The following is a 115,343-nucleotide window of genomic DNA, read 5'->3' as shown; positions in this document are numbered from 1 at the left end:
TCGCGCCTTCTTACCCGCTGCTTCTCATTTTCGGCCTCCAGGACTGTTAGAAAAAATTCTGCGTCTGATTGCCCTTCAGGTTTTTCTAATTCTTTTTCAGAGTTTAACGACTTGCTTTGCTCTAAAAACTGTCGCGAAAAATCGTTGATATCGCCCTCTGTGAAAGCCTCAAGTTCTCCCTCGGTCGCGGACCTTGAGCTTTCACCTTCGATCTTAGGGTGGGTCTTGCATATAACGCCGATCAGTGCTCGCACGGCTTCAATTGGGTCAGAAATTTCGCCGGATGAGTACTTTTCGACTTCCTCAACTGCTTTCATAGAGTAGACATAAACGTCCCAATCGCCTGCTGTTTCAGATCGAAATACCCATTGCGGCTTAATGCGCTTTGCCAAATCACTAATTGCCATAACAGTCTTGCGTCTCCCGCGATCGAATTTCCAAAAGCATCATTAAATTCTTTCTTCTAAGTACGTCCGCGCAATAACCCCCTCGGGTTGGGAAAACTCCCTCACGGGTTTCGCAATCCCTTCCGCACCACCGCCCCCAACATCACCCCGCGTAATACGCGCTCCACCGTTCGATCAGCGCTTGTTGGAGGCGTTTGGACCTCGCATTGAACGTCCGTGCGCCTTTCGGGATTTCTTCGTTGCGGGCGAGCGCTGCGGTGCGTTTCGGGAGGTCGGCGGCGATGGTGGCAAACGCCAGCCGTCCGACCCCCGGCGCGTCCACGTAGCCCGCAAGCGCAGAGACGAAATTGAGCGTGCCGGTTTTGGCGACGACCTTCACCGGATGATCCGCCACGGGCCGCCCGTCCTTGTCCTTAATCGGGATCGGTTTGAGATAGGGGGCGAGTGTCGCCTCCACCCCCGGCGCGCTGAGCATATGGACGAGATCGCTCACCGTGATCTTCGAGTCTGCCCCGAGCCCCGAGTGATCCACGAGCGCGATGTGCCGCATTCCGAGCGTCTCACGCGCCCAGTCGTTCATCGCCCGCGCCGAGGCCGCGAGGCTCTCGGGCGACTGCCCCCGCACCTGTGTGGCCATGAGACCGAGTGCCTCCGCCGTCAGGTTGGTCGAATACTTGAGCATATCGCGCACGATGACCGTCAGAGGCGCGCTTGCGTGCTCGGCCACGGCCTCTCCATGCACCGCGTCTGTCGCCCGCTTGGCCACGGGGAGAGTCACCCCCTGCTGCGCCGCGACGAGCTTGAACACTTCGCCTGCATAGAGCGACGGCAAGCGGACCGGCAACCATCGCGCCCCACCCTTGCCCAGCGCCCCGCGCGCCACCGTCCAGGTGTCGTGTCCGGCGGCGGGTTCGTGATCGAACACAGGGGCCGCGCGGCTCGACAGCGAAATCCGCGCGATCTTCACATCCGGCGCGTATTTCTGCGCCCGTGCGTCCATCTTCAGGCTGTAATCCTCGCCCTGACGCTTCCACTCGAAATGCACGCGGTTGTAATTCAGGTTCAGCCCCGAGATCGTCGGATTATACCCCGCAACCTCCGTCTGCGAGCCGTCGATCTCCTCGATCCGCGGCAGCGCGCTGTCCTCGACGAGAAACTTCCCCGTCACCCCGCGCACACCGGCCTCAAACACCCGCCCCGCGAGCGCGCCGAGCGCATCGGTGTCCAGCGTCGGGTCCCCGCCGCCGACCAACACCAGATCGCCCTGAACAATCCCGTCCACGACCGGCCCCGTGCGCACGACCCGCGTCGTAAAACGGTAGTCCGCCCCGAGGTGTTCGAGCGCATAAAGACTCGTCACCGTCTTCGCCACCGACGCCGGCGGCAGCCGCCGCAACGGATCGCGCACTTCGAGCATCTCACCCCCGTGCGCCCGCGCCACAGCATAGGCCATCTCGCCCGTCAGCCCCGCCTTCGCGACGAGTTCCTCCCCCGTCGGAAGCGCCTGTAATTGCAAATCTTTGGGACGTGGCAGAGGGATCGGAGAGGCCACCAGACCCTCCGCAAACGCAGCCTTCGCATAGACCGCCTGCGCCGCTCCGCCCATCATCAGGCCAAGCAGCTTTCTGCGATCCAAACGTGTTACCGCATTCCTCGTCATACGTTGAGTAAATAGCGCAAAAAGACGTTCTGCAAGCGGCCTCTCACGCGAATACGTGTCGCATTTCAACATCCGGCGCAGTTACGCCGATCAATCGCGCTTCCAATGCCCCCGCGCGCGGATCTCCGTCGAGGAGGCATCCGACATCGGCACATTCACGAAACACCAGCTCGGCGCCTCCACATGCCCGAGCAGTTGCGACGCCCGCCCCGACAGCCGCGCATGCGCATAGGTCCGCGCCGCCACCGACGTCCGCGCCGCCACCCGCACACCGGGCCGCGCCAACACGCCCACGGGCGTCGTCTCCATGATCTCGCGCCAGTCCTGCCAGCGATGAAACTGCGCGAGGTTATCCGCCCCCATCAGCCACACGAACCGCACTCCGGGATAGAGCCGCTTGATCGCGCGGAGCGTCTGCGCCGTGTACCGCGTCCCCGTGCGGGCTTCCAGATCCGTGACCTCGACGCGCGGATGATCCATCACCGCCCGCGCCCGCGCCAGACGGTCTTCCATCGCCGCCGGTCCCTCTGCCTTGAGCGGGTTGCCGGGGCTCACGAGCCACCAGACCCGATCCAACCCGAACCGCCGGAGCGCCTGCCGCGTGATCAGCGCATGCCCTTCATGGGCCGGATCAAACGATCCCCCCAAAAGCCCGATCACCTGACCGGGTCGTGCATATGGAAGTCCTGCGCGCATGTCGCCTCTTCGCCCATTCCCGCCCCGACTGTCAATCGGCGGGCCACCTTGTGCCTGATTTCTCCCTCATTTAGAGACCTTAAGACCACTCTCCGCACCTCGCGAGGCCTATCATGTCCGAGACCCCCACCATCTCCGTCGCCGCCCCCGACAGCCCCCGCGCCCGCGCCGCGATGCAGGCCTACTACGGTGAACTCGCAGAGCGGTTCGAGACAGGCTTTGATCCAGACGTGGCCGCGCCGCTGGCGGACGACGCCATGTGCCCGCCCAAAGGCGTCTTCCTCATCGCAACCCGCGGAGACGACACCCTCGGCTGCGTCGGCCTCAAAGGCACAGATTACGGATACGCCGAAATCAAACGCCTCTGGGTCTCCCCCGCCGCCCGAGGCCTCGGCCTCGCCAAACGCCTCATGTCCGAGGCCGAGGTCCACGCAAAAGCCCTTGGCATCACAACCCTCCGCCTCGACACCAACTCCGCCCTCCCCGAAGCCGCAGGATTGTATCAGCGACTGGGGTGGCATGAGATCGAGCGGTTTAATGATGATCCCTATCCGGATTTGTTTTTTGAGAAGACGGTGTGAGGGTAGACCTCACGGCCACACCACTCCTAAACTGGCTCCGATATTTCAAGCATCGGAGCCTTTTTCATGACCAGCCGCCTGACCGTCAAAGAGCCGGAAATTGAACTTTATGTCGATGGCTTCGAAGCCAAGGAGGGCGGCGTCTCGGACCTCGGCCGCAAAAAGGACGGCAAAAAGCTCTCTGACTTAGTTGAAAAGATCGAGGAACCGATGGTCATCGCGGTCGACGCCCCGTGGGGTGCAGGCAAGTCGGTGTTTTTAAGATGCTGGGTTGGGGAGCATATCAAAGATGAGCACGGCAATCAGGCGACCACCGTCTATTTCGATGCCTTCCAGCATGACTTTCTCGATGATCCACTGATCGCTCTCACTGGCGTCATCAGCGACCGGTTCACAAAAGACGAGAAGCATTCCAAAGTATGGGGCAAGCTGAAGAATGCCGCATACAAACTACGCAAACCAGCGGTGCGACTAAGTGCCTTCGCCGCCTCAAGCGGAATTTCGGAAATTGCTGTTCCTGTTGTGGACGCAATTGCCGATGCCGCCGCAAAAGAATTAGCTAAAGCCTCTGAAGAGTTTTGGAAAAAAGAAGACGGCAAACGTGCTGCCATGCAGAGCTTTCACGACGCACTGAAGGAACTCGCTGCAGAGCAAAAACTCGTGATCGTTGTCGACGAATTGGACCGTTGCCGCCCAGATTACGCGCTGAACCTACTCGAAGTCATCAAGCACTTCTTCAATGTCCCGAACGTGCATTTCGTTCTGGGTGTGAACCTGACCGAGTTGGAGAATTCCGTTCGAGCACGATATGGCGCTGGCGTGAATGCGAGTAAGTATTTGCAGAAGTTCTACAATGTGAGAATGCCGCTATCGCTTGAAGTCCCAACGCATGGAGAGGCAGGTAGTCTGTACAGCTACTTTAAAGAAAGATCAGAACGCCTAGCCTTGGACAAGAAAAGTTACCTCCCTGAGTTTGAAGTATATTTTCAGGCTTTCTCGAACATCCCGAATTTCAGCCTGAGAGACGCCAATGCAATCTTAACGGCTGCGATGTTTGCGCCTTCTCCCACGCATAGAGACGGGGATATTGCAAAATATCTTACGGCTGGGCTAATCGCGTTGAAAATTTTGGATCCCGCATTGTATGGCACTCTCCGAGACAGACTTTTCAACGGCACAAATGCGCTTGAGCAAATATTGGTCAAATTAGGCTTGCTCGACATGCCACCAGATTTAGTAACTTCTGACATACAAAAAGTCACATTAGTCTGGAATTGGGCACTTTCAGGTGCCGACAAAGTCGGCCCCTCTGACAGTAGTTTGCGTGCAAAAGGGATCAGTGGAAGCATCCCCGGCCATGGCAGAACACACCTCAGAAAGCTGATGCGTGAACGAGTAGATACTTTCGAATACGCTGGAATAGACTAACCCCTTCCCATCCCCCCCATTCACACGCTAAACCACCCGCCAAACCAGTTTCCCCAAGGAGCCCTGCAAATGGCAGCCTATCAATACGTCTATTTCATGGACGGTGTGTCCAAGACCTATCCCGGCGGCAAGAAGGTGTTCGAGAACATCCGCCTGAACTTCCTTCCCGGTGTGAAAATCGGTGTGGTCGGTGTTAACGGCACCGGTAAATCCACCCTCATGCGCATCATGGCCGGTCAGGACAAGGACTTCCAAGGTGAGGCCTGGGCCGCCGAGGGCGCCAAAGTCGGCTATCTCCCGCAGGAGCCGGAACTCGACCCGACCCTGAACGTCCGCGAAAACGTGATGCTCGGCGTCGCCGCCAAAAAAGCGATCCTCGACCGCTACAACGAGCTCGCCATGAACTACTCCGACGAGACCGCCGACGAGATGGCGAAACTCCAGGACGAGATCGACGCGCAGAACCTCTGGGACCTCGACAGCCAGATCGACATCTCCATGGAGGCGCTCCGCTGCCCGCCCGACGATTCCGACGTCACCTCCCTCTCCGGCGGTGAGAAACGCCGTGTCGCGCTTTGCAAGCTCCTGCTCGAAGCCCCCGACATGCTGCTTCTCGACGAACCGACCAACCACCTCGACGCCGAAACCATCGCGTGGCTCCAGCAGCACCTCATCGAGTACAAAGGCACGATCCTGATCGTCACCCACGACCGTTACTTCCTCGATGACATCACCGGCTGGATTCTCGAACTCGACCGCGGCGCAGGCATCCCCTACGAGGGCAACTACTCCGCATGGCTCGAACAAAAGGCCAAGCGCCTCGAACAGGAAGCCCGCGAGGACAAGTCCAAACAGAAAACCCTCGAGCGCGAACTTGAGTGGATGCGTCAGGGTCAAAAAGCCCGTCAGGCCAAACAAAAGGCCCGTATCAACGCCTATAACGAGCTTGCCTCCCAGTCCGAGCGCGAGAAAATCACCCGCGCCCAGATCGTCATCCCGAACGGCCCGCGCCTCGGCTCCAAGGTCATCGAGGTCAACGGCCTCGCCAAGCACATGGGCGACAAGCAACTCATCGAAGGCCTCGACTTCTCCCTGCCGCCGGGCGGCATCGTTGGCGTGATCGGCCCGAACGGCGCCGGTAAATCCACGCTCTTCAAAATGCTCACCGGTCAGGAACAGCCCGACGCCGGCACCATCGAGCTCGGCGACACTGTCAAGCTCAGCTACGTTGACCAGTCCCGCGACGATCTCGACCCGAACGCCACCGTGTTCGAAGCCATCTGTGACGGTCAGCAGATCATCAACCTCGGCGACGCCGAAGTGAACGGCCGCGCCTATTGCTCGACCTTCAACTTCAAAGGCGGCGACCAGCAGAAGAAAGTCGGCGTGCTCTCCGGCGGTGAACGCAACCGTGTGCACATGGCGCGTCTGCTGAAATCCGGCGGCAACGTGCTCCTCCTCGACGAACCGACCAACGATTTGGACGTCGAAACCCTCCGCGCCCTCGAAGACGCCCTGACTGAGTTCGCAGGCTGCGCCGTGGTCATCTCCCACGACCGCTTCTTCCTCGACCGCATCTGTACCCACATTCTGGCGTTCGAAGGCGACGCCCACGTGGAATGGTTCGAAGGCAACTTCGAGGATTATGAGGAAGACAAGAAGCGGAGACTAGGACCGGATGCCCTCGAACCCAAACGTCTGAAATATAAGAAATTCAGCCGCTAAAGCAGATCAAAAGGCGCCTTTGGGCGCCTTTTTTGTTGCGAAAATAACGTCTTTTCCGCACCTTCGCGTCATACAATTGATTGGATTTATTTATGGCACATGGTCGCTCGGTTCGCCTTTTCTTGGCTGAAGGAACTCCAACAGGCGTTGTCACCGCTGAAATCGTAAACTGGACCGGACACGTTATTTCAGCACCGCGCACCAAACTTGAAGTGGCCTTACAGCGCGACGAAATCAAAAAAACAGGCGTCTATATTCTCTATGGCTCACCTTTAGATGCTGATCTCCCACAAGTTTATGTTGGGGAAGGAGATGATATTTCGACCCGTCTAAACTCGCACTCGAAGGACGAGAACAAAGCGTTTTGGGAACGGTTCGTGGCCGTAACAAACAAAGACATGAACTTGACGAAGGCCCATGTGAAATTCCTTGAAGGCCGACTGATTGGGATGCTCAAAGACGCCAAGAAGTCGGAAGTCGTAAACAAAACGGAACCCTCTTTCGACAAGCTACCGGAAGCCGACATTTCCGATATGGAAGCCTTCTTGGAGCAACTCCAAATCATCCTGCCCGTCATCGGAGTGGACTTTTTCAGAAAAACGACAACGAAAAAGGCCACGGAAGCGCGCGAGGAGGTTCCAGCAATTACGTTCGAATTGAAACACACTCGCAAAGGCATCACAGCAAAAGCGCAAGAGATTGACGGAGAGTTTGTCGTCTTGGAGGGCGCGGTTGGAAGCCTGAACGAGGCCGTGTCATTCTCTGAAAAATTGAAAGCAATGCGCGATCAATTGCTGTCATCCGGTCGAATCGTGCCGCAAGGCACCGACAATTTCATTCTCACTGAAGATATCGCATTTTCCAGCCCAAGCGCCGCAGCGGTCTTCTTCTTCGGAACATCGAGAAACGGGCGAACCGATTGGCTTGTTCAAGGGAAGAGCCAAACATACGGCGACTGGAAAGACACCATTATCAACCCCCGCTCCTGACCCGAGGGGGTTCGCGTGAAACGCGCAGCCCCGTGGGGGCGGGTCTGGCGCGTCAAAGATGCTTTGCATCTTTGATTGGTCTCCATTGCAGCCCAACCTAATCCGCCTCCCGCCACGCTTTCATCTGCTCCTCCTCGCTCAGTCCCGCTTTGCGCGCCCGTCGCCATGCCTCGTATTTGCGTTCGGTGAGGGCCAGTTCCGCGATCTTCATCTGGGCGTAGGTGCCGAGCACGTGGTTGATCCGCGCCTGATAGCCCGCCCCTTGCGCGCGAAAGAATTTGGCGACGCTTTCATCGAGGCGGAGGGTGACTTTCATCTTCTTCTCGGTGACGTCGATATCCTGTTCGAGCGTCGCCCAGGCTTCCGGCACGATCTGCGCCACGTCCCAGTCCCATGTGTCGAACCGGCCAAGCGCCTCTGCGTGGCGTTGCAGCCGCTCTTGGGCGAGGCGCTGGGTTTTGGTGAGGCGGGGTCTGGGTGTGGGCATCATGGTCTCCGGCGGCGGGTGGGATCACCATGACAAAGGGAGGTTAACGGCGTCTCTTGGCACCGTGCGCGGGGTCCGACAGAAGTCCGACACTTGGCAGACGCGGGGCAGACCGGTGTTTTGGCAAAGGAAAACGCGCCTGCCCGAGGGAATGGCAGACGCGTCAAAGATGCCTAGTACACCTTTATTCTGCTTGGACACACGCCCATCTCTTGGCTGATGGATCCATGTTTTTGCTTACTCTACTCAAACTAGCGGGAAGAGGGGACGTCCCGCGAACCACCTGATAAGTAAGTTCAGTTAGCCAGCATTACGCCCAGTTTTGTCAACATTTTCGACACAATCAACCCTAGATTGCCACATTGTGCAAAATATTTGACGAAAAATGAAGCAGACCCTCAGAATCTGTGCCTTTCTTGGGCCGCATTTGACTCAACCCATAGGGGAAAATCGCGTCTTTGGATAGGGCTAAGGATGAGCGCTGCGCGATTGATCGGTCCGGCATTCCTTGCTATCCCGTCCGAACCCGCAACCGCCTCCTCACCAAATGGGAGCCCCGCGGGGACACCGAGGCCCGCAAGGTCTTTCTCCTAGGCCACGCCCGCACCGGCACCACGTCATTTCACCATGCATTTCAGAAACTTGGCCTCAACTCCCGACACAGCGCGGGGAATTGGCATATGGCCAAGCATGATGCCTTTTCCGACCGTGGCGACTTTCGCCCCGTCGATCTCTATCGCGAGATGTTCCCGAATGCGCATTTCATCCTGAATACCCGCCCGATGGGGCCGTGGCTCTATTCGATGATGCGCCACCGCGACCGCCCGCACACGCGCAAACACCTCGAAAACATGATCCTGCGCCGCAACAGCTGGTTTGCGAAGATGCTCACCATGTTCGACGGCGACCCGCGCCTGACTGTTGTGGACATCACTCGACCGGGCGCCGTAAATTTCGGTCTTTCTGCGGCAGGCTTGCCGGAGGTTGAACTCAAGCCGCACTCGAACGCCGGCCCGAAAGAAGCACAGATCAAATCCCAGGGGGCCTACGACGCTGTGAAAGACGGACCACTCGGTGCGTTCTTCGACCGACCGTTCCTCATTCCGGAACTGCTCGGCCCGAATGAGCAACCTCGAAAGGACTGGTTCGAAACGGTGCGTCACAATCTCGCGTAAGATCACCGATTTCACTATTTTTTCCGCGCAAAATCTATATAGTCGATTTCGCTACGTTACCTCTATCGACCCATCTGTTCTCCCTTACCGGCCACAGTCTTCGATCGACCACTGACTGAGCCGGGTCGTTGCACTTTCGCGAGCGACACATAAACTAGGAGTATATCGGATGGCCAACGGCACCGTAAAATGGTTCAATTCCACCAAAGGCTACGGCTTTATTCAGCCTGAAGGCGGCAGCAAAGATGTGTTCGTTCACATCTCCGCAGTCGAGCGTTCCGGCCTCACCGGTCTGGCAGATGGCGCGAAGGTTACCTTCGACATCGAAGCAGGTCGTGACGGTCGCGAATCTGCAGTGAACCTCGTCGTGGCATAAGCCACGCATCGCCTCACGGGGCGATTGGAGATAGAGAAACGCCCGCAATTCGCGGGCGTTTTGTTTTATGTGGCGACGCTCAGCGCTTTTTCACGAACTCTGTCAGGATCACGATCCGCTGACCTTCAACGCGTCCCTCGATGTGACCGGCGTTGTCCGGCACGAGAGAAATCCCCCGCACTGCCGTGCCGCGTTTCGCCGTGAAGCCCCCGCCCTTGACCGGCAAATCCTTGATCAGGACAACGGTATCACCCGCAGACAGGACAGCCCCGAGGCTGTCGCGGTGGATCACGTCGGGACCACCGGATTTCGCCCATTCCTCCACCTCGGGCTCGAGGTAGAGCATATCGAGCGCATCTGCGGCCCAGCCTTCTTCCTTGAGACGATTGAGCAAACGCCACGAGACGACTTTCACCGCGTCGCTCACCGACCACATGGACGTCGTCAGTGCCTGCCAATGCCCGTCCGGCACGGCTTCGCCCTTGAGGCCACCGGCGCAGGTTTCGCACAGTTGAACGCTTTCCGTCCGAGGCTGCATCACAACATCGATCAACGCACCTTCCGCGCCACAAATATCACACTGAGCCATCACAGCCTCCATCTTCGAATTTGCGCGGACCCTAGGGGGTCGGTCACGGTTTTGACAAGCAACAAACCGCCTCTCGCACGCCGTTCAGGTGTTTTCTGGGCGCATCCCCTTCCAACTCGCTTGCCGAAGCCGCATAGTCGCACCAGATCAAGACGAACCTATCGTCTGAGGGGAAGACAAACGTGCGAACTGTCGCGAAACTCGCTCTAGCATTCACCCTGTTCGCGGGGGCCTCCAATGCGTTCGAAACCCGCTTCGAAACGGAGGCAGACGACAGCCTGACGAAAGCGTTGAAGGCGAGCTCAGCTGTCCTTCAGGCGAGACAGGAGGGCGTCGAGACCTCGGAAGAAATCATCGCCGCCGTGCAGGCAGACTATGGCACTCTGTTGTCGCTTCTTTACCGCGAGGGCTATTACGGACCCGTTATCTCGATCAAAGTTGACGGACGGGAGGGCGCGGACATGTCGCTCATTTCCCTTCCCCCACAGATAGACCGCGTGACAATCTCCGTCACACCCGGCCCACGGTTCGTTTTCGGAGACGCCAATGTCGGGCCACTCACCCCCGGCACAGAACTGCCCGCTGACTTTACTACGGGTGAGATCGCCCGTGCCGGTCTCGTCGGAGACGCCTCGGACGCGGCGGTGGATGCCTGGCGTCAGGCCTCCCACGCTAAGGCGGAACCCACGTCCCAACGGGTCGTTGCCGATCACCGGGACAAGACGCTCGACGTCGATATCGAAATTGATCCCGGCCCGCCCGTCACCTTTGGCACACTGAGCTTTGCAGGACGGAGCCAAGTCAAAGAACAACGTCTCGAGCGCATCGCGAATTTCCCGAGCGGCGCAGCCTATGATCCTGACACACTCACCCTCGTGAGCAGCAGACTACAGAAAACCGGCACGTTCCGTTCCATCACGTTGCGTGAGGCCGAAACGCTCAATCCGGATGGAAGTCTCGACATCACGGCAACCCTGATCGATGAAAGGCGCCGCCGCTTCGGTTTCGGCGCTGAAGTGTCTTCACTGGAAGGCGGCACGCTCAGCGCCTACTGGATGCACCGGAACATCACGAACCACGCGGACCGCCTCCGGTTCGACGGCGAGATTGCGGGGCTTGGCGGGTCGACGGGCGTCGATTACAGCCTGTCCGCGAGCTACCGCAGACCCGCGACACCGAGCAAGAAGACAACGCTCGTCGTCGGCACAAGCATCGAACATCTCGACGAACCCGACTTTCGGTCCGACACAGGTGAATTCACCTTCGGTGTGGATGTGGAAAGCTCACTGATCTCCACCTTTTCCACCAGTATCGGCTACCGGTATTCCGACGTCGATGACGACTTCGGGCATCGCATTTTCCATCACCTCATCTTCCCGGTCGAGGGAACGCGGGACCGACGCGACAACACTCTGAACCCGAAGGACGGCAGCTATTTCGCCGCAGAAATCATGCCGTTTCTCGGCCTCTACGGCTCTGAGTCAGGAGCGCGCCTCTTTGTCGACGGACGCGGCTACGAGTCCTTCGGAGAGGACGACCGTTTTACCTTTGCGGCGCGCCTACAGCTCGGGTCGATCATTGGCGCCGATTACACCGAGGTGCCCCCCGACATGCTGTTCCACTCCGGCGGCGGCGGCACCGTTCGCGGACAGCCCTACCAATCGCTCGGTGTCGACGTCGGCCCCCTGTCTTCTGGCGGGTCGAGCTTTGTCGGTCTCTCAACCGAACTCCGTAGCGTCGTGAGGGGGCCCATCTCTTTGGTCGGCTTCCTCGACGTTGGCGGCGTCGGCACGGACGCCCTTCCGGGGGCGGACGCCGAATGGCACTCGGGCGCCGGGCTCGGGCTTCGCTATGACACCGGCGTCGGCCCGATCCGCTTTGACGTGGCCGCCCCTGTTTCCGGCTCCACAAGTGATGGCGTGCAATTCTACATCGGGATTGGACAAGCGTTTTGAAGCGATATCTCTTTCTCTCCGCAGCCCTGTTCTTGCCCTTGGGCCTGATGGCTCAAGAAGACACGAGCCAGACGGATCGTGACCGTTCGATGATCGTCGGCTTTCTGGAGGACAATCTCTCCGGCGCCGGTCGTGACATCCGGATCGAAGGGTTCAAAGGCCTTCTGTCGTCCACTGCGACGCTCGACGAACTGACCATCGCGGACAGCGATGGCGTGTGGTTCACGTTGCGCGATGCGGAGTTGGACTGGAGCCGCTCCGCCCTCTTTTCCGGCCGCGTCGAGGTCAATCGCATCGCCGCGGGTGAAATCATCTTCGAACGGTTGCCTGTTGCTGCGGACACCGGCGTAGACCTGCCCGATCCGGAAGCAACGCCTTTCTCTCTGCCCGACCTTCCGGTGTCCATCGACATCGGAGAGATTGCGGCAGAACGGGTATTGCTTGGTGCTCCAGTCATTCGTATCGGGGAGGACATCGAAATCTCGCTCGTCGGATCGGCCAATTTGGCGGACGGGTCCGGCGGACTGGACCTCGAGATTGAGCGCATCGACGGCTCCGAAGGTGCATTTGATCTTGCAGTGTCCTACGCGAACGCAACCGAACAACTCGACCTTGATCTGTCGCTGAGAGAAGGCCCGGGCGGGCTCGTTTCGACAATTGCCAATCTACCTGGCGCCCCATCCTTGTCCTTGACCGCGCAGGGCTCCGGCCCGCTCGACGACTTTGTCGCCGACATCACCCTCGCCACACAGGACGAAGACAGGCTATCCGGGCAAATTTCGCTTGCGGCAGAAGTTGACCCGGAGGCCCCCGACGCGCCTGCCCCACGCCGGTTCACGGCGGACCTGTCAGGCGATCTGACGCCGCTGTTCTCCGCCGAATACGCACCTTTCTTTGGCGCATCCTCCACGCTCGTCGCGAACGGCGTCTCATATCCGGCAGGCGGCTTTGACCTCGATCGCTTTTCCCTTTCGATGCGCACCGTCTCACTCGTAGGCTCGGCTCAAATCGCCGCCGACGGCCTGCCAAGCGCCTTCTCCATCTCAGGCTCGTTGAAAGACCCTGATGACCGCGCAGTCCTGCTCCCCTTCGGCGACGCCCGAAGCCAAGTTGATGAAGCCGACATCATCGCCCAGTTCAACGCTGGAGAAAGTGACGATTGGGCCGCTGACATCACCGTGGTTGGCTACCAGCATGACGGCCTCGCGTTTGACAGCGCGACACTCGGAGCCGGCGGCAAAATCGCTCGCAATGCGAGCGACGATGGCGGGAGGCTCCTGAGTGCGGTGAGCGCCGCGTTCGACCTCGTGGTCGATGGCTTCGCCTCCGAGGACCAGGCCCTCCAAGACGCCATCGGCAGCGCCCCCGCGTTGAAGGGGCGCCTGACATGGCGCGAAGGCCGCCGCCTGATAATCAACGGACTGACGCTCGAGACCGACGCCACAACAGCACAACTCGACGGCCGACTGAGCGGTGTCAAACGCGGCCTTGAGTTCACAGGTAGAATGTCGCTCGACACTCCGCGGCTAGAACGGTTTGCGGGGCTGAGCGGCATGGCACTGTCCGGCGGCGTCTCGGCAACGGCGGAGGGAAGCGTCTCTGCGCTCAACGGCACCTTTGACCTCACCGTACAAGCAAACGGAGATGACCTCGCCTTCGGCATCCCACAGCTGGACGCCCTAACGGGCGGCAACAGCACCGTCGCGATGACCGCACGCCGCGACACCTCCGGCCTCACACTTGAGGCTGCGTCACTCGACACAGCTGCGGTCACAGCTTCTGCGTCGGGCAACTTGAGCTCGGACAGCGGCGCTCTTCAACTCAACGCAGAGCTTGATGATGTCGCGCGTCTCGGGATCGGCCTAAGCGGCCCACTGACGTTGGAAACACAACTCGACAGAGCGAGCGGCGCGAGCACTTGGCAGACCAACGCCAACATGTCGGGACCGGGTGGCTCGACCGCAACCCTCTCAGGCTCGCTGGCCCAGGACTTCGCAACGGCGGATTTGTCCCTCACAGGCAACGCACCGCTCGGTTTGGCCAACAGCTTCACCACCGCAGTCCTCGCGCAAGGGTCCGCGGGCTTCGACATTGCGCTCAACGGCCCCTTGGCGCTCTCTTCCGTCGCAGGACAGGTCAATCTCCAGTCCGGCGCACGGGTTGTCGTCTCCTCTGCAAACCTCGCCCTCACGCTCCAGCGCGGCAATATCGTCATCTCCGGCGAACAGACGAACCTCGACATCCTCGCCACTGCCGACACAGGCGGTCAGATACAGGCGTCCGGCTCCCTCGGACTGACCGGTGCGTTGCCTGCAAATCTCTCGATTGCTCTGACCGACCTCACCCTCGTAGACCCACGGCTCTACACCACCTCACTCGGCGGCGAGATCACCATCGACGGACCTTTGGCCGGCGGCGCCTCCGTCGCAGGCGACATCACTCTCGGCACAACGGAAGTCACCGTTTCACCCTCTGCGCTCGGTGGCGGTGGAGCTTTGCCGGACATCATCCATATCGGAGCCTCTTCCGACGTGATCAGGACACAGCGCCGCTCTGGCCTGCTCGACAATGGGGCCGGCAGCGGAGGCGGCTCTGTCTACGGGCTTGATCTTGTCATTCGGGCACCCGGCAGAATTTTCGTCCGCGGACGCGGACTGGATGCCGAACTTGGCGGTCGGTTGCGCGTCACCGGCACAACCGCCGACGTTATACCTGTCGGTCAGTTCTCTCTTATCCGTGGCCGTCTGTCTCTCTTAGGACAACGGATCGACCTCGAAGAGGGCGCTATTACGCTTCAGGGGGAGTTGGACCCGACACTGAGGCTCGTTGCGCAGACCGCCACCGATGACATGACGATCCAGATTGTTCTTTCGGGTCCTGTGAGCGCCCCTGAGCTTACACTCAGTTCCTCGCCGGAAATGCCACAGGACGAAATTCTGGCGCAACTGCTCTTCGGCAAAGACCTCACAGAGATTTCGGCCCTGCAAGCCGCACAAATGGCTTCGGCAGTCGCCACTCTCACCGGCAATGGCGGGGGGCTGGTCGGGTCAATCAGGGATAGGTTCGGCCTCGACGATCTCGACCTGCAAACCACGGAAGACGGGGACGCAGCGCTCAAGGTCGGGAAGTATATTTCCGATAAGGTCTACACAGACGTGACCATCGACAGTGAAGGCAAAACCGAGATCAACCTGAACCTCGACGCGACACGGAACATCACGATCAAGGGCTCCGTCACCTCCGAAGGCGATACCGGTGTCGGCGTCTTCTTCGAGAGAGACTACTAGACCCGTTCTCTTTGACCCGTCGCAAGGTGTCGTTCAAAGTAACAGCATAAGCTGGGACAAGAGGATGGCATTTCATGGCGCAACCTGTTTCAGAAAAGGTGTTCCACACCGAAGATCTCGTGAAGACCTACCAAACGGGCAGCACAGAGGTGCGCGCGCTCGATGGGGTGAACCTTGATCTCTTCGCGACAGAATTGACCGTCCTGCTCGGCCCGTCCGGATCGGGCAAATCCACCTTGCTCAACATTCTCGGCGGCCTCGACGCCGCCACCTCTGGTCGCGTCGAGTTCCGAGGCCGAGATCTTACCGAACTCTCGGACCGCGCGCTCACAAAGTATCGCCGCGATCACGTCGGCTTTGTGTTTCAATTCTACAACCTCGTCCCCTCGCTCACCGCGCGCGAGAACGTACAGATGGTCACAGACATCGCGCCCAATCCGATGTCCGCAGAAGAGGCGCTCGCCCGTGTTGGCATGTCCGACCGTATCGACCACTTCCCCGCCGAACTCTCCGGCGGCCAACAACAGCGGGTCGCGATTGCCCGCGCGATTGCTAAGCGGCCAGAGGTTCTCCTTTGCGACGAACCCACTGGCGCGCTCGACAGCACCACGGGCGTTCAGGTGTTAGAGGCAATCCGTCACGTCAACGAAGACCTCGGCACCACGGCCATCGTGATCACCCACAACGCCGCGATCCAAGCCATGGCCCACCGCGTCGTGCGGTTTCAGGATGGCAACATTGCATCCGTCTCCACCAATGACACGCGGCTCAAGCCGACCGATATCGAGTGGTAGGCCATGCATGCGCTCGACATAAAACTCCTGCGAGATTTCCAGCGCCTTTGGGGACAAGCGCTCGCCATCGCGCTCGTCCTTGCCTGTGGGGTGATGATCCTGCTGACGGCCTTCGGGATGCACCGCGCCCTCGATGACACGCTGACCGCGTTCTATGATCGCAATGCTTTCGCCGATGTCTGGATCGACGCCGAGAAAGCCCCGCGCGGCCTCCTCAAAGAAATCGCGGAGATCGACGGCGTGCAGATCGTTGAGGGGCGGATCCAGAAATACCTGATGCTCGACCTTCCGGGGCGGGTGGAATCCGCCACGGGCCTCGCCCTGTCTCTGCCAGAGAGCGGCGACCTGCCGCATCTCAACATCCCGATCCTGCGGTCTGGTCGGCTTCCGTCCGTGTCGGCGACGGATGAGGTTATGGTGTCGGAACCTTTCGCGCAGGCCAATGGCTATCAGATCGGCGATAGCTTCTCCGTGCTCATGTCTGGCCAGAAACGCCTCTTGACGATCACCGGCACGGCACTCTCCCCAGAATTCGTCTACGCCATCGGACCGGGATCCCTCATGCCAGATGACGAGGGCTTTGGCATTCTCTGGATGCCGCAAGCGACCTTGGAGGCGGCGTTCGACATGTCTGGCGCGATGAACTCCATCACGCTGTCCGTGTCACGCGATGCGCGCGAGGATCAGGTGCTCAACGATCTCGACACCCTGCTTGATCCCTATGGCGGCACGGGCGCTTACGGTCGTGAATTGCAGACCTCGAACGCCTTCGTCCATACCGAGATCGCCCAACTCAAGAATATGGCGACGATCCTGCCGCCCATCTTTTTCGGCATTTCCGCCTTTCTCGTGAACATGGTGATCGGACGCATCATCACGTTGGAACGCGCGGAGATCGGGCTCCTCAAAGCACTCGGCTACACCGATCTGCACATCGCAGTGCATTACGTTCTCCTCGCAGGGCTCACAGCCGTTCTCGGGATCATCATTGGCTGGGGCACAGGCGGGATGAGTGCACGCTGGATGGCAGGTCAATATGCCGACTATTTCAAATTCCCCTATCTGATCTTCAACGTCTCCTATGACGCCTATGCGATTTCGGGTGTTCTGGCCCTTCTGACCGCGGCCCTCGGCGCGCTCCGCGCGGCCCTCGGCGCGGCACGCCTTCCGCCTGCTGTCGCCATGTCGCCCCCTGCCCCGCCACGGTTCAAACGCTCCGCCTTCGACCGGATGATGAACGCCGCGCGTATGAGCCAACCGACGATGATGATCTGGCGGTCCATCCTGCGTTGGCCGGTGCGCGCGCTCATGAGTGCGGTCGGTCTGGCCTTCGCCGTCGCCGTGATGATTTCCGTCGGCTTTTTCTCCCATTCCCTCGACACAATTACCGATATCGCCTTCACGCAATCCAACCGTGAGGATGCTGTCCTTCTCTTTGCCCAAGAACGACCGCTCTCAACACTCGAGGAGGTGCGCCGCCTGCCCGGTGTTCTAGAGGTCGAGGGCGAACTCTATGCCGCCGTCAAACTGCGTCATGGCCACCTCGAAAAACAACTTTCCATCACAACACGCGGCGCGGGTGCAACGCTCGCCCGCTCCATCGATACGAACGGACATGTCGCAGAACCCATCGGAGATGGCCTCCTGATCACCAATCGCGTCTCGGAAGTCCTCGATCTACAGCCCGGCGATCTGGTCGAAGTCGAGTTCATGACTGGACGCCGCGAGACACATACGCTCGCTATCTCAGCAGTCACCGAACAGTTCTTCGGCCTCGGCGCCTTTATGACGCGTGACGCAATGGCCGCATTGCAGCGCCGCGCGCCGCATATTTCCGTCGCCAACGTCACGCTCGACGCGGATCAGGCGGACGCGTTCAATCAACAGATCAAGGACACGCCCCTCATCGCGAGCACCGTTCGTGTCACCGATATGAAAGACGGCTTTACCGAGAGCATCGACGAAAACATCTCCGTCATGAACGGCCTCTTCATCATCATCGCCGTCCTGATCACCGTTGGCCTGACCTACAACAGCGCGCGCATCCAGCTCTCCGAGCGCGCCCGCGAACTCGCCTCGCTGCGTATCCTCGGCTTCTCCAACTGGGAAGTTTCTTATGTCCTGATCGGGGAAATCATGCTCGTCGCGCTCTTGGCCCAACCCATCGGCTGGCTCATCGGCTACGGGATCGGCGTGCTGATGGCGAACAGCTTTTCCTCCGATCTCTATAACATTCCGCTCGTTCTGCCGCCCGCCGCCTACGCGCAGGCCTCCGTTGTGGTGCTTGGCACCGCGCTCGCCTCCGTTATGGTGGTGAGACGGCGGATCGACCGGCTTGATCTTGTCTCCGTGATGAAAACCCGGGAGTGAACCAATGACGTCGAAATCCCGCAAATCCCTACTCGTCCTGATCGCAGGCGCGCTCGCCGTTGCGCTCCTGTTCATTGCCTTCCGCCCGCATCCGACCGCGGTCGATCTGGAAGCGGTCACGCGCGGGCCGCTTCAGGTGACAATCAACGCCGACGGCAAAACGCGGATCAAGGATTTGTATGAGGTGTCTTCGCCCATTGCGGGCACGGCGCTCCGCTCTCCCGTCGAGGAGGGCGATCAAGTCGAGGCAGGCGTCACCGTGGTGGCCCGTGTCGAGCCGCTCGCCCCGTCTCTGATCGACGCGCGGACACGTATCCAATTGGAGGCCGCCGTGCGCGAAGCCTCCGCCGCTGCCGACCTCGCGGAAGCGCAACTCCGGCAAGCCGATGAAGAGTTGAACTACGCGCAGAGTCAGTTCGACCGGACAAAGGCGCTCGTGGACAGAGGCGTTTCCTCGGTCAGCACATTGGAGGACGCGGAGCAGGTTTTGTCGCTGCGGACTGCCGCGCGGGATGCTGCGATTTCCAATGTCCAGATGGCGCAGTCATCGCTCGCACGGGCGCAGGCGGCCCTGCTCGAACCGGGGGCGGAGGACATGACCGGAGACACCTGCTGTGTCGCGATCACAGCGCCGATATCGGGGACCGTCTTGGTCATCTCGCAAGTCTCGGAACATGCAGTCGCGATTGGCTCTGAACTCTTGTCCATTGGCGACCTGAACGACCTCGAAATCGAAGCGGATATTCTGTCCTCTGATGCCGTGGGCTTGGAGATCGGTGCGCGGGCCATTGTCGAGCGCTGGGGCGGGGAACCGCCGCTCGAGGCCAAGTTGAAGAGCCTCGCCCCTCGCGCCGAGACGCATACATCGTCGCTCGGGATCGAAGAACAGCGCGTTGCGGCGACCTTTGACCTTGTCACCCCTGCCGAAGAGCGCCTCGGCCTCGGGCATCAATACGCCGTCTTTTTGCGCGTTGTGGAATGGGAGACGGATGCCGCCCTCAACATCCCGCTCGCCGCGCTCTTCCGCAGCAACGGGGATTGGGCAGTGTTTGTGGCAGAAGGCGACAGGGCGCGTCTGCGTCTCGTGGAGATCGGACACCGCACGGATCGGCGGGTCGAAATTCTGTCCGGTCTGGAGGAAGGTGAACAGGTCATCCCACATCCGGCCGACACCATCGCGGACGGCGTCGTCATTGTGGATCGCGAGAGCCTCTGACGGGGTATCTAAAGCGGGATTTGGTCGAGTTGATCGGGATCGAACCGACGACCTCGTCATTGCGAACGACGCGCTCTCCCAACTGAGCTACAACCCCACGCTGGCAAAAGAATTTGCCTTTCGCGCCACGAAGTCAAGCGTGGCGCGAGGGTCAAAATGTCACGCTGGCAACTTGCCGTTTTGCTCGACGAAAGCGATGATATCTTTGGCCGGACGGGCCCCCGCAATACGAGCCACTTCCTTGCCGCCTTGGTAGAGAATGAGCGCCGGAATGCCGCGGATTCCGTTCTTCATCGACACGTTCGGGTACTCCTCCGTGTTGATCTTCGCAAACCGCGCGCGACCTTTGAGCGCCTGCGCCGCCTTCGCGAACTCCGGCGCCATCATGCGGCACGGACCACACCACGGCGCCCAGAAGTCAACGAGCACTGGCAGATCGTCTTTGCGCGACAGCGCTGCGAGAGCATTCGGATCAAGCTCGGACACTTTACCGGACATCAGCGGCTCACCACAGGTGCCACATTTAGGGCCAGCGCCAAGTTTACTCGTCGGCACGCGGTTCACCTGCGCGCAGACAGGGCACGCCATTTTCACGGCATCTTTTGCAAGGGTCGCAGCCATGATGGCCTCCTCTTCACATTCTATTTGAAGAATATATGTATCCTGCAACGATACTCTTCAAGAGGGCAAAATGACACCGTTCAGAGACCTTCCCGAGACCGAACAAACTCGCCTGCGCGACGTCTACGCATTGGAAATGGCGAAACAGTCTAATACCTGTTCGATGGACGAAAAAATCTCGCGCTTTCACGCGTGGCTGGAGCCGCAAGGCATCTCCTTTACCCTCGATGACCTGCGGCTTCCAAAGCGCGGCTGATTACTCGGCCGCTTCCACATAGCTTTCCGGCGGCGGGCAAAGGCAGATCAGATTGCGATCGCCATAGGCGTTGTCCACACGGCCAACCGGCGGCCAGTATTTGTCCACACGGAAGGCCCCCGGAGGGAAGCAGCCCTGCTCACGCGAATAGGGACGATCCCAATCCGCAACGAGGTCATTGACCGTATGCGGTGCGTGCTTGAGCGGATTGTTATCCTCCGGCAGTTCGCCGTTCTCGATCTGCGCAATCTCCGCACGGATCGACAGCATCGCCTCGCAGAAGCGATCAAGCTCCGCCTTCGTCTCCGACTCCGTCGGCTCAATCATCAGAGTGCCCGGCACAGGGAACGACATGGTCGGTGCGTGGAACCCGCTGTCGATGAGGCGTTTCGCGATGTCATCAACGGTGACGCCGGTGGTCTTCTCGAACTCGCGCGGATCGACGATGCACTCGTGCGCAACGCGGCCCTGCGTCCCTTTGTAGAGAACGGGGAAGGCTGCATCGAGACGGGCCGCGATGTAGTTTGCATTGAGGATCGCGACCTTCGTGGCCTGCGTGAGCCCCTGCCCGCCCATAAGCTGACAATAGGCCCAAGAAATCGGAAGGATCGACGCGGAACCAAAGCGCGCTGCAGACACCGGACCAATGGCGTCGCCACCCTCCGGATTGCCAGGCAGGAAACGCGCGAGATGCGCCTTCACACCAATCGGGCCCATGCCCGGACCACCGCCGCCATGTGGGATGCAGAAAGTCTTGTGCAGGTTGAGGTGGGACACGTCGGAGCCGATCTCGCCGGGTTTGGCGAGACCAACCAACGCATTGAGGTTCGCCCCATCCATATACACCTGACCGCCGAAAGTATGCGTGATCTCGCAGACCTCTTTCACGGTCTCTTCGAACACGCCATGGGTCGACGGGTAGGTGATCATGCAGGCGGCGAGTTTATCCCCTGCGGCTTCGGCCTTCGCACGGAAGTCTTCGAGGTCGATGTCGCCATTCTCTGCGGATTTGACGACGACGACTTTGAGGCCACACATCTGCGCCGACGCAGGGTTCGTCCCGTGGGCGCTCATCGGAATGAGGCAGATATTGCGCCCGCCCTGACCGTTGGCGCGGTGATAGCCCATGATCGCGAGCAGACCGGCATATTCACCCTGCGCACCGGAGTTCGGCTGCATCGACATGGCATCATAGCCGGTGATTTCGCAGAGTTTGTCGGAGAGGTCGTCGATCATCTCCGTGTAGCCTTCGGACTGATCCTCCGGCGCGTAGGGGTGCAGCGCGTTGAATTCAGGCCAGGTGATCGGCATCATCTCGACGGCGGCGTTGAGCTTCATCGTGCAGGACCCGAGCGGGATCATCGCGCGGTCAAGAGCGAGGTCGCGGTCTGCGAGGCGACGCATGTAGCGCATCATTTCGCCCTCGGCGCGGTTCATCCCGAAGATTGCGTGGGTCAGGTAGGCGCTCTCGCGGAGGAGCGTTTCTGGAAGCCCGATGGACTGGGTCTCTGCAGGCACTTCGGCTTCATGTCCGAACGCGCGCCAGACTTTGCCAATGATTTCCGCGTTGACCATTTCATCAACGGCAATACCGATCTTTGTCTTCCCGACTTTGCGCAGGTTGATCCCTTCTGCGTTCGCGGAGCGGAGGATCACGCCCTGCATTGCACCCACTTCGACCGTGAAGGTGTCATAGAACGCTGCGGGAGAGATGGAGAAGCCAGCGGACTTCAGCCCTTCAGCAAGACGCATCGCATTGAAGTGGATATGTTCACCGATGGCGCGGAGCCCGTCCGGTCCGTGGAACACGGCATAGAAGGACGCCATGACCGCGAGCAGGGCCTGTGCGGTGCAGACGTTCGACGTCGCCTTTTCGCGGCGGATGTGTTGTTCGCGGGTTTGGAGCGAGAGGCGGTAGGCGCGATTGCCGTTCGCATCGACCGACACACCGACAATCCGGCCTGGCATCGCGCGCTTCATCGCGTCTTTGCAGGACATGAAGGCCGCGTGGGGGCCGCCAAAGCCCATCGGCACACCAAAGCGCTGCGCGGACCCGACGGCGATATCTGCGTCCATCGCACCCGGCTCTTTGAGCATGGTGAGCGCCATGAGATCGGTCGCCATGATCGCGACGGCTTTTGCCTCATGGAGCGTCGCAATCGTGTCGGTGAAATCCTCGACGCCGCCATAGGTACCCGGATACTGGAAAATCGCGCCAAAGACTTTCGCCGGATCGAGATCGACGGGATTACCCACAATGATCTCGATATCGAGCGGTTCGGCCCGCGTCTTCATCACTTCGATGTTCTGCGGATGGCAGGCCTCGTCGATGAAAAAGCGCGTCATCTTGGATTTGGACACACGCTGCGCCATGGTCATGGCTTCGGCGCAGGCGGTTGCCTCATCAAGGAGCGAAGCGTTCGCGACCGGCAGGCCGGTCATATCCGACACCATCGTCTGGAAGTTCAGAAGCGCTTCAAGGCGCCCCTGCGCGATCTCCGGCTGGTAGGGCGTATAGGCCGTATACCATGCCGGATTTTCGAGGATGTTGCGCTGGATCGCTGGCGGCGTGGCCGTCCCGTAGAAACCTTGCCCGATCAAGGACGTCATCACGACGTTTTTCTTAGCGACTTTGCGGATGTGCCCGAGCACCTCATGCTCTGTCATCGGAGCCCAGCTCAAGGCCTCCATCTGACGGATGCCCATGGGCACGGTCTGATCAATGAGCGCATCGAGAGAGCGCACGCCGATCACCTTCAGCATCTCTTCCATCTCCGCCGGAGACGGGCCGATGTGGCGGCGGTTCGCAAAGTCGTAGGGGTTATAGGTCGACGGGGTATAGGCCACGTGTCAGTTCCTCAGCCGATAAAGTCTTTGTATTCCGCTTCGGACATGAAGTCCTCAAGCACAGACATGTCTTCGATCTTCATCTTGAAGAACCATGCATCGCCAAGCGGGTCTTCGTTCACCTTGCCCGGATCTTCGGAGAGCGGTTCGTTCACTTCGACGATTTCTCCGTCTAGCGGGGCGAGGATATCGGAGGCGGCTTTGACGCTCTCGATCACGACGACCTCATCGTCTTTGGAAACGGTTGTGCCTTCTTCCGGCAGCTCAACGAACACAACGTCGCCAAGCTGTTCAGCGGCGTGTTCGGTGATGCCGACGACGATCAGGTCATCCTCGACGCGGAGCCATTCGTGTTCTTCGGTGAATTTGATATCTGCGGCCATGAGTTTTTCGGTCCCTTGAATAGAGTATCAGCGTTTGTAAGTAGAGGTGCGGAAGGGCATCGGTGCAACCGTTACGGGCAGGCGCTTTCCGCGGAGTTCGGCGAAAACGGGGGTGCCGTCCAACGAATAGGCGATCGGGACATATCCCATCGCAATAGGCCCCTCGACGGAGGGACCAAAGCCGCCGGATGTAATTTCACCGATCGGAGTTTGGCTCTCGGGCGTCGCGAAGAGCGGCGTGCCTTCGCGCATCGGCGCACGGCCCTGCGGCAGGAGACCAACGCGTTTGCGCTCCGCGCCGTTGTGCAGCTCGGAAAGGATACGATCAGCTCCAGGGAAGCCACCTTCACGCTCGCCACCCGTGCGGCGGACTTTCTGAATGGCCCAAGCAATGTTGCCCTCGACGGGCGACGTGCTCGTATCAATGTCGTGGCCATAGAGGCAAAGCCCCGCTTCAAGCCGCAGGCTATCCCGCGCACCGAGGCCAATCGGCTCCACCTCTTCCATCGCGCAGAGCGTCTCGGCGACTTGGGTCGCAATCTCGGCGGGCACGGAAATCTCGTAGCCGTCCTCACCAGTGTAACCGGAGCGAGACACCCACCATTCCACGCCATCGACGTCGAAACGCAGGCTGTCCATGAATTTCATATCGGCAACCTGCGGCGCGATCCGAGCGAGAGCCTCTTCGGCCTTCGGCCCCTGAAGCGCCAAGAGCGCACGGTCGACGATCTCCGTAACGGTCACACTGGCAGGCAACGCCGCCCGCATGTGCGCGATGTCTTCCGCCTTGCAAGCGGCGTTCACAACGAGGAAGAGCGCGTCACCTGTATTGGCGATCATGAGATCATCCAGAATGCCGCCGGTTTCATCGGTGAAAATCCCGTAGCGCTGGCGGTTCGGTTTAAGACCCAGAACATCGACCGGCACAATCGTTTCAAGGGCGCGGGCGACGGCCTCCCTTCCGTCGCCCGAGGTCAAAATGACCTGCCCCATATGCGACACGTCAAACAGACCTGCCGCAGATCGCGTGTGGAGATGCTCTTTCATCACGCCAAGCGGATATTGCACCGGCATTTCGTAGCCCGCAAAGGGCACCATTTTCGCGCCATGCGCAACGTGGAATTCGTAGAGCGGCGTGCGCTTCAAAGCCGTATCTTGATCAGACATTGCATCCCCTTTTTGCATCTGGTCGACACATTACGGCCCGAAAGCCGCACGTGCCCATGATGCCCCCTCTGTCCTGTGTGCCTGAGATCGTTATCCCTTCGGCGGAGGCGCAAGACCCCTCTCTCCAGAGTTTTGACCGTGCGAAGGTCCGTTCACCTGAGAGTTTTCCGGGGCGGTTGCTCCTTCGGTAGGGGAGACCCTTCTCCCAACGCACGATTTGAGGGGACATTATGCAAGCGCAAGATTCGGGACAAGCCGAAAATATTTCCGATAGGAAACTTACGACAATTCGACAGTAAAAAGCCGCCATACGGAGAGTTCCGAGGCGGCTTTCTGTGTTTATTTAAACAGAAGCTATTAAAGCGTCGGCTTTTTCTGCAAAAGTGGCAGAACGTTGGACATGTCCGGACCATGCGCCATACCGGTCACGGCCTTGCGCAGAGGCATGAACAAGCCCTTGCCCTTACGACCCGTCGCCTCTTTCACAGCCGTGGTCCACTCTTTCCAGCTGTCCGCCGTGTAGGGCGGCTCGGGCAGCATGGTGAAGGCCTCTGCGATGAAGTCCTTGTCCTCGTCATCCACGAGCGGCGTAGCCCCATCACGGAACAGCTCCCACCAGCCCGCCATGTCGGCTTTGACTGTGATGTTTTCGCGGACGACATTCCAGAACGGTTCGGCGATCTCAGAAGGCACACCGAGGGCAGCCACATCGTCTGCAACCTCTTCGAAAGGTTTACTGTGGTTGATCTGCGACGTCAGAGCGAACAGGTCCTGGCTGTCGAATTTGGTCGGAGCCGCACCGAAGTGCGACAGGTCAAACCCTTCGATCAACTCCTCCATAGAGGTGCGCAGTTCGACCGGCTGGGACGACCCGAGGCGCGCCATCAGAGACAGGAGTGCCATCGGCTCCACGCCTTGCGCACGCAGGTCACGCAGGGACAGGGTCCCGAGACGTTTCGAGAGCGCTTCACCCTGCGGCCCAGTCAGAAGGGAGTGGTGCGCAAAGGACGGAACCGTGCCACCAAGCGCCTCAATGATCTGGATCTGGGTCGCGGTGTTGGTCACATGGTCGGAGCCACGCACGATGTTCGTCACACCGTAATCCACGTCATCACAGACGGACGCGAGGGTGTAGAGGAACTGACCGTCAGCACGGATCAGAACAGGATCAGAGACAGACGCCGCATCAATGGAGATGTCGCCGAGGATGCCATCGGTCCAGTTGATCCGCTCTTGATCGAGCTTGAAACGCCACACACCGTCGCCGCGTTCGGCGCGGAGCTTCGCTTTCTCGTCTTCAGACAGCGCGAGAGCAGCACGGTCGTAGACTGGCGGCTTGCCCATGTTGAGCTGCTTCTTACGCTTCAGATCGAGTTCCGTCGGGGTTTCGAACGCTTCGTAGAAACGACCCTTCTCGCGCAGTTCATCTGCAGCCGCATGGTAGCGCTCGAGACGTGTGGACTGACGCTCAAGACGATCCCACGTAAAACCGAGCCACTCGAGATCTTCGAGAATCCCGTCTGCGTATTCCGGTTTCGAACGCTCCTGATCGGTGTCATCAAGGCGCAGGATGAACTGGCCGCCGGCCTTGCGTGTGATCAGATAGTTGAAGAGCGCGGTGCGCAGGTTGCCAACATGGATATAGCCCGTCGGCGAAGGGGCGAAACGTGTGACGATCATTTTGAAACTCCTGTTGCGCTTCCTCTTTCATATCACGCCTCAAGAGTCCATATCGGGACAGCCGCAACCGGAGATACATCAATGCCTGAACCGCTTTATGACGCCTGCGCCCCCGATCTGGACATGATCGAAGACATCGCCCGCGCCACCATGTCCGATCTCCCGCCCGCCTTCAAAGTTCTGGCCTCTCAGGTGTCGCTCACCGTGATGGATTTCGCGCCCGAAGATTTGCTCGCCGAAATCGGCATTGAGGACCCGTTCGAGCTCACCGGCCTCTACACTGGTATTCCGATGACGGAAAAATCCTCGATGGACCAAGCGACCGCGCCGGACACGATCTGGCTTTTCCGTCGTCCGATCCTCGATGAATGGGTGATGCGCGGGAACGTGACCCTTCAACAGATGGTCGCACATGTGACGGTGCACGAGTTGGCGCACCATTTCGGTTGGTCTGACGATGACATCGCCACCATCGACAAATGGTGGGAATACGATTGAGCCTCACGTTCGCGTGATCCCATTCGCTGTGTGACGTTCGCACCCTATTTCGTCCGTATACCACACGCACAGTGCAACTCGGGAGGATTACGCATGAACACACCACACCTGTCTCGCCGCCACCTTATGCTCGGCGCCGCAGCTATTCCGGCAGCAGCTTCTCTGCCGCTTTCAGCCCGCGCCGAGGCGCCGCAAATGGGTGCGGCTTTGCCGCCTTACCGTCGCTTCAAGCTCGGCGCATTTGAGGTCACCACACTCTTGGCGGGCACCCGCACGGTGCCTGAACCGCAGAAGATTTTCGGACTGAACGCAACACCAGAGGAATTCGCCGCCGCTTCTGAGGCCAACTTCATTTCTCCTGATGCGGCGCAGTTCTTCTTCACTCCGACCCTCATCAACACCGGTTCTGAACTGATCCTATTTGACACCGGCCTCTCGCCGGACGGGATCGTCGCGGCCCTCGCCGCCGCAGGATATACCGCAGATCAGGTGGACCGAGTTGTTGTCACGCACATGCACGGCGACCACATCGGCGGCATGTATAGCGATGCGCCAACCTTCGCGAACGCTGCCTACTCCACCGGCTCTGTCGAGATGGACCATTGGGACATGTCCGGCAACGATGGGTTCGAAGCCAAAATTCGCCCCCTGCAGGACAGGTTCGACCTACTCGATGATGGCACCGACGTGACCTCCGGTATCACCGCGATGGCCGCGTTTGGGCACACACCGGGACACATGGCCTTCCATGTGGAAAGCGAAGGCGAACGCCTGATCCTCGGCGCCGATTTTGCGAACCACTACGTCTACTCGCTCGCACATCCGGATTGGGAAGTGCTCTATGACGCAGACAAAGCCGCCGCCGCCCAAACGCGTCGCAAGCTGCTCGATATGATGGCAACGGACCGCGTGCCATTCATCGGCTACCACATGCCCTTCCCTGCCCTCGGCTATGTCGCCAACCGCGATAGCGGGTACGAGTATGTGCCGTCCAGCTACCAGATGATGATCGAAACCTGAGACTTCGGCATTGCGACACGCACTAAATTTTACGGCCCCGCTTCTGTCGGGGCCGTTTTCATTTTGCGGCATCAGGACCCGACGCGCATTTTTTCCGCAAATGTGCTAAGATGGCCCTTACAAGACTTTGCTTCTGATTGATTAAGCATTCGAAAAATCAGACTATTTCCGAGAAATCTCCGCTACTGTGATTTCAATCAAAGATGTTAACGCTATCGGGCGTAGAGTGCCCTTCGAAACAGAGTCGCACTTCGCAAGGAGACGCTGATGACACAGATCCTGACGATCACGCTCAATCCCACTGTGGATCTCTCGACCTCCACACCAGAGGTCTCTGCGGGTCCGAAGTTGCGCTGCACCAATCCGGAGGCCGATCCGGGAGGAGGCGGGATCAACGTGTCTCGTGCCATCAAATTCCTCGGAGGCGAGAGCACAGCCTTTACGGCGGTAGGTGGCGAAACCGGCGCGCATTTGCTCCGCCTCCTCGCCGAAGAAAAGGTGCGCTTCACTGCCTTCTCCGTGACCGGCGGCGCGACACGACAATCGATGGCGATCACGGAACAGGAGACCGGCAAGCAATACCGCTTCGTAATGCCTGGACCTTACTGGAACCACGACATGGTCGATGAGTCTTTAACAGCCATCGCCTATGCCGCTCCGGTTGGTGGCGTGGTCGTGCTCTCCGGCTCCCAGCCTCCTGGCGTTCCGATGGATTATCCCGCCCGCCTTTCACGTCGCCTCACCGAGAAAGGCGTCAAACTCTTTGTCGACACCTCCGGCAAACCGTTGCACGAATTGGTCAAACATCCGGCCAATCCCTATGTCCTGCGTATGGACGACGTTGAGGCCGAGGACCTATGCGGACACGCACTGCCGACGCGGAAAGACACCGCAGACTTCGCCTCTGAATTGGTGAATAAGGGGATTGCCGAGAACGTCATCATCGCGCGCGGCGCCGACGGGTCGACCCTTGCGAATGCGGGCGGTCGTTGGCATGCCTCCCGCGCCATCGACCCAGAGGAAGTTGTGTCTGCCGTTGGCGCGGGCGATAGCTTCGTTGGTGCCTTTTCGATGGCCCTCACGCGAGGGGATACGATGCAAGAGTCTTTGCGTTTCGGCACGACGGCTGCGGCAGCGGCGGTTCTCACGGCAGGCACGCAGCTTTGCAGCGAGACAGATGTCACGCGGCTTCTGACGGGATGCGAATTGGAAGACGTCTAGGAACGCGGCCTTAGCTGTGGTCGCGCCAGCGGTTCACAATCGGATAACGGCGGTCGAGCCAGAATGCACGCTGGGTCAGACGCGTGCCCGGAGCAGACTGAAAGCGCTTGTATTCCGAGATGTAGAGCAGATGCTCGATCTTCTTCACGGTTGCCCTGTCAAACCCTGCAGCAACGAGATCGGCAACGCTTTCGTCGCGATCTACAAGACCCTCAAGGATTGCATCCAGCACCTCGTATGGCGGCAGGCTATCCTCATCCTTCTGATCCGGACGCAGCTCTGCTGAGGGCGGCTTGTCGATGATCGAGACAGGAATGACTTCCCCTTCCGGCCCTTTCATCCAGGGACGGTGGTTAGCGTTGCGCCAGCGGCATTGCTCGAACACGCGAGTTTTGTAGAGGTCTTTGATGGGATTAAAGCCACCGTTCATGTCGCCATAGATGGTGCAATAGCCAACGGCCACTTCGGATTTGTTACCCGTCGTCAAAAGCATAGAGCCGAACTTGTTCGACATCGCCATGAGCAGCAGACCACGCAGACGGGACTGGATGTTCTCTTCGGTCACATCGAACGGCAGATCGCCGAAAATCGGCGAGAGCGTGTTGGTAATGGCATCGCGCCCCTCGGAGATCGGCACGAAGTCGTAGCGGCACCCGAGGCGCGTTGCGATGTCTTTGGCGTCATCGAGCGACCCTTGCGAGGTGTACTCGGACGGCAGCATGACGCAGTGCACGTTTTCGGCGCCCAAGGCATCGGTTGCAATCGTCGCAACAATCGCACTGTCGATCCCGCCGGAGAGACCCAGAACCACCTTTTTGAAACCGGTTTTCCCGAGGTAATCGCGCAGACTCTCGACCATCGCGCGGTAGTCCTGCTCCCACTCCTCGGGATGATGGGTGATCTCACCCTCAATGGCGACCCAGCGACCGTCCAGTTTCTCAAAGTCGACCTGACGCACGCATTCATCGAACACCGGCAGGATATGCGCCGGTTTGCCGTGACGGTTCAGGACGAAGGAGCCGCCATCAAACACCTGATCATCCTGACCGCCGACCATGTTGAGATACACGAGCGGCACGTCATTCTCGATCACACGCGAGACCATATGCGTGAGGCGGGTGTTGAATTTGTTGCGATAATACGGCGATCCGTTGGGCACGAGCAGGATTTCCGCCCCACTTTCGACCTGAGCCTCAGCAACATCCTCATGCCATGCGTCCTCACAGATCGGGGACCCGAGACGCAGAAGGTTGATCGCATACGGACCTTCTACTGGCCCCTCTGCGAACAGGCGCTTTTCATCGAAGACGTTGTAGTTCGGCAGGTGATGTTTGCGGAGCACCTGCTTCACGCGGCCTTCGGCCAAAATCCAATAGCCGTTGTAGAGCTCGTCACCGTAGGCATAGGGCGCCCCGACCCCAATCGCCGGACCATCGACTGTCAGAGCCGCGAGTTCTTCGGCTTTCGCCATCGCGGCATTGACCAAAGCGGGCTTCATCACCAAATCCTGCGGCTGATAGCCGATGAGGAACAGTTCGGGGAATGCGATCATATCCGCATCGGCGGCTTTCGCTTCGGCATGGGCGGTGCGCACCATATCCGCATTGGCGTCGATAGCGCCCACAATCGGGTTGAGTTGAGCCAATGTCAGGCGAAACTTGTCAGTCATACCGCGCGTCCTGTTCTCTTTGTCTAGGGGTTTAGCAGAAAGACACGCGAGGAAAAGCCGATCACGGCAAAAACATTTGAAGCCCGCCGCGCTTCTTTCTACGCTGGCGCAGAATTCGGCCCGGGAGACAGCATGATACGGACAGGACTGCGCAGCGCATTGTTGACGGTGAGCTTCATCGGAGGACTTTGCGCTCCCGGCTATGCACAGTCGAACGGGGACGTGGAAACGCACCAGTTCGAAGAGGGCGGCATCTACGAAGGGACCTTTACCGACGGCCTCCGCGATGGTGTCGGAAGCTACCGGCTACCCAATGGCTTCGAATACACGGGCGAATGGGTAATGGGGGAAATCAAAGGTCAGGGCATTGCCCGATTTGTTGACGGCTCCATCTACGAAGGCGCGTTCGCACAAGGCAAGCCACATGGCTTCGGCAAAATAACCTATGCAAATGGCGACACCTACGAAGGCGACTGGGTAGAGGGCGCTGCAACTGGCTCTGGCGTCGAGGTCCTCGCGAATGGTGTCAAATACGAAGGCGGTTTCCTCGCAGCCAAACACCATGGTCAAGGGCGGCTAGAGCGCCCCTCCGGTTATATCTACGAAGGGGGCTGGGTGAACGGCCAGAAAGAGGGACGTGGAATAATCACCTACCCCGAAGGCGCAACCTACGAAGGGGAATTTGCGCGTGACATGCGGCACGGTCAGGGCATTCTCAAAACCGAGGAAGGGCTGACCATCGATTGCAGCTGGGTTGAGAACCACTGCAACGGCCAAGGCACGATCACTCAGCCGAACGGCGATGTCTTCGTCGGCGAACTGGTCGCGGGCAAACGGCATGGCGCGGGCAAAGTCACCTACGCGAACGGCGATGTCTACGATGGGGCCTTCGACGACGACAAACGTCACGGGACAGGCACCTTTACGGGGGCGGACGGATACACCTACACGGGCACCTGGGCTCACGGTCGCATCGAGGGCGAGGGTCAGGTCATCTACCCGGACGGCTCCGTCTATGTCGGCGAATTCAAAGACGATTTGTCCGATGGCGAAGGGATCATCACCTATCCCAACGGTACCACCTATGAAGGAGACTGGGTCGGCGGCGTTCCGGAGGGTGTCGGCGTTGCGCGGTACGCAGGCGGACTCGTATATGAGGGCGAGTTCAAGAACGCTCTGAACCATGGGACGGGGAAAATGACCTTTCCCAACGGCTACATCTACGAAGGAAGTTGGATCAACGGGCTTCGCGAGGGCAAAGGGATCGGCACATATGCCGATGGCGAGCGCTATGAGGGCGATTTTGTCACCGGAGAACGCGACGGTGTCGGCACGCTCGAGATGCCATCGGGTTTCACCTACACGGGTGAGTGGTCCGACGGCATCATTCAGGGACGCGGCGTAGCGACCTATGCGAACGGCGATGTTTATGAAGGCATGTTTGTGGCGGGCAAGCCCAATGGGCGCGGCACCATCACCTACACAGACGGACGCATCGCCGCGGGTGATTGGGTGGACGGGGCCCTCGTGTCCGTCGACGCGTCTGACACCACTCAGACGCCAGCTGCGGCGACGTCTGAGTAGCTCTTTCGCATCAACCACTTAGACAGGTTCACCTTTCGATAGGCGGGTCAAAAACCTGTCCGCTTCTCGCAAAACTGTCTCGCGTTTGTCTTCGTCCATCCGGTCCCACGTGCGATACATCTGCGCCATGCGCGGGTTCTTCTCGAAACGCTCGCGGTGCCGATCCATGAAGGCCCAGTAAAGCAGGTTGAACGGGCACGCCCCCTCGCCCGTTTTGCGGCTCACAGAGTAGTGGCAGTCGCCACAGTAGTCGGACATTTTGTGGATATAATTGCCTGACGACACATAGGGTTTCGACGCGATCACGCCGCCGTCCGCGAATTGGCTCATTCCGACCGTGTTGGGCGCCTCCACCCATTCGAAAGCGTCAATGTAAACAGAGAGATACCATTCGTGGACCTCTTTCGGATTGATGCCTGCAATAAGCGCGAAGTTCCCCGTAACCATGAGTCTCTGGATATGGTGGGCGTAGGCGTCCTCTTTGGTCTGCAAAACCGCGTGGGAGAGGCAATTCATCTTCGTTTCCGCCCCCCAATAGAGAGGCGGTAACTTCCTCTGATGGTTCAATTTATTCTGGTTTGGATAGTCGGGACCTTTGAGGAAATAGAGGCCGCGGACGTATTCTCGCCAGCCCAGGATTTGGCGGATGAAGCCTTCGGCGGAGTTGATGGGGACTTTGCCTGCGCGGTAGCGGGCCTCGACTTCTCGGCAGAGGTCGAGCGGGTCGAGCAGGCCGATGTTGAGATAGGCGGACAAAAGCGAGTGATGCAGGGTGCGATCAGAACTCAGCATTGCGTCCTGATAGGTGCCGAAATCCGCGAGGTGATGGTCTAGGAAATGGTCCCTAGCCGCCTCCGCATCAGCGCGCGTGACGGCCATCGAGAACGGGTGTAAATCACCGAAATTACTTCCGAATTTTACCTCGACGAGATCTAGGGCCTCCGACGTGATCTCGTCCTGCTCGAACGTTATCGGCGCTACGCGGAAGAGATCGTCGGACGCCGGTTTGCGGTTGTCATGATCGAAATTCCACTTGCCACCACAGGGCTCGCCATCGTCCATCAGCAGGCCGGTTTTGCGCCGCATTTCGCGGTAGAAATACTCCATACGGAGCGCTTTTCGGCCCTTCGCCCAGTCCGCGAAGTCCCTTTCTGAGGCGAAAAAACGGGTGTCGGACTTTTGTCGGACAAGTGTCGGACTTTCGTCGGCCTCGAGGCGCAAACGCCACTCTCCGGCCTCCGTCATCACGATCTCTTTTGCGCCCACACGTTCGGCATGGCGGCGGGCCTCGCCATAGACGGAATGCGTGTTCTCTGGGTCATCGAGACGGGTGTAGGCGACCGTCCAACCGGCCTCCTCCAACTCCCGCGCGAAGTGGCGCATGGCGGAGAAAATGAGCGCGATCTTTTTCGGGTGGTGGGGGACATAATCCGTCTCCGCCCCGACCTCGGCCATAACGACGACATCGCGGGACTTGTCGGCGCCTTTGAGCGACGAAATCTCCGGTGTGAGTTGATCGCCGAGGATAAGAATGACCTTGGGATCGCTCACCACGGCACCTCGGTGTTCTTCCAGTCATAAAAGCGGCCTGTGTCCTCGGGGCCATGCGCCTCCATGACATTGAGCAGATGCTCCGCGGCGGCCTCTGGAGAGAGCTTCTCTCGCGGGTAGTTTTCCGTGAACCGCGTGGCGACCGTTCCTGGATGATAGGCGAGAAGGCAGGCCTGTTTGTGGCTCCGCGCCAGTTCAATCGCGGCGGTGTGGACGAGCTGGTTCGCGGCGGCCTTGGCCGCGCGGTAGCTATACCATCCGCCCAAGCCGTTATCGCCAATCGAACCGACCCGCGCGGTGATGATCAAGGCCTTCGAGGGCGCGTCTTTAGGCAACAGGCGGGGCAGGTGGCGGAGGATGAGCGCGGGGCCTATGGCATTGACGGCGAATTGTTCGGAGAGCGCTTCGGCGGTGATGGCCTTGAGCATCTTTTCCGGAGGGCGCCCTGCCCCTGCGAGCTGCCCCGTTGCGACAACAACGGTGTCGAAAGGCCCCTCGACCTTACCGAGCGCTTGCTCGACCATCGCGGGATCACGCAAATCAAACCCGTGCTCCGCGCGCGACAGCGGTGTCACCTCAAAATTACGGGCGGTCAGCTCATCGGCAACCGCCGCGCCAATACCGCCCGAAGACCCGATTACGAGTGCTCTTTGCATGTTCGTTCTCCCGTATCTCTTAGAGGTAATACGGGAGAGCGTTTGGAAAAGATCAGCTGTCTTTCAGTTTGTTGACCTTCATCATCTTCATGATCATGCGTTCATAAAATGGCTCCGAGACGCCCTTTTTCACTTTGCGCATGAAGTACCACTCGAACGCGAGTTTCGCCCAGTGGACCCATTTGCCGGAAGCCGCCCAGTTCACGTTGCGCGGCGGGTTCTGCGGCATGGCGAGGAAGGCCGCGCCACCGTCACCGAAGTCCGCGAGGCAGAGCGCATTCCAAGAGGCGAGTTCTTTCGGCTCTTCGCCGCGCATCACCATTGGCAGGTTGTGGGCGGTGGCTGTGACCATGGATTCGATCATAAAGCCGGTTTTCGGCACGCCGGTCGGGACGGCGGTCGGTTCTTTCGGTGCGATGGCGATGCAGACGCCGATGGCGAAGACATTCGGAAAAGTCGGATTGCGGTGGAATTCGTCTACGATGACAAAACCGCGCGGGTTCACGAGACCTTCGATCCCCATCAGGGCCGGAATGCCACGGAAAGCGGGCAGCAGCATCGAATAGGAGAACGGCAAGGCGTGCTCTTTCTTCGGATTGCCGTCCTCGTCGCATTCGGTGACGTGAACGGTGCCGTCCTCGAACTTGTTCGTCTTGGCGTTGGTGATCCAGCGGATGGAGCGGTCGCGCATGATCGACTCGAGCATCCCTTTGGTATCGCCCACACCACCGAGGCCAAGATGCCCGATATAAGGTTCGGGCGTCACAAAGGTCATCGGCACCTTGTCGCGGATTTTGCGGCGCCGCAGGTCAGTGTCGATGGTCATGGCGTATTCATAGGCCGGACCAAAGCAGGACGCGCCCTGCACCGCGCCGACGACAATCGGGCCAGGATTGGCGCAGAAGTCTTCCCACTGATCGCCGGAGACGGTGGCGTGTTCGACGTGGCAAACGGAATGGGTGTAGCCCTCAGGGCCAAAGCCTTCAATCTCGTCAAAGGCGAGGTCCGGTCCGGTGGCGATCACGAGATAGTCGTAGGTGACCTCGCGTCCTGATGCGAGCGTGATGGTGTTCGTTTTCGGGTCAAGCTTGACCGCGCCGTCACAGATGAAGTCAATGCCGCGTCGTTTCATCACCGGCTCGAGTTCAATGATCAGGTCTTCCTTTTTGCGCCAGCCGACACCCGCCCACGGGTTCGACGGGGTGAATTGGAAGTAGCTTTTGTTGGAAATGACGGTGATTTTGTCGTCTTTGCCAACAGTATCTTTGAGTTCATAGGCCTGAATGCTCCCACCGAGCCCCGCGCCAAGCACCACAATATGTGCCATAGTCTCTCTCCCCTTGCACGGCAGCCCCTCCACGAACTGCCGGATGATTTTACCAGACCCTCGATCCGGCGACTTTGATTTCGCCCCGTGTCTAGCATGACGCAACAACACATTCATAGTTTTGAATTAATAAATGGCGATAATTTCGGAGGTCTGCACAAGATTCTGTCGTGGCAGGCGCGTTTTGGGGTTTTCTTTGCCGGAGCGCGCCGTATATTCCCGAGCCATGACGATGAAAGCACATATCCCTGCTCCGAGACTGCGCACTGACGCAGCCCGTCGTCATGACCTTCTTCTCCTTAGCTGCCTCTGAGCGTGCCCACGGCGCGAGGCTCAGAGGTATGTCCAAGCGCCACACAGCACTGCAAACGCTAAGGAACAAAAGAGAGATTTCAAAATGACCGAGACATCCAAGCAGGACCGCGTCCTGATTTTCGATACGACCCTGCGTGACGGCGAACAGAGCCCGGGCGCCACGATGAGCCACAATGAAAAGCTCGAGATTGCGGGGATGCTCGACGCGATGGGGGTCGACATCATTGAGGCCGGTTTCCCGATCGCCTCTGAAGGCGATTTCGAAGCCGTCTCTGACATCGCGAAGAACGCCAAGAATTCCGTGATCTGTGGCCTCGCGCGCGCCAACGCCAAGGACATTGATCGCTGCTGGGAGGCCGTGAAACACGCGCCGCAGGGCCGCATTCACACCTTTATCGGCACCTCGCCCCTGCACCGCGACATCACCGCACTGTCGATGGACGAGATGGCGAACCAGATCCACGAGACCGTGAGCCACGCCCGCAACCTCTGCGACAACGTGCAGTGGTCCCCGATGGACGCGATCCGCACAGAACATGACTACCTGTGCCGCGTCGTCGAGATTGCGATCAAGGCGGGTGCAACCACGATCAACATTCCGGACACCGTGGGCTACACCATCCCGCGCGAGTCTGCGGATATCATCCGCATGCTGCTCGAACGCGTGCCGGGGGCAGACGACGTGATCTTCGCGACCCACTGTCACAACGATCTCGGAATGGCGACCGCAAACGCGCTGGCCGCAGTCGAGGCGGGCGCACGTCAGATCGAATGCACGATCAACGGTCTGGGCGAACGCGCGGGCAACACCGCACTTGAAGAGGTCGTCATGGCCCTCAAAGTGCGTCACGACGTGATGCCCTATGACACTGGCATCGACACGACGAAGATCATGGGCATTTCCCGCCGCGTCTCTCAGGTCTCCGGCTTCCCGGTGCAGTTCAACAAAGCCATCGTCGGCAAAAACGCCTTCGCGCACGAAAGCGGCATCCACCAGGACGGCATGCTCAAGAACAAGGAAACCTTCGAGATCATGCGTCCGCAGGACGTGGGTCTCTCCGGCACGTCCCTGCCGCTCGGCAAACACTCTGGTCGCGCAGCTCTGCGCGCCAAGCTCGACGAGATGGGCTATCCGATGGCGGACAACCAGCTCAAAGACGTGTTCGTGCGCTTCAAAGACCTCGCCGACCGCAAAAAAGAAGTGTTCGACGACGACCTGATCGCGCTGCTGCGTGACGCCGGTGCGGCGGATCAGAACGAGCGCATCAAGGTGAAATTCCTGCGCGTGATCTGCGGCACAGAAGCCCCGCAATCCGCGGACCTGACGCTCGAAGTCGATGGTGTGGACAAACAGATCACCTGTCAGGGCGACGGTCCGGTCGATGCAACCTTTACCGCGATCAAGGCGATCTTCCCGACCACCGCCCGCCTGCAACTCTATCAGGTGCATGCTGTGACCGAGGGCACCGATGCACAGGCAACCGTGTCCGTGCGTCTCGAAGAAGATGGTAAAATCGTCACCGGCCAAAGCTCCGACACCGACACTGTGGTTGCCTCGGCAAAGGCCTACGTGAACGCGCTCAACCGCCTGCTGGTGCGCCGCGAGAAATCGGCACCGGATGCGGACGTCAAAACGGTGAAATACACCGACGCTGTTTGAACTCAGACAGCCTAAAAGATCACAGGCGCTCCCTCGGGGGCGCCTTTTTCGTGGCAAACACCCGCATGTGAGCGGGACTTTGCGCAGCGGCGCCTCTGCCGCCCCTTTCACACAGGCTCTGCGCCGCCTATAAGCGGTTCGATACAGGGATTCTCCCTACGGATATTTTTCAGGGCAGCGGGATAAACATGGCGGGATTTGCGGGCATCTTCTCCTCGGATATGGCAATCGACTTGGGCACAGCGAACACGCTGGTCTATGTCAAAGGCAAAGGCATCATTCTGAACGAACCGTCTGTTGTCGCCTATCACGTCAAAGACGGGCGCAAGCAGGTGCTCGCGGTCGGAGAGGACGCCAAGCACATGCTCGGCAAGACCCCCGGCTCCATCGAAGCCATCCGCCCGATGCGCGAAGGCGTGATCGCCGACTTCGATACCGCCGAAGAGATGATCAAGCACTTCATCCGCAAAGTGCACAGACGCAGTACCTTTTCGAAGCCGAAAATCATTGTCTGCGTTCCGCATGGCGCTACCCCCGTTGAAAAACGCGCGATCCGTCAATCTGTGCTCTCCGCCGGTGCCCGCCGCGCAGGTCTGATCGCAGAACCGATCGCCGCAGCCATCGGGGCCGGCATGCCCATCACGGACCCGACCGGCAACATGGTCGTCGACATCGGCGGCGGCACCACCGAGGTCGCCGTTCTGTCCCTCGGTGACATCGTGTATGCACGCTCCGTGCGCGTCGGTGGTGACCGGATGGACGATGCGATCATCGCCTACCTGCGCCGTCAACAGAACCTCCTGATCGGCGAAGGCACCGCAGAGCGGATCAAAACCACCATCGGCACCGCCCGTATGCCCGATGATGGCCGTGGCTCCGTCCTGACCATTCGCGGTCGCGACCTGCTCAACGGTGTGCCGAAAGAGATCGAAATCAACCAGGCGCAAGTTGCCGAAGCACTGGCCGAACCTGTACAGCAGATTTGCGAAGCTGTGATGACCGCGCTGGAGACCACCCCGCCGGATCTCGCGGCTGACATCGTGGACCGTGGCGTGATGCTCACCGGTGGTGGTGCATTGCTCGGGGAACTCGACCTTGCGCTGCGCGAGCAGACCGGTCTCGCAATCTCGGTCGCCGATGAGTCACTCAATTGTGTGGCCTTGGGCACCGGCAAAGCGCTGGAATATGAAAAGCAACTCCGGCACGTTATTGATTACGAAAGCTGAGGGCCTGCGGTGCATGCGCACCGCACCGGCCACCTGACGACAGACCGTAAGAGGGCGCTGTGGCCAAAGACAGAGGCAATGCGGATACCTACGTCCGCCCGATCCGGCGTTTGCTGATCGGGATTTTGCTGTTGTGCCTTGGCGGTCTCTTCATCCTCTGGCGCATCGACAGCCCGCGTGTCGAACGCATGCGGGCCAATCTCGTGGACAAGGTCGTGCCGTCGATGGAATGGGCATTGGTGCCGGTGACCAAGACCATTGGCATGGTCGAGAATTTCCAGAGCTATCAACGCCTTTACGACCAGAACCAGGAGCTTCGGAGCGAGCTGCGCCAGATGCAGGCGTGGAAGGAAGCGGCGCTTCAGCTTGAGCAGAAGAACGCCAAGCTTCTCGATCTGAACAAGGTCCGCATCGACCCGCGATATACCTATGTGACCGGTGTGGTCATGGCGGATAGCGGCTCTCCGTTCCGGCAATCCGTGCTGTTAAATGTCGGCGCGCGCGACGGTATCCGTGATGGCTGGGCCACGATGGACGGCGTCGGATTGGTGGGGCGCATTTCTGGCGTGGGGCAGAACACCTCGCGCGTGATTCTCCTGACCGACAGCAACTCGCGTCTCTCCGTGACGATCCAGCCGTCGGGCCAGCGGGCAATTCTCTCGGGCGACAACACGATCCGCCCCACGCTCGACTTCATTGAAACGCCGGAGTTGGTTCGCCCCGGCGACCGTGTGATTTCGTCGGGCGATGGCGGGGTCTTTCCGCCTGGCCTGTTGATCGGTCAGGTCGCGAAAGGACCGGACCGCCGTTTGCGTGTGATCCTCGCAGCCGATTACGAACGTCTCGACTATCTACGAGTTCTACGCACGCATGAGGGCGAGTTGATCACCGATCCCGGCTCTCTGATCATTCCTGAGGGCGCGACTGCGGCCGTCGAGGAGGGCGTGACAGAGGGGGAGGCCACCGATGGTTGACCCGCGCACCGTCCGCACGATGAGTTTTCGGCTCGGCTTTATTGCCTTCGCCTGCGTCGTAACCTTTTTCTATCTGCTGCCCATCAGTGTCGGATCGGGGCGCTGGCCGGGGCCGGACCTGATCCTCGCGCTCGCGTTTGTGTGGGTGCTACGGCGGCCCGACTATGTGCCGGTGTTTCTGGTAGCAATCGTGATGCTCGCTGCGGATTTCGTGTTTCTGCGGCCTCCGGGCCTCTGGTCCGCTCTCACAGTCCTCGCCCTCGAATTCCTGCGCCGCCGCGAACCCACGTCCCGCGACATGCCGTTCGCGGTCGAGTGGGCGATGGTGTCGGGGGTGCTCTTGGCGATGGCCGTGCTGAACCGCTTTGTGCTCGCCATCTTCATGGTGGACCAAACCTCGCTCGGCCTGACGATCCTGAGCCAGATTTCGACGATTCTGAGCTACCCAGTCCTCGCGGTCCTGTCGCACTCCGTGCTCGGGATGCGCAAGATCACGGCGACCGAGGCCGATGAGATGGGGTATGTGCGATGAGACGTTCCCCCGCAGAAACCGCCACCTCCGCCCGCAAGATCACTCGCCGCGCCCTGTTCCTCGGCGGCTCGCAGCTCGCCTTCATGGGCTTGCTCGGGCTACGCATGCGGTATCTGCAGGTCGATCAGGCGGACAAGTTCCGGCTACTGGCCGAGGACAACCGCATCGGCGACTTCCTCCTCGCCCCGGCCCGCGGCCTGATTTACGACCGCAATGGCACACTCATTGCCGAGAATGAACAGACCTTCCGGATCGTCATCCGGCCCGAAGACGCAGAGGAACTCGACACGGTTCTCGAGAAACTCGAAGCGCTCATCGGCCTGTCGCCGGAAGAGCAGGAACGCGTGCGCAAGCAACTCAAGGACGCTGGCCCCTCTGCGCCCGTGACGATTGCGGACCGCCTCAGCTGGGAAGCTTTCTCGCTCATCTCCGCGAACGGACCTGCCCTTCCCGGCGTGACGCCCGAGGTCGGCCTGTCCCGCTATTACCCGTGGCACAACGACTTCGCGCATGTCGTCGGCTACGTCGGTCCGGTGTCGAGCTATGACATCTCCAAGATGGAGACCGTCGATCCGCTCTATAAAATTCCGAAATTCCAACTCGGGAAATTCGGGGTCGAAGCGCAGCTTGAAGACACGCTCAAAGGTGGCGCAGGCCTGCGGCGCGTCGAACAGAATGCCTATGGCCGGATCATCCGAGAACTGGATCGCCAAGAAGGCCAACCCGGCGCGAATATCCAGCTCACGGTCGACCACAAACTCCAGAACTTCGTTCAGGCGCGATTGGGCGGCGAAAGCGCCTCTGCGGTGATCCTTGATGTCGAAACCGGCGACATTCTCGCGGCGGGCTCCACGCCTGCGTTCGACCCGAACTTGTTCGTGCGCGGGATCTCTTCGGCAGATTATCGGGCTTTGCTTGAAAACGACCACCGCCCGCTGCCCGCGAAATCGGTGCAGGGCGCCTACCCGCCCGGATCGACATTCAAGATGGTGACGGCGCTGGCTGCGCTCGAAGCGGATGCGGTCGATCCCGACGAAACCGTGCGGTGCCTCGGGCATATCGAATATGGTGGCCGCCGCTTCCACTGCTGGAAACGGGCGGGTCACGGCAACCTGAACGTGGTGGGATCGCTCCGCCATTCGTGCGACGTTTTCTATTACGAGATGGCCCAGCGCGCAGGGATCGAAAAGATCGCTGAGATGGGGCGTCGTCTCGGTCTCGGGCAAGATTACGATTTGCCGCTGTCCGGCGTCAGTTCCGGTCTCATGCCGGACAAACAGTGGAAACTCGAAAACCGCGGCGCGGATTGGTTGGTCGGGGATAGTCTCAACGCCTCAATCGGTCAGGGTTTTGTCCTCGCCACGCCAATGCAACTCGCCGTCATGACCGCGCGCATCGCCACCAACCGTGAGATCATTCCACGTCTGTTGAAATCCGTTGATGGCGTTGAGCAGCCGATCCGGGGAGGTGAGCCGCTCGGCATCAACGAGAACATGCTGCGATCTGTGCGTCAGGGGATGTTCGAGGTGTCGAACTCCAACCGCGGGACGGCATTCGCTTCACGCATTGCTGACGAAGCGCTGCGCATGTCGGGCAAGACGGGAACGTCTCAGGTTCGCTCTACTGTCGTGGACAACAGCGAAGTGCCATGGGAACAGCGTGACCACGCGCTCTTTGTCGCTTTCGCGCCCTCGGACGCGCCGCGTTATGCGGTGTCGGTCGTGGTCGAACATGGCGGTGGCGGGTCCTCTGTCGCGGCACCAATCGCGCGCGATCTGATGCTCTTTGCCCTGCATGGCAGCGTGCCGCCGCTCTCGTCCTATCCTTCGTCCCAGCGCAACACGATCCGTGAGCGCCTCGAGTCCCTCCCCATCATCGGGCAAGACCCGGAGAAGGTCGGGAGAAGTCAGGCATGAGTTATCTTGAGAGTAACCTGAAGACCATCCCGACGGGCCTGTCCAAAGTGCTTTACCTCAACTGGGCGCTCATCGTTCTGTTGTCTGCGGTGGCCTCCGTCGGTTTTTTGATGCTCTATTCGAACGCGGGCGGGTCGTTTCAGCCGTGGGCCGAACCGCAGATGAAGCGTTTCGCCCTCGGCATGGTGGCCATGTTGATGATCGCGATGGTGCCAATCTGGTTCTGGCGCAACATTGCGGGGCTAGCCTATATCGGCTCCTTCATGCTTTTGATCTTCGTGGAGTTTTTCGGGCACGTGGGGATGGGTGCTCAGCGGTGGATCGATCTCGGGTTCATGCGGCTTCAGCCGTCCGAGTTGATGAAAATCTCGCTCGTGATGTTGCTCGCAGCCTATTATGACTGGCTGCCGCTCGAAAAAGTGTCGCGCCCACTCTGGGTCATCATTCCAGTCGCTCTTATCCTGCTTCCGACCGTGCTCGTGCTCAAGCAGCCGGACCTCGGCACGTCCCTGTTGCTCGTGACCGGCGGCGCGATTGTGATGCTCGCGGCAGGTGTGAGCTGGTGGTATTTCGGGGCGGTGATTTCGCTCTTTGTCGGCATGGTGAGCGCTGTCTTCCTATCGCGCGGCACGCCATGGCAGCTCTTGCAAGACTACCAATACCGCCGGATCGATACGTTCCTTGACCCGTCGGCGGACCCGCTCGGCGCGGGCTATCACATCACGCAGGCAAAGATCGCGCTCGGCTCCGGCGGCTGGACGGGGCGCGGGTTCATGCAGGGCACACAGTCGCGGTTGAACTTCCTGCCGGAAAAGCACACCGACTTTATCTTCACGACTCTGGCCGAAGAGTTCGGCTTTATCGGCGGGATTTCCCTGCTCGCGCTTTACGCGGGTGTGATCATCTTCTGCCTCGTCTCCGCAATGAACAACAAGGACCGGTTCGGATCGCTCGTGACTATCGGGATTGCGGCGACGTTCTTCCTGTTCTTTGCGGTGAATATGTCGATGGTGATGGGCCTGATGCCAGTGGTGGGGGTTCCGCTGCCGCTTGTATCTTATGGTGGGTCGGCAATGCTCGTGCTGCTCGCGGCCTTCGGGATCGTACAATCCGCCCATGTCCACCGCCCGCGCGGCAAACGCTAAGGACCTTTGATGAGCCTCACACTCCTGTTTTCCGCCCCGGATCGTATTTGGCCTGATTATGAAGCCGCTCTTCCAAAGGCGCTGGCCGCGGCAGGGATTGAGGCCGAACTCACGCGCGAGGCTTCGCCCGAGACGGTGGATTACATCGTCTATGCGCCCAACGACGAGCTCACGGATTTCACACCCTTCACTCATGCCAAAGCCGTTCTGAGCCTCTGGGCGGGTGTGGAACGGATCGCGCCGAACAAGACGCTCACCCAGCCGCTGTGCCGGATGGTCGATGACGGGCTAGCGCTCGGGATGCGGGATTATGTGGTGGGGCACGTGATGCGCTATCACCTCGGGATGGACCGGCATATCCATGGGCTCAAGGGCGTATGGGACCACCTCACGCCACCGCTCGCGAAGGATCGGCCAGTCACGGTTCTGGGCTTGGGCGAGTTGGGGCAGGCCTGCGCGCTTGCACTGGCTGGACTTGGCTTCAAAGTCACCGGTTGGTCTCGCCGTCCGAAAGAGATCGAAGGTCTCACCTGCGTGTCCGGTCCTGAAGGGTTGAAGAAGGCGCTTGCCACGGCGGAAATCGCCGTGCTGCTGCTGCCCAACACGCCCGCAACAGAAAACACACTCAACGCAGAGACCCTCGCGCTCATGCCTAAAGGCGCGTGTATCGTGAACCCCGGTCGCGGGACGCTCATCGACGATGAGGCTCTGTTGGTCGCGCTCGACAGTGGTCAAATCGGGCACGCGACGCTGGATGTGTTCCGTGTGGAGCCGCTCCCGACAGATCACCCCTACTGGAGCCATCCACACGTCACCGTGACCCCGCACATCGCAGCGGAGACGCGCGCGAACACGGCGTCTGAGGTCATTGCAGAGAACATCCGGAGGAGTGAGGCGGGTGAGCCTCTGCTCCATCTCGTCGACCGGACGGCAGGCTATTGATTACTTGAGGATCGGCGGCGCGGACGGGTCCATGCCCGGCGCGGACGGTCCGTTGGTCTCAAGCGGCTCCGGCTCCGGCAGGTCAAAACGTAGGCCATAACGCGCGAGCGGGGCGCACAGCGGATCGGACGACTTGAAGAACGCCACGTCGAGCGCACCGGCCTCCACGCCGGAGAAGATCAGCGCCTCGGACACGAGACGCGCCAACACATCCTCTGAGCCCGGAATCTGATCAACGAAGGCCAAGAGGTGTGACCGCACACCATCCTCGTACTTCACGCCGGACAGGTAGCAAAGCTTCGCCAGGCCCGCCGCAATCGCGAGTTTCGCGTCGAGAGCGGTGATCAGGATTTCCGGCAGCCCTGCTGGCGGGAAAATCTCTTCGGGCTTCCCATGGGTCTCGGTCGGCGCGTTGCCCAAGGTCGCGTGGAGCCATTCGACGGCCTCGGACGGCAGGAGCATTTCAGACGGCGCAACCGACAGGTTCAACCCGAGACCATAGCCCGACCCAGCAAGCATTTCTGCAAGGACACGACCGGACATCGCCGCATAGGGCGCCTGCCCAGCGAACTCCGCCAAGCGCTGTTCGCGGTCGAAAGCCACGAGGAAATTGTTCTCCTCGACTGGAAACACACGCGGGCTGATCGGACCTTCGCCATCGTGTTCCTCGTCGAGCAGGAGAAACCACTCCCCGTCTGCCACGCGCTCGAAATATCTCAGGCGGGCGTTATCATCTTCCGGCGCGGCTTCCATAGCCGCATGGGCGAGATCGACGGGGGTCTGTTCGGTCATAGCAACTCTCTTACTCGGCGGCGCAGTTCCGGCAGCAGTTCTGCTTCGAACCACGGATTTTTTCTTAGCCAACCCGTATTGCGCCACGACGGATGAGGCAAGGGAAAGACGCGCGGCGCAGTGGCGCGCCAGTTCCGCACGGTGTCGGTCAGGGAGGTCTTTACCCCCATATGATAGCGGATGGCATGGAGGCCAACGGGGAGGATGAGGTCAATGCCGCCCAGCTCCTGCATCACACGATCATGCCACGTCTCGCGACACAGCTTCGGCGGCGGAATGTCCGCACCTTTGGCATCATATCCCGGAAAGCAGAAGCCCATCGGCACAATGGCTATTCGGTCCTGATCGTAAAACGTCGCCTCATCCATCCCGAGCCAATCACGCAGGCGGTCGCCGGACGGGTCGGTGAAGGGGCGACCGCTCTCATGCACCCGCGCGCCGGGGGCCTGCCCTGCGATCAAAATCCGCGCATTGGGGCGGAACCACACGACAGGACGCGGGCTATGGGCCGTCGCGGTCTCCCGAAAGCGGGTTTCACAGAGGCGGCACGCGCGGATGTCCTGTTCAAGCGTCATGGCGGTGTTTTAGTGCGTCATGCGACCAATGGCCACTTGACTCATTTCTATATTTCTAAAATTATCAAAATATAAATTCAGGAGAGTCGCATGTCCGTGCCGCATTTTGACGACATTAGCCTCGCTGAGGCCGCAAGCACCTTTGCCGCCTTGGGATCGGAGCAACGCCTCATGGTCCTGCGCACCCTTGTGCGGGCGGGGCCGGAGGGCCTCACCATCGGCGAGCTTGGCGCGCGGACGGGCATCACAGGGGCGACCCTCACCCACCATATGAAGACACTCGCCGCGACCAAGCTGGCGAAGCAGGTCAAACAGGGCCGGTCTGTTCTCTGTATCGCGGCGGATTACCGCGAACTCGACACGCTCGTCTCCGCCCTTCTCTCCGAATGCTGCGCCGATTGCGTCGCGCCCGATTGCTCCACCGAGGACCATTGCCATGACTGATCTCACCCAAACCCCGCCGCGCCTGCCGCAGATTTGGAAGAAGCTCGACAAAGCGCTGCTCGTGACGGCGGTGATCCTCGTAATCGTGGCGATAATGGACCCCGCAAACCTCTGGCCTACAGCGACGTTCACGGCAGAGGCGCTCTGGCGGGCCGCGCCGTTTGTGCTCTTCGCTATCATCGCGACGGCCTATGTGCAGGCGTCTGGGGCCGAAACGCTTTTGACCAAGGCGTTCGAGGGGCGCGAGGTGCATATGATCTTCGCGGCAGCAATCGTGGGCGGCATTTCCCCGTTCTGCTCCTGTCAGGTGATCCCGTTTATCGCTGCGTCGCTCGCTGTGGGTGTGCCGCTGTCAGCCGTCATGGCCTTTTGGCTCGCCTCTCCGCTCATGGACCCCGCGATGTTCCTGATCACGGCGGGGGAATTGGGCATGGACTTCGCTGTGGCCAAGACCGTGGCGGCAGTGACCATCGGATTGATGGGCGGGTTCGGCGTCAAACTTCTGGGCGGCACCGCGCTCTTTGCCGACCCGCTCAAAGAGTTCACCAAGCCGTCCTGCTGCGCCACCTCCGGCCTGCGCGGACAAGCGAACTGGACCTTCTGGCGTGACAGCAAACGGATTGAGACTTTCAAATCCAGCTTCGTGAAGAACCTGCTGTTCCTCGGAAAATGGATGCTCGTCGCCTATATCCTCGAGAGCATCATGCTCTCCTACCTGCCTGCCGAGATGATTGCGTCCGTGATGGGCGGCGAAGGCCTCCGCCCGATCCTCATCGGCGCGCTGGTCGGCGCACCCGCCTACCTCAACGGCTTCGCCGCTGTGCCGCTCATGTCCGGCCTTATCTCGCAAGGCATGGCCCCGGGCGCGGCGATGTCCTTCATGATCGCAGGCGGCATCTCCTGCATTCCGGCGGCTGTAGCAGTTTGGGCCCTCGTGAAACCCCGCGTGTTTGCGGCCTACATCGGATTTGCGCTGATCGGGGCCTTTCTAGCAGGGTTGGTTTGGTCGCTTTTCTGAGAAAGCTGGAAACAAATCTAATGGTAAGCACGCTCATATCTTGCCCGCGCTTACCCGTACCCACGTTACCGAAGGCAGCACTTTAATCGTTACTCGTTTGACGCCGACTGGAACGTATAGGCGCCTCTGATCACCGCAATACCAGCAAGCAGCACGAGATAGGTTTTCACCCCCATCTCGATCAAAAGCTCGACGAACGACATCCCTGACGATTGAAACGGAAATGCGCCTAGCGCAATGGCCGCAGAGACAAACGACAGCATGAGGATCGCGACCCAGCTCACAAGAACAGTTCGTGTATTCAAGTAAATCGAACCAACTCCGACTGCCAACCCCGCGTAAAGAAGTCCGGCTCCCAATGCGCTGACAATGGTGCTCCACGAGAGTGTTCCGTGCCAGACTGTGTGAGCACAGAACACGACGCAGGCGAACACAAGAAATATGATGACCCATTTCCAACTAATAGGTTCAGGTTGCCTCATTTCGTGTCGCACTTCTCGTTTTGCCTGCTCAGCCGAGCGCTTTCACCCAAATTACCTGTTACCGCAGCGAGAGCTGTAGCGCCACTGATGCCTGCACTGATAAGCGCCTTCTGGTGAGCCTCAGTCGGTCGCTTTTCTGAACAATCCTGCATCAAAAAGCCCTGTGAGCGCTCTCGGGGGCGTCCTGTGCTTGCTCTGCGGTTTCAGTTGCACTATTCCCGAGCCGAAAAAAGAACAAGGCTGCGGAGGGCGCCCCGAATGTACAGGGTCTGGAACTTTATTACCAACTACTCACTATTGTTGATTTTCGGCGCCATTATTGCGCTGATCTGGGCGAACGTGGATAGCCATTCCTACCACGCTTTTGTGGAATTCCCGATTGCGGAGAACTTCTTCATCGGTCACCCGCATATGGATGATCACGGGCATGTTCACCGGACTCTGACCCTGCATTACCTCTTCAACGACGTGCTGATGGCCTTCTTCTTTGCAATCGCTGCGAAAGAGGTGTGGGAAGCGGTCATTCTCAAGAACGGCTCCCTACGCGGCAAGAAAGCGGCGACCCCGCTCATCGCGACGGCTGGCGGCATGTTTGGCCCGATCGCTGTATATCTCGGCCTCGCCATGGTTCTCGGTTCCGACACCTACGATGCGGTTGCCAATGGCTGGGCTGTGCCGACCGCAACGGACATTGCGTTCTCCTATCTTGTGGGCCGGATCGTCTTTGGCGCGGGTCACCCCGCTGTGCGCTTCCTGCTGCTCCTCGCGATTGCCGATGACGCGGCTGGCCTCGTGATCCTCGCGATCTTCTACCCGAGCGGCGAACTGGCTGTTCAATGGCTCCTTCTGTCCGTCGGCGCCGCGATCCTCGTGTTCCTGCTGGCGAACTGGCTGCCGCGCAAGATGGACGCGGGCAACCAATTGCGCCCGACATCCACATGGGTGCGTCAGAAGCTCGGCTTCTGGCCGTATCTGATCGCAGCGTGCATTTCCTGGTATGGCTTCATGCGTGCGGGGATCCACCCTGCTCTGGGACTTCTGCCCATCGTGCCGACCATTCCGCACGCGGACCGCGCATTCGGCATCTTTGCCGAGGCGGAAGAGCATCTCCACGACCTGCTCAACGACATCGAGCACCGCCTGAAAACGCCGGTGGAAGTCATCCTGTTCTTCTTCGGCCTGCTCAACGCGGGCGTGGAATTCAATGCGATTGGAGAGCCGACCTGGCTCGTTCTCGGCGGTCTTCTGATCGGCAAACCGGTCGGCATCCTGATCATGGGGGCGCTAGCGGCGCATGTCTTCAAGCTCGGGCTTCCGGCAGGCATGCGCACAATTGACCTCTTCGTGATCGGCTGTGTGGCAGCAATCGGCTTTACAGTGTCGCTGTTCATCGCGTCCGTTGCCTTCGACGCAGACACGATGCTCGGAGAGACACCGGTTCAGGCCGCGGCGAAGATGGGTGCGCTCTTCTCCTTCTTTGCCGCGATCATCTCCATCGTGGCGGGCAAACTCTGCCGCGTGCAAAAGCAAAACATCTGACCCAATCGTGATCAGACGTCCGTGATTTAGACGGGGCCGAAGCAATACACTTTGGCCCCGTTTTTCTTTAAAGAGTTACTTGGCGAGGCACCCAAGATACCGGTCCGCGACATAATGTGGCCTGAATAGTTTTGTAGACACTCGTTAAGAAAAACCCGCTAGGTGTGGCCGCAGGCAAATCAGGGCAATTGGTGATGCTCGAATTCGACAATGTGAGTAAGTCCTTTTGGACCGGAAAGCAGCGCAAGGTGATCCTTGATCGCGCGTCTTTCCGTGTCGAACTCGGACACTCGCTTGGCATTCTCGCCCCGAACGGAACCGGCAAAACCACGATCGTCAACATGATGAGCGGCCTGGAAAAACCCGACGAGGGCGAAATTCGTCGCGGCTGCCGCATCTCTTTTCCGCTCGGTTTCATGGGCGGTCTGGTCGGGAAGCACACGGCGCGCGAAAACGTGCGCTTTATCGCAGAGCTCTATGACCTCGACCCGGATTACGTTGAGGCGTTCTGTCGCTGGCTCTGCGATCTTGAAGAATACTTCGAACGCCCTGTGAACCAATACTCATCAGGCATGCGCTCGCGCCTTTCTTTCTCGCTGCTACTGGCGCTCGATTTCGATATGTATTTGATCGATGAGGGGATGCCCGGAACTGCGGACGTGAACTTCAACCGAAAGGCGGGGTCGATTCTTCGTGAGCGCCTCGAACGGACCACGATGATTGTGGTATCGCACAACCCGTCGACACTTGAGAAATTCTGTCGTTCCGCAGCCGTGCTCAGAAACGGACGCCTGTATATGTTCGACACATTGGAAGAGGCCAGAGCTCTCTATGACTACAAAGAAGGTTAAAGCCCCAAAATTCCGAGTGCGTCGAACGCCGCGCAGCGCCACGCCTGCACCTGAGGTGCAGGAGGGAGAGGTTCTGCCGTCCGACGGCGCCGCCGCCGAGGCAGCGGACAAGCCCTTTGACACTGATGCGGGCAGCGACGGGTTTGGTGATGCACCCTACCCCGGATCGGCTGCCGCGGACGCTTTGAAAGCCAAAAACAATGGTTCTGGCACGACAGAGAGCGAGCCGGAGGATGAAGACGAGATCAACGCAGAGATTGATGCGATTCGCCGAGAGGGTCTCACCGGACGCCAACTGAGACTGGCGCGCCGGATCGCCCAGATGCACGACATTGTGGCCACGTCGGATTTTGACGCGGTGCGCCTCTTGCGTCGTGCAGGCATCGATCCGTTCAAACAGGGCGCAGTGCTCGATATGATTGCAGCGGACGACGCGGAAAGCGGTTCCCGCGAGGTCGCAACAACGAGCGCCGATAAGGTCCCCGGGCCCGTCACAGGGGCGTCGCCATTGCTCTCCGACGACGTGTTGGAACGGCTGTCGAATGAAGACGAAATTTGGAAAATCCAGCGCGACATCGCGAACCGACGCAAACGCAAATTGCTGCTTCTTGCGGTTCGCCTATTTGTCTTTATCGGCATTCCGACCCTCGTGTCGGGCATCTATTTCTACAATATCGCTGCGCCGATGTACGGGACCAAATCCGCTTTCGTGATTCAACAGGCGGAAGCGCCATCCGCGACCATGAGCGGGCTGGGCGGCATCATTTCGGGGTCGCCGCTGGCCACGTCACAAGACTCGATCACCGTGCAGGACTATTTGACATCGCGCGACGCGATGCTGCGCCTTGATGCGGATGCGGGGTTCAGAGAGCATTTCTCCTCTGAGGCCATCGACCCGATCCAACGTCTGCCGGAGAATCCGACCAACGAAGAGACCTACAAAGTCTATAAGAAGCGCGTGACCGTCGGATATGACCCCACTGAGGGGCTTTTGCGGCTCGAGGTTGTGGCCGGCGATCCGGAAACGTCCCAAGAATTTTCCGATCTTCTCGTGGCATATGCCGAGGAGCAGGTGGACGATCTGACGCAACGTCTACGCGAAGATCAGATGAAGGGCGCCCGTGAGAGCCTCGAAGATGCCGAAGATAAAATGATCGCAGCACAAGAGAGGGTGATTTTGCTGCAAGAGCAGCTCGGGATTTTCTCTGCGGACGCGGAGACATCTTCGATCATGTCGCAAATTTCAGGCTTTGAATCACAGCTCCAGAACAAGAAACTCGCGCTGCAGCAGCTCCTCGACAACGAAAACCCAAACCAGGCGCGTGTTGACGGCACACGCGGCGATATTCGGCGACTGGAATCCCTCATCACGGATCTGAGAAGTTCCTTGACCGAAGCCAATAACGGCTCCGCGTCGTTGGCACGCATCACAGCAGAACTGCGCATGGCAGAGGGTGAACTCACCACTCGTCAACTGATGGCACAGCAGGCGCTTCAGGCGCTGGAGGCGGCTCGGATCGAAGCCAACCGTCAGGTGCGGTATCTGTCGCTCTCCTCACGCCCAGTTGCACCGGACGAGCCGACCTATCCGCGCAAATTCGAGAACACGCTTTTGGCGATGCTGATCTTTTCCGGCATCTACCTCATGGCCGCACTCACAGCCGCCGTTCTGCGAGAGCAAGTCTCCGCATAAAGACCGGATCAACTGTCGCGGGCCACTTCGGCCTGCGACAGAATGTCAATCTGCGCCCCCGACGGAAACCCGCATCTGCGACGTATCTTTTACATGAAAGATGCGAACACAGAGAAGGGCGCAGAGATGAAACGGTTTACTTTCCCCGCAATAATGAGCGCCGCACTCGCGGCCGCGTTCCCCATGATGTCCTTGGCTCAGGGGTTCGGCGAAGACTTCATGATGAACTGGGATCTCAATGAGGATGGCCAGGTCACGCAGGACGAAGTGCAGGAGCGCCGTGGCGATCTTTTTTACATGTTTGATGCGGACGAAGACGGCCGCCTCAATGACGAAGAATACGCGACCTTCGACGAGACCCGCGCACTGGATCGCCAGATGCATCTGGAAGAATACGGCATGACCGCAGGGCCGGGCGCAGGCAACGGACCACAAGGCCAACCCAAGCTCGGCAAAGGCCCACAAGCCCAACAAGCGCGCAACGGCTTCGCCGCCGGAATCGATCAGGTTCAGGGGTCCATGACTCGTCTCGCCAATGATCTCGACGGCAACGGAGTCGTCACCCGCGAAGAATTCGTCGGGAACGGCGCGCAATGGTTCTCGCGTATGGACCGTGATCAAAACGGCCTGATCACCCTCGACGACTTTGGTCAATAAAATCAAAATCCATGAGACAATCAGTGTCCGCCCTGTGCTGCGGGCACCGGTATTCCATTCCCGCACCCGCCGCAAAAAATAAGTGATAAAGAGTCGCACATTTTGTCGAAAAAGGGGTTGCACGTCCGCCGTGGACGGACTAATTAGCGCCCCACGTTGGGGTGTAGCCAAGTGGTAAGGCACCGGTTTTTGGTACCGCGCACCGTAGGTTCGAATCCTACCACCCCAGCCACTTCCTCCTGCACCAAAGAAACAAGGCCCGACGGACCAACCCCGCCGGAAAATGCCCCTGTTTTATGCCCCTGCTCAGGAGCTCACGCTTCTACCCGTCTTCTCTTGAGCCTCCCCATTTGAACGGGTCCACCCCTATGTTTAGGAAATGGAGGACCAGCTATGGCAAACAAGCGACCGAAGCCGGAAGAGATTGTCTCGAAATTACGGCAAGTTGAAGTATTGATGGTGCAAGGGATGCCCCGTCTGGATGCGATCAGACAGATTGGCGTTGTTGAACAAACCTATTACCGCTGGCGCAGGCAGTATGGCGGAATGGGCGTGGATCAACTGAAGGAGCTGAAGCGTCTGCAGAAAGAGAACGAACGGTTAAGACGGGTTGTTTCAGATCTGACGCTCGACAAGCTCATCTTGACGGAGGCCGCAAAGGAAAACTTCTAAGCCCGCCCGTCGTCGTGCTTGCATCGACCATGTCCGCTCTCGGCATAGCGTTTCGGAACGGCGTGTGTGCCGGGTGCTGGGGCAACATCGTTCGACACAGAGGCGTATTCCTCAGGGGCGCGCCGATGAAGGCAGACTTGTCGCCGACATGATTGAGTTGGCCCGCCAATACGGACGCTACGGCTACCGCAGGGTTGCCGTGCTTCTCAGAGAGGCTGGATGGTCTGTCAGTGATGGACGTGTCGAGCGGCTGTGGCGACGGGAGGGGCTTAAGGTTCCGCCGAAACAAGCAAAGAAAGGGCGGCTCTGGCTGAACGATGGGTCGTGCGTCCGATTGCGACCCGAACATCGCAATCACGTTTGGAGCTATGACTTCGTGCATTGCCGAACCGATGACGGCAAGGTCTTCCGGACGCTGAATGTCATCGATGAATTCAGCCGCGAATGTTTGTCGATCAAGGTGAAGCGCAAGCTGAACTCAACAGATGTCATAGATGTTCTCACAGACCTCTACATCTTGCGGGGCGCACCGGCCTTCATTCGCTCGGACAATGGACCTGAGTTCGTCGCGCAGGCCGTCAGAGACTGGATCGCAGCCGTCGGTTCGCAGACCGCCTACATCGAGCCAGGCAGCCCTTGGGAGAACGGACACTGTGAAAGTTTCAACGGGCGGATGAGAGATGAACTGCTCAACGGGGAAATCTTCTACTCGCTAAGAGAAGCGCAAATCATCATCGAAGAATGGAGGAAGCACTACAATACCAAGAGGCCTCACAGTGCCTTGGGCTATCGCCCGCCAGCACCTGAGGCCGTTATACCCTTGGCCCAGAGGCCGACAATGCACTAACAATCAACTTGGACCCGTCAAATGAGGCAGCCCACTTCGATCTCTCGAGAAATAAGGATCGCGCTTTCTTCGGTAACATGCATTGCCGTCTATGAATTAGGCATAAACATTTGGTTTTCTACATTTTTTAGAGAAGCACAGGCGGATCTTCATAATCGTCAGGTTCGAACTTGGTGGTCCGAATTTAGAAACCTGTCCAAAGAAGATTGGGTGAGATTTATCGTTGGGGTATCGCTGGTCCTTGCGCTACTCTCCATCCCATGGCCAGATTACATCACTCGTCCTGATTTATTTTCCATTGCGATTGTGGCACTGGCACACGGGGTATTTTGGGTATTTTGGGGGTGGAGGCAAACCCGATTTGAACCACTGTTAACCCTTCGCCTGGAAGCAGCAAAAACAAATGGTGATTTACTTGTCGGGATGTCGATGATCCGTAGTTTCGTGTATGCGATAATGGCGGTGGTAGTGGATGCTGCCTCGGGCTTTCTATGACCACTTTGGTCGACATAACTTGTGTCCTGAAACGAAAGTGTCGATAACTCAACTTCTTTAAAGCTGACTCACCCGTTCAGTAAGCGCCCGAATTTTCAAAGCCGTAGTGCTACCGCCACACTACTCCCATTGGGTTATCCGGTTTGACAGCTGAGAGGCTGGTTCCTGCCCACCCAGTGTTGGAGGAGGTGTTCCGAGAGCTCCCGGGGTCCGGTCCACTGTTTCCGGGGTTGAAGGTCGGGGCGGTGACCACACGGTTCGCCAAGGTCAGGAAGCAACGCGAACCTGTCGGATCGCATCCACAAGTGACGTGCCTTGACCATCAAGCACCTCAACCTGACGCAGCTTCGTGACAAATTCCTTTGGATTGTGCCGCTTCGTAGCCATCTTGGCACTCCGTTTTCCTAAACATTGCGGTGGACCACGTCAGTGGGGAGGACCAGTGCTGTTGTGCAACTCTCGCTCATTGTCATTGTCCGCAAACTTTGCATCGATCTGGATACGGACCGCCTCGAAAACTTCGACAAATTAGCAGCGAGGGCAGAGCGGGTTCGCAGGACTTTGCTCATTGCCCAAGTTTGGTGGCAACCAAGCTCACCACAGTTTTCAAGAATGACTCCGGAATATTCACTTTTTCTGATAGCATCAAAGGCACGAATGGTTCCGTAAGCTTGGGAGGGCGCATTACGATGAACTGGAGCAAAATATCACAAATTTTCGCCGCATTGAGTTTGATAAGCTGCCCGGCGTTCTCTGAGAGCGCGGGTGAGAAGGAGTACATGGTCGCCTGCGCAGGTTGCCACGGGGAGAGCGCGATGGGGGATGGGCCTCTTGCTGAACTCCTGAACATCTCCACCCCAAACCTGATGCAAATCTCGCAAGCAAACGGCGGTAGTTTTCCTTTCGAAACGGTGCTGGCTACGATCGACGGCCGAGACAATGTTCGCGCACATGGAAGTACTATGCCGGTCTGGGGAGAGCGCTTTCAGGTCTCGGCAACAAGCCAGCGTGGAGAGACAGAAGAAATGGTCGCCCGGGGACGCATTCTCTCTCTCGTATTTTACCTGCAATCCATCCAGCAATAGCCACTAAGAGGCGCGCTGCGTTTCGTTCAACCGCTTCGTCCATTTGGCAGACATAAACATTCGCAGGGGCGAAGTGGGTGAAGTCAGACGGATTCGAACTCGTCTCCGCTTGGACAAGATAGCGACACTTATTCAGCGCAGAGGCCGCGCGGTTCAGTATGAAATGTGGGCTTAAGGAAAGGCAGTGCTCTGCCTTGAACAGAATGTACACGGCGCAAGGCGACGAGACCGTCTTGGCCGCCATAGCCGAGTATGAAGGTGGTCTCTCACGGGCCAGGGCTGAGGATCTCGCCGCCCAGTGCCAAGGGCTCGCTGATGCAGCCGCCTACTGGGCGTGGTTGGCGGACTATGTGATCCACAAGCGGATACCCCGCTAACACACTCCTCGGCGGGCCGGAGGGTTCGCCGGGGGGGGGGGACACTTCGCTTTCTTTTTCGTGCCTGAGCCCATGTCGGCTGGTCGTTAGAAAAAGCCACCCGAGGCACCCGAAATGCCCCGAACGAGTTTGGCCGGGGCATATCTAAGGTTTGGTCTTGTGAAGCGTTGCTCAGCGTCCCGTAATGCCCGGGAACATGATGAGCATCGCTAGGGCCAAGATTTGCAGCGCTATGAAGGGCAGCAGCGACCGGAAAATCTCTCCGAGGCTGATATCTGCTGGCGCAACCGACTTGAGATAGAAGGCGGCGGGACCGAAGGGTGGCGACAGGAAGCTCACTTGCATGTTCATGCAGAACAGGACACCGAACCACACCGGATCGTAGCCGAGATCAACGATGATCGGCACAAAGACAGGCATGGCGAGAAGTGCAATGCCGACCCAGTCGAGGAACATCCCGAGCAAAAAGAGGATGGCCATCATGAACAGGAGCACATGCAGCGGGTTGTCAGAGATGTTGGCAACCAGCGACTGGATGAAGGCGAGGCCTCCCATCAGGTTGAACACACCCACAAGCGCAGAGGCCCCGATGCCGATCCAGACGATCATCCCGACGGTTTGAAGCGTCTGGAGCGCGGCGCCTTTCATAAGGCCCCAAGAGAACTCTCCGCGCAGCATGGTCGATAGGATGACCCCGAGCACGCCGACGGCGGAGGCTTCGGTCACGCTGGCGATGCCACCATAGATGGAGCCGAGCACACCGATCACGACGAGGATCGGAAGGATCAGACCACGCAGAAGCTTGAGCTTTTCCGACATGGGGGTGTCATCATCCACCGGCAGCGCAGGGGCAACCGACGGGTTTAGGTAGGCGCGGATGAGCACGTAGGTCACGTAGAAACCTGCGAGCATCAGACCAGGCAGGAATGAAGCCGTGAAAAGATCACCGATCGAGACGTTCGCAGTCAGGCCGTAGATGATCAACACGATAGACGGCGGCACCATAGTGCCGAGCGCCCCACCCGCACAGACCACACCGATTGCGAGACGGCGGTCGTATCCAAGGCGCAGCATCTGCGGCAGCGCGATGAGGCCGAGCAGAACGATCTCGCCCCCGATAATTCCGGACATAGCCGCGAGAATGACGGCGACGAAGATGGTCTGGATGGCAACGCCACCGCGAAGACGTCCGCCGACGAGCTTCATCGCGTCAAAAAGATCGCGAGCAATGCCGGATCGGTCGAGGATGGACGCCATCAGCACGAACATCGGCACGGAAACGAAGACAAAGCTCGACACGAACGAATAAACGCGGCTGGTGATGAGCGGCACGGCCATCGGGCCAAACCATCCGAGCGCAAAGATGAGCGCGACGAGCAAAGTGACGAAGGCGAGCGGGATGCCGGTGATCAGCAGCAATAGCAGCATGCCGAACATCATATAGGTGGCCGGTTCGACCCCGAGCGCCTGCAAAGATCCAAAGAGTTCCATGGTTAGCGCTTCCCTCGGTAGTAGTTGACGGCAAGGATCAGGAACTGCACGGCCATGACCGTGAGAACCGCGAGCAGAAAGATTTTCATGACACCGGGATAGACGGGGTCCCAAGCGCTCCCCGAGCGTTCGAGACGGAACTCGCCCGACGGCGTGAAGGCTGCGCGTTGAACCATGATCCACGCCGCATAAGCGAACATCGCGGAGGACAGCGCGCAGATGATGGAGATGACGACATCGAGCCACCGGCGCGCGCGTTTCGGGATCGCGTCATAGATCAGCACGACACGGATGTGGCTGTCACGGGCGACGCAGTAGAGGCCACCATAAACGAAGGCCACCCCGCACAAGAAGATGGTCGTCTCATGCGCCCAATTCGTCGGGCTGTTGAAGAAGTAGCGCAGGACCACCTCCTGAATCAGGATCAGCATCGCGACGACAATACCCGCCGCAAATACCAGCCCCCCGGACGAGATCAGACGCCCGAGCATGCCGGCCTCACGCACGGGCGCACCCGTTTCGCGTGGTGCCTCGTCAATCACACTGTGTTGAATATTTTCCTTGGCGGTGCCCATCGGATGCCTCCACATCAAAAGAAGGGGCGCCCCCACAAGGAGCCGCCCCTTGGATCAAGTCCAGCTTACATTAGACCTTTTTCGGTGAGATATGCGGTCAGAGCGTCATAGACCTTCTGAGCATTCTCAGAACGTTCTGCGACTTTCTGCCATTCACCTTGAGCGATCTGGCGGAACTTGGCGCGCTCTTCTGCGGACCAGTCGTGGATCGTGACCTCGCCGGAGGCGCTCGCCTCTTCGACAGCAGCTTCGTCAGCCGCACGCAGCGCGGCAACCTGCATCGTGGAGAACTCCTGAACGGAGGCTTCGAGCGCGGCCTGCTGCTCTTCGGTCAGGCTGTCCCACTTGCGCTTATTCATCGAGATTTCGACGAGTGGCATGGAGTGGAAACCCGGGTAGACCGGATGGGTCGCTACGTCGTGCATCCCTTGAGCGTGGTTGGTCGAGAACACGGTGTAGTCGGCCGCGTCGATCACGCCTTTGTCGAGCGAGGTAAAGACCTCGGACCCCGGCAAGTTCACAGGTGCTGCGCCAGCGGCGGCGAAGACCTGCTGAACAAGGCCCTCGGGCGCGCGCATTTTGAGACCTTTCAGGTCGTCGACGCCATCGAGCGGCACTTTGGACACGAACGCTTCGAGGCCCGGCGTGGTCGCGCCGATGAACTGGAGACCGTAGGGGTTCTCAAGTTCGTTCATGAGTTCCTTGCCGCCGCCTTCATACATGAAGTCGAGCATCTCTTCGGGCTTGCCGTAGGCGCCCACAGGGTTGGCGATCAGACCAAATGCCGGATCTTTGCCTGCGAAATAAGAGGTGTCGGTCACGTGGCCATCGAGGATACCCGCTGCAATCGCGTCTTGGGTTTCGTTGTGTGCGACGATGGACTCAACCGGCAGCAATTCGACTGCGATGGTGCCACCCGTTTTCTCGAGAACGCTCTCCGCCCACTGCTTTTGCAACAGGAAGTTCGGGTTGCCCGCAGGATCCGAAGATTGGAAGCGCAGGGTCATGTCCTGAGCCATTGCGATGGTGGATGCGCTCATCAGGACCAGAGCGGCGAGACTAAGTGTTTTCATGGTTTCCTCCCAGGATTGAATAAAGGATCACGCTTTCAAGATTGAACGCGTGACGAAGTCTTGTGCTGTATCGGCCAACGGGCCGAGGGGTTGCGTGATATCGAGGGTGAGGACGTCCTCTCCCGCGGGTGGTTCGAGATCTGCGAGTTGGCTGTCGATCAGGCTCACCGGCATGTAATGCTCTTCCCGAGCGGCCATGCGCGATGCGATCAGATCGCGATCTCCCTGCAGATGAATGACGTCGATGGGCCCGAGCCGTTCGCGAAGCCTGTCGCGATAGGCCGATTTAAGCGCCGAGCATGCGATGACCGACGGTTCGCCGGTCGCAATCGCGCCTTCGGCCACACGGTCGAGCCAGGACCAACGATCATCGTCAGTTAGAGCCGCGCCGCTGGCCATCCGAGCGATGGCATCCTGCGAATGATAATCGTCCGCCTCGATGAATGGACGGTGCAGGCGATCTGCCAAAAGCACGGCAAGCGTGGACTTGCCCGTTCCGCAAATACCCATGACCAGAATATGCCGCACTGTTTTCCTCCCGTTCGTGCCGCCATTTGTTAAATGACAGCGCTGTCATTTCGGTTATTGTTATTGACAGCGCTGTCATCCGTCAACGATTATCTATTCGTGTCGAAAGAGGCGGTCAGAAACGTGCCAAAACATTCAAAACGCGTAACTCTTGAGGATGTCGCCCGCGCGGTTGGCGTCTCAACTATCACCGTGAGCCGCGCGCTAAGACGCCCAGAAATGGTGTCAGAGGGCCTGAGAACACGAATCACGACTGCCGTTGCAGAACTCGGATATGTGCCCGATCCGTCCGCGCGCGCGCTCGCCTCGCGCCGGAGCAACGTCATCGGGGTTCTCATCCCATCAGTGACGAACAACGTTTTTGCGGACGTTCTCTCGGGCCTTTACGACACAGTCACGGGCACGCCCTATTACGTGCAGCTCGCCAACACGCGCTATATCCCCTCGGTCGAGGAGGATTTGATCCGGATCTTCCTTAGTCAGCGTCCGGCAGGGTTGATCGTCGCAGGCATTGATCAGTCAACTGCCTCGCGCGCCCTCTTGGAACAGGCGGATTGCCCTGTGGTGCAGATCATGGACGTGTCGGACACCCCGGTAGATATGATCGTCGGCTTCTCACACCGAGACGCTGCGCGTGCCGCGACCGAGCATCTCTTTGCGCGGGGCTATAAAGCGCCAGCCTTTATCGGTGCGCGTATGGACCCGCGCTCTGAACGCCGCCTCGCGGGGTTTAGCGACGCGATCAAGGCCGCAGGCCCGAACGGCACGCTGAGAAAGATTACAACCGCTGAACCGTCCAGCACGCATCTGGGGAGCGAACTGTTCGACAAGTTGATGGAGCTCGAACCGGAGACAGACGCGATCTTCTGCAACAACGATGACCTCGCCCTCGGCGCTCAGTTCGCGGCTCAGAGGCGTGGGCTCACGATCGGACGGGATATCGGCATCTGTGGCTTCAATGATCTCGAGGTGATGGGCGCCGCCTACCCTTCAATCACCAGTATCCGCACTTTTCGCCGCGAAATGGGGGAGCTGGCCGCGCGCAAAATCCTCGCACGGCTAACTGAAGAGGACGCGGGGGAGCCAATCATCGATCTCAAGTGGCAGCTCTGTGCAAGAGACAGCACCGACCGAAGCTAAAACGCCCGACATCGTTTGGCCTTTCTTCCCGTGCTTCCTTTGGAGGCGCCTCCGAAGGCGCGGATAGCACACGCAGAATAGCCTTTCGCACCTGCGAAAGAGAAACGTATCCACCAAAAACCCTGCAGATTACGAATCACTGAAAAGCTGATTCGAAAACGCACCTTTCGCCCCTCAGACGGCAGCACACGCACTGAGCTCCCCACGGATCGCACAGGCCTTGTGCACATTTTTAAAGCACAATGGGAACGATCCGAGGGTGAAAATGCGACCATTTGTACCATCACGTCGCAATAATACCTGCAAACTGCCTCAAGTTTTCTGCCGCAAAATCCAGTCTCAGAAAAAACTCTCTGATCGCTTTCGAAAATTGAGCGTAATGTAAGAGCAGCACACCTGCCGGCAACAACATCAGGGAGAATGAGGGTGCAAGACACCTCTTCAACTCATGACGCGACAGGTGCGTGCGGGAACGCTGTTTCCATGCAACGCACATCCCCGGGCCTCTTTTCGGCCCGGATCAGTCGTTTGTTGTTCGCTGACGCCCGGGCACGAGGCCGAATGCCGCGCCTCGGAGAAGCCCCGGACCGTGAGCCGCCCTGCGCTGCCTGCCTGTAATGCCCCTTTGTGTTGCGAAAGCAACGCGCTGATCACCTAGCCTTCTCAACCGTTCCTGAACGGCCAAAGAGCGCACTTCCTGCCACACGCAGCACCCGAGGTACATTTCCATGCGTGATACAATCGACATCCCTGCTCTCGTCGCACGCCGCGAGGCCTACAAAAGCCTTGAAGCCCCTTTCTATACGTCCCAGGACGTCCTCGACCTCGACATCGAGGTGATCTTCGGAAACCACTGGATCTTCGTTGGAACTGATCCGGAACTGCCCGAGCCGGGCGACTGTATCACGGTCGAAATCGGTCCGGTCTCCGTTCTGCTTCTGCGCGGCGACGACGAAGAAGTGCGTGGCTTCCACAACGTCTGCCGTCACCGCGGCGCGAAGCTCGTTGATCAGAAATCCACCACCATCGGCAACATTGTCTGCCGTTACCACGGCTGGACCTACAACGAGGACGGCGAACTGATCCTCGCCGAGCACATGGGCAAGGACTTCAAAAAGAACTGCCACAACCTGCGCACCGTTCACGTTCGCTCTATCGCTGGCCTGATCTTCATTTGCCTCGCCAAAGACGCGCCTGCGGATATCGACAACATGGTCGAAACGATGAGCAAATACATCGCTCCGCACGACATCAAGAACACCAAGGTCGCCTTCCAGTCCGAACTGATCGAAGACGGCAACTGGAAGCTCACGCTCGAAAACAACCGCGAGTGCTACCACTGCGAGGGCAACCACCCGCAGCTGACCGTGCCGCTCTCCGAATTCGGTTTCGGCTTCTCTCCGGACGAACTCGACGAGCGCCGCGCAGACGATGTCAAAAAATACGAGCAAGAAGTGACCGAAAGCCACGCTCGCTGGGAAGCCTGTGGCCTGCCGTCCGCAGAAGAACAGCATCTGTCCGACGTCACCGGCTTCCGTACCATGCGCCTGCCGCTGATGTGGGAAGGCGAGAGCCACACCGTCGACACCAAAGTGGCCTGTAAAAAGCTGCTCGGCGACTTCAGCCGCGAGACGACCGGTGCAAAACTTGGCGGTCTGAGCTTCTGGACCCACCCGAACTCCTGGCACCACTTCATGTCCGACCACATCGTGACCTTCTGCGTGCTTCCGATCTCTCCGGGCAAGACGCTCGTTCGGACCACTTGGCTCGTCCACAAGGATGCCATCGAGGGAGAAGACTACAACCTCGACAACCTCACGCAGGTTTGGACCTACACCAACCAGCAAGACGCCGATCTTGTTCGCCTGGCTCAGATGGGCGCCGAAATGTCCGGCTATCAGCCTGGCCCGTACTCTCCCTACACCGAGCCGCACGTCGAGTCCTTTGCAGCATGGTACATTGACCGTCTGAAAGACCACTTCGCGAAAGGCGAGACCCAAAAGGTGGCTGCGGAATGAGTGGTCCGAGCAACGAAAAACTGACCGAAGCAACGGGCGTTCCGCTGTGGGATTCGGAGGTAGACGACACGCTCGTCTGCCGCCAGGTCCGGCAGGAAACGCATGACGTGAAGACCTTTGTCTTCTCGGCACGCGAACCGCGGGACTTCCGGTTCTACCCGGGCCAGCACATGACCTTCGAACTGCCGGTCGACGGCATGGTCACGCGCAGCTACACGATCTCCGCTTCTGCGGCGCGTCCTTACCGGATCGAGATCACGGTCAAACGCGTTCCGGGCGGACCGGGCTCCAATTGGCTGCATGACAACATGCTGCCGGGCAAAGAGCTCACTGTGATCGGCCCATCGGGGGACTTCACCACGGACGCCAACGCGGAAGAGAAACTCCTGTTCATCTCCGCCGGCAGCGGCATCACGCCGCTCATGTCGATGACCCGCACGGCCTGTGACCTGTCGGAGCCCTACGACCTGCATTTTGTCCACGCGGCACGCACTCCTTCGGATCTGATTTTCCGTAAAGAGCTCGAGCTTCTGGCGATGCAGAACCCGACCCTGCGTCTCGCTCTGACGGTCGACACGGTATCTGCAAGCCACGCCTGGAGTGGATATGTCGGACGTCTGAACATCCAGATGCTCTCCATGATGTCTCCGGACTACAAAGAGCGCAAAGTGTTCTGCTGTGGTCCGGCGCGTTTCATGGAAGGCGTGCGCGACATGCTCCGCGAAGCCGGCTTCAACATGGACCACTATTACGAGGAAAGCTTTGATTTCGGCGCAGAAACAGCCGGCACAATCGAAGAGCCCACATCGGCACCGGAGATCAGCGGCGAGACGTTCCGCGTGAGCTTTCCGAAAACCGGCCATGTGGTTGAGGTCAGCCCCGGCATGACCATCCTCACCGCTGCGAAAGAGGCCGGCCTGCTGCCGATGTCCTCCTGCCAGCGCGGCATCTGCGGCACGTGCAAATCGAAACTTCTCTCCGGCGAAGTCGACATGCAGCACGGCGGAGGCATCCGCAAACGCGAGATTGATCAGAGCAAAATCCTGATCTGTTGCTCCACGCCGCTCACAGACGTCGAGGTCGAAATCTAAGACCTCGATCATTGTCACGCGCACCAGTTTCAACCGCGCTTTCCCGAACGGTGCGCGTGACAATCGTATTCATACAAGGGTCCGAAAAGAGGCCTTTAAGCGGGGCGAACCCGTACAACCAACAATGGAGGGATATCCATGACTGATTCCAAAGATCCGGAACAAACGCCCTACGAGGCGCCGCCGGAAAGTGTCATCGACACAGATTATGATATCGGCCAGGACAACATTGAAGGAACCTTTGGTCCATTCGGCTTTGACCTGCACAATCCGGTTTTCCCCGTCTCGGCTCTCGCCGTCATTGCCTTCGTGGTCTTCACATTGCTCCTGCCGGAACAGGCTGGAAGCATGTTCAGCGCGATGTTCTCCTTCGTGACGAAAGGGTTTGACTGGTTCTTCTTGGGCGCAGCAGACATCTTCGTCATCGTCTGCCTTGTCATCGTTGTCAGCCCCTATGGCAAAATTCGCCTCGGCGGCCCTGACGCGAAACCCGATTTCACGTACAAAAGCTGGTTCGCCATGCTCTTCGCCGCGGGTATGGGCATCGGCCTCATGTTCTACGGCGTTTCCGAACCGCTGAGCCACTTCTCCTCTTCCATGGGTGGTATCTCCGTCGGTGAAGACGGCGTTCGCACCGACTGGGCGCCGCTCGGCGCAGCAGGCGGCAATGAAGCTGAAGCCATCCGTCTCGGCATGGCCGCGTCCATCTTCCACTGGGGTCTGCACCCTTGGGCGATCTACGCAATCGTTGCTCTGAGCCTCGCACTCTTCTCCTACAACAAGGGCCTCCCGCTCACCATTCGCTCCGCGTTTTACCCGATCTTCGGTGAGCGCGTATGGGGCTGGCCGGGACACATCATCGACATCCTCGCCGTGTTCGCGACCCTCTTCGGTCTCGCCACCTCGCTGGGCCTCGGCGCTGCGCAAGCCAACTCCGGCTTCAACAAGCTCTTCGGCATGCCGATCAGCGACACCTCGCAGGTGCTTCTGATCTGCGGCATCACTGCAATCGCTCTGTTTTCGGTCATCCGCGGCCTCGAAGCAGGCGTGAAGCTGCTTTCCGAAATCAACATGGGCGTCGCCTTCCTGCTTTGGGCCTTCGTGCTGATCGCCGGTCCGACCCTCCTGTTGACCACCGACATCCTGAGCTTCCTCGGCGCTTACCTGCAGTACTTGCCCTCTCTCTCCATGCCTGTCGGCCGTGAGGACGTGAACTTCGCTCAGGGCTGGACCTCCTTCTACTGGGCTTGGTGGATCTCCTGGTCGCCGTTCGTGGGTATGTTCATCGCCCGCGTTTCCCGTGGCCGCACCGTGCGCGAATTCATCATTTCCGTGCTGATCGTGCCGTCCATGGTCTGTGTGCTCTGGATGTCCGTCTTCGGTGGCGCAGCCATCAGCCAGGTTGTCCGTGATGGCTACATGGCCGTGACCGAAGCTGCACTTCCGCTTCAGCTCTTCACCATGTTGGACGCAATGCCCCTGACGGCGATCACCTCCTTCATCGGGATCGTTCTGGTCATCGTGTTCTTCGTGACATCGTCTGACTCCGGCTCTCTCGTGATCGACACGATCGCAGCGGGCGGCAAAGTCGACGCTCCGGTGCCGCAGCGTGTGTTCTGGTGCGTGTTCGAAGGAGTGGTTGCCATCGTGCTTCTGCTCTCCGCAGGTGGTCTGGGCGCATTGCAGTCCATGGTCATCTCGACCGGCCTGCCCTTCACCGTGGTCCTTCTGGTCATGTGTGTCGCGATCTGGCGCGGTCTGGCTTCCGAGCCTCGCTAACTTCCGAGGGCGGTCCCAGCCCTTCCCTTGCGCCGCCAGATGACTTGTCGTCTGGCGGCTCTTTTATTCGCTCCTCCTCCACAGTCTGCACATGAGGTCCCCATGGCCGACCGCATCTTCATCAGCAATCTTTGTCTCTACGGCTTTCATGGCGTCATGCCGGAAGAGAAACGTCTCGGTCAGAGATTTTATATCGACCTCTCCTGCGAGATCGACCTCGCCCCAGCTGGGCAGGCAGATGACTACGGGCTGACCGTGTGTTACGATGCCCTCTGTAAGCTGGCGCAAAATACCTGTGAGAGTGGGCCATACGATCTGATCGAGACGCTCGGCGAGCGGATTGCCCAAAACATTCTCGAACAGTTCTCTGCGATCCGAAGCGTGCGCGTGACGGTTCGCAAGCCATCCGCACCGATTCAGGCGACGTTGGATCACGTCGGCATCGAAATCCTGCGACAGCGCTAAGCAAAAATGCTGCACCTGCAACAGGACAAATGCGGCACCTGCGAAACACGCCATTCGTGATGAAAGTCATCCCGAGCGGCGATTCCGTTGCTCCGATTGACGAAAAATCCGACAGGACGCGCGGCGGACCAAAAACTAGGCAAAAACCAAGCAAACTGGGCCATTTCACGCACAAAGAATGCCCAGAATGAAGACCGCTGGGCGCCAAGGCGACCAGTTTTCCGACCCAATACAACAAAAACGTAACGATGACGCAAAACTTCACAACCCACGACGCAATCGTCCGATTAATCGTAGTGTACAGACGCGATCATCTCCCCATCCCTTCTCTCACAGAGAAAGCTGCACGATGACTCGCTTCAACGCACTGAACCTTGTTAAAAACGCCCTGTCCGGGCACAAAAACTGGACCGAGCAATGGCCGGAGAGCCAGCCGAAAGCCGAATATGACGTTGTCATCGTCGGCGCTGGCGGCCATGGGCTTGGCGCCGCATATTACCTCGCCAAAGAGCACGGCATCACCAATGTCGCCGTGATCGACAAAGGCTGGCTCGGCGGCGGCAACACCGGTCGTAACACCACGATCATCCGGTCGAACTACCTCTACGACGAATCCGCGCGGATGTTCGATCACGCGGTCGATCTGTGGCAAGGTCTCAGCCAGGAGCTGAACTACAACGTCATGTATTCCAACCGCGGCGTTCTCATGCTCGCGCACACCGTGCACGACGTTCAGAGCTTCAAGCGCCACGTTCACGCGAACCGTCTGAACGGCGTCGACAACCGCTGGCTCACCTCGGAAGAGTGCAAAGAATTCTGTCCGCCGGTGAACATCGCCAAAGACGCTCGCTACCCTGTCTTGGGTGGTGCGCTTCAGGAACGCGCCGGAACCGCACGTCACGATGCCGTGGCCTGGGGCTATGCCCGTGGTGCAGCCGAGCGCGGTGTGGACATCATCCAGAACTGCGCCGTGACCGCGATCCGTCGTCACCCGGATGGTTCTGTGGCTGGTGTTGAAACCGAAAAAGGCTTCATCAAAGCCAAGAAAGTCGCCGTGTCCGCCTCCGGCCACAACTCGATGGTCATGTCGACTGCCGACGTGCGTCTGCCGCTCGAATCCATGCCGCTTCAGGCACTTGTGTCCGAGCCGGTGAAGCCGATCTTCCCCTGCGTCGTGATGTCGAACGCTGTGCACGCGTACTGTTCGCAGTCCGACAAAGGCGAGCTCGTGATCGGCTCCGGTACTGACCAGTACGTCTCCTACTCCCAACGTGGCGGCCTGCCGCTCATTGAGCACACAGTCGCAGCGATCTCCGAAGTGTTCCCGATCTTCAACCGTATGCGCATGCTGCGCAAGTGGGGCGGGATTACAGACAACACACCCGACCGTTCGCCGATCGTCGGCAAGACCCCTGTCCAGAACCTCTACGTCAACGCAGGCTGGGGCACGGGCGGGTTCAAAGCCACGCCGGGCGCAGCACACACGCTGGCCTGGACCGTTGCAAAAGACGAACCGCACCCGATCAACGCACCGTTCACGCTGGACCGTTTCCGCACGGGTCGCCTGATCGACGAAGCCGCCGCCGCCGCTGTGGCCCACTAAGGAGTAACCAGACATGATCCAGATTCATTGTCCTTATTGCGGCGAAACGCTTCCCGAACTGGAATTCGCCTATGCGGGCGAAGCCCACATTGAACGTCCGCTGAGCCCTTCGGAGCAAAGCGACGAACAATGGGCAGAGTTCCTGTTCCTTCGCGAAAACGTCAAAGGTCCGCACTTCGAACGCTGGCGACACCTGCACGGCTGCGGCCGTTTCTTTAACGCGGTGCGGAACACCATCACCGACCGTTTCTACATCACCTACAAAGCCGGCGAACCGCGCCCGGATCTCGCAACGCTTCTGGAGGAAGATAAATGAGCAAGTATCGTCTTCGCGGACGCGGGCGTGTCGATTCCTCGAAACCCGTCGTTTTCACCTTTGATGGCAAGCCCTACACCGGCCTGAAAGGCGACACCGTTGCCTCCGCTCTGCTGGCGCACGGCGTACACCTCATGGGCCGTTCGTTCAAATACCACCGTCCGCGTGGTGCAATAGCTGCCGGTTCCGAAGAGCCGAACGCACTCATCGGTACGCGTCGTGGACCGGGTCGGTTCGAACCGAACACCCGCGCCACCGTTCAGGAAATCTGGGAAGGTCTCGAAACGACGTCCCAGAACAAATTCCCGAGCCTGAAATGGGACGTCGGTGCCGTCAACGACGCCGCCTACATGATGTTCTCGGCTGGTTTCTACTACAAAACCTTCATGTGGCCGCGTTCCTTCTGGGACAAAGTCTATGAGCCGTTCATCCGTGCGGCTGCCGGTCTGGGCGTGTCTCCGACCGAAGAAGATCCGGATACCTACGCGTCGCGTTACTCTTACTGCGATCTGCTGATCGTCGGTGCTGGCCCTGCCGGTATCGCCGCTGCGCGTGAAGCTGCCGGCAAAGGCCTCTCCGTCATTCTCGTCGACGAGAACCCGGAAATGGGTGGCACGCTGCTGTCCGAGCCCCAGTCCAAGATCAACGGCAAAGCCGCTTGGAATTGGCTCGAAGACGAGCTGGCTGCGCTGCAGGCCGCTGGCGTCAAGCTGATGACCCGCACGACCGCGATCGGTTACTACCATGAGAACCTGATCGCGCTGGTCGAAAAGCTGACCGACCACCTGCCGACTCTGCCTGAAGACACGCCGCGGGAGCGTATGTGGCGCGTGCGTGCGAAACAGGTTGTTCTGGCTCAAGGTGCTCTGGAAAAACCAATGGTCTTCCACGGCAACGACCGTCCGGGCGTCATGCTCGCCGGTTCTGCCCAGACCTTCCTGAACCGCTATGGCGTCAAGGTCGGTAACACCCCTGCCGTTGTCACCTCGCATGACAGCGCTTGGTATGCTGCATTCGACCTGCAAGATGCCGGTGCCTTTGTTCAGGCCATCATCGACACCCGTGCGCAAGTCCGCCAAGACCTTCAGGACGAAGCCCGCGCCCGTGGCATTCCGGTGAAACTGTCGCACACCGTCACTGCAACTGGTGGCCGTCTGCGCGTCAACAACGTCCGCGTGAACCCGGTTTCCGGCGGCACCAATGTCGGCGCAGGTCAGTGGATCAAATGTGATGCGCTCCTGATGTCCGGTGGTTGGACCCCGTCCCTGCACCTTTTCTCACACACCAAGGGCAGCCTGACCTGGGACGACGATCTCACCACGTTCCTCCCGAAAGACACGCCGGAAGACTGCGTGATCACCGGGGCCTCCCGTGGCCTTTGGGGTGTGGAAGCCGCACTGCGTGACGGTGCCGCCCGCGTTGGCGAAGCGCTCGCCAAACTCGGCATCGGCTCCTCTGCGTCCGAATACAGCGTCGAAGACGACCGCACTGGCTCCGGCGTGATGATGCGCGAACTGCCGACCGACCGCAGCCCGGGCAAAGCGAAAGCTTTTGTCGACTTCCAGAACGACGTGACCGCAAAAGACCTGCGTCTCGCTGTTCGCGAGGGCATGCGCTCCATCGAGCACGTTAAACGCTACACCACGAACGGCATGGCAACCGATCAGGGCAAGATGTCCAACATCAACGGCCTGAACATTGCTGCTGACGCTCTGGGCAAAAAGCAACCGCAGGTGGGTCTCACAACCTTCCGTCCGCCTTACACGCCGACCACCTTCGGTGCGTTCGCGGGCTATCACCGCGGCGAGCACTTCGAAGTCGTCCGCAAGACACAGATCGACGCTTGGGCCGAAGAGCATGGCGCAGTGTACGAACCTGTCGGCCAGTGGCGCCGTGCGCGTTACTTCCCGAAAGCGGGCGAAACCATGGATCAGGCCGTGACGCGCGAATGCGCAGCGACCCGTGCATCCGTTGGTATCTTTGACGCATCTACCCTCGGCAAAATCGAAGTCGTCGGCCCCGATGCCGCCGAGTTCATCAACCGCATGTATACCAACCCGTTCCTGAAACTGGCGCCGGGCAAATGCCGCTACGGTCTGCTTCTGGGCGATGACGGGTTCATCCGCGACGACGGTGTTATTGCGCGCGTTGAAGAGGATCGTTTCCACGTCACCACCACAACTGGTGGCGCGGCACGTGTCCTCAACATGATGGAAGACTACCTCCAAACGGAATGGCCCGACCTCAACGTCTGGCTCACCTCCACCACGGAGCAATGGTCCACCGTCGCCCTGAACGGTCCGAATGCTGCCAAGCTGCTCGCCCCCTTCGTCGAAGGTATCGAGCTGACCGAAGAAGCCTTCCCGCACATGTCCTGCGTGAACTGCACCGTGGCTGGCTACCCTGCCCGTCTGTGGCGCGTGAGCTTCACCGGTGAGATCGGCTTCGAGGTCAACGTGCCCGCACCTTATGGTCGCGATCTTTGGGAAAAACTGTGGGAGGCGGGTCAGCAATACGACATCACCCCCTACGGCACCGAGACCATGCACGTTCTTCGCGCCGAGAAAGGCTACATCATCGTCGGTCAGGACACCGACGGCACCGTTACCCCGGCGGACGCAGGGATGGACTGGGCCGTTGGCAAGAAGAAAGCCGACTTCGTGGGTATGCGCGGCCTTGCACGTCCGGACCTCGTGGCTCCGAACCGCAAACAGCTCGTTGGCCTTCTGACCGAAGACAACTCCTGGCTCGAAGAAGGGGCTCAGATCGTCTTTGATCCGAAGCAGCCGATTCCTATGAAGATGGTGGGCCACGTGACCTCTTCCTACAACCAAGGCACGACCGGTCGCCCGATCGCTCTGGCTCTTGTTGAAGGTGGTCACTCGAAGATGGGCGAAACCGTCTACATCCCGATGCCTGACCGGACCATCGCCGCAAAAATCACCGGGACCGTGTTCTTCGATCCTGAAAACAGCCGCCTGAAAATCTGATTGGAGGTCAGACATGTCTAAGCATATCTCTTCTCTGGCCCCCTCGGTCGTGGTGGACACCGCTGCTGCCCGAGTGGCCGTCTCGCAACTCATCGGGCGCATCTCTCTGCGCGCTCGTGGTGATCTCGCGGCAGTTGGCAATGCCATCGGCGTTGCGCTTCCGACCAAGATCGGCACCTGCGCAAAGGCAGATGGCATCGAAGTCGCCTGCCTCGGCCCGGACGAGTGGACCCTGTTGGTGTCTCTCAACCAGATCGAAAAGGTAGAGGACGCGCTCGCTGCCCTCTACCCGTCCCTGCCGCATTCGATGACCGAAGTCACCGGACGCGAAGTGACCTTCACGATTGAAGGTCCGCAGGCGGTCGATCTGCTGAGCATCGCAACTCCGCGTGACATCGCCAGCATCAAGGTCGGCGAAGCCCGCCGCACCCTCTTTGACGGTGCAACCGTCGTTCTTTGGCGCGATGCCGAGACCAGCTTCCGCATGGATGTCTGGAACAGCTTCGCCCCCTTCCTTGCCACAACCCTTGAGACCGGCGCGAAAGAACTCGCGGCCGAACTCGCCTGAACCTGAAGGATCATCCGCATGTTTGACCGCCTGCAAAAACCAGTGATCGCAGACGCCGACATCGCCTCCGCCATTGGCGAGGAACTGGAGCGTCAGCAGACCCAGATCGAACTGATCGCCTCCGAGAACATCGTGTCCCCGGACGTGATGGCGGCTCAGGGCTCTGTTCTGACCAACAAATACGCCGAAGGCTATGTCGGCAAACGCTACTACGGTGGCTGTGAATTCGTGGACAAGGTCGAGGCCGTCGCCATTTACCGTCTGAAGAAACTCTTCGGTGCCGAGTTCGCAAACGTTCAGCCGCACTCCGGCGCACAGGCGAACCAGGCTGTGTTCCTCGCACTGCTCCAGCCGGGCGACCGTATCATGGGTCTTTCCCTGGCTCACGGTGGCCACCTGACCCACGGCTCCCCTGTCACCATGTCCGGCAAATGGTTCGACGTCGTTTCCTACGAAGTTGATCCTGAAACCCACCTGATCGACATGGAAAAGGTGCGTGAGAAGGCGCTTGAAACCAAGCCGAAACTTATCGTTGCCGGTGCATCCGCCTACCCGCGCGTCATCGATTTCGAAGGCTTCCGCAAGATCGCCGACGAAGTGGGCGCATACCTGATGGTCGACATGGCGCACTACGCCGGTCTGATCGCTGGCGGCAAATACCCGAACCCGGTGCCGCACGCTCACGTGACCACCTCCACCACGCACAAGACCCTGCGCGGTCCGCGCGGCGGCGTGATCCTCACGAACGATGAAGCGATTGCGAAGAAACTGAACTCTGCTGTCTTCCCGGGCAACCAGGGCGGTCCGCTGATGCACGTCATCGCCGCGAAAGCCGTCGCTTTTGGTGAAGCACTTCAGCCGTCCTTCGCCGACTACGCCGAGCAAGTCATCGAAAACGCAAAAGCGCTCGCAGATGTGCTCAAAGTGGGCGGTCTTGGCATCGTCTCCGGCGGCACCGACTGTCACATGGTTCTCGTCGACCTGCACCCCAAAGGCGTGACCGGCAAAGTGGCAGAGATCGCGCTCGAGCGTGCAGGCCTGACCTGCAACAAAAACTCGATCCCGAACGATCCGGAGAAACCCTTCGTGACCTCCGGCATCCGTCTCGGCACCTCTGCGGGCACCACCCGCGGCTTCAAAGAGGCCGAGTTCGAACAGATCGGTTCGCTCATTCTCAAGGTTCTCAACGCTCTGTCCGAGAACCCGGAAGGCGACGCGGCTGTGGAAGCCGAAGTTCTGGCCGAAGTGAAGAAACTCTGCGCCGAGTTCCCGATCTACGGTGAATGATCTTGTCGCGGCATCTCTTTGGGGGTGCCGCACATACGAAACCGGGTCGATCTCTGATTGACTTAAGGGGCCTGTCGTTTCCTGCGCGGGCCCCGTTTTGCGAAAGGCTTCGCCATGTTCTTGTCCGTCTTCGACGTCTTCAAAATCGGCATTGGGCCCTCCTCCTCTCACACAGTTGGCCCGATGGTCGCGGCGGCTCGTTTCCTTGATGAGCTCCACGACAGGAACTTCAACATTCCGGGGTCCGGAAAACTTGCGCGTCTGGGCGCGAGCCTTCACGGCTCTCTCGCGTTTACCGGCAAAGGGCACGCCACAGACCGTGCCGTCCTGCTTGGCCTGTGCGGATACACGCCGGACACCCTTGATCCGGACAGGATCGAAGAGATCGAGGCCGAGGTTCGGGAAAAGAAAACCGTTGATGTCGACGGGATCGGCACGCTCGATTTCGATCCGGAAAAAGACATCGTGTTCGACTACGGTCCTGCGCTCGAAGGACACCCGAACGGTTTGATCATGAAGGCTTTCGATGAGGCCGGGAATCTGTATCAGACACGCACCTTCTATTCGATCGGCGGCGGTTTCGTCGTCACTGCCGAAGAGCTTGCAGCACAGGAAAACGAAACCCTGAGCCTGCACGACGAGAAAGCGGCTCTGGCCTACCCCTACCCGTTCGGTACCGCGAAAGAGATGCTTGAAATGGGGCTCTCCTCCGGCAAGTCGATTGCCGAAATGAAACGCGCCAACGAGCGCAAAGTGCACGGCGCAGAGTTGGAGGCCAAGCTCGACCGGATCATCGATGCGATGAACAGCTCCATTGATCGTGGCCTCACCCAAGAAGGCATCCTGCCCGGCGGCCTCAAGGTCAAGCGACGCGCCAAGGGCATTCATGAACAGCTCCAAGCCGAGCGCGGACTGAACACCTCCGCCCCGCACGTCGCGAACGACTGGATGAGCGTTTATGCGATGGCTGTGAACGAGGAAAACGCAGCTGGTGGGCGTGTCGTTACCTCTCCGACCAATGGTGCAGCGGGCGTGGTTCCTGCGGTTATGCGGTATTACCTGAACCATTGCATGGGCGCGTCCTCGACCAAGCTACGCGACTTTCTTTTGGTGTCGGCGGCCATCGGCGGTTTGATCAAGCACAACGCCTCGATCTCCGGAGCCGAAGTTGGCTGTCAGGGCGAAGTCGGTTCTGCTGCTGCAATGGCGGCTGCGGGTCTGTGTGCGGTTCTGGGGGGCACAAACGAACAGATCGAAAACGCTGCCGAGATCGCGCTTGAACACCACCTTGGCATGACCTGCGATCCGGCTGCGGGCCTCGTTCAGGTGCCCTGCATCGAACGCAACGCCCTCGGCGCGATCAAGGCGGTGTCTGCCGCGTCACTTTCGCTACGCGGCGACGGGACACACTTCATGCCGCTCGACAACTGCATCCAAGTGATGCTGGAGACAGGGCGCGACATGAATCTCAAATACAAAGAGACGTCGACCGGTGGCATCGCGGTGAACCTGCCGGAGTGCTAAAGGCCCCACCAAACTACAGAAGCGCGCGGAGGCCATCCCCCGCGCGTTTTTCTTTGGGCCAGTCTAGAACTCGCCCCACACGGACCTAGATCGGATAGAAACAGCCACCGGAGATTTCATGCCACCCCAAAAGCCGTTCCTGTCCCGCAGAGGGTTCCTCGCCTCTGCCGCCGCATCGACGCTCACCCCCGCACTGATCCCTGCCCGCGCCCGTGCGCAGCAGGTGATGCGGATGAGAGTTCAATTTGACGATCAAGAGGTGATCTATCGCCTCACGGACAACCCCACCACTCGGGACCTGATTTCCATGCTGCCGGTGGCGCTGACGATTCAAGATTTTTCAACCAACGAGAAGATCGTCCACCTGCCCCGCCGTCTCGACGAGGGCGGATTTGAGTCGTTCAGTGACGAGGCGCCGGGTGATCTCTGCTACTTTCTCGGGTGGGGCAATCTGGCGTTGTTCCACGATGATTACACCTTCCGAAATGACCTGATCCGGCTCGGGCGCCTCGAAGGCCCGGTAACGCCTCTGTTGCACAAGGGCGAGTATCCGGTGCGGATTGAAATGATCTGATGAAAAAGGGCGGCCCTCGGGGCCGCCCTTTCTGTGCCACGTATCGTGAGATCAGCTCGCTTTGAGCATCCCGTGCGGATCGAGCACGAATTTCTTCGCGGCACCGTGATCGAACGCTTCGTAGCCTTGCGCGGCGTCTTCGAGAGAGATCACCTGCGCGTTCACAATGTCCGCAATCGGGAGGCGGCCGTGCAGGATCGCCTGCATGAGTTGACGGTTGTACTTCAGAACCGGGGTCTGACCGGTGTGGAAGCTCTGCGCTTTCGCCCAGCCGAGGCCGAAGCGGAGGGACAGGCTTCCGACTTTGGCAGCATCATCCACAGCGCCCGGATCTTCGGTCACGTAGAGGCCGGGGATGCCGATGTCGCCTGCGGGACGTGTGATTTCCATCATCTGGTTCAGAACGATAGCCGGTTGCTCGCCACCTGCGTGCCCACGCGCCTCAAAGCCCACGGCGTCAATCGCGGCGTCCACTTCCGGGCTGCCAGTGATCTCGGCGATCATTTCGCCAAGACGGTCGCTCTTGGACAGATCGACAGGCACGAAACCCATTTTCGCCGCATGATCCAAACGCTCTTTATTGAAGTCACCGATCATCACGACGGCTGCGCCGAGAATCTGTGCAGAGGCCGCTGCCGCGAGACCAACAGGGCCAGCACCAGCGACGTAAACGATGGAGCCAACACCAACACCCGCTTTCACAGCCCCGTGGAAGCCCGTCGGCAGAATGTCCGACAACATGGTCAGGTCGGTAATCTTCTCAAGCGCCTGATCGCGGTCCGGGAATTTCAGCAGGTTGAAGTCTGCGTAGGGCACCATGACATAGCGCGCCTGACCGCCGACCCAGCCGCCCATGTCAACATAGCCATAGGCCCCACCGGCACGTTCCGGGTTCACGGTGAGACAGACGCCCGTGTCCTGCTCCTTACAGCAGCGGCAGCGACCACAGGCGACGTTGAACGGCACGGAGACGATGTCGCCGACATTCAGCATCTCGACGTCGGAGCCTTTTTCAATCACTTCGCCAGTGATCTCGTGGCCAAGGACGAGACCCTCTGGCGCGGTTGTGCGGCCACGGACCATGTGCTGGTCAGACCCACAGATGTTGGTGGAGACCACTTTCAGGATGACCGCGTGATCGAGCTTGCGCCCGTTCGGGGCCGCCATGGTCGGGTCTGCAATGTTCTGAACCTCGACTTTGCCGGGGCCCATGTAGACAACGCCTCTGTTGGAACTCATGATTTTCCTCCCAATTGCCGCGGGGATCGGCTCCGCACGGTCTGTTTTGTGTGTTTCGCTGATCCAGCCGTCCTCCCGGCACGGATCACGCCGCATCTCCCGCGATGCGGAAGTGCGTTCAAACAGGAGACAGCGCCGCCTCGTTCGACGCGTGTAGAGATGAGGCAAAACGGCAGAACATCTGCGCCACATTGAAAAACGCGCCCTCCTCGGCGGGAAGGCGCGCATCAGATTTGAGGTCACTAGGTCTGAGAAGGTGTCGCGCTTAGTGCGCAGCCACTCCGCGGAGACGTTCCGACCGGCGACGCAGCAATTCGACCGTGGTCAACAGCGCGATGGAGATCACCACGAGGATCGTCGCAACAGCGAGGATCGCTGGGCTGATCTGCTCGCGGATACCGCTCCACATTTCACGCGGGATCGTCTGTTGATCCGGACCTGCGATGAAGAGCACGGCAACCACTTCGTCGAAGGAGGTCACGAATGCGAACAGGCCACCCGAAATGACGCCCGGAAGGATGAGCGGCATCACCACCTTGAAGAACGTGCGGCGCGGGTTGGCACCGAGGCTCGCAGAGGCGCGGATCAGGGACTGGTCAAAGCCCGACATCGTCGCCGTCACAGTGATGATCACGAAGGGAATACCCAGTGCACCGTGGGCCAGAATGACACCAGTGTAGGTGGAGGTCAGACGACCGCATTCGAGACCAACGATGGCGCAGGGGTTGGAGTAGAAGAAGAACATCCCCGTCGCGACGATGATGATCGGCACGATCATCGGGCTGATCAGGATCGCCATAATGGTCCGGCGCCACGGCATTTCGGGACGTGCAAGGCCAAGCGCGGCCAGCGTTCCGAGAACTGTAGACAGGATCGTCGCCCAGAACCCGATGATCACGGAGTTCTTCGCGGCTTTCACCCAGTCGGCATTGTGCCACAGGTCGGACCACCATGCGCCGTCGCGCACCGCTTCAGCGGCTTGCATGCCCGTGGTCAAAAGCGAGTCATACCAGCGCATACTGTAGCCTTCGGAGTCGAGGCTGAGCATCTTCTCCGTGTAGGTGAAGTAGGGTTCCGCGTTGAACGACAGCGGGACAATCACGAGGATCGGCGCGATGAGGAAAAAGAACACCATGGCGCAGATCACCAGATATGCGTAGTGCCAGGCGCGTTCGAGCGGGGAAGCGTAGCTAGGCAGAGCCATTCGTCTTTCTCCTTAACCGAGTTTCAGTTTGTCGATGCCGATCAGGCGATCGTAGAGCCAGTAGAGGACGAGCACGCCGACCAGAAGCATGGTCGCCAGAGCGGCCGCCATCGACCAGTTTGCTTTGGTCATGTGGAACTGCACCATGTTCGAGAACAGCTGACCATCCGCACCACCGACGAGCGCCGGAGTGATGTAGTAACCAACCGCGAGGATGAAGACCAACAGCACACCAGCACCAATGCCGGGAATGGTCTGCGGCAGGTAGATGCGGCGGAAGGTTGTCCAGCTCGTCGCACCGAGGGAGCGCGCGGCACGGGTGTAGCTCACAGGGATAACACGCATGACGGAATAGAGCGGCAGCACCATGAATGGCAGCAGGATGTGGACCATAGCGATGATCGTGCCGGTCTGGTTGTAGATCATCTGGATCCGGCCATCATCGCTGATAATTCCGAGGGCGACGAGGACGGAGTTAATGACGCCCTGCCCTTGCAAGAGCACAATCCAACTCGTTGTTCGCACGAGAAGCGAAGTCCAGAACGGCAGAAGAACGAGGATCATCAGGAGGTTCGCCTTCGCCATCGGCAGCGTCGCGAGCAGATGGGCAATCGGGAATGCGAGGACGAGACAGATCGCGGTGATTACGCTCGCAAGGACAAAGGTCCGGATATAGAGGCGGAAATAGACGCGCTGGTTCTCATCCACCTTTTGCAGCTTGCCGTCCGCATCGCGTTCGAGGTCAAAGGCGATGGTATAGAAGTCGAGCGTCCAAGGGCTCGCGGCAGAGCGCATTGCGTTCCAGATCTGCGGCTCATCCCAATCCTCGTCGAGATCGAGGAATGTCTCCATGTAGGGCGGCTCGAGCTTGTCAGCGCCACGGGCGGCTTTCGTGAACATCGACCGCGTGCCAGAAACCACATAGTTGATCCGTGTTCCTGCATCACCTGCGGCGCGCGTCTCTTTCATGAGCAAAAGATCAGACGCCAGCGCGGTAAAAGCCGCTTCATCCGGCGCGCTGCCTTTGGGGTTCTCGGCGAACCACTGCGTCAGGGCCGGAACGGATTTGGAGAACTGATCGTTATAAACCGAACGCTGAAGCATCTGACCGATCGGCACAGCGAAGGTGATCAGAATGAACAGCAAAAGGGGCAGCACCAGAAAAAACGCGCGGCGTTTTGCCCGGGCCTGAGCCGACGCCAGCGCGGCCTTGAGCGGGCGCCCATCCGCGGTGGTCAACTGAGAAGCAACGTCAGACATCCTCTATCCTATCGTTCATTGGGCCTGGCTTTTCCCGGCCTATTATTCTTTGGGTGCCAAAGCTGCACGGTCGCAGACCGTGCAACCTGTTGACGTGCGTGTCGGAACACGCGTCAGAATTCAGGGGACCGGCGAAAAAGCAGAGGTAAAAGCTCTTTCGCCGGTCTGCCGGGCACAAGGGGACGGAGTACCCGGCAGTTTTTTTCCAATCCCGTGAGGGGATTAGTTGGCCAGAAGCCACGCGTTGAAGCGCTCGCCGAGTTCGGTTTCGCGGTCCACCCAGAAATCAGCGGAGGACGCCAGAGCGTTGGTCATGTTGTCCGGGTAGGTCGGCAGGTTCGGCGCCATCGGGATATCGGTGCCGTGCACGTTGCCCACGAGCGGAGCAGCGGATTTACGCGGCGTACCGTAGGAGATGCGCTCGGAAAAGTGAGCAGATTGCTCGGACATGGTCGCGAACTTGATGAACTCAAGCGCAGCTTCTGCGTTCGGAGCACCTTCCGGGATCACGTAGCCTTCCCACTCAAAGACCTGACCGTCCCAGAGAACTTCGAACGGTTTGCCTTCGTTGACGGCGGCGTTGAAGATACGGCCGTTGTAGGACATGGTCATGACGACTTCACCGTCAGCGAGAAGTTGCGGCGGTTGTGCGCCAGCTTCCCAGTAGATTGCGTCGTCTTTGATGCTGTCGAGTTTCGCGAAAGCGCGATCCACACCTTCGTCGGTGTCGAGCACGTCGTAAACCTCGGAAGCAGGAACGCCATCAGCCATCAGAGCCATTTCCAGAACCACTTTCGGGCTCTTGAGAACGCCGCGTTTGCCCGGGAATTTCTCGGTGTCAAAGAAGTCGGCGATGGAGGACGGTGCCGCGCCTTCAGCGAACTGGGACGCATCATAGGCAACTGCAGTTGCGTAGATGTCGTTCGGGATCATGCACTCGGTGAGGGTGCCTTCGATAAAGTCGTCCACAGCCGGGGTGCCATCGACGCCAGCCGGAAGAACAGTCGGATCGATCGGCATCAGCTGGCCTTCATCACACAGACGCACGGCGTCGGAGAGGAGGAACAGAGCGACGTCGGTGGTCACGTTGCCGGCATCTACCTGAGCTTTCACCGGGGTTGCAGGGTTGTCTGCATCCACAGAAACGACGCCGATGCCGGTTGCTGCGGTGAACGGCTTGTAAGACGCTTCGTTTTCAGCCGCGGCGTAGGACCCGCCCCAGCTCATGATGGTGATGTCATCGGCGAGAGCCGGAAGCGCGAGGCCACCGAGTGCCGTGGTCAGGGCAAAAAGGGTCTTCTTGTTCATGATTTTCTCCATGTTGGATCAGGATAATTCGCACGGGTTCAAGCCGTGCTTGTAGTGCCTCGCTCCGGTCCCGAAAGCCGGAGCGAAGAAAACTCAGATCATGTCGAGCGCGCGCGCGTCGAGCGGGTTCCAACCGATGCGGATATGCTGGCCCGGCGTCAGCTGGGTCTGGTCGATCGTGTTGCGGTACTTCATGACGAACTCGTCATTACCGGCGACGCGCATGCGGGCGCGCAGGATGTCGCCCATGTAAATGATCTCGAGAATCTGGGCGTCGATGGTGTGGGAACCGGCCGGGATCAGGTCCGGTTTGAACTCGACGCGCTCAGGACGGATGGAAACGAGGGTCTTTTCGCCCTTCTCTTTTACGTTCACTGCCGTTGCATCAATCTGCTCACCGTTCTCGAGACGCACCACGGCGCGGTCGCCATCGATGTCCTCAATCACACCGGCGAGCTTGTTGTTCTCGCCGATGAAGCCCGCGACGAAGCTGTTCTGCGGACGCTCGTAAAGTTCGGCGGGCGGCGCGAGCTGTTGGATACGGCCATCGTTGAACACGGCCACGCGGTCGGACATGGTCAATGCCTCGCCCTGATCGTGGGTCACGTATACAACAGTGATGCCGAGGCTTTCGTGGAGGTGCTTGATCTCGAACTGCATGTGTTCGCGAAGCTGTTTGTCGAGCGCGCCGAGCGGTTCGTCCATAAGGACGAGTTTTGGATCAAACACGAGCGCACGGGCCAGTGCGATCCGCTGTTGCTGACCACCGGACATCTGTGCCGGACGACGGTTCGCGAAGGCGCCCATCTGCACCATATCGAGCGCGCGTTTGATTTTCGCTTCACGCTCGGACTTGCCCATGCCGCGCACTTCGAGCGGGAAAGACAGGTTCTCACCAACGGTCATGTGCGGGAAGAGCGCATAGTTCTGGAACACCATGCCGATGCCACGTTTGTGCGGCGGCACTTGGTTGATCGGTTTGCCGTCGAGACGAATCTCACCGTGGGTGGCGGTCTCGAACCCTGCCAGCATCATGAGGCAGGTGGTCTTGCCGGACCCCGACGGCCCGAGCATGGTCAGGAATTCGCCCTTGGCCAGTTGCAGATTGAGGTCTTTCACCACGAGGGTCTCGCCGTCGTAGCTTTTCTGTACATGTTCGAAAGACACGAACGCGTCGTCGCGGGATCCCACCATGACCCAAACTCTCCCTGAGCTTTTTATTGTTAAGCCACCCTGCGTTTTGCGGTGTGGCTGAGATTTTCGGGGAGTATCTGTAGAGGGAAATTTTGCTGGCAGAATGAATGCGTCATTCAACAGGAAAAACTGCGGCGCTCGCGAAGATGGCGACGGCAGCAATTCACACATTGGCAATTATATATGCACAAATGCCAATTTACATAAATTTTGCGCTCAATTTGAGGGCAAGTCGGAAACTTCCGTAGGGGAAGTTTGTCGAAATGACTGCGGTGTCACACCATATTTGCGCCGGAACATGCGACTCAGGTGCGAAGAATCACAGAATCCACTGTCGACCGCGATCTGCGCGACGGACTTTTGCGTCTTCTCGACGAGGTGTTTCGCGAAATCGAGCCGCATGTCGAGGAAGGCCGCTTGTGGCGAGGTGTTGAGCGCCATCCGAAAGTGTCTTTCGATCTGACGCTTACTGTTGCCCATGCGGTGCGCAATGTCCTGCACGGAAATCGGTGTGTCGATGTTCTGCTGCATGAGCAGAAGCGCACGCTGGACGATGGGGTCCTGCGTCTTGAGATCAAGCGGAAGCCCGGGCTGTGGTTTGTCGGCTTGAAGCGCATCGTCAATGATCATGATGTGCAGGCTCTTGCTCGCCTGCGCGCGCCCGACATGTTTGTCGATGAGGTGCGCCGCGAGATGCGCGGAGCTCACACCACCGGAACAAGTGAGCCGGTCGCGGTCCACCACGAAGATCTGATCCGCCACTGGGTTGAGCCCCTCGAACTGTTCAAGGAAATCAGAGTGATGGAACCAGCTCACACAACACTTATACCCGTCCAAGAGCCCGGCTTGGTGCAAGAAGAACGCGCCGGTGCAAATCCCGACCAGAGGAATGTTGGCTTCGGCGGCTTGGTGAAGATACCGGTGATAGGCCTGACTCAGAGACGGCGTTTCATCCATCAAACCGCCCACAACGACGATGTAGTCGAAACGGCGCGGATCGCCGAGGCGCTCCTTTGGCTGGACGCTGATACCACAACTGGAGACGACCGGATCCATGGTATCGGATAGGACCGTCCAGTCGCAAAGGATAGGCCGACTCCGGTCGCCCTCATCCGCCGCCAGACGCAGGACATCGACGAAATTCGCGAAGGCGCAGAGCGTAAATCGTCGCGCGAGAATGAAGCCGACGGACAGGCGTGGCCCTTCTGTGCGTGGCTTTTGAGCCCGCAATGAGGTGGTCGGGCGGGCGACTCCGGATGTGTCCCGACCAGAAGTGTCTTGAGCAGATGGAGCCGTCATATTTGCATCTCCACACAGGAAACAACGTCATTCTGTCGTAGCGATAATCTCGCATTGACGCAATCGTTCTATTTTTCGGCGCAAAAAGTCGCCATCTTCCTCCCTACGATCAGAAACCCGGTCTCTCTGGTGGGGAAAGACGATTTGCATCGTCTTCTAGGAGGTCAAAGGGTTCGCGCACAGTCACAGTCTGCACTGCCAGAATGTTCGCGAACGCCTATGCGACTGACTAATTCCCGACAACACCTGAACCGGTCATCTGGGGGTAAACCCGTTTAGAACGGGAACACCTACGGGAGCATTGCCGCACGCCTTGCTCTCCAAATCTTGAAAATAATTCAAAGGCCTCACCGGCGGTGGGGGCTAACCCAAGGGCTTTGCTTTTTGGGACCGACAGAGAGGGAAAAATGAAAGTACTCGTTCCTGTAAAACGGGTGGTCGATTACAATGTGAAAATCCGTGTCAAAGCGGACAATTCCGGTGTCGAACTCGCCAACGTCAAAATGTCCATGAATCCCTTCGACGAGATCGCTGTCGAAGAGGCCGTGCGCCTGAAAGAAGCGGGCAAGGCCGATGAAGTCATCGCCGTATCCATCGGTGCCGCACAGGCTCAGGACGTTCTGCGCACCGCGCTCGCCATGGGTGCCGACCGTGCGATTCTCATCACCGTTGATGGCACGACCGAGCCGCTGACGGTAGCGAAGCTCCTGAAAGGCGTTGTTGCTGAGGAAGAGCCGGGTCTCGTGATCCTCGGCAAACAGGCCATTGATGATGACGCTAACCAGACCGGTCAGATGCTCTCTGCCCTTCTCGGCTGGTCGCAGGGCACCTTCGCTTCCGAAGTCGAACTGAGCGACGGTTCCGCGAAAGTCACGCGTGAGGTGGACGGCGGCCTTCAAGCCATCGAGATCAAGCTCCCCGCTGTCGTGACCGCCGACCTGCGTCTCAACGAGCCGCGCTATGCCTCTTTGCCGAACATCATGAAGGCAAAGAAAAAGCCGCTCGATCAGAAGACCCCCGCCGATTACGGCGTGACCGTCGAAAACCGTCTGAACGTGCTGCGCGTCGAAGAGCCGGCACAGCGTCAGGCCGGTATCAAAGTCGCCTCCGCCGCCGAGCTGATCGAAAAGCTCAAAAACGAAGCCGGCGTCATCTGACCGATAGGGGAACTGAAAACATGGCTACTCTTCTTTTTGCAGAACATGACAACGCGACCCTGTCGGACCAGACCGCAAAGGCCCTGACCGCAGCGTCCCAAATCGGCGGTGACGTCGACATCCTGATCGCGGGCAAAGACGCCGCTGCTGCCGCTGAGGCCGCCGCGAAACTCGCAGGCGTGCGCAAAGTGCTCGTCGCCGAGAGCGATGCACTCGCCGAGCGTCTCGCAGAGGCATCTGCCGCTCTCATCGTATCCCTCGCAGGCGACTACGACACCATCGTCGCACCGGCCACCACGACAGGCAAAAACGTGCTGCCGCGCGTCGCTGCCCTTCTCGACGTGATGCAGGTCTCCGAGGTGATCGAAGTGGTCTCTGCAGATACCTTCAAACGTCCGATCTACGCGGGCAACGCCATCGAAGTGGTGCAAGCCACCGATGCAACCAAAGTGCTCACCGTCCGCACCGCGAGCTTCGCTGCCGCTGGTGAAGGTGGCTCCGCTGCGGTTTCCTCAGTGGATGCACCGGCTGAGGGCAGCGATCTGTCCAGCTTCGTTCAGAACATCCTGTCTGAAAGCGACCGTCCGGAACTGAACTCCGCGAAAATCATCGTCTCCGGTGGCCGTGCCCTCGGTTCTGACGAGAAATTCAACGAGATCATCACCCCGCTCGCCGACAAACTCGGTGCCGCCGTTGGCGCGTCGCGCGCTGCTGTGGATGCTGGCTATGCCGCAAACGATCTTCAGGTCGGTCAGACCGGTAAAGTCGTGGCTCCAGATCTCTACATCGCCTGTGGCATTTCCGGTGCGATCCAGCACCTCGCCGGCATGAAGGACAGCAAAATCATCGTTGCGATCAACACCGATGAAGACGCGCCGATCTTCCAAGTGGCCGACTACGGCATCGTTGGCGATCTCTTCGAGATCGTGCCTGAGCTTGAGCGTCAACTCTGACGCTCACCCATCAGACATTTATGAACGGAACCAAACCAATGAGCTCCAATTCCTACACCCTGCGCATCGCCTGTGACGACCAGCCGGGCATCGTTGCCGCCGTCACCACCGCAATGTCCTCCCGCGGCGCGAACATCGCTGAGTCCAACCAGTTCTGGGACCGCAAGACGAACAAGTTCTTCCTGCGTATGTCCTGCCTCTTCCCGGAGGCCATCGAGCGCGACGCCATCGAACTGGCACTGAAACCGTCTGTGGACCGCTTCAACCTCAAGCTCAAAGTTGAGGACGAGACCCGCAAGCCGAAGATCATCATCATGGTGTCGAAATTCGACCACGCGATGCTGCACCTTCTCTACCAGATCAAAACTGGCTGGCTCGATGCAGAAGTGGTGGCCATCGTGTCCAACCATGAAGACGCCCGCAAAGTTGCCGATCAGGAAGGTATCCCGTTCCACTGCTGGCCGGTGAACAAAGAGAACAAAGCAGAGCAGGAAGAAAAGCTCTCCGCTCTCGTTCAGGAAACCGGTGCGGAGCTGGTGATCCTCGCCCGCTATATGCAGGTGATTTCCAACGAGCTGTCCAACCAGCTCTTCGGTATGATCATCAACATCCACCACTCCTTCCTGCCGTCCTTCAAAGGCGCAAAGCCGTATCACCAGGCCTATGACCGTGGTGTGAAACTCATCGGCGCGACCGCACACTACGTGACCCCGGACCTCGACGAAGGCCCGATCATCGAACAGGAAACCGAGCGCGTCACCCACACCATGTCTGCCGAAGACTTTGTGGCCACCGGCCGTGACATCGAGTCCCGCGTTCTCGCGCGTGCGGTGAAATACCACCTCGAAGGCCGCGTCATGCTCAATGATCACCGCACCGTGGTGTTCACTCCGTAATCCCTGCCCGTTAGGGGACCGGTTCTCCGGTCCCCTTTCATGATTATCAAGGAGGTGCGCAAATGACCGCACAAATCATCGACGGGAAAGCCTTTGCAGCCGGCCTCGGGGATCGGATTGCTGAAAAAGCAGCCGTATTCACCCAAAAATCGGGCCGCGCGCCCGGTCTTGCTGTGGTGCTCGTCGGCTCTGATCCGGCCAGCGAAATCTACGTCCGCTCCAAAGGTCGCATGGCCCGCAAGCTGGGCATGGAAAGCTTCGAGCACAGCCTGCCCGAAGACACGACGCAGGAAACCCTCATGGACCTCGTGGCGCAACTGAACGCCGACGAAACCGTAGACGGCATCCTCGTCCAGCTGCCCCTGCCCCGTCATCTCGATAGTCTTCAGGTTATCGAAGCCATCGATCCAGCCAAGGATGTCGACGGGCTCCATCCGCTGAGCGCGGGATATCTCGCATCCGGTCTGCCAGGGCTCGTGTCCTGCACGCCGCTCGGCTGCCTGATGCTTCTCAAGGACCAACTGGGTTCCCTCTCGGGCCTGGATGCCATCGTCGTCGGTCGCTCGATCCTCGTCGGCAAGCCGATGGCGCAGCTTCTGCTCGCAGAGAACTGCACCGTGACCATGGCGCATTCGCGCACCGCTGATCTTCCGGAAAAAGTCGGCAAGGCGGACATCGTTGTCGCCGCTGTCGGTCAGGCCGAAATGATCAAGGGTGACTGGATCAAACCGGGCGCCACCGTGATCGACGTGGGCACCAGCCGCATCATCCGCGACGGTGAGAAACACCTCGTGGGCGATGTGGACTTTGCCTCCGCCGCTGTGCGCGCGCGCGCCATCACCCCCGTGCCGGGGGGCGTCGGTCCGATGACCATTATGACGCTCATGCACAACACGCTCATTGCCGCATATCGCTGCAAAGGTTACGATATCCCGGAGCTGGGCGCATGACACGACGCCGAAATACCAATTTCGGCATGCATTCTGGCCGCGCGGAGGGAGTTTTCCTCCGCGCGGCTGTCGTCGGTTTCGGGGCCGACACGCTTCCCCGTAATTCTCGGCGCTCGCTCCCCGCGCCACACCCAGACAAACACCTCGAAAAGAAGGATTGAGAGATATGTCTTCGTTCCCCAGCAGGGCTAAAGTCGTTATCGTCGGTCTTGGCGGTATCGTTGGCGCGTCCGTCGCGCATCACCTCATCGAAAACGGTTGGGAAGATATTGTCGGCATCGACAAATCCGCAGTTCCCACGGACATCGGCTCCACCGGTCACGCGTCCGATTTCTGTTTCGCCACCAGCCACGATCTGTTGAGCACATGGAGCACCATGTACTCGATGGACTTCTACGAGAAGATGGGCCGTTATTCCCGCATCGGCGGCATCGAAGTCTGCCGCAAAGGCGACGAGGACCGTCTGACCGAGCTCAAGCGTCGCTGTGACTCCGGTCGTGCGTTCGGCTCCAACGTGAAGATGATCACGGCAGCAGAAGCCAAAGAAAAATTCCCGCTTCTCGAAGAAGACGAGATCGAATGCGCAATGTGGGATCCGGATGCCGGTCTCGTTGTGCCGCGCTCCCAAGCCGTTGCAGGCGAGCTGATCGACGCTGCCGAGAAATCTGGCAAGCTCAAAGTGTTCGCGAACACCCCGGCTCTGGAACTTCTGACCGAAAACGGTCGCGTCACCGGCGTGAAAACCCACCGTGGCACCATCATGGCCGATTACGTCGTGGTCTGTGCCGGTCTCTGGGGCCGCCTGATCGCCGAAATGGCTGGCGAAGACCTTCCGGTCATGCCGGTCGACCACCCGCTGACCTTCTTCGGACCGTATGATGAATTTGCAGGCACCGGCCTCGAGATCGGCCGCCCGCTGCTCCGCGACCAAGGCAACTCCGCCTACATGCGCGACACCGGCGATCCTGCGACCACCGAAGGTGGCCAGATGGAATGGGGCTACTACTACGAGAAAGACGTGCGCATGGTTCACCCGCGCGACATTCTCGAAAAAGAAGAAGCCCGCATGGGTCCGTCCATGCGCGACCTCGTTCTGGAAGACGTGATCGAGCCGCTCGAAAAAGCGATGGAACTCACCCCGATCCTCGCAGAACTCGGCTTCAACGAAGCGCACTCCTTCAACGGCCTGCTGCAAACCACCACCGATGGCGGTCCGTCCATGGGTGAGAGCCGCAAACTGCGTGGCCTGTGGTACGCCGTCGCGATCTGGGTCAAAGACGGCCCGGGCATGGGCAAGCTCATCGCCGACTGGATGACCAAAGGCCGCACCGATGTGGACCACAACGGCATCGATTACGCACGTTTCAGCGACTACCAGTTGACCGAAGAGTGGATTTGGGGCCGCTGCGAAGAAACCGCTGCCAAAATCTACAACCCGCCAGTGCACCCGCGTGAGCCTTTCGCTAACGGTCGCGGCGTCCGTCGTTCGCCGTTCTACGAGCGCGAAGTCGAACTCGGTGGCTACTTCATGGAGCTTGGCGGCTGGGAACGTGCCCATGGCTACGCAGCCAACGAGCACCTTCTCGAAAAATACGCAGATCAGGTTCCGGTGCGTGAAGCCGAGTGGGACAACCGTCACTTCTGGCGCGTCTCCAACGCCGAGCAACTCGAGATGTCCGCAGACTGCGGCATCATCAACCTGTCGCACTTCCACATGACCGACATCTCCGGACCGGACCACGTCGAGCTGATGGAATACCTCTGTGCGGCGAAAATCGGTGGCGACAACAACATCGGCAAGGGTATCTACACCCACATGCTCGATGAAGAAGGCATGGTTCGCGCCGACTTCACGGTGTTCCGCATGGAAGACCGCTGCCGCCTCGTGAACGGTGCCGACGCTGGTCCGCGCGATCTCATGTACATGAAGCGCATGGCCGAAGACCGCGGTCTCGACGTGACCATCACCGAGACGACCGAAGACTTCACCACCATCGGCATCTGGGGTCCGAACGCGCGTGAGAACCTGAAAAAGGTTGTCGCCGATCCGGACATGCTCGACATCGAGAACTTCCCGTTTGCAGCGATCAAGACGATCGAAATCGCAGGCAAGAAAGTCTCCGCGTTCCGCATCTCCTATGTGGGTGAGCAAGGTTGGGAACTTCACATGCGTTACGAAGACGGCCTCGCTGTCTGGGATGCACTGCGCTCGACCGGCGTGATGGCCGTGGGTGTCGAAACCTACGCCAACTCCCGTCGTCTGGAGAAATCCCTGCGTCTGCAGAACGCCGACCTGAACACGATGTACAACCTCTACGAGGCTGACCTGTCGCGTCCGAAGGTGAAAGAGGCCGACTTCGTTGGCAAAGCGAAGCACCTCGAATACCGTGCCCGCGAACAACAGCCGGCGATGCTCTGCACGCTGGTGATGCATGAGCACACGGACTCCAACGGCGTGAAGCGTTATCCGAACACCACCATGCCGGTGATGGATCCGGAAACGGGTGAGGTTCTCATCGACGAACTGGGCCGTCGTTCGTTCACCACCTCTGTGGCCTATGGCCCGACCGTTGGTAAAAACATCGCGCTCGCTTACCTGCCGAAAGAGTACTGTGAAGTGGGTCGCACGCTCCACGTCACCTACCTCGACGAGACCTATCCGGTCGAAGTCGCAGGTGTCGGCTACGCGCCGCTCTACGATCCGGAAAACTCCAAACCGCGCAGCTAAGGCGCGCTTTCCGATCAAACATCAAAGGGGCGCCTCGTGCGCCCCTTTTCCATGTCGGAATGACCGATTTGGATCGCTAAGTCGCGATCCTCTGTTGCTCAACCGGCGCGCATTTCGCGACGTCGGCAAAGCTGCTGCGGATGAGCCACTTGGTCAGCGTTCTTTCCATGAGGTCATGACCTGTCAGGCTGATCCGCCCGCTGTCGATCTCCGCCTCAAAAGTCGAGTGCCCCATCCATGCCGCCGTCAACGCGCGCAACTCGCAGACGACGAAAAGATCCACGTCAAATTTCGGATCGGTATAGCAGAGATCGGTCTCTTCACCGGGTTTCGCCACCAGCCAGTAATTCACCGTATCGTCCGGCTCGTTTTTGAGGATGAACTGGATGACACTTTTTCGCTTTGGCAATTGTAAAAGATCAATCTTCCGGCGGATATTCCACATCAGCACACGTGCATCGAGAGTCTGGAGGGATGCCTCGCAGTCGATATTGCGATGTGCCCATTCGCCCAGACCACGAATGAGCGGCTCCAATTCGTCCGCGAGCGGCGTCGTCAGATACTCGGCATGAGCGCCCGGGCCACCGCCGCTACGGACAACCAGGCCATTCATCTCCATCTCTTTCAAACGCTTGGACAAAAGTCCGGGTGACATCCCCGGAACGCCGCGCTGAATCTCGTTGAAACGGGTCGAGCCGGACCACATTTCGCACAGGAGGAGCATGGTCCATCGCGGCTCCAAAAGGCTCGCAGCCATCGCAACGGGACAAAACTTCGGGTAATTCGAATCTGACATTTCGGCACCTCCCCCTCAAGGAAAGCACTGATTGAGCCGATCCGTCCACTTCAGAAACTGTAGTGGGTTTGCTCCATTTCCTGAACTGGCCCGCCTGACGCGCTCCGTGTCACCCTCGTTTCACCAGAGTTTAGAGCGAAGGAGAACCGCAATGCCGTTGGTAGATATTGAAGTGATCGAAGGCGTATTCGACGCCGATCAGAAAGCGCAGATGATCCAGAAAGTGACCGACGCCATGGTCGAGGTGGAAGGGGAAAACATGCGCGGCGTCACTTGGGTGCGGGTGAAGGAAGTCCGCAGTGGCCAGTGGGGAATTGGCGGCAACACGCCAAGTGCCGATGACATCAAGGCCATGGCCGCAGGATGAATTGCGCGGCGACCGGACAGCGGGTCGGTCGCCGCCACCTCAACATTTTTCGGGAGATGCCGCTATGAACCGGAACATCCACGCCAGAGACGCACAGCTTCGCGCGATTTCAATTTTCTCGCAGCGACCGGAGAGCGCACGCGCGATCAATCGCGGCTCCGCCGAAGTGCGGGACGGGTTGAGCTGCATCTATGAACAGGATGGGCACAAAGTCTCCGTCGACATGCCCAGCGCAATCGGAGGAAGCGAAGAAGGGCCTGCACCGGGCTACTTCGGCCGCGCTGCGATTTGCAGCTGTCTCGCAATCGGGATCAAAATGACGGCCGCGCGAGAGGGTTTTAATATCGACACAGTCCGCGTCGGGATCGAGCAGGACTGGGACAACCGCGGAGTGCTCGGAATGGAGGGCGTAAACGCCGCGCCGAACGACACGCGGATCACCATCGAGATCAGAAGCCCTGAGCCGGAGGAAAAGGTTCGGGAGTTGGTCCGACGCGCGCTTTCGCACGACCCTTGGTTCCTCGCCTTTCGGGATGCGCAGCCGATCAGCACCGCGATTTCTGTTTTGGAAGGAGCTAAGTGATGGATGCCAGGCTTCAACTCCGCGTACAGCGCTACGGCTGGGATGTCGCAGCATCGCACTACCACGCCGCATGGGAGGACCAGTTGCGACCTGCTCATGACCAGCTTCTTAAGATGGCTGATTTGGAAAAGGGACAGCGGGTCATTGAGACAGCATGCGGCAGCGGGCTCGTGACGCTTCGGCTCTCCGAAGCGGTTGCCGATACCGGACATATTCTCGCGACGGACCTTTCGCAGGGAATGATTAACGACCTACAGAGCCGATTGGACGCGTGCGATGTCACGCACATCGAAGTTGCACGTATGGCCGCAGAGAAACTCGACGTGCAGGACCAGTCTTTTGATGCTGCGATCTGCGCTCTTGGGCTGATGTATACGCCCGATCCCGCCGCGGCTGTCACAGCGATGTCTCGGGTCGTCATCCCTGGCGGCACGGTCGCGGCAACCGTCTGGGGCGAACGCCGCAATTGTGGGTGGGCCGATGTCTTCCCCATCGTTGATGCTCGCGTGGCATCAGAGGTCTGTCCGATGTTTTTTGGAACCGGCGCTCCTAATGCGCTGACACGGCTCTTTGCCGACGCGGGTCTGATAGACATAGAGGAGCACCGCCAGTTCGAGACATTGGTGTTCAAGTCAGAGGCTGACGTCGTGGAGTCCGTTCTGCTCGGCGGGCCTGTGGCGCTCGCTGTCAAACGGTTTGACGCGGATGTCTGGTCCGAAGTTTGTCAGGAGTTCTTGGCGTCGATCAAAGATTGCAAGCGGACCGACGGGAGCTATGCGATCCCGGGTGAGTTCGTGACTGCGCGAGGAACACGTTCGCCCAACTAGATCCGCATTTCCCATCTGGATGTGACATAAATGGGCTTGCAGCGCCAGTTCACATTACGCGGAGGAAGCTGTCGCAATCGCAAACTAGTGGTTGCGCTCGCAGCAAGCCCGAGTTTATTACTCGGGTAAATTCCGACTCTATTAGTCGGAAAAAGTAACGCACTTAAAATTCATCACGATGGGAAAATCCATGAGACTTCTAGCTGCGACATTCTCTGTCGCGTTGACGCCGCTTGTTGCTTTTGCTGCCGAGGTCACAGTTCCAGCATGGGATGGAACAGCCACCGTCGAGACCTCTCCGAAATCTGTCGTCGCCTTTGACTTGGCCGCCATCGACACCCTGAACGCACTGGGCGTGACGCTGGACGGTATTCCGTCAGTTGCCGCGCCCACGTACCTCAAGGATGTCTTTGAGGAGACGAATACAGTCGGCACACTGTTTGAGCCCGACCTCGAAGCGCTCGCCATTCTCGGACCCGACCTCATCGTCGCCGGCGGACGATCCCAAGAAGCAATTGGCGCAATGCGCGAGGTTGCTCCGACGCTAGACATGACCATCGAGGGCGAAGACCTCCTCGCGGAATCCAAGGCGCGGACCAAAGCCTATGGCGCGATTTTCGAGAAAGAAGCCGAAGCGGCCGAGTTGATTGGGGCACTCGATGCCAAACTCGAAGACGTGCGGTCTGTCGTCGCCGACAAAGGTAACGCGCTCATCCTCATGACTAACGGCGGCAAGCTCTCTGCCTACGGCGACGACAGCCGTTTTGGGTGGCTGCACACTGAGACAGGCATTCCGGAGGCCTATCCTGACGTGACCGCCGAGGATCACGGACAGTCTGTGTCGTTCGAATTCATTGCGGACGTGAACCCCGACTGGATCCTCGTGATTGACCGCCTGTCCGCAATCGGGCGCGAAGGCGAAGCTGCGGCAGCAACCCTCGACAACCCGCTGGTGGCGGGCACGACCGCAGGGACGAAGGGCCAGATCATCTATCTCGATAGCGCCGCGCTCTACCTCGCGGCAGGCGGGGCAACCGCAACTCAGATCGTTCTCGACCAGCTAATCGAAGGCTACGCGACAGCCGGGAGCTAACACCTTGAAGAAGATGACACTCGTCGTCCTCGGGCTCGCGCTTCTCATCAGTGCGAGCCTTTTGATCGGCGCCACCAATATCTTTTCCGGCGATCTCGACACGGGCCTCATTCTCGCGGTCAGTCGTGTTCCGAGAACCTTTGCGGCCATTCTGGCGGGGGCGGGATTGGCTTTGGCAGGCGTGGTCACACAACAGGTCGTCCAGAACAGACTGGTCGAGCCGAGCCTCGTCGGAACGCCAGAAGCCGCCATGATCGGTCTTTTGGCGATCACGCTCATCGCGCCGGGGGCGCCTGTGATTGCCAAAATGTCCGTCGCGGCAACGACTGCGCTGATCGGCACATTCGGTTTTTTCCTGCTCGCCCGCATGGTCCCGCGCCGTGACCCGATGCTTCTGCCCCTGACTGGTATGATTTACGCAGGTATTCTTGGTGCGGCGGCCACCTATGTCGCGTGGATTACCGATCTCGTCCAGTACATCAACATATGGCAGTCGGGGGAATTCTCCGGCGTTCTGAGAGGGCGTTACGAACTTCTGTGGATTATCGCCGCGCTCGCCGTGGCGCTCTATTTCCTCGCAGACCGGATCACGATTCTCGGGCTGGGGGAGGATTACGCGCGGTCGCTCGGCCTCAATTACCGTCAGACCGTCTATCTCGGCCTCGCCATTGTCGCCCTGATGGTCGCTGTGATCGTTGTCACCGTCGGCGCGATGCCTTTTGTCGGGCTCGTTGTCCCTAACATTGTTTCCCGCATCTGGGGGGATAACCTGCGCCGAAATCTCCCGATCATTGCTTTGCTGGGCGCGGTCTTTGTGCTCGGCTCGGACGTCATTGGACGGATTGTGCGCTGGCCCTACGAAATTCCTGCGGCGACGATCTTTGCAATCGTTGGAGCCGTCATCTTCCTCTGGCTGCTCAACGTGCGGAAGGCAGGGTCTCATGGCTAAGCGTCGTTTGACCTACCTCGCGCTGATTCTCATCGGCGTGTCCGCCTTCTTTCTCTTCTGGAACTTGCGCGGCCCTGTCGGGTTCATCCTGAACCTTCGCGCCGAAAAACTCGCGACACTGATCTTCGTCGGCGCAGCATCTGGCGCGGCGACCATCGTGTTTCAGACGGTTGCAAGCAACCGTCTCCTCACGCCCGGCATCGTCGGCTTCGATGCGCTGTTTATTTTTATCCAAACCATGGCAGTCATGGCCTTGGGAAGTGCCGGCTTTGCGACGCTCCCCGCCCTTCCGAAATTTCTGACTGAGACGGCGGTGCTCACCCTCTTTGCGACGGCTCTCTTCGGAATCCTGTTTCGCACCGGTGCGCGTGACGTTGTTCGGATGATTTTGACCGGCGTCATTCTCGGCACATTGCTCCGTGCGCTCGCAGGTTTTGCGCAGAGATTGCTCGCCCCGTCAGAGTTCGCTGTTCTCCAACAATCCCTCGTCGCGAGCTTCAATGTGATTGATGATGAATTGATTGCCCCAGCGGGCATTGCACTATGTGTCGCGCTCGCGGTGTGCCTCTGGATGGCGCGCGGTCTGGATGTCGCCTCGCTCGGTCGCGACAAAGCACGCACCTTGGGCCTGCATTACGACCGGTTTGTCTTTCTCGCGCTGATCGTTGTCTCAGTGATGGTCTCTGTCTCAACTGCGCTTGTTGGGCCAGTTATCTTCCTTGGTCTCCTCGCCGCGAGCCTCGCTCACGCGGCGCTCAAGGACCACAGGCACCTCGTCCTCATTCCCGCAGCAGCACTCATCGGCGCAACAATTCTCGTTACAGGCCAAACAGCGTTCGAGCGCGTCTTCGGCCTTCAATCCTCGCTCGCCATCGTCGTCGAATTCGCTGGCGGGTTGCTCTTCCTCGCTCTTGTCCTGAGGAGATCTTCATGATCACCGTTTCCAACCTGACGCTGCGCCGTGGCGGCTCGACCGTTCTTGACCAGATTGATCTGCAAATCCCGGACAAAGGGATCGTCGCGATCATCGGCCCGAATGGTGCAGGTAAGTCTACTCTGCTCCACAGCTTGGCGGGGCTGCAGAAGCCCGACAGTGGAACGGTCGAAATTGGCGGCGGAGACATCCACAATATGAAAGAGCAAGATCGCGCAAAAGTGCTCTCTTTCCTCACGCAGAGCCAAGGCGCCGTGCCGCGCCTCTCTGTACGTGACCTTATCTCCTTCGGACGTTGGCCGCATCACCGCGGACGACCGACGGCAGAGGACCGCGCCATCATCGACGATGCGATCGACCGGTTCGACCTGAACGCATTGGAAAGCCGCGAAGTCGAGTCGCTCTCGGGCGGTCAAAAACAGCGCGCCTATATCGCAATGGCTTACGCACAGAGCACACCATGGATGTTTCTCGATGAACCGCTCGCGGCGCTTGATCCGAAATACACACGTGACATCATGGATCGCCTTCGCGGCCTCAAAGACAGGAGCATCCTCATCGTGCTGCACGACCTGTCCGTTGCAGCCAACCACGCAGATTGGGTAATCGGCCTCAAAGGTGGCTCAGTCCATTGTGCGGGTGCATGGGATGAGGTCATCACGTCTGAGACACTGTCTGACCTCTACGAAGTGCGCCTGCGTCTCACCGAGGTTGAAAACCAGAAGACAGTGATCTGGGGATAAAGCGTCCCCCCCCTCCCCTGAGATGCATTCGACCCGACAGTGAGAAATCCTCAGTCCGCTCCCGCAGCTTCGGCCGTTATATTCAGACAGCAATCTGACTGACCCGAGAGGAACGAAACGTGAGTGACGATCTCGCCGCAAACTATAAAAAGGCCTTCGATAACGCGATCGGACTGGGCGACCGCCCCGCGCTTGTTCTCATCGATTTTGCGCAGGCGTATTATGATCCCGAGTGCCCGCTCTTCGGCGGCGAGGGATGCAAAACGGCGCTCGAGTCCGCGCTCCGCATTCGCGAAGCGGCGCATGCCGCGGGCCTGCCCGTTGTATTGACCGAAATGTCGCTGCACCCGTCGGGCGTAAATGCCGGTCGCTTCTTCGAGAAATCAAAACCGCTTGAAAGCTTCATTCCTGGGCGTTCAACCGCAGCTTTCGCAGACGGTCTCGTCCCACGCGAGGACGAAGTGATCATCTCGAAACAATACCCCTCGGCGTTCTTCGGTAGCTCGCTTGCACCGATGCTAACCGCGATGGGGATCGATACCGTCATCCTCGGCGGCCTATCCACCTCCGGCTGCGTCCGCGCAAGCTGCGTCGACTCGATGTCTTACGGCTTCCGCACTGCTGTTGTGTCCGATGCCTGCGGCGATCGTCACCCCGCCCCGCATGAGGCCAACCTTTTTGATATGAACGCGAAATACGCCGACGTGGTGAGCGAGGCAGACATCCTCAGCTACATCGCTGGTTTTGCGAAAGAAACGACTGCAGCCTGAGCGAGCCAAAAGCGAGAGAACAGGCCCCGCAAGTTCGCGGGGCTTTTCATTTTCCAGGGCTGAAACCAGAATTCGGAAATTGCTGCAGGATTGTGCATCTGCGGCCACGAGAGCAAATATTCACATCTTTTTGGCGCAACCAATGCGATTTACGCACAATCCTGCAGCTCTCGGATTGCCGTTACGTGAACGATCACACAATTTCAGCGTTAGGGAGGACCACACCTAGGCGACAAAACCAATAGGGAGCCACGGTCCACATGCGCAAAAGAGTTCCGTTAAACGCGATACGGGCATTCGAAGCCGTTGCACGGCATCAATCCGTTGCGAAAGCGGCAGACGAGTTGTGCGTGACACCAACAGCTGTGAGTCACCAAATCCGTCTCCTTGAGGACTTTCTTCAGGTCGAATTGTTCACCCGCAAGAACAGCCGGATTTATCTGACGCCGGAGTCCAATTCGGTATTGGAGCGCGTGTCCTCAGCGCTTGATCTGATCGAGGACTCGGTTCTCTCGCTCCAGAACATTCAGGAAGAGCAGGATCGCCGCCTTGCCGTCGGCGCATCGAGTTCCGTGGCCTCACACTTTCTCATGCCGCGCATTGGTCAATTCCTCTCAGAGGCCCCCGAGATCGATCTGAGCCTGCACACCTACCTGACACTCCGCGAGGCGGAGACACAGCAAATCGACCTCACAATCTGCAATTGGGACAGCAACCTCGACTGCATGAAAGAGCCGCTCGTCGAGGAAGAAATCCTTCCCGTCTGCACCCCGGAACTTGCAGCGCGATATGGCAACGACACCAAACGCCTTTTGGCAGAGGCACCGTTGATCCATTCGGATCGCATTGGCTTTGACGGATCTGTTCCTGACTGGTCGAAATACTTCGCCGAATACGGGGTCGAACGGAAGGACATCCTGCATGGTCCCCGTTTCAATCAGGCGGGCACCGCTACCGAAGCCGCACGCTCCGGCGTTGGCATTCTGCTCGGGCGTTCGCTTCTCATCCAATCCTCTCTGGAAAAGGGCGACCTCGTCCGTGTGGCCGAGAGCTTTCCGGAGCGGAGCGCATATTACATGCTTTCCCCTTGGAAAACCGACCGCGCCTCGGTCCTTCAAAAGTTCAAGGACTGGCTCCTTCGGAGCGTCGAAGCCAACGATTACGTCCACGCGATCTGATCGAAACTCGCTAGTAATACAGGGCTGCCTCATGGCGGCCCTTTCTCTTTTTGGCACTTCCGCGCGACCCTGAAGAATTCTCATTTCACGGCTGAGAAATCACGGCGTGGCGCGTCCGGCGATGCATGTTTCACTGAGGGGGAACGAAGGAGACCTGTATGAGCGCGATCGAAAAGCTCCACGGCCACGAGATTGCCGAAGCGGTGCAAAGCGGCAAGATCAGCGCGCGTGACATCGCAGCGAACGCAGCTATGCGTATTGCAAAGTTCGACCCACTGATAGGCGCCTACTCCCAGGTAAGTTCCGAACTGGCCATGTCCCAAGCGGAGGACGTCGACAACCAGCGGGACAAAGGACTCCTCGCTGGGATCACTGTTGGACTCTCGGAGAGCATCGCAACCAAGCATTCGGTGCGGCGCGCGCCGGTTTCCGGCCTCGACGCGACCTGTGTTAGCGCATTGCGCACGCATGGCGCCATCTTGGTCGGGCAAACGGTGAGCGCAGGTTTGACGCCGAGTAGTCCACCGGCGAAGACGCGCAACCCGCACGATTTTTCCCGAACTGCCGGTGGCTCCTCCGGTGGCGCGGCGGCCGCCGTCGCCTCCGGCCTATGCGCATTAGGCTTAGGAACGCAAACCGCAGGCGAAACGTCACTGTCGGCCTCGTATTGCGGCGTTTGGGGATGGAAGCCAACCTGGAGTCTGATCTCTCAGGACGGGTTCAGACAGGCCTCCCCGACCTGCGACACTGTCGGTTTTTTCGCGCGTAGTGGCGTCGATTTCTCACTCCTCGCAGATGCCCTCCATGTGCCAGACGACCAACAACCGACGCCAAAGTGCCTTAAAGGCCTTCGTATCGGCCTTTGCCGTGGCCCAGACTGGGAAAACATCAAGCCCGCGATGATCGACGCATACGAGAGCGCCGCAAAGTCCCTTAGATTAGAAGGCGCAGACGTCATAGAGGTCCGTCTCCCGTCACTGTTTGATGGCCTTCCAGAGGCGCACAGAAAAATCACGGCGAAGGAAGGTCTGGCGACATTTCTCGGTGAAATGCTCACTAATGCCCCAGAGCAAGATCCCGCCCTCCGCGACACGATCGACTCAGCAAAACGTCTGTCTCCCACAGAGATGCGGAACGCTTATACGCTCTCGGATATCTGCCGCAGCGAGTTCGAAGACATCATCTCGGGCGTCGACGCCATCTTGACACCGTCCGCCTGTGACGAAGCTCCCGAGGCGGGTGTCGACCAGGGCGAGGCCGCGATGGATGCAATTTCCACGCTCCTTCACGTGCCCGTTCTTTCCGTGCCCGGGCTGACGGGGCCCCACGGGCTGCCGCTCGGAATGTCGATCATCACCCCCCGCTACTCTGACAGACGCGCGATTGCGATTGCCTGTCTCGTGGGCGACCTCTTTGCGCTCGAGAACACGATGGCGTGACGCGCAGCATAACTATTCTTCAGCCCGAAAGATGACGAATTTTCAATTCCGTATTCTTTTCGGTCGCTTAAAGTCACTCGAACCCATCTTCGTCGATTAGAGAACTCAGCAGGCAAACACATGACAGATCAGATCAACTTCGGCTCATTCTCGGTGACACGGATCAATGATCTTCCGCGCTTTGCGCTCGATCTGGATTTCCTGCTTCCCGGCGCGACGCTCGAAGCCCTCATGCCGTTCAAAGCCGTCCTCGACGGAGATCACGTTGATTTTGCAACTTCCGAAATCCTGCTCGGCGTTCATAGCCTCTTGATCCGAGACAAAGGGTTTGTCGCGCTCATCGACACTTGTGTCGGAGAATGCAAACCGCGTGGGCGGCGTGCGGACTGGCACAACCGCCGCGCCAGCGGGTATCTCGAAGCCCTCGCGCGGGAGGGCCTTCGCCCCGAAGACATCAACCTCGTGATGTGCACCCATTTGCACGCCGATCACGTCGGTTGGAACACATGCCTACAAAACGGCGAATGGGTGCCCACTTTCCCGAACGCGCGCTACATCATGGGCCGCGAAGAGCTTGCGCATTGGGCCGCCGAGGAACAGGCCGCGCCGGGCGTTGCGAACCATGGCGCCTATGCCGATAGCGTCCTGCCGATTGTTGCCGCTGGTCTCGCCGATCTTGTCTCAGCGGGCGACACAGTGGCGGACCAGTTCCATGTCTGTGGTTTGCCGGGGCATTCCGTTGGACAGATCGGGCTGGAAATGTCGTCCTCCAAAGGTGACATCCTCTTTTGCGGCGACGCGATCCATTCTCCGGTCCAAACCTTCTTCCCGGACTGGAGCAGCCGCTTCTGTCACGACCCTGCGCTCTCGACGAAGACGCGGCGGGATCTCATGACCTCTGCAGCGGACAAGGGCACGCTGCTCATTCCCGCGCACTTCCGCGGCGCGCTCGGGATGCGCGTCACATCCCGAGACGATCATTTCATTCCTGAATTCATTTAAGGCCTTCGGGCTGCTCTTTCGCACGCATCGCCTGAAACCGTTCCGCGACATATCGCGCGATCGGCGGGCCGAACATAACGACCGCGAACAGACGGAACACCTGTAGCGCCATGATGAAAGACAGATCAGATCCCGTGGAGTAGGCAATCGCCGCCACGGCATCGACACTCCCCGGCACGGCGGAGAGAACACTGCTCAACGGGTCGAGACCAAAAAGCATCCCTAGCCCCGCCCCCATGCTCGCGCCAAGCGTCACGAGAAGGACTGCTGCGCCAACGAGCGCGGGCAGTGCACGACCTGCACTTCTGATCAAATTGAGATCAAAACCAAGTCCTACACCCGCCCCAATAACAAAATAGCCGCAAAAAATGACCTCATGCGGCAAGGCGAAATCGAGGCCGATCGCCTTGCACACCACACCCGCCATCATCGGCACCATCATGGCCGCCGCCGGAACAAAGGTGGCATAACGATGCGCCAATATAGAGATCGCAACGAGGCCGACAGAGACCAAGTGCTCCCACGTGAAGAGGCTTGTCTCAGCCGAGGCCTCAGGTGACGAGACGCGTAGCACCGTCGCGAGGATCGACATCCCGACAATCACGACCAAGAGGCGGACAACCTGCACGACCGCTACGGCGCGGGCGTCTAGTTTGCGCTCTTCGCTCATGGCAATCACCGCCGTTGCCATTCCGGGCAGAAAGCCCCAGACGGCCTCCTCGAATGGCAGCGCACTGAATCGGCCAATAAGAGCACCCACCGCAATCGCCGCGAGAAGGGTGACGCCGACCACGGAAAGCGCGGCCTCCCAGTATTGCGCGAGTTCAAGGAACGTATCGGGCCGCAGACTTTGCGCGATCAAGACGCCTGTGATGCCCTGTGCCATCGTCCGCAAAGAGCCGGAGAACCTCAGACGGATATTCCGCAGGCCGAACACGATTCCGACAGCAATCGGGCCGAGAAGCATGGACCCCGGGATACCGATGAGCTCGAGCAGGAGCATCATCAGGGTCGAGCTGGCGATCAAGACTACCCACGAGACAAAGGCGCGGGACTTCAAGGTAGTAAACGTCACGCAAGCACCCGCCGTGCGCGTGCTGAGCCGCCCCAATGATGGGCCATCAACGCCATGCCAATAAGAGTGATTGCGAGTTCAACACCGAGCCCAGCAATATGGGCGAGCGGAGAAATCGTCAGCATTCCGATCACAATCCACAGCAGGCGCATCATACGACCGATGGGCCGCGCGCCAAAGCCGATGAACCCGCCTGCCACAAGCGCCAGCGCAACAACAGAACTGATCGCCACGTAAGCGATGTCGAGGACATGCCCCTCCATCAGGAGGCCCGGCTTGTAGATGAAAAGGAACGGCAGGAAGTAGGCGACCCAACCGACGCGGAAGGCTTCGATCCCGGTGCGCACCTGCCCCGCCCCCGTGATGGAAGCGGCGGCGAATGCAGCGAGCGCGATCGGCGGTGTGATCATGGACAACATGCCATAGTAGAAGACGAACATATGCGCGGCGATCGGATCAATCCCCGCCTGAACGAGGGCCGGAGCGGCCAGAGAGGCGAGCAAGAGGTAGACCGCCGTCGTCGGCAGGCCAAGCCCGAGAAAGATCGCGACGACAGCCGTCACAAGTAGCATCGCAAACATGTTCGAGCCGCCAAGTTGCAGCAGGAGGATCGAGAGCGAGAAGCCCAGACCAGTGACCGACAGAATGCCAACAATCATCCCTGCAGCGGCGGTCACGAGCAGCACCTCAGCCGTCGCGATCCCCGTGTTGGACAGCGTGGTCCAAACACTGCGAAGAGTGAGCGCTCCTGGCATTCCCGGGCGCAGGAAATGTGTGGCGACAGCAATGGCAATCAAAGAAAAAATTGTCCAAGTGGCGGCGACTTCGGCCTTCAGGTTCAAGGCGAAGATGCCGGAGAGCAGGATGACAAAGCCAATAATGGTGATCCATCCCTTTTGGACAATCGTCTTCATCTTCTGCCGAACTTCCCCTTGTAGAGAGCCAACATTGTCACGCCGCGACATGAAGTCGATCTGGATGAATACCGAAAGATAGTAGATCACTGCGGGTAGCAGCGCCGCGATCAGGATATCGCGATACGGCATCTGCAGAATTTCAGCCATCAGGAAGGCCGCAGCCCCCATAATCGGCGGCATGAGCTGACCACCCGTCGACGCGACCGCTTCAATCGCGCCAGCTTTGGCGGGATGAATGCCGGACTTTTGCATCATCGGAATGGTCATAACGCCCGTGGACATCACGTTGGACACCGCGCTGCCGGAAATCGAGCCAAACAGACCGGAGGCCGTCACAGCGATTTTCGCGGCGCCGCCCGGGCCGGTGCCCGAAACGCGCATGGAAAGCTGGGTAAAGAAATCACCGCCACCGACGGCGAGGAGAAAACTGCCGAAGAGCACAAAGATCACAACGATGTAGGCCGCGACCTGCAGGGAGGAACCCCACGTCGCGGAGCTATCAGACGCGAGATATTGCAGCACTTCTGCGAGCGACATTGGACGGCCCGCAATGGCCGAAGGGAAGTGATCGCCCCACAGTGCGTAGGAGACGAACATCAGGAAAATACAGACAAGGGTCCAGCCGATGATCCGGCGCAATGTGTCGAGCATAAGCCCGACTACGAGAATGCCGAGAATGAGCGCCTCGGTCGGATAGAACATCGCCATTTCCGACAGCACCTGAAAGCGGACAAACACCCAGACACCGACCCCGAGTGAGAGAAGCGCAAGAGCGAGATCCACGATCGACGGAAAGCCTGCCTTGCCCATCGTTTTGAGGTAGGTGCTCGAAAAAGAGATAGCGAGCATGATCGCGGCGATCTGCTCCGGAAAGATCAGGAGCCCCGCGCGCATCGGGAGCTTCAGCACCCATCCAATTGCGAGCAAAGGGATCAACGCGCCAAAGAGGGCGTTCGTCATACGGATGTAGCGGACATCACTGGAAAGTCTCATTCAGAGCGCTCCTGTCGGTATTAATTAGAGGAAAGCAGGCCTCAGAAATTGAGGCCCGCTTCCGCTCGGGGGATTACTCGGCGACAGGGACGCCGTGAGCTTCATAGAACGCGACCGCAGCCGGGTGATACGGCAGGCCTGGGGAGCGTGCCATACCCTCGGGACGGAAGGTTTCCCAAAGAGGGCTCGTCGCGACGAGGGCCTCTTTGCCTTCATAGAGCGCTTTAACCATGGAGGTGACCACATCATCCGGCGTGTCGACGTGAGCGAAGAGCATGTAGTCGTAGCCGAAAATCTTGGTCGTGCCTTCCACACCTTCCGCTTCGAGGCCGGTGATATCGTAGACCTTCGTGCCCGGGAGAACGGCATCCATCTGCGCTTCGTCATCTTCTTCATCGAAGGAGAGGAACATGACATCGCCTGCGGAGGCTTTGATATCCATGACGTGTGCGGCGCCTGCGGTTGCGATGGATGTATCCAAAGACCCGTCTTTCAAGCCATCAAACATCGAAGGAAAGTTCGCGGTCGGAACCGGCACCACATCGTCGTAGGTGAGATTCGCGGTCGCGAGCACGGCACGGATCACGAAGTCACCAAGGGATTTATCCGGGAAGCGCGGCACTTTGTGACCCGCGAGATCAGCCACAGATTCAATTCCGGATTCCTTAAGGACCAGCATGCCGGAGGTGAAGTCCATCATCGACGCGACGATTCTCAGGTTCGGAGATGGCATCCCCTCGGACGTGCCCTTCCCGTTGATGGCGAAAGACGTTTGCGGATAGTTCGCGATACCGAATTCGATACGACCCTGATCCACCATCGGAATATATTGAGCCGTGTTTGCGGTCTCCTGCGGAATCACGCGAATTTCGCCTGCAGTCGTTGCAATATTCGCGATCGCAGTCCCGACCTGATTAGTGGAACCGCCTTTGGTCGTGCCAAGTGCGACAGTCTGGGCAGCCGCGCCTCCAGCGAGACCGAAAACCATCGCGCCGGCGAGCGCCAGTTTCGCTAAATACATTATGTTTCACTCCATGTTGGTATGTATATTTGTGCGTTTTTTCGCCGAATGCCTCGTATACATTGCAAGCCGCTCTCGACGTATCGAAACGATGACACAAACTTGGGGAAAACCATGAATGAGATTTTCTTCACACCGTCGCAGCATCAAACTTCACGAGCACATTTAATTTAAGATACTGTTTTTAAATACATTTTTTAAATATCACAAAATCCAACCAGTCATGAGAGCTATTTTCAGGGGTGCTGAGGAAAATCTAATTGCTCGAACGACCCACTCTCGCGCACAAATATTCTTGGATACAAACTATGTAGGAAAATACGATGGGAACTCCCTCTTCTCCTGTGATTATCTCCGGTGCCGGACCTGTGGGTCTCGTTGCCGCGAGAAACCTGAACCAAGCGGGCATTCCCGTCATCATTCTGGAAAAAAGCGCGACGGTCCCCAAAGACCTCCGCGCGTCGACCTTCCACCCGCCGACCCTTGATATGCTCGCGAAGTTCAATCTCTCTGATCGTCTTGTCGAACAGGGTCTTGTCTGCCCTGACTGGCAGTATCGCGACCGTGACGAGGGCATCGTCGCCACCTTCGACCTCGGCGTTCTGTCCGAAGACACCGACTATCCGTTCCGCCTCCAGTGTGAGCAATGGAAACTCTCTGAAATGCTCCGCGCCGATCTGGATGCAACGGACGGTGTTGAACTGCGCTACGGACATTCTGTGACGGGTTTCCGTCAGGATGATGATGGTGTGACAGTTCTCTTCACCGACCCGGAAGGGGACGAAGGCGAGATCAAAGGCAGCTACCTGATTGCAGCCGACGGCGCACATAGCCCGATCCGCAAGCAGTTAGGCGTCGCGTTTGACGGCCTTACCATTCCGGAAATCTTTCTCTCAATCTCGACCACCTTCGATTTTGCGGAACACATCGAACAGCTTTCGCCGATTGCTTATGTCTCCGACCCTTCGGAGTGGCTGGTGCTGCTGCGCACGCCGACACTTTGGCGCGTGCTTTTGCCGACCGATCCGACCCTCACGGACGAACAGATCAAAGCGCCGGAAGTCATCGAAAAGCGCCTTCAGGACCTCTGCCCGAATCCGGAAGCCTATGAGATCAAACACGCGACCGCCTACCGCGTGCACGAACGTGTGGCCGATTCCTATGTTCACGGTCGTGTCTTCCTCGCTGGCGACGCAGCCCACCTGAACAACCCGTTGGGCGGCATGGGCATGAACGGCGGCATCCACGACGCCATGAACCTGACCGAGAAGCTCATCAATGTGTTCGACGGCGCGTCGAGCGACACGCTCAACCGCTACGAACGCCAGCGTCGTAAAGTTGCTCTCGAAACGGTTCAGGCGACCACCCTGCGCAATCGCAAGATGATGTCGGAAACCAACGCCTCTGCACGCAAAGCCTATCATGACGAATTGCGCGGCATTGTTGCGGACCGCGCAAAGCACCGCGCGCACCTCCTGAAATCCTCCATGATCCAATCGCTCCGCGACCTGGAAACTGTGGCCTAAGCTCCCCCCGAAAAAGGAACGACCCTTATGACTGACTCTCTCGGTTATCGCATGAAATTCGGTGTTGTCGCCCCGTCGACCAACACCTCTGTGCAGCCTGAATTCGACGACATGCGTCCCGTTGGCGTGACCAACCACTTCTCCCGCATCGTCATCCCTGACGATCCGGTCCATTCCAACGAGGACTTCAACGAACTCGTCATGCGCATTCGCGGCGCCACGATGGAAGCCATCGATTCCGTGATGACCTGCTCCCCGCAAGCCGTCGTGATGGGCATGTCCGCTGAGACTTTCTGGGACGGTAAGGAACGTGCCGACACCCTGAAAGCACAGGTCGAAGAACGTGCTGGCGTCCCAGTGACACTCGGCTCCGATGCCTGTCAGGCCGCGCTGAAATGCTTCGGCGATGTCAAACGCATCGCAGTCATCACGCCCTACATGCCGGTTGGGGATGATCAGGTGCGCAAATTCTTCGAGGATTGCGGTTACGAGGTCGCAACCGTCAAAGGGCTGAAATGCAACTCTCCGATGCTAATCGCCCACGAAACGCCTCAAGCCTTGCGCGATGCACTCATCGAAGTGAACGATCCGTCTGTAGAAGCAATTGTTCAGGCCGGCACGAACCTTGCCATGGCGAAGGTCGGCGCAATGGCTGAATTCTGGCTCGACAAACCTGTGCTCGCCATCAACACGGCCACCTATTGGCACGCGCTGCGAACCAACGGCATTCAGGATAAGGTTCAGGGCTTCGGCTCGCTCCTCTCCCACTACTAAGACAGAAAGGCATCGGATGAAGGACCCTGAGCCCCAAACGCCATCTTCCGGTGCCGACGGCGCCGCGCGATCCCGCGCGGCCGCGCGCGCTTACGAGATTATTCGTGACGCAATCCTCTCCCAGGACCTGCCCTTCGGCACGCATTTGAGAGAGGAGACGCTTTGCGAGATGACGGGGACGAGCCGCACACCCGTCCGCGAGGCCCTGCGTCGCCTCGTGGCGGATGGCCTTGCTGTCGAAGAGAACCGCCACAAATACGTTAACGACTTCTCCTTTTCCGAAGTCGTTATCATGTTCGATCTGCGCGCCCAGATCGAAGGCTACACCGCCCGCATTGCTGCAGAACGTATTCAACCGAAGGAACTCGACGCGTTGATGCTCTTGATCGAAGAGATGGATGCGATCGACCCCGATGCGGACGGAGCTACGAGTGCCTTTCTCGCGCTGAACGAAGATTTCCACCAAACTCTGGTGGATGCCTGCCGCTCTACACAGATCAAAATTATGATGCGTCCGATCGCGGCCGTCCCGATTGCCTCAATCAAACGCGTGGTCATGGAGCAACCAATCAACATCCGCGCGTCGAACCAGCAGCACCGCGAAATCCATCGCGCTCTGAGCGCAGGCAACGCGGATTGGGCGGAGATGGCCATGCGCGCGCATATTCTCTCGACGCGCCCGTCCCTCCCGAACACATCAGATTAAGGTCCCATAAAACTCATGACATCCGATTTTCATGACACAACGGTTCTCCTGACCGGAGCGAGCCGTGGTCTCGGACGTGCGATGGCCCTCTCTCTTGCCTCGCAGGGTGCGTCCCTTGCCCTCTGCGCGACCTCCGAGGGCGACGCATTGTCCGGCGCTGCTGAAGACTGTCTTGAGGCAGGCGCGCGCGCCGTCTCCACACATGCTTTTGACATCGCAGACCCAGACGCCTGCGCCGCTGCCGTCGACGCTGCGGAAGAGCAGCTCGGCCCGATTACCGCTCTCGTCAACAATGCCGGTCTCGGCATGCGGCGGATTTCCGAAACCTTCAACACCGTCCCGACGAAATTCTGGGAAGCAGATGCGCGAGACTGGGCCGACATCATCGCGACAAACGTGAACGGCAGCTTCAACATGGCCCGCGCTGTGGTGCCCGCGATGGTCGAACGCGGTTACGGTAAAGTCATCAACATCTCCACCTCGGATCAGACCATGGTGCGGCGCGGTTACTCTCCCTATGGCCCGTCGAAAGCCGCCCTTGAGGCCGCAAGCCGGGTCTGGGCGCAGGATCTCGACGGCACGGGCGTGACGGTGAACGTCTTCCTCCCTGGCGGCGCGGCAGACACCGATCTCCTTCCGCCCAGCCCGGACAAAAAAGGCGCAGATGGCAATCTCTTGTCGCCCGAGGTGATGGCCACTGGCATTCTCTGGCTCTGCGGCTCGGGATCAGATGGCGTCACCGGCGGCCGCTATATCGGACGGTTCTGGGGCGACGAAGATGCCCCTGCGCCTGCCGCCTGTTCTCCGCACGTAGACCGCCCCTCAATCATGTGAGCCCCCTATGACACGCCCCCTCTCGACCTACTCTACCCGAGCCCGCATCGGCCTCATCGTCCCCCCGACCAACACCGTCAACGAGGCGGAATGGGCGCAACTGCTGCCGTCGGGCGCAACAGCTCACAGTCACCGCATGGCGCTTCATGCCGACACGCAAAGTGAAGCAGGGAAGAAGGCGCTCAAGGACGATCTCGAGGACACAATCGGTATGCTCGCACCAATGAAGCCGGACGTCATGGCCTACGCCTGCACTGCCGGCTCCATGCTCGTGCCATCCGATCAATTGGGTGACGAGATGACGGAACGCACCGGCATCAAGACGGTGACAACAGCCGATAGCATCGTTAAAGCGCTCAGGCACCTAGGCGTGTCTCAAGTCAGCATCGCGACACCTTACACGGATGCGATGAACGCGCATGAGGTCGATTTTTTGAAGGCACACGGCATCGACACGCTTGCCATTGAAGGCCTCGGTCTCGGTGCAAACGGCCCCTGCGATTTTCCATTGATCGCACAAACACCAATCGCGGAGATTGAAGCCCTCGCGCGGCGCATCTTTGTGCCGGGGAGCGGGGCGCTCCTCATCACCTGCACGGATTTTCCGAGCCTTCCGTTGATCTACAAACTCTCCAAAGAGTTCGGCGTCCCCGTCATCAGTTCGAATACAGCAACCCTCTGGGCCTGCCTGAAAATCGCGTTCAACGGCAGTGACGAGGTCGACGCGCTCATTTCAGCTGCCGCCTGAAACCAAATTCGCGCCTCAGTGGAGTTCCCAGAGAGGCGCGAATTCTTGATAACTGACTTAGACCAGGGCCGCGCACATCGCCTCAGCGATCGCGACGTCTCCATCCGGCGGCCCGCCCGAGACGCCGACAGCGCCGAGAACATTCCCATCCACCACGACCGGCACCCCACCGGGGAAGAGCACGTAGGGCGCACCACCCGACACTTCCAACCCGTAGAAGACCTCTCCCGGTTGCGCGAGCGGGGACAAGGCCGCAGTGGGGAGATGCATGGCCGCGGCGGTATAGGCCTTGCGCTGTGCCACATCGCCCGTCCCGAAGGACGCGCCATCACAGCGCAGGAAGCCAAGCAAATGGCCGCCCTCGTCGAGCACCACCATCGAGACAGGCGTCCCGAGTTCAGCCGCTTTCGCCTGCCCTGCTTGCAAGGCGTCAAACACCGCCTTTTGTGTGAGTTTCGTCATTGTCATCCCTTTCGTCACGCAGCCACAGCATCGGGATCCATCGCCGCGAGCGGCGTGCGTCCCAAGATCATGTCAGCCGCTTTTTCAGCAATCATCATCGACGGTGCGGAGGTATTGGCCCCCGTCACACATGGCATGACAGAGGCGTCCGCGATGCGTAGACCTTCGAGGCCGCGAACCTTCAACTCCGCATCGACGACCGCATCAGCGCCCGTGCCCATGCGGGCCGTTCCAACGGGGTGGAAGACGGTCTCCGCGCTCCCGCGCACCCAGTCTGCCATCGCACTCTCATCCGAGAGCATCGTCGGATCGTAGGACAAAAACTCCTTGCGACGCGCGGAAAGCGGCCCGGTTGTGGCAATCTCATGCGCGAGACGGATACCGCCGTAGAACGTCTCCATGTCGCTCGGCGCACCGAAACAGTTCGGATCAATCTTCGGCGCTTGGCGCGGGTCCGCACTTTCGATCCAAAGGCGTCCACGGCTCTCAGGACGTGTCGGATAGACGTGGATGATGAACCCGTGCTGCCCCTGCCCCTTCTGGCTGGTCTCCAAACTCAGGCCGGGCACGAAAGTCATATGGATATCCGGCTCTGAGAGACCTTCGCGCGTGCGGAGGAACCCACCGGCCTCGAGTGGCGCGCAGGCCATCGGTCCTTTGCGGCGGAACACGGCATTCGCAAGCTGCATCGCACCGCGATCAGGGCGGAAGAGTGAATAGAGGCTGACGGGATCTTTGCAGGCGTAGGTCAGATAGACACCGATGTGATCATGCAGGTTCTCACCGACGCCCTTGAGATCGCGGACGGTTTCGATACCCGCCTTTTGCAGCACCTCGCCCGGACCAATGCCGGACAGCATCAGAATTTGGGGCGTGTTGATCACGCCGGACGAGAGAATAATCTCGCGGCGGCAGGTGACATTACGCGGACCGGCGGGACCATCCAGCTCTACACCCGTCACCCGCGACCCCTCGATCATCAGCTTCCGCACCATTACTTCTGTCCGGATTTCGAGATTGGGTCGGGTTTTCACGGGCCAGAGGAACGCGGTCGAACTCGACTCTCTGCGCCCGTCACGGATGTTGAAGTCGAACGGCCCGAGACCCTCAGGCTCTGCCACATTCGGGTCTGGCATCTCGGGGTGCCCGACCTCACGCCCCGACGCGAGGAAATCGTCATAGAGCGGGTTGAGCGCAGGCGCCGGAGACACGCGCAGTTCGCCGCCGACATTGTGGAACGGACTGCCCGCCCGCGCAGGCGCATCTTCGCCGCGGAGGAAATAGGGCAGCACCTCGGAATAGGACCAACCGGTGAGACCCTCTTTCGTTGCCCAGTCGTCATAGACCGACCGGTTCCCGCGCATATACATCATGCCGTTGATGGTCGAAGAGCCACCAAGCACCTTTCCGCGCGGCCATTTCAGAGTTCGGCCCTTCAGCCCCGCCTGTGGCTCGGTGACATAGCCCCAATTCGAGCGTTTATACCAATAGGCCCCACCCGCGAGGATCGGGAGACGAAAGATGGGGTTCTTATCGCCGCCGCCCGCTTCGATCAGGAGGACTTTGTTTTTCGGATCTTCAGAGAGGCGGTTTGCGAGGACAGCCCCCGCAGATCCAGCGCCCACGACAATAAAATCATATTCAGCCATGATGTCATTCACCCTGTTTTGGTTGCGGGAGCCATCTCTGCTGGCTCCTCTTCGTGTTCGGCTTTCCAGCAGCGCACCGTTTGGCCATCCGAGAGAACGGAGAGGTTCTGTGGTATGGATCGGCAGGTCTCATCCGCGTGTGGACAGCGGCTCGCGAGGTAGCATCCGGTCGGCAGGTCGATCGGGCTCGGGATTTCTCCGTCGAGCGCAGAATCGCTAGGATGGTCCACACGCCGGTGATCCGGATCTGGGAAGAGGTGCGCCTCAAGAAGAGCTTGAGAATAGGGGTGGCGCGGCGCGGTGAAGACCTGCTCGACGCTCCCTTCTTCGACGATCTGGCCGAGATACATGACGGCCACCCTTTGGCACAGATACCGCACCGTGGTGAGGTCGTGCGTGATGAACAGCAGAGCAATCCCCAGTTCCTTCTGGAGTTTGCCCAGGAGTTCGATCAGAGCGTTCCGCGCACGCGGGGCGAGGACAGAGGTCGGCTCGTCCAACACAAGGAACTCCGGCTCGCAGATCAGCGCGCGCGCAATATTGATCCGCTGGAGGATACCCGCACCGAGGCCACGGGGTTTTCGCTCCAACAGTTCGACTGGCAGACCAACGAGCTCCATCACCTCCTCTGCCCGCTTTCGCCGCTCCGCGCGGGACATGTCCGCCAACTGGCGCAACGGTTCGATCAGGATGTCGGACACACTCCAACGCGGATTGACGCTATCAAACGGGTCTTGGAAGACGAACTGGATGCGCGAGCGGAACTTCCGCATGGACCGTTGATCGAGTGAACCAATGTCGAACCCGTCGAAACGGATGATGCTCTCGGTCGGATCAAGGAGGCGTACGAGGCAGCGACCCACGGTGGTCTTGCCCGAGCCACTTTCACCGACGAGACCAACCGCTTCGCCCGCCTTGATGTTCAACCGGAAATCACCAACCGCGTGGACCACATTGTCGGAATTGCGCACCGGAAACTCCATGCGGAGTTTTTCGACTTCCAGAATATCATTGGCGGCATCAGATACCTGCTCGGGGAAACGGTCACCTTGCGCATGGTGGAGACCGAGAATTTCCTTGGAATAGTCATGCTGCGGCATCGCGAAGAACTGCCGCACTGGGGCGTCTTCAACGATCTTTCCGTCGTGGAGCGCCAGCACGCGGTCGCAATAATTCGCGATCGCGCCAAGGTCCTGAGAAACCAACAGAATGGCGGACTCGGTGTCCTGCACCGTCTGCCACATCTGATCGAGAAGCTGCGCCTGAATGGTCACGTCGAGACCGGAGGTTGGCTCATCCGCGATGAGGAGACGGGGCTTTGCGGCGAGAGCCATAGCGATCATCGCCCGCTGCGCCATTCCGCCCGAAAGCTCATGGGCATAGGCATTCACACGTCGCTCCGGATCGTTGATACCCACCATGGTGAGCATCTCAATCGCCTTGGCACGTCCCTCAGCAGGCGTGGCTCTGGTATGCGCGCGGTAGGCGTTAGAAATCTGCTCTCCGATCCGGATGAGCGGGTTGAGCGCGCCGCGCGGGTTCTGGACGATGGCGGAGATGTCGCGGCCCCGAAAGGCCCGAAGCTCATCTTCGGAGAGCTTTGTCAGGTCCTGCCCACCGAACTCAACTGATCCGCCGAGAATGCGCCCAGGGGCTTGCACGAGCCCCATGAGCGCGAGCGCAAGGGTCGATTTGCCGGAGCCTGCGTCACCAATGAGGCCAACCACCTCACGCGGACGAATGGTCAGCGAGGCGCCATTGACCGGACGAGAATAGTGACCGCCCGAGGGGTAGCCGACGATCAGATCGCGTGCGTCGAGGAGCGGTTTTTCGAGATTACTCATAGCGTTCCTCCAGAGCGTTTCCGAGAACAGCAAAGCCAAACACGGTGATCGAGATTGCGATGCCGGGGAAGACCGATGGCCACCATTCACCGAGGATGATCTGGTTCGCGCCTGTCGAGATCGAGAGACCCCATTCCGGTGTCGGCGGGCGCACACCCGCACCGACGAAGGACAGGCCGGAGGTCAGCAGGATGGCAAAGCCGATGGTCACGGACGACTGGATCAGCGCAGGCGTCATTGAGTTCGGCAGCACATGACGGAAGGCGATGGCGATCTCCGGCGTCCCCATCGCGCGGGCGGCTTCGACGTAACCAGCAACCTTTTTCTGAAGCACTTCGGCGCGGGTCAGGCGGATGTAGATCGGCGTGTAAACGAGCGCGAGCGCGAGCACGATGTTGCCCATCGAGCGGCCAGCCAGAGCCACCAGAACCATCGCAGAGATGAAGACCGGAAAGCTCTGAAGCACGTCGGAGACACGCATGAGAAGCTCCGTCCCCCAGTTCCGGAAATACCCCGCGAGCAGTCCGAGCACCGCGCCGATGCCGAGCGAGACAAAATTCGCGGCAAGTGCAATGGTGAGGTCGGTGCGCGGCGCAGCGATAACACGACTGAACACGTCATAGCCGGAACTGTCCGTGCCCATCCAATGCGGCGGATGCTCCAGCGTATTGGAGAAACTGCCGAACAAGAGGCCGGGAATTTCGGACAGTGACGGCGGCGGGACAGATACGCGCGGCGTCGTGAGCGTCGGATCATAAGGCCCGATATAGGGACCGATCAGGGCAAGCAACGTGACGCCCGCGACGATGGTCACCCCAATCGCGAACAGCCAGTTAAAGCGCCGCTTCGGTGCGGCAAAGGTGGTATCGGCAAACTCGTTCAATAGACAATCCTCGGGTCGATAGCCGCTTGGATCAGGTCGAGCAGGAGATAGATCACGAGCGACACGGCCGCGATCACCAGCACCACACCCTGAATGGCGGGATAGTCGAAATTGAGCACCGAACGGATGGCGTATTGCCCGATGCCGTTGAGGGAAAAGACGCTTTCGATCAGCACCGCACCCGACAGCATGAATCCGTAGAGGATGCCGATGATGGTCATGGACGGCGCCATCGCCGCGCGGAGCGCATAACGCCCGATCCGCTTTTTCGGCAGACCGATGGAACGCCCGTAGAGGATGAAATCGGACTGGAGCGCGCGCATCATGTTCTGGCGGATCATTTTGATGATCGGGCCGGAGACAACGAAGGAGAGGCAGATCACGGGGAGCACGAGGTGGCTCAGGGCTTCGTGCAGCACGTCGAACCGGCCTCGCAAAACCGCGTCGACCAGAAGGAACCCTGTGATCGGCTCTGGCGCGCTCGTCAGGGGAGACAAAAGACCCAGCGGCGCAGGCGCAATTCCCCATTGGAAGAAGCAGAGGTAGATGAGCAAAAGCCCCCACCAGAACTCCGGCTGACTGCCCGCGAAAAGCGAGTAGACAAAGACCCCCTTGTCCGCCCCACCGCCCGGATTGAGCGCACCGGCCATCCCGATGGGCACCGAGAGCACGAAGGCAAAGACGAAGGCGAGCGTGACGAGTTGGAGCGTCACAGGCAGGAAGGTCCCGATCTCTTTGAGCACAGGTTCCCCCGTCACCCATGAGACACCGAGAGAGGCCTGAATGAGACCCGGCGCGATCTCGGGATCAAAGCCAAGGTAAACACCGAGTTGGGTCAGAAGGGGCCGATGGAGCCCCAACTGTTGTTCTGCTTGGGCATATGCCTCCGGACTGGCATTCATGCCCACGAGACGCGCCACCGGATCGGCAGGCAACAAGCGGATGATGAAGAAAACGGCGATGGTCAGCGCAAGAAGCTGGAGGAGACCGACCCCGACCCGTCTGGAGACATATTTCAGCATGGTCTGTGCTCAGCTCACTCGATGTAGAGGTCGAAATAGCGCGGGGCGTTGTCGGCGTACCACGACTGCCCTTTGAGGCGTTCGGAGTGTGCCCACTGCGTGCGGTATTCGACGACCGGCAACCACGCGATATCGCTCGCGATCTGTTCTTGGATCTCGGCAACCATAGCGTCGCGTTTCTCCATGTCCGGCTCCACACGGGCGGCGGCCCAGGTTTCGTCGACGATGTCAGACGAGTAGTTGACCATGTTGTTCAGACCGCCTTTATCAGGAGAGACAAAGAACAGCTGGATGCCGTAACCCGCATCGACGACGACCGGCTTTTCCTGATCATTGATGGCAAACCCGAGATCGCGTTTCACAAGCTGGCGGTCACCGTATTGCGAAAGCGGGATCGGGTTGAGCGTGACCGGAACACCGACACCACGGAGCGCCGTCTGGATGATGTTCACGATCGGACCGAGGGTAGATTCCTTCTCTGCCACATAGGTCAGCTGGAACGCATCGCCGAATGCCTCGAGGCCCGCGCCCTCAGGATAGCCTGCC

General features: G+C 59.3%; 103 protein-coding genes, 2 tRNA genes and 1 riboswitch (2 of these 106 running past the window's edge). Of the genes, 67 read left to right on the top strand and 38 right to left on the bottom strand.

The genetic code is table 11. From position 1 onward, the window contains the following. The 3 genes from LA304_RS03875 to LA304_RS03865 all read right to left on the bottom strand — a co-directional run. Window positions 1-317, bottom strand: partial view of a hypothetical protein gene (locus LA304_RS03875; RefSeq protein WP_224501804.1) — the 5' end (the start) only. It extends 712 nt beyond the left edge of the window; 317 of the gene's 1,029 nt are visible here — the first part of the coding sequence; its start codon is at window positions 315-317; its stop codon lies off the left edge, out of view. A 232-nt stretch (window positions 318-549) separates the two neighbouring features. Further along, entirely contained in the window at window positions 550-2,067 is a 1,518-nt protein-coding gene (dacB, locus tag LA304_RS03870) for a D-alanyl-D-alanine carboxypeptidase/D-alanyl-D-alanine endopeptidase (RefSeq protein WP_224501803.1), read from the bottom strand. Window positions 2,068-2,157: 90 nt separating this feature from the next. After that, window positions 2,158-2,763: a nicotinate-nucleotide adenylyltransferase gene (locus tag LA304_RS03865; RefSeq protein ID WP_224501802.1), complete on the bottom strand. Its 606-nt coding sequence runs from the start codon at window positions 2,761-2,763 to the stop codon at window positions 2,158-2,160. A 113-nt stretch (window positions 2,764-2,876) separates the two neighbouring features. Here LA304_RS03865 and LA304_RS03860 point away from each other — a divergent pair, with 113 nt between their 5' ends. The 4 genes from LA304_RS03860 to LA304_RS03845 all read left to right on the top strand — a co-directional run bounded on the left by LA304_RS03860 (window position 2,877) and on the right by LA304_RS03845 (window position 7,486). Then, window positions 2,877-3,344: a GNAT family N-acetyltransferase gene (locus LA304_RS03860; RefSeq protein ID WP_224501801.1), complete on the top strand. Its 468-nt coding sequence runs from the start codon at window positions 2,877-2,879 to the stop codon at window positions 3,342-3,344. A 66-nt stretch (window positions 3,345-3,410) separates the two neighbouring features. Further along, on the top strand, window positions 3,411-4,772 hold the full coding sequence (locus LA304_RS03855) for a KAP family P-loop NTPase fold protein (protein ID WP_224501800.1): 1,362 nt from the start codon (window positions 3,411-3,413) through the stop codon (window positions 4,770-4,772). 69 nt (window positions 4,773-4,841) lie between these two features. Continuing rightward, complete coding sequence (gene ettA / locus LA304_RS03850) at window positions 4,842-6,497, top strand: energy-dependent translational throttle protein EttA (RefSeq protein WP_224501799.1); 1,656 nt, start codon at window positions 4,842-4,844, stop codon at window positions 6,495-6,497. Between the two features lie 92 nt (window positions 6,498-6,589). Further along, entirely contained in the window at window positions 6,590-7,486 is an 897-nt protein-coding gene (locus LA304_RS03845) for a GIY-YIG nuclease family protein (protein ID WP_224501798.1), read from the top strand. 97 nt (window positions 7,487-7,583) lie between these two features. On the opposite strand, the gene LA304_RS03840 is transcribed toward LA304_RS03845, so the two are convergent. Then, window positions 7,584-7,973 carry a BrnA antitoxin family protein gene (locus tag LA304_RS03840; protein WP_224501797.1) on the bottom strand — a complete coding sequence of 130 codons (390 nt, stop codon included), beginning with the start codon at window positions 7,971-7,973 and terminating at the stop codon, window positions 7,584-7,586. 680 nt (window positions 7,974-8,653) lie between these two features. Here LA304_RS03840 and LA304_RS03835 point away from each other — a divergent pair. Both LA304_RS03835 and LA304_RS03830 read left to right on the top strand, forming a co-directional pair. Continuing rightward, window positions 8,654-9,148 carry a sulfotransferase family protein gene (locus tag LA304_RS03835; RefSeq protein WP_224501796.1) on the top strand — a complete coding sequence of 165 codons (495 nt, stop codon included), beginning with the start codon at window positions 8,654-8,656 and terminating at the stop codon, window positions 9,146-9,148. A gap of 169 nt (window positions 9,149-9,317) precedes the next feature. Further along, window positions 9,318-9,524: a cold-shock protein gene (locus tag LA304_RS03830; protein ID WP_219785722.1), complete on the top strand. Its 207-nt coding sequence runs from the start codon at window positions 9,318-9,320 to the stop codon at window positions 9,522-9,524. A gap of 79 nt (window positions 9,525-9,603) precedes the next feature. Here the strand turns inward: LA304_RS03830 and LA304_RS03825 are convergent, their stop codons facing one another. Beyond that, on the bottom strand, window positions 9,604-10,113 hold the full coding sequence (locus LA304_RS03825) for an alkylphosphonate utilization protein (protein ID WP_224501795.1): 510 nt from the start codon (window positions 10,111-10,113) through the stop codon (window positions 9,604-9,606). A gap of 182 nt (window positions 10,114-10,295) precedes the next feature. Here LA304_RS03825 and LA304_RS17880 point away from each other — a divergent pair, with 182 nt between their 5' ends. The 5 genes from LA304_RS17880 to LA304_RS03800 all read left to right on the top strand — a co-directional run bounded on the left by LA304_RS17880 (window position 10,296) and on the right by LA304_RS03800 (window position 19,735). Further along, window positions 10,296-12,068, top strand: a complete 1,773-nt coding sequence (locus tag LA304_RS17880; RefSeq protein ID WP_224501794.1) for an autotransporter assembly complex protein TamA — start codon at window positions 10,296-10,298, stop codon at window positions 12,066-12,068. After that, window positions 12,065-15,355 (top strand): translocation/assembly module TamB domain-containing protein, encoded by a 3,291-nt coding sequence (locus LA304_RS03815; protein WP_224501793.1) that lies wholly within the window; start codon window positions 12,065-12,067, stop codon window positions 15,353-15,355. The genes LA304_RS17880 and LA304_RS03815 overlap by 4 nt, the downstream gene beginning before the upstream one ends. 74 nt (window positions 15,356-15,429) lie before the next feature. Continuing rightward, window positions 15,430-16,149, top strand: a complete 720-nt coding sequence (locus tag LA304_RS03810; protein WP_224501792.1) for an ABC transporter ATP-binding protein — start codon at window positions 15,430-15,432, stop codon at window positions 16,147-16,149. A gap of 3 nt (window positions 16,150-16,152) precedes the next feature. Next, entirely contained in the window at window positions 16,153-18,519 is a 2,367-nt protein-coding gene (locus LA304_RS03805; RefSeq protein ID WP_224501791.1) for an ABC transporter permease, read from the top strand. A gap of 4 nt (window positions 18,520-18,523) precedes the next feature. Beyond that, window positions 18,524-19,735: an efflux RND transporter periplasmic adaptor subunit gene (locus LA304_RS03800; RefSeq protein ID WP_224501790.1), complete on the top strand. Its 1,212-nt coding sequence runs from the start codon at window positions 18,524-18,526 to the stop codon at window positions 19,733-19,735. A 21-nt stretch (window positions 19,736-19,756) separates the two neighbouring features. Here LA304_RS03800 and LA304_RS03795 read toward each other — a convergent pair. Together LA304_RS03795 and trxC are read right to left on the bottom strand one after the other, a co-directional pair. After that, window positions 19,757-19,832: transfer RNA gene (locus LA304_RS03795), tRNA-Ala, on the bottom strand. 62 nt (window positions 19,833-19,894) lie between these two features. Continuing rightward, window positions 19,895-20,356, bottom strand: a complete 462-nt coding sequence (trxC, locus tag LA304_RS03790) for a thioredoxin TrxC (RefSeq protein ID WP_224501789.1) — start codon at window positions 20,354-20,356, stop codon at window positions 19,895-19,897. 70 nt (window positions 20,357-20,426) lie between these two features. On the opposite strand from trxC, the gene LA304_RS03785 reads away from it, so the two are divergent. Next, a complete protein-coding gene (locus LA304_RS03785; RefSeq protein ID WP_224501788.1) occupies window positions 20,427-20,612 on the top strand; it encodes a hypothetical protein in 186 nt (61 codons plus the stop codon). Here LA304_RS03785 and gcvP read toward each other — a convergent pair whose 3' ends face one another. The 4 genes from gcvP to gltX all read right to left on the bottom strand — a co-directional run bounded on the left by gcvP (window position 20,613) and on the right by gltX (window position 26,689). Beyond that, on the bottom strand, window positions 20,613-23,459 hold the full coding sequence (gene gcvP / locus LA304_RS03780; protein WP_224501787.1) for an aminomethyl-transferring glycine dehydrogenase: 2,847 nt from the start codon (window positions 23,457-23,459) through the stop codon (window positions 20,613-20,615). It abuts the gene before it with no gap. A gap of 11 nt (window positions 23,460-23,470) precedes the next feature. Beyond that, window positions 23,471-23,830 (bottom strand): glycine cleavage system protein GcvH, encoded by a 360-nt coding sequence (gcvH, locus tag LA304_RS03775; protein ID WP_224502473.1) that lies wholly within the window; start codon window positions 23,828-23,830, stop codon window positions 23,471-23,473. Window positions 23,831-23,869: 39 nt separating this feature from the next. Next, window positions 23,870-25,009: a glycine cleavage system aminomethyltransferase GcvT gene (gene gcvT, locus LA304_RS03770; RefSeq protein ID WP_224501786.1), complete on the bottom strand. Its 1,140-nt coding sequence runs from the start codon at window positions 25,007-25,009 to the stop codon at window positions 23,870-23,872. Between the two features lie 134 nt (window positions 25,010-25,143). Next, window positions 25,144-25,227, bottom strand: a riboswitch (glycine riboswitch). Between the two features lie 139 nt (window positions 25,228-25,366). Beyond that, window positions 25,367-26,689, bottom strand: coding sequence for a glutamate--tRNA ligase (gene gltX, locus LA304_RS03765; protein ID WP_224501785.1), 1,323 nt, complete (start codon window positions 26,687-26,689; stop codon window positions 25,367-25,369). Window positions 26,690-26,770: 81 nt separating this feature from the next. Here gltX and LA304_RS03760 point away from each other — a divergent pair, with 81 nt between their 5' ends. From LA304_RS03760 to LA304_RS03750, 3 genes are all read left to right on the top strand, one after another. After that, a complete protein-coding gene (locus LA304_RS03760; protein ID WP_224501784.1) occupies window positions 26,771-27,187 on the top strand; it encodes a metallopeptidase family protein in 417 nt (138 codons plus the stop codon). A 93-nt stretch (window positions 27,188-27,280) separates the two neighbouring features. Then, complete coding sequence (locus LA304_RS03755) at window positions 27,281-28,207, top strand: MBL fold metallo-hydrolase (RefSeq protein ID WP_224501783.1); 927 nt, start codon at window positions 27,281-27,283, stop codon at window positions 28,205-28,207. 267 nt (window positions 28,208-28,474) lie between these two features. After that, window positions 28,475-29,428: a 1-phosphofructokinase family hexose kinase gene (locus LA304_RS03750; RefSeq protein ID WP_224501782.1), complete on the top strand. Its 954-nt coding sequence runs from the start codon at window positions 28,475-28,477 to the stop codon at window positions 29,426-29,428. Window positions 29,429-29,438: 10 nt separating this feature from the next. Here LA304_RS03750 and LA304_RS03745 read toward each other — a convergent pair whose 3' ends face one another. After that, a complete protein-coding gene (locus LA304_RS03745; RefSeq protein WP_224501781.1) occupies window positions 29,439-31,097 on the bottom strand; it encodes an NAD+ synthase in 1,659 nt (552 codons plus the stop codon). A gap of 132 nt (window positions 31,098-31,229) precedes the next feature. Here LA304_RS03745 and LA304_RS03740 point away from each other — a divergent pair, with 132 nt between their 5' ends. Then, window positions 31,230-32,681, top strand: a complete 1,452-nt coding sequence (locus LA304_RS03740; RefSeq protein WP_224501780.1) for an MORN repeat-containing protein — start codon at window positions 31,230-31,232, stop codon at window positions 32,679-32,681. A gap of 18 nt (window positions 32,682-32,699) precedes the next feature. On the opposite strand, the gene LA304_RS03735 is transcribed toward LA304_RS03740, so the two are convergent. The 3 genes from LA304_RS03735 to LA304_RS03725 are packed head-to-tail and all read right to left on the bottom strand — an operon-like array spanning window position 32,700 to window position 36,215. Beyond that, on the bottom strand, window positions 32,700-34,232 hold the full coding sequence (locus LA304_RS03735) for a cryptochrome/photolyase family protein (RefSeq protein ID WP_224501779.1): 1,533 nt from the start codon (window positions 34,230-34,232) through the stop codon (window positions 32,700-32,702). Further along, on the bottom strand, window positions 34,229-34,888 hold the full coding sequence (locus LA304_RS03730; RefSeq protein WP_224501778.1) for an SDR family NAD(P)-dependent oxidoreductase: 660 nt from the start codon (window positions 34,886-34,888) through the stop codon (window positions 34,229-34,231). Before LA304_RS03730 ends, LA304_RS03735 begins: the two co-directional genes overlap by 4 nt. 52 nt (window positions 34,889-34,940) lie before the next feature. Further along, a complete protein-coding gene (locus tag LA304_RS03725; protein ID WP_224501777.1) occupies window positions 34,941-36,215 on the bottom strand; it encodes an NAD(P)/FAD-dependent oxidoreductase in 1,275 nt (424 codons plus the stop codon). 397 nt (window positions 36,216-36,612) lie between these two features. On the opposite strand from LA304_RS03725, the gene LA304_RS03720 reads away from it, so the two are divergent. The 7 genes from LA304_RS03720 (at window position 36,613) to LA304_RS03690 (ending at window position 44,925) form a co-directional block, all read left to right on the top strand. After that, window positions 36,613-38,190, top strand: a complete 1,578-nt coding sequence (locus LA304_RS03720) for a 2-isopropylmalate synthase (RefSeq protein WP_224501776.1) — start codon at window positions 36,613-36,615, stop codon at window positions 38,188-38,190. 188 nt (window positions 38,191-38,378) lie between these two features. Further along, the gene (locus LA304_RS03715) at window positions 38,379-39,416 is read left to right on the top strand and encodes a rod shape-determining protein (RefSeq protein WP_224501775.1); all 1,038 of its coding nucleotides are present in this window, start codon (window positions 38,379-38,381) and stop codon (window positions 39,414-39,416) included. Between the two features lie 59 nt (window positions 39,417-39,475). Next, a complete protein-coding gene (gene mreC / locus LA304_RS03710; RefSeq protein ID WP_224501774.1) occupies window positions 39,476-40,390 on the top strand; it encodes a rod shape-determining protein MreC in 915 nt (304 codons plus the stop codon). Then, window positions 40,383-40,922, top strand: coding sequence for a rod shape-determining protein MreD (locus tag LA304_RS03705; RefSeq protein WP_224501773.1), 540 nt, complete (start codon window positions 40,383-40,385; stop codon window positions 40,920-40,922). The genes mreC and LA304_RS03705 overlap by 8 nt, the downstream gene beginning before the upstream one ends. After that, entirely contained in the window at window positions 40,919-42,838 is a 1,920-nt protein-coding gene (mrdA, locus tag LA304_RS03700) for a penicillin-binding protein 2 (protein ID WP_224501772.1), read from the top strand. Before LA304_RS03705 ends, mrdA begins: the two co-directional genes overlap by 4 nt. Further along, window positions 42,835-43,983 (top strand): rod shape-determining protein RodA, encoded by a 1,149-nt coding sequence (gene rodA, locus LA304_RS03695; RefSeq protein ID WP_224501771.1) that lies wholly within the window; start codon window positions 42,835-42,837, stop codon window positions 43,981-43,983. Before mrdA ends, rodA begins: the two co-directional genes overlap by 4 nt. A gap of 9 nt (window positions 43,984-43,992) precedes the next feature. Then, a complete protein-coding gene (locus LA304_RS03690) occupies window positions 43,993-44,925 on the top strand; it encodes a 2-hydroxyacid dehydrogenase (RefSeq protein ID WP_224501770.1) in 933 nt (310 codons plus the stop codon). Here the strand turns inward: LA304_RS03690 and LA304_RS03685 are convergent, their stop codons facing one another. Further along, window positions 44,926-45,717 carry an SseB family protein gene (locus tag LA304_RS03685; protein WP_224501769.1) on the bottom strand — a complete coding sequence of 264 codons (792 nt, stop codon included), beginning with the start codon at window positions 45,715-45,717 and terminating at the stop codon, window positions 44,926-44,928. After that, window positions 45,714-46,292: a uracil-DNA glycosylase family protein gene (locus LA304_RS03680; protein WP_224501768.1), complete on the bottom strand. Its 579-nt coding sequence runs from the start codon at window positions 46,290-46,292 to the stop codon at window positions 45,714-45,716. Before LA304_RS03680 ends, LA304_RS03685 begins: the two co-directional genes overlap by 4 nt. A gap of 90 nt (window positions 46,293-46,382) precedes the next feature. Between LA304_RS03680 and LA304_RS03675 the strand changes: the two genes are divergently transcribed. Both LA304_RS03675 and LA304_RS03670 read left to right on the top strand, forming a co-directional pair. Further along, window positions 46,383-46,736 (top strand): ArsR/SmtB family transcription factor, encoded by a 354-nt coding sequence (locus LA304_RS03675; protein WP_224501767.1) that lies wholly within the window; start codon window positions 46,383-46,385, stop codon window positions 46,734-46,736. Then, complete coding sequence (locus LA304_RS03670) at window positions 46,729-47,754, top strand: permease (RefSeq protein WP_224501766.1); 1,026 nt, start codon at window positions 46,729-46,731, stop codon at window positions 47,752-47,754. Before LA304_RS03675 ends, LA304_RS03670 begins: the two co-directional genes overlap by 8 nt. Before the next feature lie 89 nt (window positions 47,755-47,843). On the opposite strand, the gene LA304_RS03665 is transcribed toward LA304_RS03670, so the two are convergent. Then, window positions 47,844-48,059, bottom strand: coding sequence for a hypothetical protein (locus LA304_RS03665; RefSeq protein ID WP_224501765.1), 216 nt, complete (start codon window positions 48,057-48,059; stop codon window positions 47,844-47,846). A 435-nt stretch (window positions 48,060-48,494) separates the two neighbouring features. Between LA304_RS03665 and LA304_RS03660 the strand changes: the two genes are divergently transcribed. The 9 genes from LA304_RS03660 (at window position 48,495) to LA304_RS03620 (ending at window position 56,452) form a co-directional block, all read left to right on the top strand. Then, window positions 48,495-49,775, top strand: a complete 1,281-nt coding sequence (locus LA304_RS03660; RefSeq protein WP_224501764.1) for a Na+/H+ antiporter NhaA — start codon at window positions 48,495-48,497, stop codon at window positions 49,773-49,775. Window positions 49,776-49,969: 194 nt separating this feature from the next. After that, window positions 49,970-50,626 (top strand): ABC transporter ATP-binding protein, encoded by a 657-nt coding sequence (locus LA304_RS03655; RefSeq protein ID WP_224502472.1) that lies wholly within the window; start codon window positions 49,970-49,972, stop codon window positions 50,624-50,626. Continuing rightward, on the top strand, window positions 50,607-52,319 hold the full coding sequence (locus tag LA304_RS03650) for a capsule biosynthesis protein (RefSeq protein WP_224501763.1): 1,713 nt from the start codon (window positions 50,607-50,609) through the stop codon (window positions 52,317-52,319). Before LA304_RS03655 ends, LA304_RS03650 begins: the two co-directional genes overlap by 20 nt. Before the next feature lie 93 nt (window positions 52,320-52,412). Then, window positions 52,413-52,976 carry a hypothetical protein gene (locus tag LA304_RS03645; RefSeq protein WP_224501762.1) on the top strand — a complete coding sequence of 188 codons (564 nt, stop codon included), beginning with the start codon at window positions 52,413-52,415 and terminating at the stop codon, window positions 52,974-52,976. 157 nt (window positions 52,977-53,133) lie between these two features. Then, window positions 53,134-53,208, top strand: a tRNA-Gln gene (locus tag LA304_RS03640). Between the two features lie 161 nt (window positions 53,209-53,369). Further along, a protein-coding gene (locus tag LA304_RS03635; protein WP_224501761.1) for an IS3 family transposase occupies window positions 53,370-54,495 on the top strand; the annotation gives its coding sequence in 2 pieces (ribosomal slippage) (window positions 53,370-53,638 and window positions 53,637-54,495; 1,128 coding nt in all). 21 nt (window positions 54,496-54,516) lie between these two features. Continuing rightward, window positions 54,517-54,990, top strand: a complete 474-nt coding sequence (locus tag LA304_RS03630; protein ID WP_224501760.1) for a hypothetical protein — start codon at window positions 54,517-54,519, stop codon at window positions 54,988-54,990. A 581-nt stretch (window positions 54,991-55,571) separates the two neighbouring features. Beyond that, window positions 55,572-56,075, top strand: coding sequence for a c-type cytochrome (locus LA304_RS03625; RefSeq protein WP_224501759.1), 504 nt, complete (start codon window positions 55,572-55,574; stop codon window positions 56,073-56,075). A gap of 203 nt (window positions 56,076-56,278) precedes the next feature. After that, window positions 56,279-56,452 (top strand): hypothetical protein, encoded by a 174-nt coding sequence (locus tag LA304_RS03620; protein WP_224501758.1) that lies wholly within the window; start codon window positions 56,279-56,281, stop codon window positions 56,450-56,452. A 171-nt stretch (window positions 56,453-56,623) separates the two neighbouring features. Here LA304_RS03620 and LA304_RS03615 read toward each other — a convergent pair whose 3' ends face one another. The 4 genes from LA304_RS03615 to LA304_RS03600 all read right to left on the bottom strand — a co-directional run bounded on the left by LA304_RS03615 (window position 56,624) and on the right by LA304_RS03600 (window position 60,119). Further along, the gene (locus LA304_RS03615) at window positions 56,624-57,943 is read right to left on the bottom strand and encodes a TRAP transporter large permease (protein ID WP_224501757.1); all 1,320 of its coding nucleotides are present in this window, start codon (window positions 57,941-57,943) and stop codon (window positions 56,624-56,626) included. 2 nt (window positions 57,944-57,945) lie between these two features. Then, a complete protein-coding gene (locus LA304_RS03610) occupies window positions 57,946-58,518 on the bottom strand; it encodes a TRAP transporter small permease subunit (RefSeq protein WP_224501756.1) in 573 nt (190 codons plus the stop codon). A gap of 65 nt (window positions 58,519-58,583) precedes the next feature. Next, entirely contained in the window at window positions 58,584-59,591 is a 1,008-nt protein-coding gene (locus LA304_RS03605; protein WP_224501755.1) for a TRAP transporter substrate-binding protein, read from the bottom strand. 27 nt (window positions 59,592-59,618) lie between these two features. Continuing rightward, window positions 59,619-60,119, bottom strand: coding sequence for a gluconokinase (locus LA304_RS03600; protein WP_224501754.1), 501 nt, complete (start codon window positions 60,117-60,119; stop codon window positions 59,619-59,621). A 123-nt stretch (window positions 60,120-60,242) separates the two neighbouring features. Between LA304_RS03600 and LA304_RS03595 the strand changes: the two genes are divergently transcribed. From LA304_RS03595 to LA304_RS03540, 12 genes are all read left to right on the top strand, one after another. Further along, window positions 60,243-61,259, top strand: a complete 1,017-nt coding sequence (locus tag LA304_RS03595) for a LacI family DNA-binding transcriptional regulator (protein WP_224501753.1) — start codon at window positions 60,243-60,245, stop codon at window positions 61,257-61,259. Window positions 61,260-61,987: 728 nt separating this feature from the next. Continuing rightward, window positions 61,988-63,277, top strand: a complete 1,290-nt coding sequence (locus LA304_RS03590) for an aromatic ring-hydroxylating oxygenase subunit alpha (RefSeq protein ID WP_224501752.1) — start codon at window positions 61,988-61,990, stop codon at window positions 63,275-63,277. Beyond that, window positions 63,274-64,368 carry a hybrid-cluster NAD(P)-dependent oxidoreductase gene (locus LA304_RS03585; protein ID WP_224501751.1) on the top strand — a complete coding sequence of 365 codons (1,095 nt, stop codon included), beginning with the start codon at window positions 63,274-63,276 and terminating at the stop codon, window positions 64,366-64,368. Before LA304_RS03590 ends, LA304_RS03585 begins: the two co-directional genes overlap by 4 nt. 138 nt (window positions 64,369-64,506) lie before the next feature. Further along, complete coding sequence (locus tag LA304_RS03580; protein ID WP_224501750.1) at window positions 64,507-66,147, top strand: BCCT family transporter; 1,641 nt, start codon at window positions 64,507-64,509, stop codon at window positions 66,145-66,147. A 102-nt stretch (window positions 66,148-66,249) separates the two neighbouring features. Continuing rightward, window positions 66,250-66,612, top strand: a complete 363-nt coding sequence (folB, locus tag LA304_RS03575) for a dihydroneopterin aldolase (protein WP_224501749.1) — start codon at window positions 66,250-66,252, stop codon at window positions 66,610-66,612. A 349-nt stretch (window positions 66,613-66,961) separates the two neighbouring features. Next, the gene (locus LA304_RS03570; protein WP_224501748.1) at window positions 66,962-68,215 is read left to right on the top strand and encodes a sarcosine oxidase subunit beta family protein; all 1,254 of its coding nucleotides are present in this window, start codon (window positions 66,962-66,964) and stop codon (window positions 68,213-68,215) included. Between the two features lie 13 nt (window positions 68,216-68,228). Then, complete coding sequence (locus tag LA304_RS03565) at window positions 68,229-68,531, top strand: sarcosine oxidase subunit delta (RefSeq protein WP_224501747.1); 303 nt, start codon at window positions 68,229-68,231, stop codon at window positions 68,529-68,531. Then, window positions 68,528-71,521: a sarcosine oxidase subunit alpha gene (locus LA304_RS03560; protein WP_224501746.1), complete on the top strand. Its 2,994-nt coding sequence runs from the start codon at window positions 68,528-68,530 to the stop codon at window positions 71,519-71,521. Before LA304_RS03565 ends, LA304_RS03560 begins: the two co-directional genes overlap by 4 nt. A 13-nt stretch (window positions 71,522-71,534) precedes the next feature. Then, a complete protein-coding gene (locus tag LA304_RS03555) occupies window positions 71,535-72,089 on the top strand; it encodes a sarcosine oxidase subunit gamma (protein ID WP_224501745.1) in 555 nt (184 codons plus the stop codon). Window positions 72,090-72,107: 18 nt separating this feature from the next. After that, window positions 72,108-73,376, top strand: coding sequence for a serine hydroxymethyltransferase (gene glyA / locus LA304_RS03550; RefSeq protein WP_224501744.1), 1,269 nt, complete (start codon window positions 72,108-72,110; stop codon window positions 73,374-73,376). Window positions 73,377-73,490: 114 nt separating this feature from the next. Next, window positions 73,491-74,900 (top strand): L-serine ammonia-lyase, encoded by a 1,410-nt coding sequence (locus LA304_RS03545; RefSeq protein ID WP_224501743.1) that lies wholly within the window; start codon window positions 73,491-73,493, stop codon window positions 74,898-74,900. 118 nt (window positions 74,901-75,018) lie between these two features. Further along, window positions 75,019-75,474 (top strand): cyclophilin-like fold protein, encoded by a 456-nt coding sequence (locus LA304_RS03540; protein ID WP_224501742.1) that lies wholly within the window; start codon window positions 75,019-75,021, stop codon window positions 75,472-75,474. A 51-nt stretch (window positions 75,475-75,525) separates the two neighbouring features. Here LA304_RS03540 and fdhA read toward each other — a convergent pair whose 3' ends face one another. The 6 genes from fdhA to LA304_RS03510 all read right to left on the bottom strand — a co-directional run bounded on the left by fdhA (window position 75,526) and on the right by LA304_RS03510 (window position 82,978). Further along, complete coding sequence (fdhA, locus tag LA304_RS03535) at window positions 75,526-76,713, bottom strand: formaldehyde dehydrogenase, glutathione-independent (RefSeq protein WP_224501741.1); 1,188 nt, start codon at window positions 76,711-76,713, stop codon at window positions 75,526-75,528. A 265-nt stretch (window positions 76,714-76,978) separates the two neighbouring features. Next, a complete protein-coding gene (locus tag LA304_RS03530) occupies window positions 76,979-77,917 on the bottom strand; it encodes an ABC transporter permease (protein ID WP_224501740.1) in 939 nt (312 codons plus the stop codon). Window positions 77,918-77,929: 12 nt separating this feature from the next. Then, window positions 77,930-79,177 carry an ABC transporter permease gene (locus LA304_RS03525; protein ID WP_224501739.1) on the bottom strand — a complete coding sequence of 416 codons (1,248 nt, stop codon included), beginning with the start codon at window positions 79,175-79,177 and terminating at the stop codon, window positions 77,930-77,932. 222 nt (window positions 79,178-79,399) lie between these two features. Next, window positions 79,400-80,485 carry an ABC transporter substrate-binding protein gene (locus tag LA304_RS03520; protein WP_224501738.1) on the bottom strand — a complete coding sequence of 362 codons (1,086 nt, stop codon included), beginning with the start codon at window positions 80,483-80,485 and terminating at the stop codon, window positions 79,400-79,402. Window positions 80,486-80,578: 93 nt separating this feature from the next. Then, window positions 80,579-81,679 (bottom strand): ABC transporter ATP-binding protein, encoded by a 1,101-nt coding sequence (locus LA304_RS03515; RefSeq protein WP_224501737.1) that lies wholly within the window; start codon window positions 81,677-81,679, stop codon window positions 80,579-80,581. Between the two features lie 216 nt (window positions 81,680-81,895). Beyond that, window positions 81,896-82,978 (bottom strand): GlxA family transcriptional regulator, encoded by a 1,083-nt coding sequence (locus tag LA304_RS03510; protein ID WP_224501736.1) that lies wholly within the window; start codon window positions 82,976-82,978, stop codon window positions 81,896-81,898. Window positions 82,979-83,385: 407 nt separating this feature from the next. Between LA304_RS03510 and LA304_RS03505 the strand changes: the two genes are divergently transcribed. From LA304_RS03505 to LA304_RS03485, 5 genes are all read left to right on the top strand, one after another. Beyond that, on the top strand, window positions 83,386-84,135 hold the full coding sequence (locus tag LA304_RS03505) for an electron transfer flavoprotein subunit beta/FixA family protein (RefSeq protein ID WP_224501735.1): 750 nt from the start codon (window positions 83,386-83,388) through the stop codon (window positions 84,133-84,135). A gap of 20 nt (window positions 84,136-84,155) precedes the next feature. Then, entirely contained in the window at window positions 84,156-85,088 is a 933-nt protein-coding gene (locus LA304_RS03500) for an electron transfer flavoprotein subunit alpha/FixB family protein (RefSeq protein ID WP_224501734.1), read from the top strand. A gap of 38 nt (window positions 85,089-85,126) precedes the next feature. Further along, a complete protein-coding gene (gene purU / locus LA304_RS03495) occupies window positions 85,127-85,984 on the top strand; it encodes a formyltetrahydrofolate deformylase (protein WP_224501733.1) in 858 nt (285 codons plus the stop codon). 62 nt (window positions 85,985-86,046) lie between these two features. Further along, a complete protein-coding gene (gene folD, locus LA304_RS03490) occupies window positions 86,047-86,934 on the top strand; it encodes a bifunctional methylenetetrahydrofolate dehydrogenase/methenyltetrahydrofolate cyclohydrolase FolD (RefSeq protein ID WP_224501732.1) in 888 nt (295 codons plus the stop codon). A gap of 166 nt (window positions 86,935-87,100) precedes the next feature. Further along, on the top strand, window positions 87,101-89,662 hold the full coding sequence (locus tag LA304_RS03485) for a GcvT family protein (protein ID WP_224501731.1): 2,562 nt from the start codon (window positions 87,101-87,103) through the stop codon (window positions 89,660-89,662). Window positions 89,663-89,738: 76 nt separating this feature from the next. On the opposite strand, the gene LA304_RS03480 is transcribed toward LA304_RS03485, so the two are convergent. Continuing rightward, window positions 89,739-90,458, bottom strand: coding sequence for a winged helix-turn-helix transcriptional regulator (locus LA304_RS03480; RefSeq protein ID WP_224501730.1), 720 nt, complete (start codon window positions 90,456-90,458; stop codon window positions 89,739-89,741). A gap of 151 nt (window positions 90,459-90,609) precedes the next feature. On the opposite strand from LA304_RS03480, the gene LA304_RS03475 reads away from it, so the two are divergent. From LA304_RS03475 to LA304_RS03425, 11 genes are all read left to right on the top strand, one after another. Next, entirely contained in the window at window positions 90,610-90,825 is a 216-nt protein-coding gene (locus LA304_RS03475; protein ID WP_224501729.1) for a tautomerase family protein, read from the top strand. 64 nt (window positions 90,826-90,889) lie between these two features. Continuing rightward, window positions 90,890-91,408, top strand: coding sequence for an OsmC family protein (locus LA304_RS03470; protein ID WP_224501728.1), 519 nt, complete (start codon window positions 90,890-90,892; stop codon window positions 91,406-91,408). Continuing rightward, window positions 91,408-92,235 carry a class I SAM-dependent methyltransferase gene (locus tag LA304_RS03465; protein WP_224501727.1) on the top strand — a complete coding sequence of 276 codons (828 nt, stop codon included), beginning with the start codon at window positions 91,408-91,410 and terminating at the stop codon, window positions 92,233-92,235. Before LA304_RS03470 ends, LA304_RS03465 begins: the two co-directional genes overlap by 1 nt. A gap of 190 nt (window positions 92,236-92,425) precedes the next feature. After that, a complete protein-coding gene (locus tag LA304_RS03460; RefSeq protein WP_224501726.1) occupies window positions 92,426-93,328 on the top strand; it encodes a siderophore ABC transporter substrate-binding protein in 903 nt (300 codons plus the stop codon). A 13-nt stretch (window positions 93,329-93,341) separates the two neighbouring features. Further along, window positions 93,342-94,277 carry an ABC transporter permease gene (locus tag LA304_RS03455; protein WP_224502471.1) on the top strand — a complete coding sequence of 312 codons (936 nt, stop codon included), beginning with the start codon at window positions 93,342-93,344 and terminating at the stop codon, window positions 94,275-94,277. Next, on the top strand, window positions 94,270-95,211 hold the full coding sequence (locus LA304_RS03450) for an iron chelate uptake ABC transporter family permease subunit (RefSeq protein WP_224501725.1): 942 nt from the start codon (window positions 94,270-94,272) through the stop codon (window positions 95,209-95,211). The genes LA304_RS03455 and LA304_RS03450 overlap by 8 nt, the downstream gene beginning before the upstream one ends. Beyond that, window positions 95,208-95,954 (top strand): ATP-binding cassette domain-containing protein, encoded by a 747-nt coding sequence (locus LA304_RS03445; protein WP_224501724.1) that lies wholly within the window; start codon window positions 95,208-95,210, stop codon window positions 95,952-95,954. The genes LA304_RS03450 and LA304_RS03445 overlap by 4 nt, the downstream gene beginning before the upstream one ends. Window positions 95,955-96,073: 119 nt before the next feature. Continuing rightward, entirely contained in the window at window positions 96,074-96,724 is a 651-nt protein-coding gene (locus LA304_RS03440) for an isochorismatase family protein (RefSeq protein WP_224501723.1), read from the top strand. Window positions 96,725-96,984: 260 nt separating this feature from the next. Beyond that, window positions 96,985-97,902 (top strand): LysR substrate-binding domain-containing protein, encoded by a 918-nt coding sequence (locus LA304_RS03435; protein WP_224501722.1) that lies wholly within the window; start codon window positions 96,985-96,987, stop codon window positions 97,900-97,902. A 158-nt stretch (window positions 97,903-98,060) separates the two neighbouring features. Continuing rightward, complete coding sequence (locus LA304_RS03430) at window positions 98,061-99,341, top strand: amidase family protein (protein ID WP_224501721.1); 1,281 nt, start codon at window positions 98,061-98,063, stop codon at window positions 99,339-99,341. 120 nt (window positions 99,342-99,461) lie between these two features. Then, window positions 99,462-100,343 carry an MBL fold metallo-hydrolase gene (locus LA304_RS03425; protein WP_224501720.1) on the top strand — a complete coding sequence of 294 codons (882 nt, stop codon included), beginning with the start codon at window positions 99,462-99,464 and terminating at the stop codon, window positions 100,341-100,343. On the opposite strand, the gene LA304_RS03420 is transcribed toward LA304_RS03425, so the two are convergent. From LA304_RS03420 to LA304_RS03410, 3 genes are all read right to left on the bottom strand, one after another. Next, window positions 100,336-101,418 carry an AbrB family transcriptional regulator gene (locus LA304_RS03420; RefSeq protein ID WP_224501719.1) on the bottom strand — a complete coding sequence of 361 codons (1,083 nt, stop codon included), beginning with the start codon at window positions 101,416-101,418 and terminating at the stop codon, window positions 100,336-100,338. The genes LA304_RS03425 and LA304_RS03420 overlap by 8 nt on opposite strands. After that, window positions 101,415-103,328: a TRAP transporter permease gene (locus tag LA304_RS03415; protein ID WP_224501718.1), complete on the bottom strand. Its 1,914-nt coding sequence runs from the start codon at window positions 103,326-103,328 to the stop codon at window positions 101,415-101,417. Before LA304_RS03415 ends, LA304_RS03420 begins: the two co-directional genes overlap by 4 nt. Window positions 103,329-103,401: 73 nt before the next feature. Further along, window positions 103,402-104,349, bottom strand: coding sequence for a TAXI family TRAP transporter solute-binding subunit (locus LA304_RS03410; RefSeq protein ID WP_224501717.1), 948 nt, complete (start codon window positions 104,347-104,349; stop codon window positions 103,402-103,404). A 323-nt stretch (window positions 104,350-104,672) separates the two neighbouring features. Between LA304_RS03410 and LA304_RS03405 the strand changes: the two genes are divergently transcribed. The 5 genes from LA304_RS03405 to LA304_RS03385 are packed head-to-tail and all read left to right on the top strand — an operon-like array spanning window position 104,673 to window position 108,937. After that, complete coding sequence (locus LA304_RS03405; RefSeq protein WP_224501716.1) at window positions 104,673-105,875, top strand: FAD-dependent oxidoreductase; 1,203 nt, start codon at window positions 104,673-104,675, stop codon at window positions 105,873-105,875. Between the two features lie 27 nt (window positions 105,876-105,902). Beyond that, window positions 105,903-106,649, top strand: a complete 747-nt coding sequence (locus LA304_RS03400) for a maleate cis-trans isomerase family protein (protein WP_224501715.1) — start codon at window positions 105,903-105,905, stop codon at window positions 106,647-106,649. 16 nt (window positions 106,650-106,665) lie between these two features. Beyond that, a complete protein-coding gene (locus LA304_RS03395) occupies window positions 106,666-107,355 on the top strand; it encodes a GntR family transcriptional regulator (protein ID WP_224501714.1) in 690 nt (229 codons plus the stop codon). Window positions 107,356-107,370: 15 nt separating this feature from the next. Further along, window positions 107,371-108,189, top strand: a complete 819-nt coding sequence (locus tag LA304_RS03390; protein ID WP_224501713.1) for an SDR family oxidoreductase — start codon at window positions 107,371-107,373, stop codon at window positions 108,187-108,189. 7 nt (window positions 108,190-108,196) lie between these two features. Next, a complete protein-coding gene (locus tag LA304_RS03385; protein ID WP_224501712.1) occupies window positions 108,197-108,937 on the top strand; it encodes a maleate cis-trans isomerase family protein in 741 nt (246 codons plus the stop codon). A 57-nt stretch (window positions 108,938-108,994) separates the two neighbouring features. Here LA304_RS03385 and LA304_RS03380 read toward each other — a convergent pair whose 3' ends face one another. The 6 genes in view from LA304_RS03380 to LA304_RS03355 are tightly spaced (at most 14 nt apart) and all read right to left on the bottom strand, a layout consistent with a single transcriptional unit that may run on beyond the window. Beyond that, window positions 108,995-109,399 carry a GlcG/HbpS family heme-binding protein gene (locus tag LA304_RS03380; protein WP_224501711.1) on the bottom strand — a complete coding sequence of 135 codons (405 nt, stop codon included), beginning with the start codon at window positions 109,397-109,399 and terminating at the stop codon, window positions 108,995-108,997. Between the two features lie 14 nt (window positions 109,400-109,413). Continuing rightward, window positions 109,414-111,048, bottom strand: a complete 1,635-nt coding sequence (locus LA304_RS03375) for a GMC family oxidoreductase (RefSeq protein ID WP_224501710.1) — start codon at window positions 111,046-111,048, stop codon at window positions 109,414-109,416. 8 nt (window positions 111,049-111,056) lie between these two features. After that, entirely contained in the window at window positions 111,057-112,892 is a 1,836-nt protein-coding gene (locus LA304_RS03370; protein ID WP_224501709.1) for a dipeptide ABC transporter ATP-binding protein, read from the bottom strand. Beyond that, window positions 112,885-113,775, bottom strand: a complete 891-nt coding sequence (locus tag LA304_RS03365) for an ABC transporter permease (protein WP_224501708.1) — start codon at window positions 113,773-113,775, stop codon at window positions 112,885-112,887. Before LA304_RS03365 ends, LA304_RS03370 begins: the two co-directional genes overlap by 8 nt. Continuing rightward, a complete protein-coding gene (locus LA304_RS03360; protein WP_224501707.1) occupies window positions 113,772-114,797 on the bottom strand; it encodes an ABC transporter permease in 1,026 nt (341 codons plus the stop codon). The genes LA304_RS03365 and LA304_RS03360 overlap by 4 nt, the downstream gene beginning before the upstream one ends. 14 nt (window positions 114,798-114,811) lie before the next feature. Further along, a protein-coding gene (locus LA304_RS03355; RefSeq protein WP_224501706.1) for an ABC transporter substrate-binding protein crosses the window boundary here: on the bottom strand, window positions 114,812-115,343 show its end. The gene runs 1,130 nt beyond the window's last position; only the last 532 of its 1,662 coding nucleotides appear in the window; the start codon falls outside the window, past its right edge — the gene reads right to left on this strand; the stop codon is at window positions 114,812-114,814.

This window comes from Celeribacter litoreus (assembly GCF_020165855.1).
Taxonomy (GTDB): Bacteria; Pseudomonadota; Alphaproteobacteria; order Rhodobacterales; family Rhodobacteraceae; genus Celeribacter; species Celeribacter litoreus.
The sequence above is the reverse complement of the archived record's forward strand: the minus strand, read 5'-3'. Positions and strand labels throughout refer to the sequence as shown.

Excerpts from the sequence above, each read along its gene's own strand:
- dacB (WP_224501803.1), bottom strand. The coding sequence starts at position 2,067 with ATGACGAGGAATGCGGTAACACGTTTGGATCGCAGAAAGCTGCTTGGC.
- LA304_RS03865 (WP_224501802.1), bottom strand. The coding sequence starts at position 2,763 with ATGCGCGCAGGACTTCCATATGCACGACCCGGTCAGGTGATCGGGCTT.
- LA304_RS03860 (WP_224501801.1), top strand. The coding sequence starts at position 2,877 with ATGTCCGAGACCCCCACCATCTCCGTCGCCGCCCCCGACAGCCCCCGC.
- LA304_RS03855 (WP_224501800.1), top strand. The coding sequence starts at position 3,411 with ATGACCAGCCGCCTGACCGTCAAAGAGCCGGAAATTGAACTTTATGTC.
- ettA (WP_224501799.1), top strand. The coding sequence starts at position 4,842 with ATGGCAGCCTATCAATACGTCTATTTCATGGACGGTGTGTCCAAGACC.
- LA304_RS03845 (WP_224501798.1), top strand. The coding sequence starts at position 6,590 with ATGGCACATGGTCGCTCGGTTCGCCTTTTCTTGGCTGAAGGAACTCCA.
- LA304_RS03840 (WP_224501797.1), bottom strand. The coding sequence starts at position 7,973 with ATGCCCACACCCAGACCCCGCCTCACCAAAACCCAGCGCCTCGCCCAA.
- LA304_RS03835 (WP_224501796.1), top strand. The coding sequence starts at position 8,654 with ATGGCCAAGCATGATGCCTTTTCCGACCGTGGCGACTTTCGCCCCGTC.
- LA304_RS03830 (WP_219785722.1), top strand. The coding sequence starts at position 9,318 with ATGGCCAACGGCACCGTAAAATGGTTCAATTCCACCAAAGGCTACGGC.
- LA304_RS03825 (WP_224501795.1), bottom strand. The coding sequence starts at position 10,113 with ATGGCTCAGTGTGATATTTGTGGCGCGGAAGGTGCGTTGATCGATGTT.
- LA304_RS03810 (WP_224501792.1), top strand. The coding sequence starts at position 15,430 with ATGGCGCAACCTGTTTCAGAAAAGGTGTTCCACACCGAAGATCTCGTG.
- LA304_RS03805 (WP_224501791.1), top strand. The coding sequence starts at position 16,153 with ATGCATGCGCTCGACATAAAACTCCTGCGAGATTTCCAGCGCCTTTGG.
- LA304_RS03800 (WP_224501790.1), top strand. The coding sequence starts at position 18,524 with ATGACGTCGAAATCCCGCAAATCCCTACTCGTCCTGATCGCAGGCGCG.
- trxC (WP_224501789.1), bottom strand. The coding sequence starts at position 20,356 with ATGGCTGCGACCCTTGCAAAAGATGCCGTGAAAATGGCGTGCCCTGTC.
- LA304_RS03785 (WP_224501788.1), top strand. The coding sequence starts at position 20,427 with ATGACACCGTTCAGAGACCTTCCCGAGACCGAACAAACTCGCCTGCGC.
- gcvT (WP_224501786.1), bottom strand. The coding sequence starts at position 25,009 with ATGTCTGATCAAGATACGGCTTTGAAGCGCACGCCGCTCTACGAATTC.
- gltX (WP_224501785.1), bottom strand. The coding sequence starts at position 26,689 with ATGATCGTCACACGTTTCGCCCCTTCGCCGACGGGCTATATCCATGTT.
- LA304_RS03760 (WP_224501784.1), top strand. The coding sequence starts at position 26,771 with ATGCCTGAACCGCTTTATGACGCCTGCGCCCCCGATCTGGACATGATC.
- LA304_RS03755 (WP_224501783.1), top strand. The coding sequence starts at position 27,281 with ATGAACACACCACACCTGTCTCGCCGCCACCTTATGCTCGGCGCCGCA.
- LA304_RS03750 (WP_224501782.1), top strand. The coding sequence starts at position 28,475 with ATGACACAGATCCTGACGATCACGCTCAATCCCACTGTGGATCTCTCG.
- LA304_RS03745 (WP_224501781.1), bottom strand. The coding sequence starts at position 31,097 with ATGACTGACAAGTTTCGCCTGACATTGGCTCAACTCAACCCGATTGTG.
- LA304_RS03740 (WP_224501780.1), top strand. The coding sequence starts at position 31,230 with ATGATACGGACAGGACTGCGCAGCGCATTGTTGACGGTGAGCTTCATC.
- LA304_RS03730 (WP_224501778.1), bottom strand. The coding sequence starts at position 34,888 with ATGCAAAGAGCACTCGTAATCGGGTCTTCGGGCGGTATTGGCGCGGCG.
- LA304_RS03725 (WP_224501777.1), bottom strand. The coding sequence starts at position 36,215 with ATGGCACATATTGTGGTGCTTGGCGCGGGGCTCGGTGGGAGCATTCAG.
- LA304_RS03720 (WP_224501776.1), top strand. The coding sequence starts at position 36,613 with ATGACCGAGACATCCAAGCAGGACCGCGTCCTGATTTTCGATACGACC.
- LA304_RS03715 (WP_224501775.1), top strand. The coding sequence starts at position 38,379 with ATGGCGGGATTTGCGGGCATCTTCTCCTCGGATATGGCAATCGACTTG.
- LA304_RS03705 (WP_224501773.1), top strand. The coding sequence starts at position 40,383 with ATGGTTGACCCGCGCACCGTCCGCACGATGAGTTTTCGGCTCGGCTTT.
- mrdA (WP_224501772.1), top strand. The coding sequence starts at position 40,919 with ATGAGACGTTCCCCCGCAGAAACCGCCACCTCCGCCCGCAAGATCACT.
- rodA (WP_224501771.1), top strand. The coding sequence starts at position 42,835 with ATGAGTTATCTTGAGAGTAACCTGAAGACCATCCCGACGGGCCTGTCC.
- LA304_RS03690 (WP_224501770.1), top strand. The coding sequence starts at position 43,993 with ATGAGCCTCACACTCCTGTTTTCCGCCCCGGATCGTATTTGGCCTGAT.
- LA304_RS03685 (WP_224501769.1), bottom strand. The coding sequence starts at position 45,717 with ATGACCGAACAGACCCCCGTCGATCTCGCCCATGCGGCTATGGAAGCC.
- LA304_RS03680 (WP_224501768.1), bottom strand. The coding sequence starts at position 46,292 with ATGACGCTTGAACAGGACATCCGCGCGTGCCGCCTCTGTGAAACCCGC.
- LA304_RS03675 (WP_224501767.1), top strand. The coding sequence starts at position 46,383 with ATGTCCGTGCCGCATTTTGACGACATTAGCCTCGCTGAGGCCGCAAGC.
- LA304_RS03670 (WP_224501766.1), top strand. The coding sequence starts at position 46,729 with ATGACTGATCTCACCCAAACCCCGCCGCGCCTGCCGCAGATTTGGAAG.
- LA304_RS03660 (WP_224501764.1), top strand. The coding sequence starts at position 48,495 with ATGTACAGGGTCTGGAACTTTATTACCAACTACTCACTATTGTTGATT.
- LA304_RS03655 (WP_224502472.1), top strand. The coding sequence starts at position 49,970 with ATGCTCGAATTCGACAATGTGAGTAAGTCCTTTTGGACCGGAAAGCAG.
- LA304_RS03650 (WP_224501763.1), top strand. The coding sequence starts at position 50,607 with ATGACTACAAAGAAGGTTAAAGCCCCAAAATTCCGAGTGCGTCGAACG.
- LA304_RS03645 (WP_224501762.1), top strand. The coding sequence starts at position 52,413 with ATGAAAGATGCGAACACAGAGAAGGGCGCAGAGATGAAACGGTTTACT.
- LA304_RS03630 (WP_224501760.1), top strand. The coding sequence starts at position 54,517 with ATGAGGCAGCCCACTTCGATCTCTCGAGAAATAAGGATCGCGCTTTCT.
- LA304_RS03620 (WP_224501758.1), top strand. The coding sequence starts at position 56,279 with ATGTACACGGCGCAAGGCGACGAGACCGTCTTGGCCGCCATAGCCGAG.
- LA304_RS03615 (WP_224501757.1), bottom strand. The coding sequence starts at position 57,943 with ATGGAACTCTTTGGATCTTTGCAGGCGCTCGGGGTCGAACCGGCCACC.
- LA304_RS03610 (WP_224501756.1), bottom strand. The coding sequence starts at position 58,518 with ATGGGCACCGCCAAGGAAAATATTCAACACAGTGTGATTGACGAGGCA.
- LA304_RS03605 (WP_224501755.1), bottom strand. The coding sequence starts at position 59,591 with ATGAAAACACTTAGTCTCGCCGCTCTGGTCCTGATGAGCGCATCCACC.
- LA304_RS03590 (WP_224501752.1), top strand. The coding sequence starts at position 61,988 with ATGCGTGATACAATCGACATCCCTGCTCTCGTCGCACGCCGCGAGGCC.
- LA304_RS03585 (WP_224501751.1), top strand. The coding sequence starts at position 63,274 with ATGAGTGGTCCGAGCAACGAAAAACTGACCGAAGCAACGGGCGTTCCG.
- LA304_RS03580 (WP_224501750.1), top strand. The coding sequence starts at position 64,507 with ATGACTGATTCCAAAGATCCGGAACAAACGCCCTACGAGGCGCCGCCG.
- folB (WP_224501749.1), top strand. The coding sequence starts at position 66,250 with ATGGCCGACCGCATCTTCATCAGCAATCTTTGTCTCTACGGCTTTCAT.
- LA304_RS03570 (WP_224501748.1), top strand. The coding sequence starts at position 66,962 with ATGACTCGCTTCAACGCACTGAACCTTGTTAAAAACGCCCTGTCCGGG.
- LA304_RS03565 (WP_224501747.1), top strand. The coding sequence starts at position 68,229 with ATGATCCAGATTCATTGTCCTTATTGCGGCGAAACGCTTCCCGAACTG.
- LA304_RS03560 (WP_224501746.1), top strand. The coding sequence starts at position 68,528 with ATGAGCAAGTATCGTCTTCGCGGACGCGGGCGTGTCGATTCCTCGAAA.
- LA304_RS03555 (WP_224501745.1), top strand. The coding sequence starts at position 71,535 with ATGTCTAAGCATATCTCTTCTCTGGCCCCCTCGGTCGTGGTGGACACC.
- glyA (WP_224501744.1), top strand. The coding sequence starts at position 72,108 with ATGTTTGACCGCCTGCAAAAACCAGTGATCGCAGACGCCGACATCGCC.
- LA304_RS03545 (WP_224501743.1), top strand. The coding sequence starts at position 73,491 with ATGTTCTTGTCCGTCTTCGACGTCTTCAAAATCGGCATTGGGCCCTCC.
- LA304_RS03540 (WP_224501742.1), top strand. The coding sequence starts at position 75,019 with ATGCCACCCCAAAAGCCGTTCCTGTCCCGCAGAGGGTTCCTCGCCTCT.
- fdhA (WP_224501741.1), bottom strand. The coding sequence starts at position 76,713 with ATGAGTTCCAACAGAGGCGTTGTCTACATGGGCCCCGGCAAAGTCGAG.
- LA304_RS03530 (WP_224501740.1), bottom strand. The coding sequence starts at position 77,917 with ATGGCTCTGCCTAGCTACGCTTCCCCGCTCGAACGCGCCTGGCACTAC.
- LA304_RS03525 (WP_224501739.1), bottom strand. The coding sequence starts at position 79,177 with ATGTCTGACGTTGCTTCTCAGTTGACCACCGCGGATGGGCGCCCGCTC.
- LA304_RS03520 (WP_224501738.1), bottom strand. The coding sequence starts at position 80,485 with ATGAACAAGAAGACCCTTTTTGCCCTGACCACGGCACTCGGTGGCCTC.
- LA304_RS03515 (WP_224501737.1), bottom strand. The coding sequence starts at position 81,679 with ATGGTGGGATCCCGCGACGACGCGTTCGTGTCTTTCGAACATGTACAG.
- LA304_RS03510 (WP_224501736.1), bottom strand. The coding sequence starts at position 82,978 with ATGACGGCTCCATCTGCTCAAGACACTTCTGGTCGGGACACATCCGGA.
- LA304_RS03505 (WP_224501735.1), top strand. The coding sequence starts at position 83,386 with ATGAAAGTACTCGTTCCTGTAAAACGGGTGGTCGATTACAATGTGAAA.
- LA304_RS03500 (WP_224501734.1), top strand. The coding sequence starts at position 84,156 with ATGGCTACTCTTCTTTTTGCAGAACATGACAACGCGACCCTGTCGGAC.
- purU (WP_224501733.1), top strand. The coding sequence starts at position 85,127 with ATGAGCTCCAATTCCTACACCCTGCGCATCGCCTGTGACGACCAGCCG.
- folD (WP_224501732.1), top strand. The coding sequence starts at position 86,047 with ATGACCGCACAAATCATCGACGGGAAAGCCTTTGCAGCCGGCCTCGGG.
- LA304_RS03485 (WP_224501731.1), top strand. The coding sequence starts at position 87,101 with ATGTCTTCGTTCCCCAGCAGGGCTAAAGTCGTTATCGTCGGTCTTGGC.
- LA304_RS03480 (WP_224501730.1), bottom strand. The coding sequence starts at position 90,458 with ATGTCAGATTCGAATTACCCGAAGTTTTGTCCCGTTGCGATGGCTGCG.
- LA304_RS03475 (WP_224501729.1), top strand. The coding sequence starts at position 90,610 with ATGCCGTTGGTAGATATTGAAGTGATCGAAGGCGTATTCGACGCCGAT.
- LA304_RS03470 (WP_224501728.1), top strand. The coding sequence starts at position 90,890 with ATGAACCGGAACATCCACGCCAGAGACGCACAGCTTCGCGCGATTTCA.
- LA304_RS03465 (WP_224501727.1), top strand. The coding sequence starts at position 91,408 with ATGGATGCCAGGCTTCAACTCCGCGTACAGCGCTACGGCTGGGATGTC.
- LA304_RS03460 (WP_224501726.1), top strand. The coding sequence starts at position 92,426 with ATGAGACTTCTAGCTGCGACATTCTCTGTCGCGTTGACGCCGCTTGTT.
- LA304_RS03455 (WP_224502471.1), top strand. The coding sequence starts at position 93,342 with ATGACACTCGTCGTCCTCGGGCTCGCGCTTCTCATCAGTGCGAGCCTT.
- LA304_RS03450 (WP_224501725.1), top strand. The coding sequence starts at position 94,270 with ATGGCTAAGCGTCGTTTGACCTACCTCGCGCTGATTCTCATCGGCGTG.
- LA304_RS03445 (WP_224501724.1), top strand. The coding sequence starts at position 95,208 with ATGATCACCGTTTCCAACCTGACGCTGCGCCGTGGCGGCTCGACCGTT.
- LA304_RS03435 (WP_224501722.1), top strand. The coding sequence starts at position 96,985 with ATGCGCAAAAGAGTTCCGTTAAACGCGATACGGGCATTCGAAGCCGTT.
- LA304_RS03430 (WP_224501721.1), top strand. The coding sequence starts at position 98,061 with ATGAGCGCGATCGAAAAGCTCCACGGCCACGAGATTGCCGAAGCGGTG.
- LA304_RS03425 (WP_224501720.1), top strand. The coding sequence starts at position 99,462 with ATGACAGATCAGATCAACTTCGGCTCATTCTCGGTGACACGGATCAAT.
- LA304_RS03415 (WP_224501718.1), bottom strand. The coding sequence starts at position 103,328 with ATGAGACTTTCCAGTGATGTCCGCTACATCCGTATGACGAACGCCCTC.
- LA304_RS03410 (WP_224501717.1), bottom strand. The coding sequence starts at position 104,349 with ATGTATTTAGCGAAACTGGCGCTCGCCGGCGCGATGGTTTTCGGTCTC.
- LA304_RS03405 (WP_224501716.1), top strand. The coding sequence starts at position 104,673 with ATGGGAACTCCCTCTTCTCCTGTGATTATCTCCGGTGCCGGACCTGTG.
- LA304_RS03400 (WP_224501715.1), top strand. The coding sequence starts at position 105,903 with ATGACTGACTCTCTCGGTTATCGCATGAAATTCGGTGTTGTCGCCCCG.
- LA304_RS03395 (WP_224501714.1), top strand. The coding sequence starts at position 106,666 with ATGAAGGACCCTGAGCCCCAAACGCCATCTTCCGGTGCCGACGGCGCC.
- LA304_RS03390 (WP_224501713.1), top strand. The coding sequence starts at position 107,371 with ATGACATCCGATTTTCATGACACAACGGTTCTCCTGACCGGAGCGAGC.
- LA304_RS03385 (WP_224501712.1), top strand. The coding sequence starts at position 108,197 with ATGACACGCCCCCTCTCGACCTACTCTACCCGAGCCCGCATCGGCCTC.
- LA304_RS03380 (WP_224501711.1), bottom strand. The coding sequence starts at position 109,399 with ATGACGAAACTCACACAAAAGGCGGTGTTTGACGCCTTGCAAGCAGGG.
- LA304_RS03375 (WP_224501710.1), bottom strand. The coding sequence starts at position 111,048 with ATGGCTGAATATGATTTTATTGTCGTGGGCGCTGGATCTGCGGGGGCT.
- LA304_RS03370 (WP_224501709.1), bottom strand. The coding sequence starts at position 112,892 with ATGAGTAATCTCGAAAAACCGCTCCTCGACGCACGCGATCTGATCGTC.
- LA304_RS03360 (WP_224501707.1), bottom strand. The coding sequence starts at position 114,797 with ATGCTGAAATATGTCTCCAGACGGGTCGGGGTCGGTCTCCTCCAGCTT.